Below are 115,343 nucleotides of genomic sequence, written 5' to 3' on the forward strand. Positions count from 1 at the left end.
GTCGGATAAATCGTTAGTTCAAAAAAAGGTTTAATCTGTGTGTATTATTCTCAAAAATCTTAAAGTTGAACAACATGAATAACTTATGAAAAATGTCACATAACTAATGGTAAGCAATTGTTTCTAATTATATTTTGATTGGTGAAATGTAAAGGAGGTTATTATATGATTTGGTCTTTAATCGTCGGTGGTATATTAGGGTGGCTTGCGAGCTTAATTACTGGAAAGGACGTACCTGGTGGTGTAATAGGTAATATTATTGCTGGTATTATCGGTTCTTGGGTTGGTTCGAAATTACTTGGTAGTTTTGGTCCAGTCATTGGCGGATATGCAATTATTCCAGCTTTAATCGGTGCGATCATTTTAATTTTCATCGTAAGCTTCTTATTACGAGCAATGCGAAAATGAATGTAAGGACTGTTTACATTTGTAAGCAGTCCTTTTTATATGTTATGCTAGTATTATACAATCAGGAGGTGTCAGCATTGAAAACATTCACAGTAAATTTCCATCAAGAAGATAATGCTAAAGCGACAACAGTACATAAATTAAGTGAAGAGGACTTTAACAAAGCAACAGAAAAAGGCACTCGTCATCTATTTGATTTAGATACAAACGTTGGATTCTTCGTATTCTTTGACGCAGAAGATGCAGAAGGAAACGATCAATACTTAATGTTACAATACGAAGGTGATCATGAAGAGCCAACTGCGTGCTACGGATTTGATTTAAAACTATACTATCAATTTTTAGCACTGTACTTAAACGATCTTGAGTTCCAAGGTGAAACAGATGAGGAAGAGGAAGAATACGGTCCAATTCATCATTTAGCGCATTTACTTTATCATATTGTTGAAGATGGTAAATCAATCGAAGTGTAATATACATATTTGAAGCTGCCCTTTTTGGGCAGCTTTTTTATATGACATTGGAATGGTGTACTGTGAGCTAAATAAAGTGAAACTTTAATCAGTGGGGGGTGTTCATCCCCACTGATTGCCCTCACCAATCGGGCTTTTACGGACAGCAGGGCCCCCACCTAACTTCTTTGTTTCCGCTGAATTTTGAGGTGGGGATCTTACTGCCCGGCAAATAGCGGGATAAATTAATAATAGAAATTTATTTATTACTTTCATGTTAGCATCGTAAAACACCTGTTATAATGATTGTAATTAAATTCATGGAGGCTAATTTTATGCTTGTAGATGTAAAAGCTTTTATTAAAGCTGCAGGTTTAACATGTATTTCATCATTAAGTGGAGATAACACGTTTGCTTATAATTTTGAAACTGTAAAAAATACTATCGCTACATTTTTTAAGAAGCTAAGATTTACCGTATAATTTTATTTCAATCAGTAGGAAAAGAGTAATCACTTCCTACTGGTTTTTTTCTGTTTCAAGGAGCTGTTGTGAGAGCATGTTTTAAGTTATAGATAGAGGATATTATCATTGAGAAGAGAAGGTTTAAATAAGGAGATGAAAATGGTTTCGTTTATCAAGAGGTAGTTACTTCGGATATAACAGACTTGGTTACTTTTTAGAAACAGCTTTTGTAATATATTTTGTACAAGCTTTTGGAGAGAGTGAAGCACTGACTTTTTGGAACAAACATAATTTGAAAAGTAATGTAATGGGTTGGTTAACGAAATGAATAAGATGCAATAGGGGGTAAAAATGATGAAAATATATTTAAAAATAGTTATGTTATTTTTGGTGTTTACATGTATGTTTGCGCTAGTCGCATGTAAAGGGACAGACGAAAAAAAGGAAACAAATCCAACCTCGGAAAATAATAAAAATGAACAAAGTAATTTTTCAGAAGAACAGAAAAATCCTGAAGCAAAACCAAGCAATGAAAAAACAACAAAACCATCGCCTGACCCAGATTCGAAAAATAGAACACTTAATCAAAAATCAATTAACCACGTTAAAGATTTGTTTGAACTCGCAAAAGAAGGAAAAGTACCTAATGTACCATTTGGAGCCCATACAGGGGATATTGAAGAAATTGAAAAAGCGTGGGGGAAAGCAAATAAAACCGAATATGCAGGGAACGGAATGTACGCAACTTTTACAAATAAAAATATTGTTTTCGGATTTAATAAAGGGTCACAAGTTTTTGATGTACGCTCATATCATGCAGAACTAAAATTGATTACATTACAAGAAATTGAAAAAGCATTAGGAAAACCATCTTCAGTTAAAGAGAATGGTGAAGATAAAATATATGTATACAAAGTAAATAACCAGTATGAGCTGAAATTTGTCATTCCAAAATCGACTGGTAAGGTAGATCATATTTCTGTATTTTCACCAGAGGATAGTATTAATAAAATGGCAGGATAAGAAATTAAGTGATTTCAAAAACACCTCACTTTCCTTAAGTGAGGTGTTTTTAGTTGTAAATAAGGAACGTCTCCTGCCATATAAAACATACTTTCATACGCGAAATACTTCACTTTTGTTTTTTAATATTCATCCAATAAGAAATATTGATCTACTGAAAAAGTAGTAACCTATAAATTATGTGTAGGCTGGTTCATGATTTTTTTACGTTCTAAATTTTGAACAAACAGTGCTTGAACAATACCTCCAATTAATAAGAAACTAGCACAAATATAAAACAGCATACTTCCATTTAAATTACTTAATAAAACTGCACCAATAACTGGTCCGCATGTTCGAGATATATCCCAGTGTATACCGTAAATTGAAAAATATAAACCACGTTTATTGTGAGGTGCAATTTCTGAAACGAATCGTAATAAATGGTTTAGAGCAATACTTTCTCCAATGACTAAAAAGAGTAAGGTGAAGAACAACGAGAATATCGTCGTTGAATAACTAAAGCCAACTGCAGCTATTGTATAGCAGGCGTAAGAAATAAGGATGATTTTCGCTATAGAAAATCGTTCAGACCATTTTACGAGGAAGATTTGTAGAATGATTTCCAAAATGGCTTTGCATGTTGAAATAAATGCGAGTATGAATACGAGATTAGGAAATACATGTTCTGCAAAAATACGATAATTCGTCTCAGTTTGTGCATAAAAAAAGCTAATAGGAAGTGTAGAAACCATAAGACCGAATATGGCATAATGTTTAAAAATAAATTGCTTTGGTGAACTTGCCTCAACTGTTTGTTTCGACTTACTCATAGGTGGAACGGTTTCTGGGAGCTGGGTCCAAACAACAACGGCATATATCGTAAGGGTTACACTTTGCACGATAAATAAATATTCTGGGTGAGTATTATAAAAACTTGCACCTATTAAAGGGCCGACTACGGATCCAATTGCTCCCATCGTTTGTAGGAGAGCAAAAACTTCTGCTTGCTGCTCTTGTTTTGTTAAATCAGCAATTTGTGCACGCTGAGCTGGAATGTATAAGGAACGGCCAATACCATTAATGACATATAACAGTGCAAATATAAAAACGGATTGAGCGAAAACGAAACTACCGATTGCAACACCTTGTAGTAATAATCCGAGTAACATAATTTTTTTTCGGCCATATTTATCAGTAATTCCTCCAGCAATAAGTGTAAATAAAATGTCTGAAAGTGGCTGTAATCCGAAAATCAGCATAGTTATAATTACATTGCCGTTTAACATTTTATTGACGTAAATAATCATAATGAGAGCTAACATAGATTCAGTCGTTCGGGTTAATAATTCACCGCACAGTCTAATAAAAATAGGTTTATTGTAACGAAGTAAGAGATAATTCAATATTAATTCCTCCTTTCTATATTGAAATGATAAGATGAAAGGAGAGTTGGAAAAAGGGTAGAAACAATAGGGAGTATTTTTCACCTTTTAGGGGGAGTATGATGTTTATTTTAGATCAATACATTGAACTATGGATTGCTTATGGAAAAGGGAAAAAAGAGGGAGAACGATTGGAAGTAACAGTGCAAAATATATCTGGAACACTATTTTGTACAGAGCGTAATAGTAAATTAATTATAAAAAAATTAGATGAGTTAAATTGGATTAAGTGGTTTCCAGGTCGCGGCAGAGGAAATCGTTCTAAATTAATATTTCAAAAGCACCCGATGTCTTTAATTTTAGATAGAGGAAAAGAAATAACGAAAAAAGGGGATGTGAAAAGCGGAAGCATATTTGTGGAACGCTATAGCTCACATTTTCCATCGGTAAAGGGAGAATATCACTCCTGGGTGGATTCAATATTTGGTCATAAGGTTGAAATGACATCTGAAGGGAGAAGAGATGTACTCCGGTTGCAAGTACAAATGAATTTAGATATCACATTAGATCCTGTATACGCTACAATGCGCTCAGAATGCCATATGGTAAAACATATATTCGACACACTCGTGTATGTAGACGGTAATACAAACATTATAGAGCCAAGACTTGCATTTCACTGGGAATATAATGACGCTGAAAAAATATGGACGTTTTACTTACGAAAAGGAGTTCACTTTCATAATGGAAAACAACTTACTGCACATGATGTTATATACTCGTTGAATCGATTTATGAAGCTGGAAAATAATGCACACGCATGGATGTTACAACACGTTGAAAGTATCCGTTCAGTGGATGACTACGTTTTCGAAATTCAATTACATACAGAAAATCGAATGTTTTTACATATGCTAAGTGCAGAACAGTGTTCTATCGTGAATGAAGATGAAGCAGGAGGGCTAATTGGAACCGGGCCTTTTCAATTATATAAAAGTAATGAAAATCTGTTCATTTTAGAAGGACATCCTTTATATTTTCGTGAAAGACCTTTTTTAGATCGTGTTGAGTTGTGGAATGTAGAACAAGGTGTAAGTACATACGATGTTTTAGTAAAGGCGCAGTATAAAGATAAAGAAAAACATAATAAAGAATTGTCTCGGCTTGAGTCGAACGTGACATATATAACATGTAATCTTACGAAAGAAGGACCAATGCAAGATGCGTTATTTCGGAAAGCGTTATATAACATCATTCATGGTTATACAATCGTTCAAGAACTCGGCGGAGAACGTGGAGAAGTGGCAAAAAAACTAATATTAGCAGGTGAAAGCATTGTAGAGATTGAGGAAGATGTAGAAAGTTTAATTAAAAGGAGTACTTATCATAATGAAGTGCTACAACTCTACACATTTACAGGACGAGATCATGTTGAAGATGCACAGTGGATACAAAAAGAGTGTGCGAAATACGGGATTCGTGTAGAAAATAATTTTCTTGATATAGAAGAGCTATTGGAAGTAAGTACGATACAAAAGGCCGATATGATGCATGATAGTGCCACAATTAGTGAACGAATAGAAGATAGTCTATTATATATGTTTCTTACAAAAAATAGTTTTATTCATGGACAAAGCAGCATGGACTTTCATGAAAAGTTGTCTCCTTATTTTAGACAAGAAGAATTAGAGAAAAGAGTTACACTGTTACGCGATATCGAGGATACTTTGTTACGTCAAATTCATATTATTCCTTTATATCGTAATAAACAAGAGGTAAGTACACATGAAAAAGTTCAAAATATAATGATTAATTCACAAGGTTGGATTGATTTTTATAATATTTGGTTTAAGTCTTGATATATAAGGGCTTTTGCACATTTTCATAAGGTGTGTAAGAGCCTTTTTTGTATGTAGGAATAGGTTTGTTTTACACATTGTTACGCTACTTGTGATAAAAGTTTATTTACAGCGTAACAGTGTTATGTTACATTGTTATCAGGAAGGAGTGTTATACAGTTGAGTACAGATTTAATTTCAAAAAAAGATTTATTAGAACTAACTGGTATTTCATACGGACAGTTATATAGGTGGAAAAGAAAAAATTTAATTCCGGAAGATTGGTTTGTACGAAAATCAACGTTTACAGGTCAAGAGACATTTTTTCCGAAAGAAAAGATATTAGAGCGTATCGATAAAATCCAAACGATGAAAGAGGATTTATCACTTGATGAACTAGCGAACATGTTTTCGCCGAGTGTGAGAGAAATTCTTTTAACAAAGGAAGACATTTTATGCAAGGGGATTGCATCAGAACCAGTTTTACAATTTTTCATAGAACAAACGAATAAAAGAGCAGAGTTTCAATTTGTAGATATTCTTTATGTGTACATGTTAGAAGAATTACTGCAATCAGGAGAGATTAGTTTAGAAGAAGGAAAAATGGTCTTGCAAGTTTTACGTGAAAATTATGAAGCAATTAAACATAAAACTTGTGACTTAATTATTGTCCGAAAGTTAGGGATTTCTACATGTTTATTAGTTTCAAACGTGGACGATTTAATTTTTGAAAAAGGCACCAAAATCGTTTTACGCGAAGCGATTATGAAATATACCGAAGCATTAAAAACTAAATTGTTGTAGTGGAGGAGAAAGTATGCGTACAGATAATTTGATTATAAATGGTTACGGTTCATCGAATGGTGGCGAGTTTCATAAAGTGCAATTAAACGGAAAAGGAACTGTGAATGGAAATGTTGAATGTGAGCAATTTGAATGTAACGGTTACGGTGCAGTTACTGGCGATTTGAAAAGTAGCAGTGCACGAATTAGCGGATCTGGTAAAGTTGATGGCACAGTTCAAGCTGAAACGATGCGAATTGATGGAAAAGCAACAATTACGCAAAATGTAAAAGCAAACAGTTTGAAAATTGCAGGAAAAGGTACGATAGGTGGAAATGTCACTGGTGAAGAATTTAAAGTCAATGGTCAAGCTACAATTGACGGTAATTGTGAAGTGGATACTTTTTCTTCAGAAGGACAATTTACAATCGGTGGTTTATTAAGCGCAGATGAAATTAATATAAATATTCACGGTACATGTCGAGCGAAAGAAATTGGTGGTCAAACGATTAAAGTAAGACATAGATCAGGTACATTTAGTAGACTATTTAAAACAGTGTTTGGCTTGCAGTTAGAAGCTGAACTATTAGAAGGTGACAATATCGATATTGATTATGCTCACATAAGAACGGTAAGAGGAAACAATGTTACAGTAGGAGCAAACTGTGAGATTGAACTGATTGAATATACCGGTGTTCTTACTGTTGATAAAAATGCAAATGTAAAAGAAATTAAGCAGGTTTAACGGAAGGGAGAAATCAGTATGGAACATCCACATAGTCTCACAGTAAATGGTTCTGGTAATTCAGCAGGCGGAGATTATAATAAAGTGAAGATTCGCGGTGAAGGAACAATTACGAATGATATGAGTTGCAATGAGTTTAAAACGTACGGAACGAGTGATGTACACGGTAATGTGAAAGTGAAAAACTATGTCGTGTATGGAGATAACGAAGTACAAGGAAATGTAGATGCGGAATATGTAAAAGTATATGGTAATACACAAATTCATGGTGATGCTCATATTGAAAAAACAAAAGTTAGAGGTATGATAGATATTGAAGGAAAGTTTTCAGGTGATTTCGTAGATGTAAAAGGTGCTTTAAATGTAAAGGGAGATATTGAAGTAGAAGATTTATCATTAACTGGTGGTCTTGAAAGTGATGGATTACTTAATGCTGAAAATATTCAAATCTCACTTCGTTATGAAGGCAGTAAGGTAAGAGAAATTGGTGGTAAAAAAATTACCGTTCGTAAAAAAGCGAGATTTATTCCTTTTACTAGTCATGCTGGAAACCTCCAAACTTCGATTGTTGAAGGAGATGATATCTATTTAGAACATACGATTGCTGAAGTTGTAAGAGGCAACAACGTCACAATTGGTCCTGGATGTGAAATTAGTGTTGTAGAATATCATACTAGTTTTAATCAAAAAGGTAATGCAGTCGTAAAAGAACATAAACAAATATAAGTAGTATGAGGGAGAGCAAGAGATATGGTTGAGAAGAATAATAAGCTCGGCTTTGTTGTGGCGGGCTTATTGCTAGGTATTTTAATGGCATCGATGGATAATACCATTGTCGTAACGGCGATGGGAACAATCGTTGGTGACTTAGGAGGCCTCGAAAACTTTGTATGGGTCGTTTCTGCCTATATGGTCGCAGAAATGGCAGGCATGCCTATTTTCGGTAAGCTATCAGATATGTATGGTAGAAAGAGATTCTTTATTTTCGGTTTAATTGTCTTTATGATTGGTTCGGCACTTTGTGGTACTGCTGAAAATATTACACAGTTAGGTATTTATCGTGCCATTCAAGGTATTGGCGGCGGGGCATTAGTGCCGATCGCGTTTACTATCGTTTTTGATATTTTTCCACCTGAAAAACGCGGGAAAATGGGTGGTTTATTCGGAGCTGTATTTGGATTATCTAGTATTTTCGGGCCATTACTTGGCGCATATATTACCGATTACATTAGCTGGCACTGGGTATTTTATATTAACTTACCACTTGGCATTTTAGCACTTATTTTTATTACATTCTTTTATAAAGAATCACGCGTTCATAGAAAGCAAAAGATTGATTGGTTTGGCGCAATTACTTTAGTTGGTGCAGTAGTTTCTTTAATGTTTGCGCTTGAACTAGGCGGACAAAAATATGATTGGGATTCTAGCTTTATTTTAAGTTTATTTGGTGGATTCGCTATTTTAATCATCGCATTCATTTTTATTGAACGAAAAGTAGAAGAACCAATTATTTCATTTGAGATGTTTAAGCAGCGCTTATTCGGAATGAGTACAATTATTGCATTATGTTACGGTGCTGCATTTATGTCAGCAACTGTTTACATTCCGTTATTCATTCAAGGTGTATACGGCGGGACTGCAACAAACTCAGGATTATTACTTTTACCTATGATGCTAGGATCAGTCGTAACAGCGCAGTTAGGTGGATTTTTAACGACTAAGCTGAGCTACCGAAACATTATGATTATTTCTGCTGTTATTATGTTAATCGGATTATTCTTATTAAGTACATTAACGCCAGAAACAAGTCGTGCATTATTAACGGTTTATATGATTATTATCGGATTTGGAGTAGGTTTCTCATTCTCTGTACTAAGTATGGCTTCAATTCATAACTTCGGTATGGAACAGCGTGGATCTGCAACTTCAACGAGTAACTTCATTCGTTCATTAGGAATGACACTAGGTATTACAATCTTCGGAATGATCCAAAGAACAGGTTTCCAAGATCAATTAGAAGAAGCATTTAAAGGGATGAGCGGGGGAATGAATACAAAATTAGGGGATTCAAGAGCCATTTTATCAGAATCGGCAAGATCTCAAATCCCTCCGCAAATATTAGATAAGATTATTGACGCTCTTTCTAGTTCAATTGTTCAAACATTCATGTGGGCATTGGTACCAGCTGGATTAGCATTCATATTCATTTTCTTTATGGGAAATGAGCGTATGGTAATTAAGAAAGAACAAATGAATAAAAAGAGTGAAACATCAAAAGCGTAATGAAAAAGCTCCTTTCCAATTGGAAAGGAGCTTTTTCGTATGTACGGTGTTAGATTAGCCTTCGATAATTTCGTATTCTTCGTCTGCAAGTAATAAAATTTGCGTTTTCTTGCCTTTGTTTTGAACTTCGATTACATCGTATGCGCCTAAGTCTCTTACTTTGCTTTGAGAAGCGTTAACCATAACTTCAATAGAATCAATTAAGATATCTTCTTCAATATATGATTCAGGCAATGCCATATCTTCAGTATCTAATACACACGCATATAGATTTTGTAAATTTTCAGTAGTTGGGTTTTGTTCCTCAACATCAATGATATTTTTTACTGCATCCATATTTTCTTCTTTTGCTTGGTACACTTTAATTTTAGCCATAATTTTAATCTCCTTTATAACGTAATCGTAGAGGCTACACCTCATTATAACGTTTTTTTTATGAAAGATGAAATTGTTATATGTATTTATAGTAAAAATTATGTGTCCTTACTCAAAATTGGTGTAATTTCCATATAAATGTACGAGTAGGTAACGATAATGTTACGTTAAAGTTATATTGTCCAAACTTTTCTTATTTTCTTCTCATATATATGTAGTAGCAATTCTATATAGAGAAGGGATGGAGTGTAAGTGGGTTGTGAACCGAGAGTTTCTAGAGATTTTGTTCAAGTACCTGAACTGGTAGGTTTTCGATTACTTTTATCACATCCAGCTGGAGACCCTTTAAACTACGGATTATTATTTATTAATTTTCCTGATACGATTTTTATTTTTATATTGGCATCAAACGGATACCTTTCCATTTCGAACTGTTTAAAAATAGAGGGCGGAACTGGTGATGCCGAAATAGAAGAGATAAAAAAATGATAGAGGATGACGTTAACACGTACAAATCAGTTGTTAAATTGACTAAAGTATATAAGAACGGTGAGACGGAATCTTTTATTTATAAAAATGAGTTATAATACATGTATTTAAATGCACCCTCAAACTATTGTTGAGGGTTGTTACATAATTAATTATGTTGATCCTTCAAACCGTTTGTTAACGAGTAAGAAATATATTTATTGTTGACTTATTTTATAGGTTGATCATTTCATAGTTAGTAGATGTTATAATCATTTTATGTTTACTGATATTTTATAAATATTCGAAGTTTTAATTTAATAGTCAATTGCTTTTATGATGAACAGGTGTGTATATGAATACGAATTATGGAGCGCTCATGAAAATGTTAAGAGTAGTTGATTCTAAAGAAGGCGGGAATATAAATGATATATGAAGCGAATATACATACAAGAAAAAAACTAGTTTCTATGTTTGAGGATTTCAATAACGTTGTTTTACTTTCTTATTTACAAGGGCATATGGGTACTGCTTGGGTAAATGATCTTGAAAATCCAACAGTAGCACAAGTTACGGTAGGGATTTTTACATTTTACGCTGGAGACCCTAATACGAAAGAAACAGAAGAGTTATTACGTAATATTCCAGAAAGAATTTTAGTTATCGTAAATAGTGAAGAGTGGAAACAACGCTTAGAAACATTCCATGAAAGAAAAATAGATAAGTTTTTACGTTATAAATTCAAACGAAATCCAGAAGTTTTTAATCGTTCAAAATTACAATCTTTTATATCAACACTTCCAAAAGAATATGAGTTAAGAAGAATAGATGAGCATATCGCAAATAGCCCCAAATTACATAAGATATCTGAAGATTTTACAAGTCAATTTCATTCGGTAGAAGATTATATAAACCGTGGTATAGGTTATAGCATTTTATATAATGGAGAAGTTGTATGCGGTGCATCCTCCTATAGTATTTATAATGATGGGATTGAAATTGAAGTTGCGACTGATCACAATCATAGAAGAGAGGGCTTGGCAACTGTAGTTAGTGCAGCTATTATATTGGATTGCTTAGAAAATGGAAAGTATCCAAACTGGGACGCAGCGAATACTACATCTGCTAAACTAGCAGAAAAGTTAGGATATGAATTTGATAAGGCATATGATACTTATTTTGTAGATAATAGATGAGTGAAGGAGTTACATACTAAAAAATACATACGCCCTAGTACGTAAGTCTAGGGCGTATGTATTAGTTGGTAAATATCTTCATAACAATTTTATCACATTTTATCTTTTGAATGTTTGGAATTAAAGATATTTATGTGACTTTTTGAAGAAATAAAAGAGCAGCTAGCAAAAGCTAACTGCTCTTCTCCAAGGGGGAATGGAGAAATACAATCATGTTACCTATAGTATTGACAGAACATTGAGTTTTAATCAGCCATTTATAAAAGGAGAGATAAAATATCTTTGATTAATCCTTAGCTCCCATTAGGAGTACTGATAGAAAAACGATTGAGAATATATTTTTTTATTACATTTACAATTTGAAGAGTAGAACGTGTTTATCGTAATTCTCCAAACACCAATTATATTTTTTTAGAATGATTGGATGGACTGCTTCTTTCGTAGTATCGACTTCAGTATATCCATATTTCTTATAAAAGTTTTCTAATTCCTCAAAAGGAAGACAATATACATTTTGTATTTGTGATTTTTTTGCAGTTTCTACTAAAAATGAAACAAGCTCACCAGCTAATTGTAGCCCTCTAAATTGAGGCAGAATAAAAATTCCGCCCATTTCTAAAGTATCTTCATCTATTTGGACTAATCGGCCAACACCTGCATACTCGTTGTTATATGTAATAATTGCAACTTTATCTCTCTTTAAATCACTCCGTACAAATCCTATTGAGTCATATTGGTTATTAATCCATTCTAAATCGTTAGGTGTGGCCAATTGAATACTCATATACATCCTCCTTCGGAATACTAGCGCTCTCTTCATTATATAGAACATAAGATACTATATCAAAAGAACCTTGAGATAGCACATTTGTTTAAGTTATTAGTTAAAAGTGTGGGATTGCTGGCATTGAAATGATGGCTTCACCAAACATAGGATAATAATCTTGTGAATTTAGTGTTACATAGTCAAAATAAAAATTAGTTTATGTGTTCGGTAACGCAAGATTGTTTAAGTGTAGAGAAAATCATAGGGTTATTTTAATTAGTAGCTACTGTATTCATTGAAGCTATTAAGGAAATGTGGTAATCGCCAGCCCTAGTGATACAAATCATATTAGGATTTAGTAAAAAAAATTCTTCCTGAAAAAGAGGGGATTAAAGATAAGAGCACTTCGAAAAGTGCCCTTCAGTAACGACTACTTATTCTAAAAAGAAAGGATGCAATATATCATATGAAGTTTAGTGTATTTAAGTATGGGTCTTTTATATAAATGTGAAATAAAAGAGGGTTGTCTTCTTATTAGAAGGCAGCTTTTTGTTATTACAAAAAAGAATTAGAAATAAAATATAAATTCAGTTACTTGTCCAAACAATTTTTTTGAAAATACATAAAATGCTAGTAGTTAGCCAATATTTTTATATTGCTAATTTTTTAGACTAAAAGGGGTGATTTTATGTGTGATTGTGAAGTTTGTAGAAGAAAGAAAAAACGTGATCCATTAAATCGGGGTTCTGAACCAAAAAAACAGGATTCCGAATCAGTAAATTCTTATTCATTTAGTAAAAATGCAAATTTTTTAGAAGAAGCTATACAAACAGATGAAATCGATCAAGTTTCTGAGGAATATATTGAAATAGTAGATTCAGCAGATGTACAAGTTACTACTACAAATACAAAAGCTGCACTATCTATCCAAGCCGCGTTACAAGCAGCTATTGTGGTTGTAGTAAGTATTTCTATAGCAGATAGTGAAAAGGCAGATAAAATAACACAAGAATTGTTTCAAAAATCATCTATTAAACAAATTAATAGACAAAAAACATTTATTAAAAATTCCAGAAACGTAACCGTAACAACTACTGATACAGATATTGCAGTGAATATTCAAATTCTTCTTCAAATTTTATTAGCGTTATTAGTTAAACTAAACATTTTATAAAGTGTCTATCCTATTTATATTTAGCTATAAGGGTTCACTCTAAGTAAATATTTTTTGTTGTAATATGTGGTACAAGCTTGGACTTTCTCATTATGACTGAATTAATATTCAAAATTGATGGGAAATTAAGTGTGGAAAACTACACAATAACAAAGGTGAACCTATTATTTAACAGTGAATAAAACTTATATATGTGAAGTAAAGGAAAGCTGTCTTCGTATTAGAAGACAGCTTTTTGATTTTATTAGTAAAAAGCCGTGAAAATAAAAGATTAAGTTACTTGTCCAAGCATTTTTTATTTAAATGCATATAATGCTGGTAGTTATTTGAAATTTTTATATAAAACTGATAGGAGTGAATATTGTAAATGGATGATTTAAATAAATTTTCTTCCTTTAAGTTTGATAAGGATCAAAAGAATATAATTATAGACCTTTTACTCTCAGATATTTTTAATAGGCATGGGATAAATGAAGAAAAACTAAAAAATTTATCGCCAGAAAAAAAGCAGCAAATTAAAAGTATTGTTTCTGAAATACAATCACAAGTTAATAATTATTTAGATTGAAAGGGGGTGAATGTATGAAAAAAACATGTCATTCAGATGAAAATAAAAGGTGGAGTGCATTAGACTCCTCAAATCCTCATCCATCTTTTAAAAATGCTACCGTTTCAGAAGCTGCAGCACAAGAAAGTAAAACTTACCAAATTTCTGAAGAATCTATTACAATAGTTGATTCAGCAGATGTAGAAGTTACTACTACAGATACAAAAGCTGCGTTATCTATTCAAGCTGCATTACAAGCAGCTATCGTGGTTATAATAAGTATTTCTATAGCAGATAGTGAAAAAGCTGACCGTGTAGCACAAGAATTGTTTCAAAAATCATCTATTAAACAAATTAATAAACAAGAAACTGTTATTAGAAATTCTAGAAATGTTACAGTTACGACTACAGATACAGACATAGCAGTAAATGTTCAAATTCTTCTCCAAATTTTATTAGCTTTACTAGTAAAATTAAATATTTTATAAAATGTTTAACCTTCTTTAGATATAGTGCATCTTACAGGTAAATATTCACTGTTTTAATTATAGTACAGGCTATAAATATTTATCATAACTGGACTAATATTCAACATCACCAAAGTATGAATGTAAACAAACAATGTGATGGAAAATAAAGTTTGGTTATTTTATGAAAATTGAAAAGCCATTTCCTTTATTGGATTTGGCTTTTCAATTTTAAACAGTATAAATTTGAAAAGATAATATTAAGTTAAAGAAGTAAAATATACTGATACAAAATACTTATAAAATTACTCGTGTTATAGAAAAATAATAAGAAAAAGGTGTTTAAAATAGAATCATTTTCATTAATAGTTCAAGTTTTGAAGAATAGTGCATACAATATAAAGTGTTTTCCTTTCTTCATTTAAGTTTTACGTATATAATTTAAAAGTACTATTTTTATTTTATTATTTTATATTTATAACAGAATAGAGGTTTAAAAATGAGTGTTAAAATCATTACGGATAGTGCGGCGGATTTACCAGTAGAATTGCTGCAAGCATATGATATTGATTTAATTCCACTCCGTGTATATGATGAAGCAGAAACAGAGTATTTAGATGGAGTAACATTAGAGTCGGTTACATTATTACAAAAAATGAGAGAAGGCGCTGTTTATAGAACGTCATTGCCTTCACTTGAAACTTTCCAAGAAAAATTTGTTTCTTATGCAAAAGAAGGTAATCCTTGTATATATTTAGCTTTTTCATCTGAACTGTCTGGTACATATCAATCATCAGTTGTCATTAAAGAGGAAGTAAAAGAAACATATGCAGATTTAGATTTAGAAATTATTGATACAAAATGTGCTTCGCTTGGTCAAGGTCTTGTCGTTTTAGAAGCTGCTAAAATGGCAAAAGACGGCGCATCAAAAGAAGATATTTTAAACCGTGTCGCTTTTCTAATGAACCATATGGAGCACATCTTCACTGTAGCTGACTTACAGTACCTTGTTAGAGGTGGACGTTTAAGTAAAGTAGCTGGTTTTATCGGTGGTTTACTAAACATAAAGCCTATCTTAAACGTGGAAGAAGGAAAACTTGTACCACTTGAAAAGGTAAGAGGGAAAAAGAAAGTACTAAGCCGAATTGTTGATATTATGGAAGAGCGTGGTAAAGACCTTAAAGGTCAAACAATCGGTATAACTCATGGTGATGACTTAGAAACAGCGGAAGCATTAAAATTATTAATTACGGAAAGATTCGGTTGTGAAGTATTTATCGTAAATACAATTGGTGCAGCAATCGGTGCACATACAGGACCTGGCGTTATAACGTTATTTTTCTTAAATGAAGTAAAGTAAAGGATTGATCATTTGATCAATCCTTTTTTCTTTAATCTGTGATTACCGGTCGATATGGTATTGGTGAAGATAAAATCTTTGAAGTTTTCCTATATGAATTGCTCTCTTGTAGAGGGAGTATTTTTTATATGTGGAATGATACTTAATGGTAGAAGAAAAGAGTATAAATAAGAATGTATTTATAGGAATTTAAATATTTGAAGATATCAAAATTTTGCCATTTCATATATAATTGTGTGGGGAGAAATATCTGTAACTATTTGTAAAAATAGGAGGCGACTATAAAAATGCAAGAAATTGCTAGATGGGATTTAAATCGCTTGTATTTGAATGAGGATATTCTATTTCCAATTTTGGAGTTGAAAGAGAAATATTTTGTAACAAAAGATGTAGAGGTTCTTTCAAAGCTAATACAAGCTATTGAGAAAACAGAATACTATTTGTACTGTAGATCAGTTGAAGAAAGTGTACCATCTGACCTTACTAAATTGACCGTGAAAGTGAAGGAACTAAAAAATGAATTACAGCAAGTAATAAAACATAATGAAGTGGAAACTTCAGATAATACTAAGTTAATAAAAGATGAGCTTAATGCGTGGGAAAATATGTACATACAATTACGGGATAGGATAGAAATAGAGCACAATAATAAACAATTATCCTTTGGACAAGCAAATACTATTGCAATGAATAGTGATAATGAAAAGGAAAGATTAGAAGTATTCGAGTTACTTACAAGTACTTTACATAAGGAAAAAGAAATCTTTGCTACTGTATTAAATCAAATAGGGAGATTGCGTAATGCAAAGAGTAATGAAATAGAAGATAGAGAGATTTTAACACAATCTTTTCATGCGAATGGCATTTCAGAAACTGTATTATTCCAAATGTGGAATGCGACAGAAGAAAACCTTGATAAATTAGTAAGTGCTTTAAACGTGTATAAGAAAGGAAAAGCTTCAATTACATGGTATGAACTTATGACGGTAAAGGAAAGTAATGAGATCATGATTCCTTTTTCAGTAGCAATACAAAACGTTTATGATGCATGTAAGAATATTGATGAAGAATTAGCAGAATTTGCACGTAATGCGATAGAAAGTGGTTGGGTAGATGCTGAACCGAGAGAGAATAAACCACCAGGTGGGTTTTGTGCTCCATTTTTCAGTGAGAAAGAATCGAGAATTTCCATTCGTTATGATGGGAGTATAGATAGTGTAAGAGTGCTCGCTCATGAATTAGGACATGCTTGGCACTTTTATAATATGAGTTTTGAACAATCTACGTCTTTTTTAGATGATTATTTGCCAATGAGTACGGCTGAATCAGCATCTATTTTCTTTGAAACGGTACTCTTAAATTATCTAATTGAAACAACGGATAGTAAAGATACGAAAAAGTCATTACTTAGCTGGAAAATAAGAAATAGTTTTAATTATGTAATGGCAATACGAGCATCGTATCAGTTTGAAAAAACATTTTATGAAAAATGTAAAGAGGGTCCTTTAAGTGCTGATGAAATTGAGAAATTATCTATAATTGCACAAAAAGAAGCTTATGGAAAAGCTTTAAGTGAATACCAGCCGTTTGTATGGATGAAATATATTCAATTTTATATAGCAGATGTTCCTTTTTACAATTATCCATACACATTTGGATATTTAGTAAGTTTTAGCTTATTAGAAATAGCTCAAGAAGGTAAAAGTACTTTTCATTCGAAATATAAAGAGTTCTTACGAGAAACAGGAAAGGCTCCAGTAGAGGAGCTTATGAAAAAACATTTTGAAATAGATATAAGAAATTATGAATTTTGGAATAAAGCTTTTATTCAAATTTCTAAAGACATTGATGAATATTTGCAGCTTATGTAAGGGGAGAGTACAGTGGATCAGCAGTTTATAAAAGGTATACCTTTTTCAACTTTAGAATATGCAAAAGCTATAAGTTTATTAAAAGGTTGGCTACATGAACAACAAGAGAAACCAAGGTTTGTAGTAACTGCAAATCCTGAAATTGTTATGTCTGCAAAGGAAAATACGGAAAAATCAAAGGAATTTAAAAAGATGTTACTATCTGCGGATTTAATAACAGCGGATGGGATTGGTGTCATAATTGGCTCGAAAATATTAAAAGGAAGTTTGAAAGAACGTGTTACTGGGGCGGATTTAACTCACGATTTAATAAAATATTGTAACGACAATGAATATCGTGTCTTTCTTTTTGGAGCTGCGCCAGAAAGTAATAAAAAGGCATTAGAAAAATTAAATGAGCAGTTCCCAGGAGCACAATTTAAAGGACAGCATGGATTTGTAAATGGTGAAGAAATAGAGGAAATAAAAATGAAAATTAAGCAGTTCAAGCCGCATTTACTACTCGTAGGACTAGGTTCACCAAAACAAGAAGAGTTCATCTATGAAAACATACAAACATTAAACGTTCCGCTATCTATTGGTATCGGAGGTATGATTGATATAATATCTGGTACTGTAAAAAGAGCACCAAAAATAATGAGGGATACTGGAACTGAATGGCTGTATAGGTTACTCTCACAGCCGAAAAGATTAAAGAGACAACTTGTACTTCCGAAATTTTTATTATCGGTTATGTCTGAGCGGATTAAAGGGATTAATTAATAAAGGGGACTACATACATAAACAGAATCGGCATTATCGGAGCAATGCAAATTGAAATAGATTTACTTTTAGAAAAACTAGTTATACAAGAGGAACAGACAATAGCGGGAATGCCTTTTTATATTGGAGAATTCATGGGAACAGAAGTAATTATTACACGTTCTGGTGTAGGGAAAGTAAATGCAGCTGCATGCGCGCAAACATTAATTCATAAATTTGATGTAGACTCTATCATTAATACGGGCGTTGCTGGTGGATTACATTCAGATGTAAAAGTCGGCGATATAGTTATTTCAACGAATGTTACTCATCATGATGTAAGTAAAACTCAAATGAAAAACTTATTTCCGTTCCAAGAAGAATTTATTGCAAGTAAGGAATTGGTAGAGTTAGCACGTAAAGCTTGTATTAGTAGTAGTTTACAGATTGCAGTTCATGAAGGAAGAATTGTCAGCGGTGAATGTTTTGTTGAAGATTCAAAGTTAAAGGCGAAATTAATAGACGAATACGCACCTCATTGTACAGAAATGGAAGGGGCAGCAATTGGACATGTTGCCTATATAAATGATATACCGTTTCTCATTATAAGATGTATTTCTGACAGCGCAAATGATGAAGCTCAAATTTCTTATGATGACTTCGCGAAAACTGCTGCGAATTATTGCTCAGAAATTATTATTGAGATGCTTAAAAATATATCTGGTAAAACCATAGTCCAAAAGGAGAGATAGGAATGTTACAAGCATTAATTTTTGATATGGATGGTACGTTATTTCAAACAGATAAAATTTTAGAATTATCATTAGATGATACTTTTGATCACTTAAGATCATTACAATTATGGGATACAGTAACACCAATTGATAAATATAGAGAAATTATGGGTGTGCCGTTACCGAAAGTTTGGGAAGCTTTATTACCGGACCATTCTATTGAAATAAGAGAACAAACAGATGCATATTTTTTAGATAGACTTATTGAAAACATAAAAAGCGGAAAAGGCGCTTTATATCCAAATGTAAAAGAAATATTTACATATATAAAAGGAAATAATTGTTCCATTTACATTGCTAGTAATGGTTTGAAAGAATATTTACGAGCAATCGTAACTTATTATGCTTTAGACAAGTGGGTGATTGAAACGTTTAGTATTGAACAAATACAATCGCTAAATAAAGGTGACTTAGTTAAAAGTATTATGAACAAATATGATATAAAAGAGGCAGCGGTAGTTGGTGACCGGCTATCTGATATAAATGCAGCGAAAGACAACGGTTTACTTGCAATTGGGTGTAATTTTGATTTTGCGCAAGAAGATGAACTTGCTCAGGCTGATGTAGTAATAGATGATTTAATGGAGTTGAAGGGGATATTACCTGCTGTACAGAGGTAAATAAAGTGTGTGCGTTTTTTGCCAAGTCCTATATGTCTTAGTTTATGGAGGGAATATGATTAAAAATAATTTTAAAATTAGTAATATTCCTGCGGTTTTATGGGGAGATAAGAGTGATAAAATTTTTATTGCAGTACATGGAAATATGTCAAATAAGGAAGATACAATTATTCAAATATTAGCTGAAGAAGCCAAACAAAAAGGTTATCAAGTATTAAGCTTTGATTTACCTGAGCATGGAGAAAGAAAAGATGATAATACGCCTTGCAAAGTACAGATTTGTGTTAGTGAATTATCTATAATTATGAATTATGCAAAAGAACATTGGAAAGAAATAAACGTGTTTGCATGTAGTATGGGAGCGTATTTTAGCCTTTTAGCTTATCAAAATGATGTGGTAGAAAAGGCATTATTTTTATCACCAGTAGTTAATATGGAACGAATTATCGAAAATATGATGAAATGGTTTAATGTAACACCAGAGCTTTTGCAAAAAGAAATGACTATAGAGACACCTATTGGTCAAAAGTTACATTGGGATTATTTATGCTATGTAAAAGAACATCCTATTAATATATGGAATATAGATACATATATTATGTACGGAGCTAAGGATGAACTGTGTGAACTTGAAACTATTAACTATTTTACAGAAAAACATCGTTGTGAATTAGAAGTTATGGAGACGGGTGAACATTACTTTCATACCGAAGAACAGTTAAAGATATTTGAACAGTGGTTACACAAACATATCGATTAACAAATTATAATTTATCTTGAACCTGTTAGAGAAGAATGAGGAATATATAAACTGATAGTATATTTGAGAGAAATTATAAATGGTGAATGTATACACTTAAACAAACAGATGCTTTAGTTCAATAAGAATTAAAAAACTTTAAAGAGCCTTACGACACACTAGATTGTAACAAGGCTCTTATATTTTCATAATAAAATTAATCAACTGTATTATCGATTTACATATGAAGTGAAGTATATGCATACTATGAATTAAATAAAGTAATAAGCATAAAAATGCTCAGAATAAATGATTCTCGAGCATTTTTATGTATTTTCATACTTAGGGGGAATGGACTTGAAAGATATACATATTCAACAAATAGAAAATTTAATGGAATATGAATTCAGTCATCTCGTTCAAGAAAGTGAAGAAGAAGGTTTTAGTTTCCTTATAAGGCTAATAAATGAATATAAAAACAAAATAAATGTATTCAATAAAACTGGAGAATGTTTATATGGTGTTTTCCAAGGTGATATGTTAATTGGAGTTGGAGGTTTAAATGAGGATCCGTACACAAAAGACAATAAGATTGGGCGGTTAAGGAGATTTTATATTTCAAGGGATTATCGGCGTATAGGGTTAGGGAACTTATTATTAAACCAACTATTATGTCATGCGGAAAAATATTTTGAAGTGATTGTTTTACATACTGACACGAAGCAAGGGGATGTGTTTTATACTGCGAATGGATTTGTAAAAGGGGGATTATATAAGGGATCGAGTCACTACAAACTATTATAGAGATTGCTATCCAAATAATAGCTACGAACAGGTTTTTTGTTGGTAAATCGATATATCTTAAAAATCGCTGATATATGAAGTTGCGATCCTTATATTAAAAGACAACTTTTATAATTTCATTTACTAAATTGTTATTATAAAAAAGAGCACCTTAGCTTTTAAAATTTAGCTTATAAGGTGACTCCTTTTCAGTCAATTATGTTTTAACGTTCATTTGTTTCAATAATAATCCTGGTTTACCTTTTACATAATAAAAATGCGGGTTATTTTCATCATCATAAAGCATAATATAAGGCTTTTCATTTAGTGGGAGCAGTATAAGTACTTCGTCTATTGTAGTGTGTAACCATTGATTAGTAATAGAAACCGGCTTAGATAATGGGATTTTTATCATATAGCCATCTTTTGGAACGACATTTAAGTTTTTAAATGGACCAGTAATTGCTTTAGCGTATTGAACTGCTTCTTTTTGGACTATTGGATCTAAAGATTGTTTTTGAATGACCATTTCTTTTTGACAATCAAATACTTCAATTTGTTGATTTGTATTTGCGAACGCATTTGTTGATAATAGAAATAGAAGAAGAGAAATGACCCCGATTTTTTTTATCATAGTACAACACCTCACCATTACTATCCCCTCAAAAGCTTTAAATATTTTTCTGTCACATTCATGTAACAAAGATGTTGTATGATACAATTGGTTTTTGTTTAAAAGCAATGGAGGAAAAAATATGAAAGTTTTAATTGCAGATGACGAACAAGATATGTTAAGGATTTTAAAAGCTTATTTTGAAAAAGAAGGCTTTGAAGTATTATTAGCGAAAGACGGAGAGGAAGCACTTCAAATATTTTATGATGAAAAAATTGATTTAGCTATTTTGGATTGGATGATGCCGAAACATAGTGGTATTACTGTCTGTCAGGAAATAAAAAAGAATTCAAGCGTAAAAGTATTAATGCTTACGGCGAAAAGTGAAAGTGAAGATGAATTAGCAGCGCTTCAAAGTGGGGCAGATGAGTACGTAAAAAAACCATTTCATCCAGGAGTACTAATTACACGAGCGAAAAAACTTATTCAGCATGATGATATTATTCAAGTACAAGATGTAAAGATAAATTTCGCCAAAAATAAAGTATATAAAAATGATATAGAGTTAGAAATTACAAAAACAGAGCTCGAATTAATAAAATGCTTTTTAAATCATAAAGGAACTATTTTAACTCGTAAAAAATTGTTAGACATTGTATGGGGATTTGACTATTTTGGAGAAGAGAGAACGGTTGATACACATGTAAGAAGGCTGCGTAAAAAAATTGGAGAAAATATTATTAAGACGCATCGTGGGCTGGGTTATAGTTTGGAGGAACAAAGTGAATAAACTTGGGAAAAAGCTATTTCTCAGCATTTCTTTAACCGTTATTCTTATATTTACAATTTCTTTATTATTAATTAACTTTCTCCTGCCGAAATATAATATTTATAAAACACGTGAAAACTTAAATGAATTTACAACTCAAATACAAAATGCGCCAGTCAATGATTTAGAAGATGTTATTCATACAATTGAAAGTGAAAATAATGTTACAATTGCGTATACGCCAATTAATCAGTCAGAAGATGCTATGAACGACGCGTTACGCATGCAACTTACGAAAAAGAAAGTGACGTTAAATAAGCTTTGGATTACGAAAGACGAAGTTATGAAAGTGAAGACGGAAGGGCAATCGAATAAACTGTACGATCAAGGAAAGGTAAAAGCGAGTTTTTTTGCTAAATATATTGCGAAAGATGATACGATAATTTTAATTGGAACTTCCATTGCGAATTCAAATGAAATTATAAATACGTTAAATACATTTTACTTATACATCGTATGTTTCTCGCTGATTCTTATTATTTTACTTGTGTGGATACTTTCAAAAATAATAACGACACCACTGAAAGAGTTAAGTGATGTGGCTCAGGATATTTCACATTTGCAGTTTAAAAGAACGAAAGTGAAAACGAATGATGAAATAGGAGAGTTGGCCAATAGTATTAATATCATGAGTGAAAAACTACATGAAGCACATCAAGACTTAACTGATCGTAATGAACATTTAAAACGATTTATGGGTGATGTAACGCATGAATTAAAGACACCGATCGCATTAGTAAAAGCATACTCTATGGGGATTAAAGATGGATTAGATGATGGGACTTATGTAGATACAATTATTAAACAAACAGATCAAATATCAAACTTAATTGAAGAATTATTACGATTTTCTAAACTAGAAAGAGATATTTTACAAAAAGAAGAATTCCCCATTGAACCACTGGTCCAGAGTATATTAGATAAGCATCAGATTGAACTGGATTCGAAAGAAATTAACTTGCAAGTAAATTGTAATGCGGGCGATACAATCGTTTATGCAGATTTAAATAAAATGAGAATGGTGTTTCAAAATTTAATTTCTAATGCGATAAAATATACAGCAAATCAAAACATAATAATTACATTAGAAGATAGAAATAAAAGTATATATTTCCAAATAAAAAATGGCATTCCTACGGATAAAATTAAGGATATAGAGAAAATTTGGGAACCTTTTTATGTACTAGAATCTTCTCGTAGTAAAGAAAAATCAGGTACAGGATTAGGTTTAGCGATAGTGAAAAGTATTTTAGAAAGGCATGGTTTTGAATATGGAGTTTCCTCTATAGATGGAGAAATTCAATTTTATATAAATGTGAAAAAGGACTAATGAAAATATTAGTCCTTTTTGCAGCTTTAGAGATTAGCGATACAGGATGAATCACCATAATTTTCAAAATTGATGTATTAAATGGAGAATTAGCAAATGTTCTACTTTCATTAAATTCACGTGAAGTTCACAGGAAAACGTTATATTTACATAGTTATATTTGAATTTAATGAAGTGAGGTATTCAGATTTGAAAAGAAAGAAATTAGTAATTGGTAGCATTTTAATGGGTATGACGTTATCTTTATCTGCATGTGGTTCATCAGATAATATTGTAACGACAAAATCAGGAAGCATTTCAGAAAGTGATTTTAACAAAAAATTAAAAGAAAACTACGGTAAACAGAATTTATCTGAAATGGTAGTAGAAAAAGTATTAAATGATAAATATAAAGTTACGGATGAAGAGGTAACGAAACAACTAAAAGAATTAAAAGACAAGATGGGCGATAATTTTAATACATATATGGAATCTAATGGTGTGAAAAATGAAGATCAGTTGAAAGAGAAATTAAAGCTTACTTTTGCTTTTGAAAAAGCTATTAAAGCAACCGTAACGGAAAAAGATATTAAAGATCATTATAAGCCAAAGCTTCAAGTTAGCCATATTTTAGTAAAAGATGAAAAGACAGCAAAAGAAATTAAAGAAAAATTAAATAGTGGCGAAGATTTCGCGGCATTGGCTAAACAATATTCAGAGGATCCAGGTTCTAAAGAAAAAGGTGGGGAACTATCTGAATTTGGACCTGGTATGATGGTGAAAGAATTTGAGGATGCTGCGTATAAGTTAGAAGTTGGTCAATTGAGTGAACCTGTTAAATCTTCTTTCGGATATCATATTATTAAGCTAACGGATAAAAAAGAGCTTAAACCGTATGAGGAAGAGAAAGAGAATATTCGTAAAGAATTAGAACAGCAACGTATACAAGATCCTCAATTCCATCAACAAGTTACTAGAGAACTGCTTAAAAATGCAGATATAAAGGTATCTGATAAAGACTTGAAAGATACCTTTAAAGAGTTAGAAAAATAATAAATGGAATGTAAGGCAAGCGATAGAAATATCGGTTGTCTTTTTCTCTATTTATCCCGCTATTTGCCGGGCAGTAAGACCCCACCTCAAAATTCAGCGAAAGCAAAGAAGTGGCCCTGCTGATCGTAAACGCCCAATTGGTGAGGGCTGATTAAAGTTTCACTTTATAAAGAAGGAGGAAGTGGGAAAATACTTTCATACCTGCATTAAATTTTACTTAATAAGAAATCTTTGAGTTTCTCAACTTTTATATAAAATAAAACTGAATTTTCAGTTATTTTGTTATATAGTAAAAGAGAACGAATAAGGGGAGGGAACATTTTGAGTAAAAAGAAAATGGCAATTACACTGTCAGCAATGCTATCTGCAACAATTATACCTAGCTTTACTATGGATGTGCATGCAGAGAAGAAGGAAGAGACTAAAAGTACGAAAATTGAATTAGAAAATGGGATGACAAAACCGATTTATTCTCTCGATGAAGCTATTATCGAAAATTTATATGTAGAGACAGAAGTTGATAGTGATCGAGACGGTAAGAAAGACAGAGTATCGATAAAAGTTATGCGTCCAAAGACAGATCCGAATGTGAAAGTTCCTGTTATTTATGAAATGAGTCCATATCGATCTGGATTAAAAGATGTTCCTGTATATAATGTAGATGAAGAATTGTATGTGTATGAAGGAAAACCGTATGGAGCGGTTAATCTTGGTTCGTATGGGAACTATTACGTGCCAAGAGGTTATGCAGTTATTCTAGGCGAAAGTATCGGTACTGGAAAATCAGATGGATGCCCTACAACTGGAGATGAACAAGAGATACTCGGGACAAAATCTGTTATTGATTGGGTAAACGGTCGCGCGAAAGCATTTACAGAACAGGGTGAGGAAGTTCAGGCAAATTGGTCTACAGGAAATGTAGGTATGACTGGAGTTTCCTATAATGGTACTTTACCAAATGCTGTTGCGACTACTGGAGTCGAAGGTTTAAAAACAATTATTCCAATCGCAGCAATTAGTAGTTGGTATGATTATTATCGTGCAAATGGTGCAGTCATTGCTCCAGGCGGATATCAAGGGGAAGATACAGATAATATGGCAGAAGCAGTACTGACAAGGGAAAACCCTGAAGTTTGCGGACAAGTTATAAAAGAGTTAACGGCTGGACAAGACAGAAAAACAGGTAATTATAATGATTTTTGGGATAAACGTAACTATGTAAAAGATGCTAAAAATGTAAAAGCGAGTGTATTTGTTGTTCATGGTTTAAACGATTGGAATGTTAAAACAAAACAGTTCGCGCAATGGTGGGAAGCACTTGGAGAAAATAATGTTCCGCGTAAAATGTGGCTACATCAAGGTGGTCATGGTGGGACATCAAGTAATAACTGGCAGCAAACACAAAATAAATGGTTAGATTATTGGTTATACGGAATTGAAAATGGAATTATGGATGAACCAATGGTTGATGTGCAAAGAGAAAATAAAACGTGGCAAAAGATAAAAAATTGGCCAGATCCATCAGCTGTACCTTCAAAAATCCGTATGTATTTAAGTAATAAATTAGTCAATTTGCCATTAAGTATGGGATCGGCTAATAAAGTTTTCTCATTCTTAGATGATGCACAAATGAAATCAAACCAATTAGTAGCAAACCCAGAATTAGAAGTAGCAAATCGATTAGTATATACAATGCCTGTACTGCAAAAAGATACGCGTATAAGTGGTACACCAAAGATTTCAATTACAGGAAATATTGATCGATCTGTATCAAATTTAACAGCATTACTTGTTGACTATGGAGGAGCGAAGCCGGAAATCGTAACGAGAGGCTGGATGGATCCACAAAACTTAAAGAGTATAGAAAATTCAACAGCGATTCAACCGGGCAAAGATTATACATTTACATGGGACATGCAGCCAGATGATTATGTATTTAAAGCGGGGCATCAAATCGGAGTTGTTTTAATTGCAAGTGATTATGATTATACAATTAGACCGAAAGCTGGCACGAAACTTACAGTGAAATTAAGTGAAGTGACATTGCCGATTGTGAAATAAATATTTTTTCTAAAGAGCTTACTAAAGTAAGCTCTTTAATTTGTAGTCTGAATTTTTAATTTTTATATTTCGAATTGGAAGGTTATGTAATACAATATCATTATATTCTATGGAAAGTGAGTGATATATTATGACAGTCAGCTCTTTCGAAATATCATTAAAATCAGAGGTGCAGGAAGATTAGTTGAATTGAAATCTTCCGTACGTAAAAACGGAGGAGAAAATAAATGTTTAGCTTTTATAGTACACTTTGTACAGAACTGTATGATTACACAAAACCAGTCGGTTATTCTTTAAATGGTGATATTGAGTATTACAAAAAACGTTTAAAAGATTGTAGAGGAAGAATCCTCGAAGCCGCAGTAGGTTCAGGACGTGTCATCATTCCGCTTCTAGAGGCTGGTTTTAAAGTGGATGGGATAGATTATTCACCTGAAATGCTAGATTCTTGCCGTAAGCGCTGTAAAGAGAGAGGCTTACATCCTAATTTATATGAAGGAAGCTTGCAACAATTTTCACTTCCGCATAAATATGACGCAATTATCATTCCTACTGGATCTTTTTGTTTAATTGAAAATCGTGTGGATTCTATAAATGCATTGAAATGTTTTTATGAACATCTTAATCCAGATGGACGATTAATCGTAGATATTATGCTTCCGCATGACTGGAAGACTGGGGAAATTCATACATCGACTTTCTCTTTGCCGAGTGGAGACGGAATCACATTAGAAAATAAATCAATTGAAATAGATTGGCTGAACCAAGTTACTGTGTCATATTTGAAATATGAAAAGTGGAGTAAAGGACAGTTAGTACAAACAGAATTGCAACGCTTTGCGCTGCGCTGGTATGGAATAGAAGAGTTTAAACTTCTTTTAGAAAGTATAGGTTTCTCTAATATTACTTGCTCTGCTGAATATGATTATGAAAAAGAACCGTCAAATGCAAATCAAATGATTACTTTTGAAGCTGTGCGAAAAGAATAGAACTAAAACTATGAATAAAAAATAAGGCGATCGATTTAAAATCGGCTGCCTTATTTTTTATTTTATGTAATGGTTTATAGAGAAAGATTGGAGGGAAATAAATGAAACTTATATTGATATTTGGCCCACAAGCAGTTGGAAAAATGACAGTGGGGCAAGAATTAGCAACATTAACCGGTTTAAAACTTTTTCATAACCACATGACAATTGATTTAGTAAGTCCAATTTTTGATTACAGTACGAAAGAAGCAAAAAGACTAGTAAGTTTATTTCGTAATGAAATATTTGAAGAAGTATCTAAAAGTGATTTATCTGGAATGATTTTTACGTATATATGGGCATTTGACCTCCAAGCGGATTGGGATTATATACATCATGTAGAAAGTATTTTTGAATCAAAAGGTGGGACAGTGTATTTTGTAGAGCTGGAAGCGGAATTAGATGAAAGATTAGAACGAAATAAAAGCCCGAATAGATTAGAACATAAACCGAAAAAAAGAGATATTGAGTGGTCTGAAAATAATTTGAAAGAAACGATGAAAAAGCATAGATTAAACTCTCTTCATGGTGAAATTGAAAAAGAAGAGTATATAAAAATTAATAACACGTATTTGAGTGCAAAAGAAGTAGCTGAAATGATTAAAGAGAAGTTTCAATTGTGAAATTTATGAAGTCTATTTCGTTTTCGTTGTCCAAGCATTCTCCTACTAATTACATATACTATTTATGTTAAAGTCGGCTACTATTTTATATAGGGCTGTTATTTTCCTATAAATGCTATTTTAGTGAAGTGGGAGGAATCAATTTGGAAAACGTAGAACAAGATAGAATTGAAAATCAAGTGTATTCAAATCGTGTAGTAAGATCAGAATTTGATTCGAATTGGGAAACTTGTATATCAAAGAGTGGTTATGTAATTTATGTAGCAACAAGTAATAATGCTGAAGTAATAGTGCTTCTTGCAGATGGTTCAAGTAAATTATTAATTTTCGAAAAAGGCGGTAAAGTAGTAGTTGGTGGCGGTGGAACAAGTCATTACAGTAAGCCGCATATTGCAAGAAATATTTAAGATAGAACATGTTAATTAAGAAGAAGCTGGAAAACGGTTGTCATTCATGTTTAGGGCATGATAGACGAACCGTTTTTTATTTGTTTATAAATTTAGAAGAACTTCATTGATTACAAATACATCAGGATGAGCAGCGAAATTAGAAGAAAACTTGGCGGGTAATGGTACAAAATATTATGTAGGTTTGCAAGAATCTTATAAGCGATATAAAAAAGCATTTCCTATTTGGGGAAACACTACTTCTATGTTATAGTATAATAGTGTTTTTAGATGGTGCTATTTTAATATATTTATAATTTTGTTATGTATTATTTTTATATTAAATAAGCGTCTAAAGTATTTTTTTATATAAGGAGTAATAATTAGAGAAATGAAAAATATAGACTTTATACTAGAAAGTGATGAGGCATTAAAACCGTCTGAACGATTAGTACTATTATTATTAGAGAAGCATAGAATGCTATATACGAACGATCTATTGGCATTATCAAATTTATCATATAAAACATTAACAGATTCATTAACGGCGCTAGTTTTAAAATCGTATGTGTTAAAGGAAACAGGTAAGGGAAGAAGACAGAATTGCTATAGATTAGTATGATAAGGCAGCTGTTTTAGAGACTTTTACATATGTTTTTTCAATCGTAAGGTGGAAGTGTGTTTTTTGTTTTCAAACGAAAAATTTACTATAAGAGAGTTTAAGATAGTATCGTTTCATTTTTGTAAATGTAATTATTTCATCATTGAAAATACAAAAATAAAATAAACAGTATAAAAAAGAAATAAAAAAACAATCCATTTTAAAAAGGGATTGTTTTTTTATTGGAATAATATTATTTGATATGTTGAAAGCATAAATAGCAGAATAAACATTACCTGTTTTAGTTCATGAAACTGAACAAATATGATGAAAACTATGTGTATAGTTTTTTGCTTGCTTTTTCAGTAACTCTAATGAAATCATGGTCTTCATTGTTTAAAGGCAGTATTTTTAACATTATTGCTATTCAGCCATTAAGCACAAAAAAGTAATATATATAATATTATTATGTAAACTTAAGATTTTAAAAGGAAAATATAATAATTAATAGAACATGTAGAAGGAGATGCTTAAATATTTTGAAGGATGGGAGATTATTATGGAGCATTTACAATCAATAGCACAAGCTGTTATAAGTGGTAATAAGGAAAAAGTAGTGAAGTTTATAAAGGCGAGTCCAAGTATTGTTAACGAATGTAGTGAAGATGGCTGGACACCACTTCATTTAGCAGCTTATTTTGGACAGAAAGAAATAGCGAGTTTTCTTTTAGAAAGCGGTGCAGATTTACATAGTAGAGCGAAAAACGAAAATGAAAATACACCTTTGCAAGCGGCAATTGCGAACAAGCAAAGTGAACTTGTCGCTTTCTTAATTGAAAAAGGATCAGATGTAAATATTATGCAAAGTGGTGGCTGGACAGGACTCCACGAAGCAGCATTATTAGGAAATGAAGAAATAATTATGTTGCTCCTTAAAAATGGAGCTAATAAGATGATTAAGAAAAATGATGGGAAAACAGCGTATGATATTGCATTAGAAAAAGGATATAATCACCTTTTACATCATTTGAAACAGGAAGTGAACTTATGATGAATAAATGGAGTGTTGGTATATTTTTATTTAATGAAGTAGAAGTGTTAGACTTTGCAGGGCCATTTGAAGTTTTTTCTGTGACTGAGGTGAATGAAGAAAAAACATTTACTGTTTATACAGTTAGCGAGAATGGGGAAATGATTACAGCAAGGAATGGATTGAAGGTACAGCCAGATTATAGTATTGAAAATTTACCACCAGTGGATATTTTAATAATTCCGGGTGGACTAGGTGCTAGAAAATATGAAATGAAAAATGAAATAGTAATAAAATGGATTCGCCAACAAATGAAAGAAGTAAAGCTGATGACTTCAGTTTGTACAGGAGCGCTATTACTGGCGAAAGCAGGTTTACTGGAAGGTTTAAAAGCAACAACACATTGGGCTAGTATTGAAAAGTTTAAAAATGAGTTTCAAAATGTTGAAGTTATACAAAATGTAAAGTTTGTAGATGAAGGACATATTATAACATCTGCCGGAATTTCAGCTGGAATTAATATGGCATTTCATATTGTGAAAAACTTGTTAGGTGTGCATGTTGCGGAGGACACAGCGAAGCGAATGGAGTATGATATTAGTTTGCCAAATTAAAAAGCCCGGATTGGGCTTTTTATATTGAATGAATATAGTTAAGCTCTTTATCACTCAAAATAGGGCGAACAGATGCATTTGCATTTTCTTGTGCTTGTGTTCCTGTTTTTGCACCAGGAATTACAACACTTACTGCCGGATGAGAGAGTACATAGCGAAGTGCAAGTTGCCCTAGGGTCTGATTTTTATTTGAGAGCAGCCGAAGTTTCTCTACGGTTTGTAAGTCTTCTTGAAACCAAGTTTCATTTGGCCAATCTTTGCGTAAATCTCCATCTGGAAAAATTGTTTTATTTGTGAATTTTCCAGTTAAAATGCCCATTTTTAATGGACCACGAATAACAGCTCCTAGATTTTTCTCTTGTAAGAATGGTAATATATCTTTTTCTGGTTTTCGATTTAATATATTGTAATCAAGTTGTACGATATCAATTTCGTTGTTGTTATTGAAATGATGAATGTATTGTAAATCATGAGTCGAAACACCGACTGCTCTTACTTTGCCATCACGTTTTAATATGTCAAATGCACGTAGAAATGCTTCTGTTTCTCTACGATTATGCCACCAAATATGACAAAAATAAAGATCAATATAATCTGTTTGAAGACGTTGTAAACTTGTTTCGAATACGGCGATGATTTTTTCGGGAGTATCATATACAGGAACTCCATTAGGGTCGTAGTGATGTCCGATTAAACCACCTTTCGTTGATAGGATAATATCATTACGATGTCCTTTAATCGCGGTAGCTACCAACTTTTCACTATGTCCTAAACCATACACATCCGCAGTATCAATAAAATTCACACCACACTCAATTGCTTTTTTTATAGCGGTTATAGATTGTTTATCGTTAACAGGTCCCCATTCATCACCACCGATTGCCCATGCGCCAAAACCTATTTCAGAAACAGTTATTCCAGTTTTACCTAATGTGCGGTAATGCATATTCCCCCTCCTTGTAAGCATGTTATAACATGGATATGTGGGGAAGGAATTTTGTGTGTGAAAAAACTCTTCTACAATAGTAGAAAAAGAATTACAGAAACTACTATTTTATAGCAGCATGTATAAAAAAAATCGGTGTAAATATGGAAATGTCGTCGAATGCTATCTTTAATTGGTTAATTTATGGGATATTTTTGTGAAGGAGTTTATTTTATAAGAATAGAATTTAGTTTAGTAAGAAAACGTGCCGATGGTAGTGAAAAATATGGGTTAGGGGGATTTGAATGAGGAAACTCGAGCGAGTAAATGTTCCTAATATACCAGAGCAATTATCACAACCTAGTGACAAGCGTAGGATAAATAAAAAGAAGTTAAGGCGACTTATTTTTATGGTCCTTTTTATTGCGGCAACTACTCTATATGTTCAATATATTTTAACGAAACAACAAGAAGTAATTGATAAAAAGAAAGATACGATTACGGATCAAAAGAAGCAATTAGTATCTTTAAAGAAAGATAAAGATTCTTTAAAGACTAACATAGAAAATTTAACAGACGATGAGGAAGAAATTTTGAAGTTAGCGAGAAAAGAGTATCAATTTTCTAAGTCAAATGAAACTATATTTGTGATGCCAAAGTAATAAAAACAGTTAGCCATTGAACTGCACCCCCAATTGTTAGACACCGTCTAACAATTGGGGGTGCAGTTTTTTATGTATGAATGTCATGGTACAAGGAACAATCACATATTGTAGAAATGAAGAGTTTAAGCTATTTTCATAAATATGGAATATGCACTAAAATAAATGTTGTTAAAATTCTGTCAATTATATTATAATACAAGGTAAGCGGATACATTTTTTAATCAACGTTGAGTTCCTCGCTCATACGACTATTAAGAACCCGTTATCCTCGTATAAGAAAGGAAGATAGCTGTGTACGCTTCAAATACAATTTATATCGTAGGGGATGCGAAAGCACCTCAAAATAATCCCATTACTGAAAAGTATAAAAGCTATTTCGTAGCATTTATACTTGTTAAGGATACAGGGGAAATTGTAGATGCAGACTGCTCAGCGACAATTGCATTAACATCTCAATTTGTTAAATATTTATTTCTACATAAAAATATAAATGACCCGGCGTTAGTAATGGAAGTAAAGAACCGATATTTCGGTTCTTCTCAAAAAGCGTTACTTGTAGCGCTAAAAGATGCACAGAAAAAATATAATCAGATTGCTGCTTTGTCTACTCAATCATAGACAAAATCCAGCCGTAAGAATCATTCTTATGGCTGGATTTTTTTATTTCACATTATCGTCCTACATCAAAAGTGAACGAAAACAAAGTAGAGAGATAGAAGAGTAAATGCCCAATAGGTTTACCTAATAATCCGTGGGTATAAATCTCCGGTGGATTAAAATTTCACTTCATTGGAGAATGAAAGGATGAACAAAATGAAAATTACAGATGTAAAAGTAAATCGTAGACGTGTAAAACTGCATACATCGTTTAAAACCGCGCTTCGTACTGTAACAGAAATTGAAAGTATAGATGTTTATATTCATACAGACGAAGGAGTGATTGGTAAGGGGGCTGCAGCCGCAACGCCAGTTATTACGGGGGATTTCACCAGCGGAATGGAAGAAGCGATTTTAGGACCGATGCGTTCATGTTTAATTGGTCAAAATATCATTCAGTTTCAGCAGTTACTACAGGGCATTCAAATGAGTTGTATTGGAAATTCAAGTGCTAAAGCAGCGGTAGATATCGCTTTATATGATGTATATTGCCAATATCAAAATGTGCCGTTATATGCCTTGTTAGGCGGGAAGAAAGAAATTCATACCGATATTACAGTGAGTGTGGATGAGCCTGTATTAATGGCAAAAGAAGCGAAGAAACATATAGAAAAAGGATTTCAAACATTAAAGATTAAAGTGGGTAAAGAGGCGCATTTAGATTTGGAACGTATTGAGGCAATTCGAAATGTGGTACCAAGAAATACGATATTACGTTTAGATGCGAATCAAGGTTGGAGTCCAAAAGAAGCGGTCTCTATTATTCAAGAAATGGAAAATCGTAATTTAAATATAGAATTTATTGAACAACCAGTACACGCGAAAGATTGGGATGGGTTAAAGTATGTCAAAGATCGTGTGCAAACGCCAATTATGGCCGATGAAAGTATATTTTCAGCAAGTGACGCATTAAAGCTCGTTCAAGGAAGATATGCAGACTTCATTAATATTAAATTAATGAAATGTGGTGGTATACGTGAAGCATGGCGTATTGCAGATATCGCAGAAACAGCTGGTGTGAAGTGTATGGTGGGCAGCATGATGGAATCTTCACTTTCCGTTAGTGCTGTTGCGCATTTAGCGGCAGCGCATCCTAATATTCATTATTTTGATCTTGATGCACCGCTTTGGTTAATGGAAGAGCCAGAAGGAATGACTTATTCTGGATCAAAGGTAAACCTTCAATCGACAGTGAATAGTAAGTCTTAGGAGAAGAGACTAGTAAACTATCTTTTAAGGGGGATAAATATGAAAAAAGTAGGAACTGCATTTTTAACAACTTTATTTTTATTTTCATCGTTTACATCGGCAAATGCTGAAGAAAAGAAGGATAATAAAGCATTTATAGATGTATCTGCTGCAACGTTATGGACAGTACCTGATTCATTAAGGCCAATCGATACACCGAGTACAACAAATCCAGTGGATCTATGGAAATGGACGAAATCAATGACACTTGACGAGAAACTATGGTTAACAAATGCAAATAAATTAGAAACACAAGCGTTACTCGGTCAAGAAGTAACTGTTATTGATAAGAAAGGCGAATGGGTGAAGGTATTAGTGCATGGACAGCCAACACCCCGAAATGAAGAAGGTTATCCGGGCTGGATGCCAGAAAAACAATTAACATATAATCAAGAATTTGCAGATAAAACAAATGAACCTTTTGTCTTAATAACCAAACCAACAGCGATTTTATATATAAACCCTTCTGAAAAACATAAATCACTTGAAGTCAGTTATAATACAAGACTGCCGCTATTAAGTGAAGACACAATTTCATACCGTGTATTGTTGCCAAATGGGCAAAAAGCATGGATACGTAAAAATGATGGAACAGTTTACCAATCTCAAACTGATATTCCAACTCCGGCGGCCGATGATTTAATTAACACAGGGAAAATGTTTTTAGGATTACCGTATATATGGGCTGGTACAAGTGGTTTTGGATTTGATTGCTCTGGCTTCACGCATACGATCTATAAATCGCACGGCATTACAATTCCGCGAGATTCTGGACCGCAATCAAGAGCAGGAGTTGCAGTTGATAAAGAAAATCTACAAAAGGGAGATTTAATTTTCTTTGCACATGATCAAGGGAAAGGTAGTGTCCATCACGTCGCAATGTATATTGGTGATGGCAATATGATTCACTCACCAAGAGCTGAAAGATCGGTAGAGATTATACCGCTAAATACACCAGGATATATAGAAGAATACGCTGGTGCTCGTCGTTACTTACCTTAAAAATAGAGGGGGTTTTTAAATGAAAAAAGTTGTTCGTTACTCATTAGTTAGTACTCTATTAGTTTCTTCATTTTTAGTTGGCTGCGCAAAAGAAAAAACTGCAACAAAGCCGAAAGATGAGAAGAAAGTATTACAGTTACTAGAAACGGGTGAAATTCCGTCGTTAAATTCAGGGAAAGTAACAGATGCAGTCTCGTTTAACGTTTTGAATAACGTAATGGAAGGACTATTTCGTCTATCGAAAAATGATGAAGAAATTGAAGCCGGCGCACAAAAATATGAAGTGAGTAAAGATGGAAAGACATATACATTCCAATTGCGTGATGCGAAATGGTCTAACGGAGATCCAGTAACCGCCCATGATTACGTATACGCTTGGAAGCAATTGATTAATCCAGATACAGCTTCTCAATATGCATACATTGCGTACGATGTAAAAAATGCTGAGAAGATAAATAAAAAACAACTAGGTCTAGATGAATTAGGAGTAAAAGCGAAGGATGATAAAACATTCGTCGTAGAGCTAGAACATCCTGTACCGTATTTTACGAAATTATTAATTTTACCATCCTTCTATCCAATTAACGAAAAATATGCGAAAGAGCAAGGTGATAAATATGGATTAGAAGCAAATAAAGCGGTATATAATGGACCGTTTACATTATCAGAGTGGAAGCATGAAGCTAGCTTTACAATGAAGAAAAACGATAAGTATTGGGATAAAAAAGAAGTGAAGTTAGATGAAGTAAACTATCAAATTGTAAAAGAAATTTCAACTGCGGTAAATTTATATGAAACAGATAAAGTTGATAGAGCTGTTATTTCTACAGAATTCGTAGATAAATATAAAAATAATAAAGAGCTAAAACAATATACAGATCCAGTTATGTACTTCTTCCGATTTAATGAAAATGTACCGATTCTTAAAAATAAAAATGCACGTCTTGCGCTAAGTACAGTTTTTGATAAGAAGGGACTCGCAGATTCATTTTTAAATGATGGATCGGTTGCAGCGAACTATTACGTACCAAAAGGATTTTTAAAGGGCCCAGATAAGAAAGATTTTAGAAGTACGTCTGGTGAGTTTAATAAGACAAATGTAAAACAGGCGAAGGAATATTGGGAGAAAGCAAAACAAGAGACAGGTACAAATGAAGTGACTTTAGAATTATTAAATTATGACTTAGAAAACTTTAAAAAAGTTGGAGAGTACATTAAAGAGCAGCTTGAGAAAAACTTACCAGGATTAAAAGTGAATGTGAAATTACAGCCGCATACGCAAAAATTAGCACTTGAGAAGAAGAAAGAATATGAAATGTCGTTATCACGCTGGTTACCAGATTATCCAGATCCAATGACTTACTTAGAAGTATTCCTTTCTGGAAGCAGTGTTAATAATACAGAATATGCAAATCCAGAATATGATGCATTAATTAAGAAGATTAAAACAGAATTAGGTAATGATGAAAAGGCTCGCTGGAAAGCAATGCAAGATGCTGAAAAAATGCTACTTGATGATGCAGTAATTGCACCGGTATTCCAGCGTGGATTATCTTACTTACAAAAACCATATGTGAAAGATTTATATGTACATCAATTTGGTCCAGCTACAAGTTTAAAATGGGCAGATTTACAAAAATAAAAGAATGGGGAAACAGACTTCACGTATGTGATAGTCTGTTTTTTCTTATTTAAAGTTAGAAAAATAGTTCATGGTATAATTTATTAGTCTGTAAACAGTATTTGGAGGGAAAATGATGTCTATATTTGAAGAAGAGAAAGTAATTTATACAAAAAGATTATTTATGAGGAAACCAATTGTAGAAGATATTGATCAGTTTTATAACATATTAAAAAAAGATACTGTTGGCAAATGGCTGGCTAAATCAAGAGGAATGTCGAAGGAAGAAACAAATGATTATATTGGGCAACTTATCTTACATTGGGAACAGTATGACTTCGGGGTATGGTTGTTATTTAATAGTGAAACAGGAAAGCTTTTAGGACATTGTGGTTTAAGAAAGGTAGATGAAACAGGTGAAATAGAAATTATGTATCTTCTTGACCCAGAACATTGGAGGAATGGGTATGCATTAGAAGCAGCAGAGGCTTCCATTAAATATGCAATAGAGACTTTGAATGTAACAAGAATAATTGCTAGAGTTAAAGTAGCAAATGAGAGCTCGAAAAAACTTTTACGAAAGCTCGGGTTTATATATACTCATGAAGTTGATCATAGCGGGCGCTTATTATCATATTTTGAACTCCATACATCATCCAAAGAATTCTAGACATTTCATATATTTTTTCATTGTTAAAAAATAAAATTATTACTAAAATTCCAGTGTGAAATTTATGTAGAATCTTGTATAATTAACATGTTTCTATGGAAACATTTTCTTGCGCTATTTATATAGGGCTTAATAGAACAAGGAAGGAAATACATACATGTATATAATAGATAAATAGAATGGAACATGTATAGAGACAAAGGAGAGAAAAGATGACGTGTCAAAAACAAGGGTTACAATTTAATAACGATAGAAAGAGGGACAGAAGATGAAAATGAAGCATGCTTTTGGTCCTATAATTTTAGCGTGTGTGCTTTTTTTCATTATCATTCTAATCCCATCGAAAAGTTTAGTATCGCTTATTAGTGATAAGAAGGTAGAAGATGCGGCAACTTCTTTACAAAAAGAGAAATTACAAAGTGTTTTCTTACAGCAAAAAATGTTAGAGAATTCACAGTATTTACCGATGTACGGTTCATCAGAATTTTTACGAATGGATGCATATCATCCGTCTAATTATTTCAAAGTAAATCCAGCTGGTTTTACACCGTTTTTAATTGGAACTGGTGGTACACAAAGTTTAGCTCATATTTTAAATATGACATCTACTATGGATGAATTAGAAGGTAAAAAAGTAGTGTTTGTTCTTTCACCACAATGGTTTACAAAGACTGGTGTATCACAAGGGGATTTCACTAATAATTTCTCCAAACAACAAGCATATCATTTTATTTTTAATGATGAGATAAATCCAGGAATGAAGAAGCAAATCGCGAAACGGCTATTAGATTATAAAGTTGTTCAAGAAGATGATATATTAAAAAATTCATTAGAAGGTATTGTATATAATGATACGAAACATAACATAAAAGCAGGTTTAGTTAAACCACTTGCTTATATGCATCGAAATATTTTAGATCATAGAGATTTATTTAACTCTTTATTTAAAATCGAACCGATGAAAGAGAAAACAAATATCGGACTTCGTTCAATTTCTTGGGAAGACGCACGTAAACACGCAGAACAAGAAGGGAAAGCAGAGTCTACTACAAATACATTCGGAATTGAAAATCCGTATTATCATAAGAATAATCTGAAGAAAAAACTAAAAGGTTTAAAAAACTTTAGAGCAAATGAAACATATGATGAATCACCAGAATACGATGATTTACAAATTATTTTAGATTTATTTAAAGAGAAAAATGTCAAACCACTCTTTATTTCTGTACCTGTAAATGGGCCTTGGTATGATTATACTGGCTTCCCGAAAGAACGCCGTGAAGTGTATTATAAAAAAGTTCGAGAGCAGGTTGAGAAAGCAGGATATCCAGTAGTTGATTTCTCTGGTCATGAATATGATAAGTATTTCTTAAAAGATACGATTCATTTAGGCTGGAAAGGTTGGATTTATTTTGATGAAGCAGTGCAAAAATTTAATTCTGAGAAATAAAGTATAGAAATCGGAATGGCTATGAGCCGTTCCGATTTTTTTAGTATAGAGGATTTTGGTGAGGACAATTTGGGAATGCATGTATATCTTGAATCTGTCTATAATCATAATGTTTCATTGCGAACTGGGCTTGATAAGGTATTCATACACATATAATTGACCATCATGAGCTGAACATAATACACCAGAAGTTCCTTGCCCATTTATGAAGGAAATACCGATAGGGCGTCCGATTAAGTATGGTATTTTTTGCTGCCAATGCATAGGGGAATCACTCCTTTTTGAGATAATATACGAAAGAAATGATTGAATGGTTGCTTATCCATGTAAATGTAGATGGAAAGGTGTTATATAATTCCTGAAGATTAATATAAATAAAAAACCGCTATAATTCTGAATTTATAGCGGCTTTTTTATATCCTTAAGCAAGATTTTTACGCTTTTTTGTCCATTTTTTTATAACGAAGTATAAAAGTATAAGTACGACGCCACCAATTGCGAATGATTTCACATACGGACCAGCAATATCGTTAATATTTTCCCAATTTTCACCTAGCTTTTCACCTAAATAAATGAAAATAATAGACCAAGGGATAATCGCAAGTGCTGTTAGTGTAGTGAAACGTAGTAAAGGCATTTTTGTAATACCAGCAGGAATTGAAATCGCATGACGCACTACTGGAATGAAGCGTGCTGTAAAAATGACACCAGTTCCGTAACGATTAAACCAATCTTCTGCAGCGTCTATTTGCTTTTTATGTATGAAAATATATTTTCCATAACGTTCTAATATAGGGCGTCCACCATATCGTCCAAGCCAATAAATAAAGATTTGGGCAATAACACCGCCAATTGTACCGAATACAACTGCGCCTATAAATGAGATACTTCCATTGAATACTAAGTATCCTGCATAAGCAAGGACAATTTCACTTGGGATAATCTCAATCATAAGTCCAAGCATAATGCCCCAATAACCTAATCCTTCAAAAAACGTTAATACTGAATGAATAAAACTACTTAACATTGTTGCACCTTCTAGTTTATGAATTTTTGAGTATAAGAACCTTTTATTTAATTGCATAAAAGGTTCACCATATGTAGATTATACCTTATTTACATAGGGGATTGCTATTTCAATTCTTTTATGTCTCTCATAAGTATTATAGTAAAGTATATAAGCTACGTTTTCATGAAGGGTTAATGAAAAGATTATTAAAAATTTCTCATAAAAAAATAGAAGCATTTCTGCTCCTATTTTTTAAGGCTTCACATCTAAGTTCTGTAAAAATAAAGTTGCTGTTACGTAACGCTTTGCTAACATTTGTACATAAGCGGTATGTACAGAAAGGGTCGCAATAATAATAGCGTTACGAATTGCTTCGCGTTGTTCGTTATTAATTTGATCGAACTTACTTGCGATTTTATCAGCTTTTTCTTTTACGATGTTTTCAATTGTATGAACGGTATCTGTTGCATTTAATTGTAAGCAATTCCCTTGATTGAGTTCTTCAAATAAAGAAGAGTATGCTACATATAAATGAACAGGATTGATTAAATCATCACTTCGATCGGCTGGGTCATTTACAATAAGGCGTAATAGCTTACGAATGGATTCAAAATCAAGTGCTGTTTTTAAATCTTCGACAATAAATAGTAAGGCTGCTTGTTCGATTGAATATTTTTTCCCTTTTTGAGGAGAGCCAATCATTTCTTTTATATCTCGTTTCACCCAGTTTTGCATAGCAGTTACAGAGAAACTTGTGTTTTCAATCTGATTGCCAAGCGCAACTATTTCATTTAAAGAAAAACCGACATCAGTATCGTCAATTTTAATCAGCTTTTCAAAAATAGGTGAAAGTGCGGTAGTAATAAAAGCTGTAACGCTTTGTCCGCTTTCAATATCTTTTTTATGTGACTTTGCCCAAGCTTCTTGTAAAATACCGAGAGGCTTTTTCGTATTCCATCCTCTTAGTGATAGAAGAAGGGTAGCCATTTCGTTTCGTGTGAGATGAAATGTTTCCATCTTTTCACCTCCAAAATAATAAAAAGTTCTTATGAACTTATAATATGTTTTGTTTCATTTAAAGTCAATTCTGTTTTGCTTAATTTTTCCTTTGTGACCAAACTGTTGAAAGTAAATAATACTTGCATATTTCGACAAAAGTTCATATAATAAGTTCATAAGAACCTTTAAAATGTTCTTAAAAACAAATCTATCATTCTGAATTTACTAGAAAGATAGATTTCACATATATCTATATAAAAGGAGAATGGATATAATATGTTGAAAAAACTTGTAGCAGTAATGACAGCATTCATGGTTATCTTTGGGGCTAGCAGCTTTATGTTCGTAGATCATGCAGCAGCGAAAAGTTACAAATCTGGTAAAAAATCATTTACACCAAGTTCAGGTCAAAAGTCAAAAGTTGATTTAAACAAAAAAGACTCAAATGTAAATTCTCAAAAAACGACTCCAGATTCAAAAACGAAAGCAACAAACACGGCACCAAAAAGTAATAAAGGAAGCTTTATGAAAGGTTTATTACTAGGTGGTCTTGGTGGTTTACTAATGGGTAGCTTATTTGCAAATATGGGAGCTCTTGGTTCTGTATTAGCGTTTATGGTAAATATGTTAGTAATGGCTGGTATCGTAATGTTAGCAGTTCGTGCATTTAAATACTTCAAAGACCAACGTAAGAAGAAAGCAGATGAAGTAGCATGGAAACAATAAAAATTTCTGAACAAGAGCTTATAAATGCGCTTTGTATATATATCGCTGAAAAAAGACAAGTGGGTCCAGAAGAAGTATTAGTTGAACTCATGTATGATGACGACTACGGTTTCTCTGCGGAAGTAGAGGTAAATGGTCGCCAGCAAATTTTAATTCAAGCAAACTTAATCGAAGCTTTACGCTTATTGCTTGACAGAGAATATAATGTCAATCCATTCGCAGCGAGGTTACAACTTGAATTAGATGATGAAGAAGGCATTTACGCATTAGCGAAATTTAATAACTCAGATGAATAGAGAAAAGAGCTGTCGAGAATAATCTCAGCAGCTCTTTTTAGTATGTGCATATGTAGAAGAGTAATCACGCCAAATTTCATTTATCTTTCGTCTACCGATATCTACCATCGGATTAAACTGAATTGCAGATTTCTGACGAACAAAGTGAACGTTTTGAATGGCGTGAGATAATTGTTGGTCGACTATATCACGTTTTTTGCTTGCATATTTAGCAATAGATAGACCTGCAACTGTTCCTTGCGCCATCGCAATTTTTCCGCTTTCAATGCCTGTAATATTGCCGGCTACAAATAAACCAGGAAGAGGAGTTTCCATTGTTTCGGAATGGAGAGGAACGTGTCCGCCTAATTCTGAAATGTAATGGAAGGGACAACCAGCTACAGCTGCAAGTTCGGCAAGTGGGTATAATCCCCCGGCAATACATACAAAATCTGCTTCATATATTCTCTCTGTTCCATTGATAACATTTCCTTTAGAGTCAATATTAGCAATACGTACACCTTCAACTTGATCTGTTCCGATAATTTCAAGAGCTGCTTTCCGAAGGTGAAGTGGCGTTCCGTTTATTTTCATTCCGTTGTGTGGATAGAATGTTAATCCAGCTTTTCGAATCCAATCAAATTTCATAAAGTGACTACCTATTCGTAAGAAAGCAGAAGGAGCGAGGTGAGCTGCATTTAAAAGAGAGTTTAAAACTTCTTCAGGTTCACCAGCTTTTTGACTTAACTCGCTTTTCTCAGGGAGTACAATATGATCTACTGTAATTCCCGCTAATTGCAATTCACTTAAAATGGCGAAAGACAAAATGTTAGCACCAATAATAATTCCTTTTTTTCCAACTTGCACGCGATGAACATTTGTCATAACTTGAGCTGCTCCAATTGACATCACTCCTGGAAGTGTCCAGCCAGGAAGGGGAATAGAATATTCCGCAGCTCCAGTAGCAAGTAGTACGAAAGGCGCTTCTAACGTACCGATATTAGTATGTACAAACCAATTGTTTTCATCTCTATCTAAATTATAGACCGAAACACCGCACCTGATATGTACTGAAAGTGATTCTGCTTCTTCATGAAGTCGCTTCGATTCTTTTATTCCGTTCCACCATTCTCCAGTAGGCTCTTGATGCAACTGTCCTAACAATCTCCCGCCCGGCTTCATAAATTCATCAATAACGAGCACTTTTAGTCCGAAACGAGCACAAGAAATAGAAGCAGATAATCCCGCTGGCCCTGCACCAATAATAATTACATCACTCATCGTTTTTTCACCATCTCTCTCACGATATTCGGATGCTGTTTCCCGCTTTCAACAACCATGTTTTCTTCTACAACAGTTAAGCATGCACGTACATTTGTTTGATTATTTACTGTCATGCGGCATTCGGAACAGTGTCCGATATTACAATAAATACCTCGCGGTGTTCCGCTATCTTCATGAACTCTTAATGTCCTAATTCCATTTGCTAACAGGGCAGCAGCTATCGTTTCATGTTCATATGCTCCGTATTGATGACCGTTAAATTGAAAGGTAATACGCTCACTACTTTGTAAAGTACCTAAAATAGGGTGATGTGTAATTCTACTCATTTACTTTCACCTACCGATCCAAAAGTAACTGCACGTATTGGTGGTTGATATTTTAACGGTAGTTCATTAAGAGTTACGTCAGGATTCGCATTTTCAATCATTCGATCTATCATTATTCTGCATGTGCGACCACTGCAAAATCCCATGCCAGCACGTGTTCTTAGTTTTAATTCTCTTGCCGAGCAGTTATATTCAGCAATTGTCGATTGAAGTTGCCCATATGTAACCTCTTCACAACGACAAACGATTAAGTTGTTTTTATTTGTCATGTGTATTCCTCCTCTAGTTCGGTTTTCACAAATTATATATGCAAAAATCATGCCAATATAGAGGAGGAGAGGGCTATCTGTAAATGCCTGATCGGTGCATACTGATTCTTTATTGAAGTCCAAGTTTCTTTAAACGGTTATATAAAGTAGCCCTTGTTACACCAAGTTGTTTTGCGCATTCTAATTTATTCCCATTTAAAATTCGTAAAGCCCTTTCAATAACTTTTTTCTCATGCTCATCCATCTCTTCTTGTAAAGAAAGGATTGTATTATTGTTGCTGAGTAATAGGGAATGGGCTGTATGGTTGTCTAAAGTTTCAGTCGTATGAAATGGTAAATATTCTTGTTTTATAATTCCGTCTGTTGCGAATACCACAAGCCGTTCAACAACGTTTCGAAGTTCGCGAATATTACCTGGCCAATTGTAATGAAGCAGTTCATGCATAATGCTTGAAGGTAAGTCACGAATTGGTCTGTTATAGTTGATTGAAAAATCGTTTAAGAAAGAATAGGTTAATTCAATAATATCCTCGCGTCTTTCGCGCAGCGGTGGAATCTGCAAGCTAACTACATTTAAGCGGTAATATAAATCTTCTCGGAAAGTTCCTTTTCTCATTTCTTCTTGTAAATCACGATTTGTAGCAGCGATAATACGGAAATCAATATTAATTTCTTTTTCACCACCAACTCGGTAATACTTTCGCTCTTGCAGTACACGTAACAGTTTTACTTGCATATCAAGTGGCATTTCACCTATTTCATCAAGAAATAAAGTACCGCCTTGCGCGAGTTCAATTTTACCTTTTTTTCCTTTACTATTTGCTCCAGAAAACGCCCCACGCTCGTAACCGAATAATTCACTTTCAAATAATGCTTCTGGAATTGCCCCGCAGTTAATCGAAATGAAAGGCGCCTTCGCTGCTTCACTTGCTTCATGAATTGCTTTCGCAAATACTTCTTTTCCAACTCCGCTTTCCCCAAGTATTAAAACAGTTGATTTCACCGAACAAACTTTTCTAGCTAATTGTATCGTTCTTTGTATAACAGGACTTTTTCCATTCATCGCAAGGAATGGATCGGATTCATCTTTATACTTTGCCACTTCTTGTTCTAAACGGTGCATTTCATGTGACATATTAAATAGTTTTTCATTTAAAGCGACTTGATTTGTAACATCTGTTTCTGAAACGACTGCTCCTATAATTTCATCATTACAATAAACTGGATTTGAATTAATTAATACGAATAAATCGGGGCGAGGCTGATGGAACTGAGCGACTATGCTTTTTCCATCATGTAAAGATTGTAAAATTTCCAAGTCTTTATAATCAAAAAAACGAGTAATCGGTTGCCCAATAATCTCATTATGGTTGACTGAAAATATTTTTTCAGCACCATCTGTCCAAGTTCGAACGCATTCTTTACTATCAATTACTGTAACAGAAGAGTCAGTTGTTTGTATTACAGTGTCATAAAATGACTGTAGTTCATTGTAGGACTTATAAAGAAATGGAATCATTTGCTGAGAAGTTATACAGCATATCGGCTCATCGTTTTCGTTAAGGATGATAACAGCTAATTCATAAGAAAAAGCGTCAATTAATGCAGTGAATGAGTCATCTACATAAATAATTGCGCAATTATATTCTTCTGTAGTAGAAGGGAGGTAATAAAACCTTTCGTTTATTTTCTTAATGCGATCAAGGCTACATGTATGATTGATTAAAACGCTTTCCAAAAATTCTTGTATAGTCGGAAATGAGAATTCCATAATGTCCTCCTGTTATGTATAAAAATTTTGACAGTGATAAAAAAATAATACACCTATTTACTATGAATTTAAAATATTTTTACAAATAAAAATATTTTTTATAAAAATTGTATATGTACAGAATTGGCACGTCAATTGCATAAAAAGAAAGTGAGAGGGCTAGGAAAGGAGGAGTATATTGTGAGGCACTGCGACGTTTTAATTATAGGTGGTGGAATAATAGGGTGTTCTATCGCTTATTACACTTCAAAATACGGAAGAGACGTAACAATCATTGAAAAAGGGGAATTTGTCAGCGGGACGTCTTCACGGTGTGATGGGAATATTTTGGCCATTGATAAAGACCCGGGATTTGATAGTCAAATGTCTTTAGTAAGTCAAAAATTAGTAACTGATTTAAGTGAAGAATTAGAGCATTCATTTGAATATAGGGCACCAGGAAGTATTCTCGTATGTGAGTCAGACGAAGAGATGGAAGCTGCGCAGCAATGGGTAAATCGGCAAAAAGAAGCTGGATTACCGTTTCGAATGCTTGATAGGCAAGATATAAGAGAAGAGTCGCCTTTTTTTGCTGATGATTTATTAGGCGGTTTAGAATGTGCGACGGATTCAACTGTGAATCCATATCTCCTTGCTTTCTCGCTTCTGTCAGAGGCACAAAAGTTTGGCGCAAAAGCCTTTAAGCAGACCGAAGTAAAGAGTATGAAAATAGAGACGAATGGTTCATTTGTTGTAGAAACTACGAATGGTACTTTTACAGCAAAACAAGTTGTAAATGCAGCCGGTGTGTGGGCTCCTAAGGTTGGTCAGATGTTAAATGTAAATATACCAATTGAACCGAGAAAAGGGCATATTATTGTAGCTTCAAGGCAACAACACGTAGGATGCCGTAAAGTAATGGAATTCGGTTATTTAATTTCTAAATTTGGCGGAAAACGAAAAGTGGATACTTTAACTGAAAAATACGGGGTTGCGCTCGTATTTGAGCCTACTGAAAGTCAAAATTTCTTAATTGGTAGTAGTCGTGAATTTGTAGGATTTCATACGAGGATAAATAATGAAGTCATTAAATGTATCGCAAATAGAGCAATTCGCTTTTATCCGAAAATGGCAGATATGATGGTAATTCGTTCTTACGCTGGTTTACGTCCGTGGACAGAAGATCATTTACCGATTATTTCACGAGTGGAACATATTCCGAATTATTTCATTGCCGCTGGACATGAAGGTGATGGGATTAGTCTTGCAGCAGTTACTGGAAAAGTAATTGAAGAGTTATTAAATGAAAAAGAGACAATTATTCCTATTGAACCACTTCGTTTGAGTCGTTTTACAGAAAGGGTGTTAAACGGATGAGGTCACAAAGAGTCTTTACGACGATTGATACACACACAGGTGGGAATCCAACGAGGACATTAATTAGTGGACTTCCAAAGTTGATTGGAGAGACGATAGCAGAGAAGATGTTACATATGAAAAAGGAGTATGATTGGATTCGAAAATTGTTAATGAATGAACCGCGTGGTCATGATGTAATGTCAGGAGCATTATTAACAGACCCGTGTCATCCTGAGGCTGATATAGGTGTTATATACATAGAGACAGGTGGATATTTACCGATGTGTGGTCACGATACAATCGGTGTATGTACAGCGTTAGTTGAATCAGGTTTAATTCCGGTAGTTGAACCGATTACTTCTTTAAAACTAGATACACCGGCTGGCTTAGTTGAAGTAGATATTGCTGTTCAAGATGGAAAAGCAAAAGAAGTATCTTTCTGTAACATACCAGCTTTTTTATTGGAAAATATTACTGTACAAGTGAAAGACATTGGAACTATAGAGGCTGATATTGCGTATGGAGGGAATTTTTATGCCATTATTGATGCGAAATCAGTAGGTCTAGAATTAGTACCAGAAAATGCATCTACAATCATCGATAAGGCGATTCATATAAGGAACACAATTAATGAGAAGTTTGAAATCACTCATCCAGAGTATTCGTTTATAAGAGGATTAACACATGTTGAATTTTATACAGATCCTACTCATGAATGTGCGCATGTGAAAAATACAGTTGTTGTACCACCAGGCGGAATAGATCGATCTCCATGCGGTACAGGAACATCTGCGAAGCTAGCTGTATTATACGCTCAGAAAGAAATCGAGATTGGTGAAGAGTTCATTCATGAGAGTATCGTTGGTTCTTTATTTAAAGGATATGTCATGGATACGACACATGTTGAAAATATTGAAGCTGTCATAACGAAAATTACGGGATCAGCTTGGCTTATGGGTATGCATAGATTTTTTTACAATGAAATGGATCCACTTAAAGAAGGATTTTTGCTAATTCCGCCGATGGAACATGAAACGGAGGATATAAAATGAACATTCAAAAAATGTATACAGCAGTAGACGTACATGTAAATGGCGAGACATTTCGTGTAATGAAAGACGTACCATGCAAATACTACTACAGTTTGGAGCAATTAAATGAACAATTTTCAGGTGAATTAGCAGAAGAGATGAAGCTTTTATTAAATGAACCACGTGGTTTTATCGGTTTGAATGGGTGTATTGTCGTTCCATCTATCCATAATGAAGTGGATGCAGCTGTATTATTTTTTAATCATGAAGGTTCGATTCCGCTTCATTATGGAGGCATTGTTGCAGTAATAACGATGTTACTCGAAAGTGGTTATTTAAAAAAGAGAGAGTCCAATCAATATAAAATTGAAACGTTATCTGGAATATTTTTAGTTCATGCGTATGTAGAGAATGATGAAGTTATATCGGTTTCGTTTGAAAGCAAACTATGCTATATGATTGAGGAAAATTTACAGGTTGGTAATGTAAGTTATTCTCTCATACAAGCAGATAAAGTATATGCAGTTGTAGAGAAAGGTGCGTATTCGCCAGAAATTCGCATGGAAAACATTTCTGAATTGAAAAGATGGGGAGAAGCTACACTACAGACTATACAAAAACAGTCGCTAATAAAAAGGCTTATTTTAGTAGATCCTTCGCAAAAAGAAAAGAACCATATAAAATCGATTACATTTCATGAAGATAACTTTATCGTACGTTCGCCAGGTTTTGTTTCTACTATTGTTTCCTATGTTCATGCGTTATTTAAAAATGATTATATGGCGGATAAACCTTTTAAAAATGAAAGTATATTTAATAGTTTTATAACTGTGGAGAAAGTGAAGAAGGAGGAACTAGGATACATTTTCCGTTTTGAAAGTAGAGGGTTTATTACAGGGATGCAGACATTTCTATTAGACCCTACGGATCCGTTTCCGGCAGGTTTCTTATTAAAATAAAATGTGATAGGGAGAGATAAATATGCAAAAAATTAAAGGGGCATTTCCAGTATTAATAACACCGATGGATGAATTTCAGGAAATTAATTGGGATGGGGTAAAGCAAAATGTAAATTACTTTATCGAACAAAACGTTGCAGGTATCATCATTAATGGAAGTACAGGAGAATTTGTAAGTTTATCAAAAGAAGAACGATTTAAAATGGTAGCAACCGTGTTGAAAGAAATTGATGGCCGTATTCCAGTTATTGTTGGAACTGCAGCAGAGACGACGAAAGAAACAATTGAATATACGAAACATGCAGAAGCGCACGGAGCGGATTGTGTGTTAATTATAAACTCTTACTATTGTAAACCGAAGGAAGAGGAGATTTATTTTCATTTTAAAGAAATCTCAAACTCTGTAAATATACCAATTATGTTATACAATAATCCATTTACTTCTGGTGTTGATATGAGTACAGAGCTAATGCTCCGTATTGGAAAAGAGTGTGGAAATGTTACACATATTAAAGAATCTAGCGGAGATATTCGAAAAGCGAGAGATTTAGTAAGACAAAGTGAAGGGGCTTTCCAAGTCTTCTGTGGTTCTGAAGATTTAGTTATGGAATCATATTTAGTTGGTGCCTCGGGATGGGTTTCAGTAGCAGGAAATATTGTTCCCGGTCTCGTTACAAAAATGTATGAGCATTTTCAAAATGGTGAATTAGAAAAGGCGTGGGAAATAAACGATGCTATTTTACCACTTTGCGAGTTTCTTGAAGGATCAGGGAAATATGTTCAAATCGTTAAACGTTCTATGGAATTACATGGGCAAGCGGGAGGACCTTCTCGCTATCCAAGACTAGGGTTAACTGTAGAAGAAGATCAAAAGCTTCAAACGATTTTATCAAATATTGCAGCTCATGCAGCTGTTTAAATAAGGAGGAGAACATAATGTTAAAGACAAATATTGAGCTGAAACCAAAAGTGGAAGCGTTTTTAAATGAAGAAATTAAAATGTTTATTAATGGCGAATTTGTTTCTGCTATTGGCGGAAAGACGTTTGAAACGTACAATCCAGCAACAGAAGAGGTTCTAGCAGTCGTATGTGAAGCGCAAGAAGAGGATATTGATGCTGCAGTAAAAGCGGCAAGATCTGCATTTGAATCTGGCCCGTGGGCAGAAATGGCTACTGCTGAAAGAGCGCATCTTATTTATAAATTAGCAGATTTAATTGAAGAACATAGAGAAGAATTAGCGCAACTAGAAGCTTTAGATAATGGAAAGCCATATCAAGTAGCACTTGATGATGATATTTCAGCGACTGTAGAAAATTATCGTTATTACGCAGGATGGGCTACAAAAATTATTGGGCAAACAATCCCGATTTCAAAAGATTACTTGAATTATACGAGACATGAACCTGTTGGTGTTGTAGGACAAATTATTCCGTGGAATTTTCCGCTTGTTATGTCTTCTTGGAAAATGGGAGCTGCACTGGCGACAGGTTGTACGATTGTATTAAAGCCAGCAGAGCAAACGCCTTTATCTTTACTATATACAGCGAAACTCTTTAAAGAGGCTGGATTTCCAAACGGCGTTGTAAACTTTGTATCAGGCTTTGGTCCTGAAGCAGGGGCTGCAATTGTAAATCATCATGACATTGATAAAGTTGCTTTTACAGGATCTACTGTTACAGGAAAGTATATTATGCGTCAATCTGCAGAAATGATTAAGCATGTAACGTTAGAGCTTGGCGGAAAATCACCAAATATCATTTTAGAAGATGCGGACTTGGAAGAAGCGATAAATGGTGCATTCCAAGGTATTATGTATAATCACGGTCAAAATTGTAGCGCAGGATCACGTGTATTTGTTCATCGTAAACATTATGAAACTGTAGTAGATGCACTTGTGAAAATGGCGAACAACGTAAAACTTGGAGCAGGTATGGAGAAAGGAACGGAAATGGGTCCACTCGTATCTAAGAAACAACAAGAGCGTGTGTTAAATTACATTGAGCAAGGGAAGAAAGAAGGTGCTACAGTTGCGGCTGGTGGCGAACGTGCGCTTGAAAAAGGTTATTTCGTTAAGCCAACTATATTCACAGATGTTACAGACAATATGACAATCGTTAAGGAAGAAATATTTGGACCAGTTGTTGTCGTACTTCCATTTGATTCGACAGAAGAAGTAATTGAACGAGCGAACAACTCATCCTATGGTCTTGCTGCGGGTGTATGGACGCAAAATATCAAAACGGGTCATCAAGTAGCAAATAAATTAAAAGCAGGAACAGTGTGGATTAATGATTATAACTTAGAAAATGCAGCTACACCATTTGGTGGATATAAACAATCTGGTATTGGCCGCGAATTAGGTTCATATGCGCTTGATAATTATACAGAAGTGAAAAGTGTTTGGGTAAATATAAAGTAATAGGGCGTTTTACTGATAAAAATTGAGGGATGAAATAATGAAAGATGCGGACAACTAGAAAGTTTGATAATAGTTGTCCGTTTTTTTTATATACAAAATTGCTTTTCCAAAGAATGATAAGGGGGATTTGGATGGAGAATTTAGTAGAATGGTTAGTAGGGCAAGTGTGGAGTATCGGTTTAGTTGTTTTTGCATTAGGGGCAGGCGTATATTTCACGATTGCAACACGCTTTTTGCAAATCCGTTATTTTAAAGAGATGATTAAACTATTATTTGAAGGAAAGAGTTCAGAGACGGGAATATCATCTTTTCAGGCATTTTGTTTAGCCTTATCAGGAAGAGTTGGAATTGGTAATATTGCAGGGGTAGCGACAGCAATTGCTTTCGGCGGTCCTGGAGCTGTATTTTGGATGTGGGTAATGGCTTTGTTAGGGGCAGCGAGCGCGTTTGTAGAATCAACATTATCTCAAGTATACAAAAGTAAAGTAGGGAATGAATATCGCGGCGGTACTCCATATTTCATTGAGAAAGGTTTGAAAATGAAATGGTTTGCAGTCATTGTAGCAGTAGTTGTAACACTTTCATATGGCGTGTTATTACCAGGTATTCAATCTAGTAGTATCGCAGTTGGATTTGAAAACTCTAATGGTATTAGCAAATATATAACTGGTATATTTTTAGTCATGTTACTAGCAGCAATTATTTTTGGTGGTGTAAAGAGAATTGCTGGCGTTTCTCAAATGCTTGTTCCATTTATGGCAATTGGTTATGTAATTGTTACATGTATCATATTAATTGCGAATGTAACGGAGATTCCAAGGATGTTTGCTTTAATTTTCTCTAGCGCATTTGGTGTAAATGAAATGTTTGGTGGAATTGTTGGTGCAGCTATTGCATGGGGCGTAAAACGCGCTGTATTTTCAAACGTTGCTGGTGTCGGAGAAGCGACGTATAGTTCGGCGGCTGCTGAAGTATCGCATCCCGCAAAACAAGGATTAGTTCAAGCGTTTTCCGTATATATCGATACAATTGTCGTATGTACAGCGACAGCTCTTATGATTTTAATAACAGGTATGTATAATGTTATACCTGAAGGGAAAACCGCCATTGTACAAAACATAGGAAATGTGGAAGCTGGTCCAATTTATACACAACAAGCAGTTGAAACTGTGATAACAGGGTTTGGTCCAATATTTATTTCAATTGCGATTTTCTTTTTTGCATTTACAACGTTACTCGCTTATTACTATATCGCTGAAACGACACTTACTTATTTAGATCGTCAACTGAAGTATGGCTGGTTAAAACCAGTTTTAAAATTTGGATTTTTAATTATGGTTTACATCGGTAGCGTTGAATCAGCGTCGCTTTTATGGAATCTTGGAGATTTAGGAATCGGTAGTATGGCATGGTTAAACTTAATCGCAATCTTACTTTTAAGTAAAACCGCATTAAAAGTGTTAAAAGATTATGAAACGCAGAAAAAAGAAGGGAAAGATCCAGTATTTAATCCTAAAAATGTGGGGATTGAAGGATTAACATTTTGGGAAGAAAGAAGTAAAGAGGTTGAAAGAAAAAGTTCTAGAGAAAAAGTTATTGTAGATGATAATTTAAAATTATAACTTAAATTAACTAAAAATTCTTGATTTAAAAGAAGGTATATTGCCTCCATTTCATCACATACTACAATAAGTATGGATAATATGACTGGAGGGAATAAGATGGAACATGAGCAACATAGTTCGATAAATGATATTCTACATCATTATAAAGAAGGTATAGGTAGTTTTACAAATCAAATTCCTGAAATCGCTGAGACATATAATGCGTTCACGCAAGCTTGTTTTCAAGAGGGTTCTTTAACAAAAAGAGAAAAACAACTTATTGCATTAGGAATTAGTTTAGCAACGCAAGATGAGTATTGTACAATTTATCATACAAAAGGTTGTCTTGATCAAGGATGTTCGGATAAAGAGATTCTAGAAGCATGTGGTGTTTCAGCAGCATTTGCTGGCGGAGCTGCGATGAGTCAAGCGGTAACTTTAGTGCAAGAGTGTTTAACAGAATTGAAAAATCAAAAGCATTGAATAAAAAAACGTTTTAAACTTTATGTTTAAAACGTTTTTTATGTGAAATTAAATTTGAGTATAAAAATTATCTAGGATGGGTTCAATTTATGGTTATACAATAATGGGAGAATTTTAAATTTAGTAGGAATGAGAAATAACAACTATTTATTTAATTTTAAGGTTTTGTAAAAAGCTTCAATTGCTTCATATAATCAATGGCTTTTGTTTTATTTTTCTGTTTAGAAACATAATGTGCCTCATTAAAATCTCTATATTAACTGTTAACTATTTCTTCAGAAAGAGCACCGTCAGAGATAGCTCTTTTAACCGCGCAGTTTGGTTCGTTTGTATGTGAACAGTTAGAAAATTTACATCTCATAGAAATCTTTTTTATATCTTCATATCCAAATTCAAAATTCCCCTCAAGGTTTATCAAGTCAAATCCTATTTTACTAATAAGAAATCCCTCCATTTTTGAAAGAGTCTTTTAGAAACATAAATACAAATTTTATCGTTTTCAATTTGTATTTACTTTAATATTCTATATCTTCATAAATAGATTTTTCTACATCAGGAAGAACTGTGTATATACTCTTACCGATTAAAGCTTCTAATTCTTTCTTAATCGCATAAAACCCTTTCCAATGTAAAGATGTATGAGATGTTGTACCATGACGCAAACCAACAGAAATTAATCTTCTTTCCAGCGTAGTAAAGCCATCCGCATCAGCAAGAGCGTCACAAAGAGTAATTACTTTATTGTATAAGTCGTAGTTACAATGTTCATTTAATATTTCAACTAATCGGCTTCTCATATGGTCAGGAACGAGACTCCATTCTGCTGCGATATCTATATGTTCATTTTTGCATGGGAATGAGTGTGTCACACAAATAACAGCGTTTCCTGTATACCCTAAATCATTCATATACATATAACCATCATAGGAATGAATGACCGATTTGGTAAAACCTTTGTATCTTCCGATATCATGCAAAAGGGCAGCGTTATATGCTATGTCAGCATCTAGCTTGTACCCTTTTTTTATAAGTTCTATAATTATGTTTTCAGTTGCATGAGCAACATGTAGTGAATGTTCAAACCAAGGGCCCGGGTTTTGTTCATATGCCCATTCGAGTAATTCTTTTGCGTACATTCTATCTAATATATATTTCATATCGTTATCCTTTCACAAAAAATCATATCTTAACTATAAATTCCTCTTATTATTTCATTATTCCTTCTTTAAAAATTGTTACAATGAAACAAAAGGGGGAAAAGTAATGCGAAATTTAGTAATTGAAGAAATTAAGAAACTAGAAAATGATATAGAAGAACTTTCGAAACTTTTGAAAATGGTTGTAAATGATGGGGCATCAATTGGTTTTTTGCCTCCACTGGAACAAAAAGATGCAACAAAGTATTGGCAAACAGTATTAGCGCCAGAAGTGATATTGTATGTGGCTAAAATAAACAACGAAGTAGCAGGGAGTATTCAATTACAATTAGTTACTAAGCCTAACGGAATTTATAGAGCTGAGATTTGCAAATTAATGACTCATCCAAACTTTAGACGAAACGGTATTGGACGATCGCTTATGCAAAAAGCAGAGGAACGAGCAAAGCAAGAAAACAGGTCTCTTTTAGTATTAGATACTAGAGAAGGAGATCCTTCCAATAAATTGTACAAATCACTAGACTACCAAGAAGTTGGAACAATACCAGGGTATGCAATTTCTCCGAATGGAAAGTTAGATGCTACGGTTCTTTATTATAAAAACATTTAAGTTATAATCAAACGGGGAGAGTGCTTAATTATTAGTAAGTGAATAATAAACGACTATTTTTAACACCGTCTATATTTTTCTGGCGGTGTTAAAATAGTTAATTATAATCTAATTAACGCACTAAATGAATTTGAGAAAGTTTTTAGAGGGTTCTTTTAGTAATGATTCTCGTCTTATAATAAATGTAGAGAAGATGACTAGCCGACTATAGTTATTTTCGCTTTATTATGGGAAGGGGATGAAAGAATGAAAAAGAATAGTTTACAAAAGATGAAGAAAGTTATTTTAAGTGGTGGCGTATTACTTACGGGATTATTAACATTTGGGTTTTCAGAAAAGGCTTCAGCTCATGGATATGTAGAATCACCAGCGAGCCGATCTTATTTATGTAAGCAAGGTGTAAATGTAAATTGTGGACCAATTCAATATGAACCACAAAGTGTAGAAGGGATAGGTGGATTTCCACAACTAGGACCTTCTGATGGACAAATTGCAGGGGCTGGTCATTTTCCCGCTTTAGATGTTCAAACTGTAGATAGGTGGAAGAAAGTTACGTTAAATGGCGGGACGAATACATTCAAGTGGAAACTAACGGCTCCTCATAGTACGAAAGAGTGGAAATATTATATTACGAAAAAAGGTTGGAATCCAAATAAACCTTTGACGCGATCAGATTTAGATTTAGTGCCATTCTATGTAAAAAATGACGGTGGAGCTAGACCAGGGACAACAGTAACGCACGAAGCAAATGTACCAACTGACCGTAGTGGATACCATCTTATTTTAGCTGTTTGGGAAATTGCAGACACTGGAAATGCGTTTTATCAAGTTATAGATGTAAACCTTTTGAATAATGGCTTATCCTCAAATTTTGCTTTTAACAATGTAGTGCAAGCTCCTACACTATTTTAATTGAAACATACATTTCGATCATCTAATTCATTTTAGATGATTTTTTTTATGAAAATGATGAAAAATATAGAAGAAAGTGCAATTATTTATAAAAAAATATGCTTTAAATATTGTCATATTTGCTTCTTTAAGATATCCTTTTCATGAAGAGGTGGAAAACATGGAAAAAGTACTAGTTTTCGGGCATAAAAACCCAGATACAGATGCAATTTGTTCTGCAATTGCTTATGCAGAATTGAAAAAAGAATTAGGAATGAATGCTGAGCCTGTACGTTTAGGCGAAATCAGCGGTGAAACTCAATTTGCGTTAGACTATTTTAAAGTAGAAGGACCGCGTTTTGTTGAGACAGTAGCAAGCGAAGTGGACAACGTTATTTTAGTTGACCATAACGAGCGTCAACAAAGTGCTAACGATATCGAATCAGTTCGTGTGTTAGAAGTTATTGACCATCACCGTATTGCTAACTTTGAAACAAGCGATCCTATATACTATCGTTGTGAGCCAGTTGGCTGTACAGCTACAATCTTAAACAAAATGTACAAAGAAAATGGCGTAACAATTCGTAAAGAAGTTGCAGGTTTAATGTTATCTGCAATCATTTCAGATTCTTTACTATTCAAATCTCCAACTTGCACAGAACAAGATGTAGCAGCTGCTCGTGAATTAGCGGAAATCGCTGGTGTAGATGCAGATAACTACGGCTTAGAAATGTTAAAAGCTGGTGCTGACTTAAGCGGAAAAACAATGGAGCAATTAATCTCTCTTGATGCTAAAGAATTCCAAATGGGTAATGCGAAAGTTGAAATCGCACAAGTAAACGCTGTTGATACAAACGACGTTCTTGTACACCAAGCGGAACTTGAAAAAGTAATTTCTGCAGTAGTAGAAGAAAAAGGTTTAGACCTATTCTTATTCGTTGTAACTGATATCTTAACTAACGATTCTGTCGGTCTTGCGATCGGTAAAGCAGCAAACGTTGTTGAGAAAGCATACAACGTATCACTAGAAAACAATACAGCTACTTTAAAAGGTGTTGTATCTCGTAAAAAACAAATCGTACCAGTATTAACAGAAGCATTCCAAGCTTAATCGTATTGCGTACAGATGAACAGTAAGGACAAGTAGTCAGATTGGCTATTTGTCCTTTTTTATTTATAATAAGCAGAAATTTTTAACTTTTAAACAGTCGCATTGTGTATGCTTAATGATATGGAAGTATTGAAAAGTAAATTACAGGGGCTTTTTGAAAAAATATTGCATCTGTTTCAAAATTAGAGAGCTGGATTTCGGAGGAACTGCGTTTAAACGCTGAAATACAGATGTTGCGTTTAACTTTTTAGAAGAAAGGATATAAAGTTTTGATTAACGAATTAAAATAAGGATAGCGTTAGCTATCCTTATAATCGTTTATTCGTAAGATTTTTTCTTGTTTATATAAAATGTGATTATCGTAGTAATGAAGAAAATAGGTATCGCATACACTTGCCCAACAAATAACTTCCAGCCGACATAATTATAGCCTTCAGATGCTGGGATGATAACGGAAATAACGCAAACGATAAAATAGACTAATAGTGCAGGAATAATATTTTTCATTTTTATGAACCTCCTTTATTGTTTTATTAATACATACTTGCATTATAATTTAGTTTCATTATTTTGAAGAAAAAATGAAAAATTTTTTATGGTATTATAATATTTGCAATGAGAGTAATCTATAGTACGCATATGGTAAAATGTGTAATTTTAACTTTCAGAATTATTATATAGTATCTCGAGAAAAAAATGTACAAAATAACGAATTTTATTTACCAAAGTAAAGGGAGTAGAAATATATATGAAAAGGCTATGTATAATTCCATGCGGAAAAAAGAAAATTTGGGATAAACATTCAGACTACGGACCGATGGAAGCAAAAGATGTATATATTAGTCCGTTCGGAAAAGCATGTCAGGCGTACGCAACTATGTTTTTCGAAAACTGGGTTATATTATCAGCGAAACATGGATTTTTAAGACCAAGTGATATTGTATTAGAAAACTATGATCTTGCATTTGATTCAAAAAGCGATGAGGTAATAAGTATAGAGCAATTACAAAAACAGATGGTAGATAAAAGTTTACTACAGTTTGACGAAATCGTCTTACTAGCAGGGAAGAAGCATAAAAAAGTAGTGACAAAGTTATATCCAGAAGAAATGATTACATATCCGCTAGAGGGGTGTAAAGGAATTGGGTATATGTTGCAGAGGTTGAAAGAAGCTGTGAAGGAAAGGGAGGAAATATAGGTGTAGTTTCAGTGATTTTAAACTCTATTTATTTAGGGAGCTGAAAAGTAAAATAGAGTTTTTAGGCATCGCCGAAAGGGTGATGCTTTTTTGTTCGTGTCGTCATTCATGTAAAAGTAATTTAGAGAATAAATCATTCGATTTATGAAGCGATAGCTTTTTTATATCGAAAACAAATTGCATCACTTTTAGAAAATATAGGACGTATGGGCACAGTTAAGATTGTAAGTGGGAATAGCAATAAGACAAGTTTTGAATAAGATATTAAGAAAGGAGATGTTGATGAATAATGGCTAGATATAGTTTGCACGGAGGACACAATAGTATTGTTCAAGGTGCTAATTTCGGGAATCGGAAAGAACACGTTCTAGATAGGCAAGTTAAAGATGCCGTGGCGGCTAAGTTAAGAGCCCTAGGACACACGGTTTATGACGATACGGACGAGGTAGGGGCAACTCAATCGCAAAATTTAAATAATATCATTCGGAATAGCAATTCCCATGCTGTGGATTTAGTTATTTCTTTTCATCTTAATGCAAGTGATGGAAATGGACAGGGTGTTGAGGTTTTATATTATGATCAGAAAGATTTGGCGGCTAAAATCTCAGCTCAACTAGCAAAAGATATTGGATGGCGTGATCGAGGTGCGAAACAACGTACAGATTTAGCGGTATTAAATGGAACGAAGGCACCGGCTATTCTTATTGAATTAGGGTTTATTGATAATGAATCCGACATGGCAAAATGGAATGTTGATAAAATCGCTAATTCTATTGTATTTGCTCTTACAGGACAAACTGGAGGAGGTGCAGCGGATTTGCTCAAAGTAAAAACTGGTGGTGTAGCATTTAGTAATTTACAAGATTTGGCTCAAGCTATGGTTGATGCGGGTATTGATGGACAAATTGTCGTTCAAAAAGATGGCATTGGTTATGCTATAACGAATGGCTATCCGTCCGGGAATATCGATAAATTTACAGCTTGGTTAGATGTACGTAAATGGTACTATGAGTACGTGAGATAAAACGAAAATTGGTTTGATTAAAAACTAAAAATTGTCTTATTTTTAGTTAACAAGTATATTAAGTAACTATAAAAATATGGACAATTTATATGTAAATTAGTACACAAAACCACCTGTCAGAAAGGTGGTTTTATTTATCAAGCTATTTGCGGGAAGTAAAATTCTTACCTCAAAATTCGGATGAAGCTAAGAAATTAGGTGGGAATTACACTGCTCGTAGCCTCCTACTAATTATCGTTTCACTTTATATAGTTTAGAGTTTTGTAAATCTTTACTTATTAAACCCGTAATAATATTTTGTTTTCTCAATACATAAGCCGAATTTTAAATTATTACCCAATAATATAATACCTCTCATACTATTTATTAGTTGATAATAACAAAAAAACAAGCTTTGAATATAATAATGAAAAAGGAGATGTTAAATAATGGGTTATATTGTAGATATTTCGAAATGGAATGGCGACATTAACTGGGATATCGCAGCACCACAATTAGATTTCGTAATTGCACGTGTGCAAGATGGTTCAAACTATGTAGATCCTTTATATAAAAATTATGTACAAGCAATGAAAGCAAGGAATATTCCGTTTGGTAATTATGCGTTCTGTCGTTTCGTTTCAGTAGAGGATGCACGGATAGAAGCAAGAGACTTTTGGAACCGTGGTGATAAAAATGCAACAGTTTGGGTAGCTGACGTAGAAGTAAGAACAATGAACGATATGAGAGCGGGTGCACAAGCTTTTATTGATGAATTACGCAGATTAGGAGCTAAGAAAGTCGGTTTATATATTGCTCATCATATGTATGCTCCATTTGGAATGGAAAATGTCAATTGTGATTTTGTATGGATTCCTCGTTATGGTGGTAACAAACCGGCGTATCCATGTGATATTTGGCAATACACAGAGACAGGCAATGTGGCTGGTATCGGCAAGTGTGATTTAAATAAGCTGATTGGAAATAAGCCGTTAGCTTGGTTTACAAATCAAATTGTTGAGCCGATAAAAAAACAAGAAGGGGTTGGAATTATAGTGAATAAATATAGCAAAGTAGTTACTTATGAATTTGGTGTAAATTTAATTTCTGACATGATTCAAATGATGGATAAGCTTGGATATACTTCTAAAATAATATCTCGTGGAGATAACCAAGGGCTTGTGTATTTCGAAACAGATTATCGTCAAGGGAACGAACTGGACAAAGCAACTGCTTGGTTAGATATGAAAGGAATTAAATATTTTTATACAAAAGAGTAGTTTGCAAAAATAAGAGCCGTCATGTGACGGTTTTTATTTTTATTTAATCTTTTAACTCTACTTATAATATGGAGAAAATAGACTAATAAACAAGCCTTTGTATACTTTCAAACATAGAATATGATGAATTCTATCAAGGAGGAAGCATATTTATGAGAAATACTTGTCATTGTGGACATTTTCAAGATTGTAATAAATTTTGGGATGATTTAATGTTTGGGAGATGTAGATGTAAGCGCAATGATTTTCACGAGTGTTGTTGCAAAGAGAAACCGAAGTGTGAGTGTGAAAAATGTCATTGTAAAACAAAAGCGAAATGCCATTGTAGGCATGAAGAGGAAGGGTATTAATAATAAAAAAGAGTACGATGCGTACTCTTTTTTTGGGTGATTATATTCCATCTTGAACAGATTTCTTTACAATTACCCATTTGTCTTTCTTTTTAACCGTTATAGCTACATTAGTTCCATTAGATTCCTTATAAAAGATATATCCATTGTTTGAGTTTACATATGTAACTGGTTCACCTATGCAATCTCGCGAGCAGGATTTGTTGACTAGTTCAATTAAGGATAGTTCACTTGGATCGGTTTTACTGGCTTCTATAACAGCATCAAGGCTTGTTTTTCGATAACCTTGCAAGTTTATATGAAAAAGCTGCTCTATTTCTCCTGTAATGCTAGTGTTCATTACTTCTACTGAATTCTTTTTTTCTTGAAGAAAGCCGTTTTCATAAAGTAATTTTGTATAGCCAATCCATGCTATTAACACTAGCATGAAAAACATACCCGTCATTTTAAGTATTCGAAGTCGTTTGCTTATAATTGTTTCTGAGTATTTCATTCACTCTAATCCTCCAATGTTTTTAATTTAAAATATGCTTGGATACATACTTTTAGAAGAGGATGAAAGTTAATGAGTTTTTAATAAAAAAGAAAACATCCAGGGTTAGATGCTTTCTTTTTTTGGTATTTTTGGCTATCTGTTAGTTACTTGTTTCATAAGTGGTCTTATTTCTTTAACTGGTGGTTTCTTATCATAGGCATCAACGTAAGAAAAGTAATAGTTTAAGTTTCTTAGAAGACCTTTTCCTATTTTTGCACTTAAGAAAGGAAAGACTTGTCCGGTATAATCATCGAGAGATTTACAGTAATATTTTTCATCTAAATATATACTGTATTTACATGTTAGTTCTACTAAAGGATTCCCTTCATCATCAAATACTTCTTTAGAATCAATAATATCTATTAGTGCAAATTTTTCATTTAAGTAAACTTTCTTTTTTTTCTCGTGTTTATTTGTAAGTATAAAAACGAGACCAATCGCGTTAATCAAACTATTTCCTCCTATAAAAAACGGATATTAATAAAATATATCGATATAAGCTAAATGTAAAGAGGAGAGGTGAAATATCATGGAGAGAAAACTAAATAAGCCGATTGGTGAGAGCTGATAATCAGTGGGGGATGAACAAACCCCTCACTGATTAAAGTTTCACTTTATTGAAATACTTGCGGGAATTGTTTTACGATTGCGTTTGTTATCATGTCAGCCATTTCTAATGCTTCTTTTTCAATTTTATCGTAAAGTTTTACTCCTGCTTCATAATCTTTATTTAGGAAGGCAAGTGCTTCTGCTTTCGTTAGTGCTAAATGTTCATAAAACATTTTTCTAAATTCTTCTTTATCTATATATGGGTTGATTCTGTTAAGGAATTCAATAATTGCGTCACCATTAGCGTACCATTTTTTCTCTATAGCGGCCGCTGCATTTTGATTACCAGCTTTTGCGGCTTTAACAAGATCCGCTGCAATTACTAAGTGATCTTTAATTAATGCACTATATTTTTTCACTGCATCCTCACCGTAAAATGGTTCAAGTGATAGTCCCATATGTGTTGCGTTTTGTAGAAGTCGTCCAACAGTAACATTAACATCTGGTAAATTAAATACTATACTTATAATAGCCAATCTCGTCCAAGCGACGTGTTGTTCCCATAAAGAACGCATATACCCTTTTAAAAAATTCTCATTTTTACTAATTCGGTAGTTCCGTACGGATAAATCATAGTTTACATAAGGGTTATGGTAGGGGGAGTAATACGATTGCCAATAAGAATACATAAATAGTAACACTCCTTTGAACATGTATAACTCAAAGTATGATGAAGATTTATTTTTAGTTACGTGTCCTAGATTATTTTTAGGGAATTTGAAATGGAGAAATTCAATGAATGGTGTTGTGGTATATATGAATAAATTGAATATAAAGTAAAAGAGGGTCTGTAAGGGAAGTTGCAGACCCTCAAAAGGGTATTGCCGAGATGTCGGACTCGACTACGTAATGTTATCATAAAATTCTTTTGAAAAAACCTGGTAAATGTGTCCAAATGAAATTGGGACCTTCATACAGTCAAAGGGACCTGCTTCCCGCGGCAGGCCCCAATAACTAGATAATGTCGATGAGCAAAAAACTCATCTGGAGTACTTTTATAGTAACAAGTAAAATGTGTTTTGTGTATTGAGAAAGAAGAATTGCATAATTATATGTGAACAATTTAAATCCCAACAATTTATGATTATCATTAATTGTTGGGATCTAAATATGGTTATAAAATGGAGAAAAGACTTGGAAGTGAGATCGAGGTACACAGAAGTATGTAATCATGAAAAAGACCTGCTAATATAAGCAGGTCAACTTAAGGGGTTTATCCAACAGATTATTATATATGGTAACAACTGAATTGTAGTAAGTCTATACATTTAATATTGAGAAAAATTCTGTGAATGATATGTTTTTTGCACATATATTAACGTCTAAAAAGTTGAGAAAGAAAATTAAAAAGCTTTTTATAAGAGAATAATGGCTGGTACTTATAGTATGATTCATATTTCCACGCATCATTATTAGAGAATTGGAGTTTTTGTGTTTTCGTTTTTGCCTTGATGGAACTCATATTACGATGTTTCATATAGTAACCTCCTGAATTTATATGTATACGATTAGTAGTATTCAAGAAAGGGAAATAAAATGAACATTTAAATTGAAACTCTTTCTTCTTGTGTACTGGATTTACGTTATAAATGTTGTAAAACATATAAAATAATGATGCTAATTCATATTAAATAAGTGAAGAAACATAGAATAATGAAAAAACAATAAGCATCTAATCATCCCTTTCAAGTCGCATAAGTGATTGATATAATAGAAGTAGATGAAAGATAAAGAAAAGCGGGTGACTCTTTTTTGTTTACTAAAGCACAAGAACTTTTAGCGTCCTACTTTGGTTATTCTTCGTTTCGAAGAGGACAAGATGAAACAATTAAAAATGTACTAGATGGGAAAGATACGGTTTGTATTATGCCAACGGGTGGCGGTAAGTCGATTTGTTATCAAATTCCGGCATTAGTATTTGAAGGAACGACGTTGGTTATATCGCCTCTAATATCACTTATGAAGGATCAAGTAGATACATTGGTACAGAATGGCATTTCAGCTACATATATTAATAGTTCTATATCTATTGCAGAAGCAAATCAGCGAATTCAATTAGCGAAACAAGGACATTACAAGTTACTTTATGTGGCGCCTGAGCGTCTTGATTCGATGGAGTTTGTTGATCAACTTATTGATATGAAAATCCCTATGATTGCGATTGATGAAGCACACTGTATTTCACAGTGGGGACATGATTTCCGTCCAAGTTATTTACATATACATCGCATATTAGATTATCTTCCAGAAAAGCCGCTCGTATTAGCATTAACAGCAACAGCAACACCGCAAGTACGTGATGATATTTGTAACACACTTGAAATTAATCAAGAAAATACAATTATGACAACGTTTGAGCGTGAGAACTTATCGTTTTCTGTCATTAAAGGGCAAGATCGAAATGCATATTTGGCGGATTATATTCGTCAAAATCAAAAGGAATCCGGGATTATATATGCAGCTACTAGAAAAGTAGTCGATCAGTTATATGAAGATTTGATGAAGGCAGGTGTTTCTGTATCAAAATATCATGCTGGTATGAGTGATAGTGATCGAAATGAGCAACAAGAACTCTTTTTACGAGATGAAGTAAGTGTAATGGTAGCAACATCTGCATTCGGGATGGGTATTGATAAATCGAATATTCGTTACGTAATTCATTATCAGCTTCCAAAAAATATGGAAAGTTACTATCAAGAAGCAGGACGTGCTGGTCGTGACGGATTAGATAGTACATGTATATTGTTATATTCTTCTCAAGATGTACAAGTACAGCGTTTTTTAATTGATCAATCAACTGGAGAATCACGTTTTTCAAATGAACTTGAAAAATTGCAAAATATGACCGATTACTGTCATACAGAACAATGTTTACAATCATTCATTTTGCAATACTTTGGAGAAGAACCGAAAGAAGATTGTGGACGCTGTGGTAATTGTACAGACAATCGCGAGAGCATCGATGTGACAAGAGAATCACAAATGGTTTTATCATGCATGATTAGAACGAACCAACGCTTTGGAAAGCAAATGATAGCGCAAGTATTAACTGGGTCGAAGAATAAGAAAGTTATTGAATTTAATTTTCATACTTTACCAACGTATGGGCTTTTATCGAACCGTAGTGTAAAAGAGGTCAGTGAGTTTATTGAGTTTTTAATTTCAGATGAGTTAATTGCAGTTGAACATGGCACTTATCCGACGTTAAAAGTAACTGAAAAAGGGAAAGAAGTATTACTTGGTAAAGAGAATGTTTTACGAAAAGAACGAGTAGAGACAAGACAAATTGTTCAAGACCATCCTTTATTTGAAGTGCTTCGTGAAGTACGTAAAGAAATTGCACAAGGAGAAGGTGTACCTCCGTTCGTTATTTTCTCTGACCAAACATTAAAAGATATGTGTGTGAAAATGCCGCAAAATGATTCTGAATTGTTGACGGTAAAAGGTATCGGAGAACACAAACTTGTGAAATATGGCTCGCACTTCTTACAAGCAGTTCAGCATTTTATTGAGGAAAATCCAAATTATGCTGAAACGATTAAGACAGAAGTAGTTTCAGAGCGTAAAAAGTCAGGAAAAGCGTCCGCAAATTCTCATTTAGAAACATATGAAATGTATAAACAAGGTATTGATTTGAATGAGATTGCAAAAGAACGTAACTTATCAAGACAAACAATTGAAAACCATTTAATTCGCTGCTATGAGGATGGAATGGAAGTAGATTGGCAAAGCTTTGTTCCAGCAGAGTATGAATCTCTTATTGAAACTGCCGTTCAAAATGCAGAGGGTGGGCTGAAATCTATTAAAGAACAGCTTCCGAATGAAGTGAGTTATTTTATGATTCGTGCTTATTTACAAATAAGAAAGTAGAGACATATAAAGGGGATAAGAATTTATGTATCATGTGTTCGTTTATGGCACATTAAGAAGAGGACAAACGAATGCTCATTATATGCAAGGTGCAACATGCATCGCAGACAGAGCTTGGACATATGGAAAATTATTTGATACGAATGAAGGATATCCGGCCATGACTTATTCGATTGAAGAACAGGTGTATGGAGAAGTTTATGTAGTAAATGATGAGATATTGTGTAAGTTAGATGAACTAGAAGAATATACAGGTAATGCGGAGACTGATTTATATGATCGAATCACGCAAACAGTATATGTTGCTGATAGGGAAATTGAGGCATATGTGTATATCGCTCAGAATAAAAAGATGTTAAAGAAAGTGATAGACTCTGGTGACTGGCTTATGTATCAAAAAATATAATAAGGTAGTTTTAAAAATTGGAAAGCAGATAATGACGAATTCATTATCTGCTTTTTATTGTGTGAATAATTGTCGTTCTCTTTTTATTCTTATAGTTCTTAGTACGATTCCAATTCCGAGAAATAAAACAGTAGCAGCGACCCCGCTAGTAGGATTTAACCAAAAATCACTACTGTTTGTAAGAGTAATAATCCCTGTTATTGTAACTAAAACAGTAGGAACAGCATCCTCGATTGCATGCATGATAACACATGGCCAGACTGATTTTGTAAGTCTATATATTTCAACATACATAATTGACCAACAAACCATAAGGATACAGCCAGATAGAAGCATATTTAATCTTGAGATAGATTCAAAATATTCATTTGAAGAGCCTCCTTTACTTTTATTTATCCTACTATTTGTGGGCAGTAAAACGCCCATTGATTAAAGTCTTTAATTTTTACAATATTTGTTAATAGATAAATTAAATAGGAGACAAATAGAAAGTAGTATCTTTTGTATGCATCACTATACTATATGTGTATTTGTGTGATTTTGATGTTGCATGTTCTTTTTAAATTAGAAAGATGAAAAGTAAGTTTTTTCGGAAAATTTAAACGGAAACTATTGACTTTATGATTGGGTTTTTAATACAATGATACTTCGACTGAAAAATTAGAACGGACAGGAGGGAATCGTCGAAATGAGCAACATATTTGAAGATGAGTTACAAAAAATGAAGGATACTTTACATACGATAGATGAGCAATTGGATAAGCTTGAAAAAACCCCGGTTTATTATGGAGAAGATTTTAAAGAGCAAATTCTTGAAAGTATGAGGGAGTCTAATAGACAAAACTTACGTATTGGTGTGCAAGAGCCGTACTTTGGAAGGTTAGATTTTCAGGAAGATGGAAAAGAAGAAGTTATGCCGATTTATATCGGAAAAGTAGGGGTTTCGGATATGGACACGATGAAGCCAATCATTATTGATTGGCGGGCGCCTGTCGCAAGTATGTTTTATTCATTTACCGGTGGAGAAGAATTAGCATTTTATCAATCACCAGATGGGTTAGTAGAAGGTGATGTGTATTTAAAACGAAACATTTCCATTCGAAAAAGAGAACTTGAACGTGTTGTTGATACATATGTAAAAGGAAATGAAGATGTATCGCATGCCGATGATTTTCTTCTATATCGATTAGGTGAGAATAAAGATAATAAGCTAAAGGATATTGTTTCAACGATTCAATCGGAACAAAATGATATTATTCGAGCGGAAAGAAATTTACCATTACTTATTCAAGGGGTTGCAGGGAGCGGAAAGACAACAATTGCTTTACATCGCCTTGCTTTTTTAATTTATGAATATCGTGAACAACTAGAAGCAGAAAGAATGATCGTATTTGCGCCGAATAGTCTGTTTTTAGACTATATTTCGAGTGTACTTCCTGAATTAGGTGTAGGGAATATTAGTCAAACAACGTTTCCGGATTGGGCATTACGTACGTTAGATGATTCAGTGAAACTAAAGCAGACAGAAGAAAAATTGAAAGAAGCATTTTCAATTAATCGTGATGAAAAGAAGGTAATGCTAGGTAAATTAAAGGGTACGTTGGAATTTAAGACGTTTATTGAAGAGAGAATGATCCAATTTGAAAATGAGTTAGTTCCGACAAAAGATTTTGAGGCGTGGGATAGAGCGATTATTCCAGTAGAAGATATTAAAAAATGGATGCAAGTTGAATATAAACATTATCCTTTACAGAAAAGAAGAGAACGATTAGTAGGACGAATGAAGCGCTGGATTGAAATTGAACTTAAAAAATTCGGGGAAACAAACGAGAAAAAATTACTTAAAAAAGAAGCGACTAAGAGACTGAACGCATATATGAAGTTTTGGCCGAAAATGAGTGCTCTTTCACTGTATAGTTCAATAGTAAAAAGTAAAGAAATACTCGAGGTATTACCTGAAGAACTTGTTAAAGAAACAGAAAAGAGTTGTCGTAAAAAAGAAGTGTATGTAGAAGATTTACCAGCTTTAATATACATACATCATCGTATAACAGGGATTGAAATCGGGCAGAAGTTTCATCACGTTGTTATTGATGAAGCGCAAGATTTTTCGCCTTTCCAAGTTTATGTATTAAAAGAAATTACATTAGGTAATTCTTTCACTATATTAGGTGATTTATCGCAAGCGATTTATGATTACCAAGGAATTGAAGATTGGAATGCTTTTAAGGAAGTATTCCAAGAAACCGGTTATTATGAATTGACAAGAAGTTATCGTTCTACAAAAGAAATTATTGAATTTGCAAATGAAATAATTAAAAATGCAGAAATCTCAGTAGGACTCGCAACACCAGTCTTCCGCAGTGGAGAAGATGTGAAAGTAATTCATGCGGAAAATCAATTTACTGAAATTGTGAAGACGGTAAAACATTTGCAAAATGCAGATGTGAAAACAATTGCGGTAATCGGAAGAACAGAAGATGAATGCCGTGATATATATGTGGAATTAACAAATGCAGGATTAACGGTAAACGTAATTGAAGCAAACCAAAGTAAATATGAAGGTGGTATATCAGTAGTACCTGTCTATTTAGCGAAAGGTTTAGAATTTGATGCGGTGCTTTTAATTGATGTGGATGAAGAACATTACAAAGACACAAAACATGATGCAAAGTTACTATATGTTGGATGTACGAGATCACTTCATGACCTATGGATTTTCCATAGTGGGGAAGCGTCACCTTTAATTAAAGGATTAAAATAAAGTGAAACTATAATCAGTGGGGAGTTTTACTGCAAGCTAATGTGGGATAAATATAAAAAGAGGGTTTCTATTACTGTCTACTTAACAGGGAGATGACTATGAAGACCCTCTTTTTATATTGAAATTAATGTTCAATTTTAAACGAATAAAGCCATTAATATTAAATCTTGATAGCCTACCATCCAATTTTACACCCTTTGCTTTTCTACCCTCTTCAAAGAAGCCTAGATTCTTATATAACTGGATTGCACCTAGATTATCTTCCATTACCTCAAGACAAACTTTTTCAATCTTACTGTTATTTTTAGCCCAATTGATTAACGTTTCTAGAAGAGCTCTTCCAATACCATAATTTCGATATTCGGGTAGTATGGTCATCGCAAAAGCCCCTTGATGACTAATTTTTTCTTTGTTTCCGTTCTTAAAATCTATTGCACCGACTAACTTACCATCAACTTCAGCAATAAACTGTACATAATTTGGATTTTCATGATAAGCTTTTAACGTTTTTTGAATAGCATCGATACGCACCTTTTTTACATCCTCAACCGTACTTAGCATGTATGGAGCGTTTATTAAAGCTTTTGAAGCAGAATCTAGTATTCTTTCTGCATCCCGTTCTTTAGCTTCTCTAATTATTATTGTTTTTCCATCCTTAGATTTATAAGTAAAAACATTAGTTGATAAGATACTACACACACCCTTTCGGAATATAATTAGTTGAATTTTTTAACTATCGTGCAATTATTAAGTAAGAAAAAGTCGTATCACCTTTTTCTGCAATCGCTCTACTTCAACTTAATGACGATTATTTCAAATATTTTTAATTTTTACAAGGATTTATTCCGTTATATAGCCCGATTGTTGAATAACATGACTGGCGTTTTTTAAACAACTTTATTATCTCTGTACACGATGAATTAACGACTTGAGCTGTTGTGTAAATAATATACAATGACCTTTTCTAATTCCTTAGTTTGTTCTTTTTCCCGTACACGAACGGCATCTACTGGAATTTGTGTATGTTTTAACCAATCTAGAATAAGGTGTAGTTGTTCTTGTATTTGCCCAATGTTTTGCTCCTTTATGTTCTTATTCTGAATTCTATCAATTAATTGAAGCATATAGGGAAGTTTTTCTATACATTCACTTAAATCTCCGCAATAACCTGAAGGGAATTCATGTGTACCAAATTCTAAAGTATTGATGTAATTAGAAACTAGGTATATCATGGCTTCTTGTTCGGTATCACCACCTAATTCAATCGCTTTTCGAAGGGATTTTTCTAAATCGTCTTCTTTATTGCTAGAGTCCATATAAATTCCTATCCATCTAAAAGGTCTTGAATCAAATGGGTTGTTTTCTGTCCATCTATATAGAATGTCAATTAGAAAACTATTTAGTGAGAAAGTTAAGACCTCATCTTTTTCGTTTAATACATCTAAAATAGTAAACAGCGAAATGGCAAACTCTTCTTGATCTTTTGATTCCCATTTCTTTGCATTTGTAATAAATGTCTCTAAATGTTTAAAAGCTAATTTTCGAAGTCCCGCTTCGCGATGCTGACAGTAACAAATAAAATCATGCCAATGCTCAGTTGTATTCATATGTATAATAATAGTTTGTAATGCAGTGAGAGGTTTATCCATTATAAGTCCCCAATCTATTAAGCACGTGTTGAAAATTTAGTGTTATTATATCATTACATAAATTAAAGTAGGAAGAATTTAAGGTGGATTTTATTGGTCACGGGATCCAATCGATTGGTAATGTAGCGGTTCTAACAGGAGTCATTATTGACTTTGAAGATGAAACGTAAAAAAGTTATTATGTTTATCTGAATATTGAGGGAATACAAGAATTTTATTTATTTAATTTTCAGAAAAAATAGACTAAAACATTAATAAATGGTATAATTTCCTTGTTATTGGAATTAAAATGAAAATATTAGAAGAAAAAGGATAGGGTTGGTTTTAATGGGGGATTCTGATCACAAAGAAACAAAGGCAATATTAAAGTTATGGTTTATTTATATACCACTTGCATTTGGAGAATTTGTCTTTTCGAATATCATAGGTTATTTAAAAAAATAAAGATTTTGTATTTGAAAAACAATTAACCTAATTTAATTGTTTTTTTATTTTTCTCTAATAAACCAAACAAAAATAAAGATTTTGAACAAGATGAAGTTTATGAAGGAAATAACGTTGATTAGGTGCTGAAAACGGGAATTATTCAAGCATGGTAATTCACCGTTTTTATAGCTTCCTATAGTGAGATGTTATGTTCACATCATATGTATACGATATTTGTAACTTAATATAGCATTACTGGAACTTCAAAATTAGTAGTTAAGGTTGTTACCTTATAGAGTGTTATATATAACTTAGCTAAAAAAGCACAAATCATATAATTTGCGCTGTTCATTATCTGTTTTTTGGTAAAAAATTATAGTTTTTGTCACATTAATACTGTACGATACATAGTATAAAACACATACTGTATGACATATAGTAATGGAAATGAGGTGAGTGAATGGATACTTTATTAAATTCGTTAATTACTGAGTTAAGAAGAGGGACATTAACGTTAGCTGTTTTAAGTCAATTAAGAACGCCGCAGTACGGATATTCACTTGTCCAGTTATTAGAGCAATCAGGGGTTACAATTGATCAAAGTACTTTATATCCACTACTTCGCCGATTAGAAAAGCAGGAATTAGTGACGAGTAGTTGGGATAAAACGGAGAGTAGACCTCGTAAGTATTATGTTTTAAGTGATTATGGATTAGAAATATTTTTGCAGTTGAAAAAAGAATGGATAAAGGATTCGAAAGAACTTTATAACTTATTAAAGGAGGAGGAAGAGAATGAATTTAATTGATCTCTATATCCAAGAGGTTGCGAAGAGATTACCTGAAAAAAATCGTGAAGATATTACACTTGAACTAAGGTCAACTATAGATGATATGTTACCTGAAGATTATAATGAGAAAGATGTAAAGAGCGTTCTCGAAAAATTGGGGAGTCCGGTTTCATTGGCTAATGGTTATTTGGATAGACCGATGCATTTAATTGGACCACGTTATTTTGATGTATATACAACGTTGTTAAAAATGATTATACCAATCGCAGCTGTCATTGCACTCATATCAATGGTTGCAGAAAATTTTATAGGCTATAGTGGTGATCAAGCGGTATTAAATGTTATTTTACAATTGATAGGTAAAGGCATTGGGGGAATTTTTGAAGTGGGCCTCCATGTATTTTTCTGGTTGACAGTTGTGTTTGTTATTTTAGAAAGAACAGATAAAGACAAAGGTATCGAGCCGTTGACGACAAGTTTAAAAAAATGGACACCAGATGATTTGAAAAACATCTCGTATATCCCAAAGAAAAAAGCAATCTCGAAGTTTGAAGTTTTTGGAGGTTTAATGTGGACAGCAGTTTGGGCTACACTTTACTTTTATGCGAATTATCTTGTTGGCGTATATAACGGTACGGCAAATGGACTGAAGTTTGTCTCGCCAACTTTTAATCAAGATGTTTTATTGCAGTACTGGCCAATCGTTGTAATTATGATCGTTTTTGAAATATGTATATCCCTTTATAAATTAGTGCAGGGACAATGGACGCAAAGATTGGCGATTGGGAATGCTATTCTTCAAATAGCTGGGACGATAGTATTCATTGTAATTGTAGTAAATCCACATGTATTTAACGCAGGGTTTATTATGTATTTGGCAAATGCATTTACTATTTCCTCAGAGGAGTTTAAAACGTGGCTCATTGGGGGAGGAATTTTCTTCTACATGTTATCTGCTGCAATAAATATATTTGATGGTTTCCGAAAAGCTAGTATTCGTATGTAGATAAAAATCGGAAATTTCGATAAAATAAAACTATTAAAAAGATAGTAAAATAAGGTGAACATGATGAAAGGAAGAAAATAATGATAAGGGAAGCAACGAAAAAAGATTTAGCATACATTTTAGATATTTATAACGATGCGATACTTTATACAACAGCTGTATATGCGTATAAACCTGTAACCCTTGAAAATAGAATAGATTGGTATGAACAAAAAAAGGCTGAAGAGTATCCAATTATCGTATATGAATTAGATAATAAAGTAGTAGGATTTGCGACATTCGGCCCATTTAGAGCGTGGCCTGCTTATAAATATTCAGTTGAACATTCTGTGTATGTAGATAAGGCATATAGAAAAAATGGCATTGGGTCTTCATTAATGAAAGAATTAATCAAAATTGCAAAGGAAAGAGAGTATATGACCTTAATTGCTGGAATTGATGCAGAGAATGAGAAAAGTATTGCCTTGCATCAAAACTATGGATTTGTTCATGCAGGAACAATAAAAAAAGCTGGTTATAAGTTTAATAAATGGCTAGATTTAGCTTTTTATCAGCTGGAACTTAACGGTCCTGAAAATCCTATAGAAGAATAAATATTTTTCGGTAGCAAGAAAAAATTCATGCTACCTTTTTCTTATTTTAATAGCTAATGAAAAGGTTTTTTACATTCAATGTTGAAATATTAGAAGTTAATATAACGATATAAAAAGAGGGATAGAAATGGAAACTGTTATAAATAAAATAAAAGAGGTACAATCTAATTATGTGGGAATGGCAATTTATTCTACAAAAAATAATCGTATAGTTGCTTCGTATAATAGTGAATTAAATATTCCGTTAGCATCAGCAGCAAAATTAGTCATTGGATTTGTAGTAACGCAAATGGTGAAGGAAAATAAACATAATTGGAATGATATACTTCATTACATTAAATTTAATCCACATGAAGATAGTGCGCAGTTATATCCGCATTTACAAGGAAGAACTTCTTTAACACTTAGTCAAGCGGTAGAGGTAATGATTGCTTGTCATGATAGTTACGTTGCACAGTCAGTTGTAATGCACTGTGGTGGATGGGATGCTGTGAAAATGTACGCACAAACGTACTTTTCAAAAATTCATATACAAGAGAATGCTAGAGATGAGAAAAATGTTGGAGAATTAAGTGAAGTTCTTGCCCTTTTCATACAAACCTTTCAAGGTTATAAATCAGAACCAGAATTATGGGAACCAATTATTAGCGGCATGGTAAGACAGCAAGGAGAGTATGAAGAAATTCCATATTATCATATAACTCATATGACAGGTGGATTACTCACAGCTACAATAAATATTGGTATTATAGGAATGTTTAACGAATTTCCACTTCTTTATGTGATTGGGGGAAAAGATTTACCGAATCGCCGTGAAAATAAAGAGGTAGATGAAGCTTTTGCAGTAGTTTTAAAGTACATATACAAAGAATATAGTGAAAGCATGCTAGGAGTGAGCGATTGAAAAGAAACTTAAAGACTTTAACAATCATTATTTTAATTTTAACGATTATTGCTCTTGAAGTTGGAATCGCCCTATATGATCACAATTTGTCATTAGATACAATTTACTTTGCAGCGATCCTTATTTGTATTGTATTGCTTTTTGGCACACGTGTTTCTGAAGAGAAAGAAAGTACATCGAAACGAGGGCGAAGAAAAATAGCTGTTATATTTTGGCCATCTATTTTATTGTCTATCGCTTGTTTTGCAGTTATAAATTACATAAGGGTAGGCTATGTCTCTGTACCAGGGATAATTGGCTTTTCATGCTTTGTTACATATGGTGGATTCGTTTTGATTAGTATTTTAAAGGGGAAAAATAAAATGTAGCTTACTAAGTTGAAAGGAAGCAATGTATATGAAACATATAGAGAACGGTACACGTATTGAAGGAGAATACATTAAAAATAAAGTCATTCAATATAATATGTCCATCTTAACAGATGAAGTAAAACAGCCGATGGAAAAAGTAAGCCTCGTAGTAAAAAATGAAGAAGGAAAAATATTTGGTGGTGTAACAGGTACGATGTATTTTTATCATCTTCATATCGACTTTTTATGGGTTGATAAATCAGTTCGTCATGACGGTTATGGTAGTCAACTGTTACATAAAATTGAAGAAATTGCGAAGGAAAAAGGGTGCAGATTAATATTGCTAGATTCATTTAGTTTTCAAGCGCCAGAATTTTATAAAAAGCACGGTTACCGAGAGTATGGTATCGTTGAAGATCATCCAAAAGGTCATAGTCAGCACTTTTTTGAAAAGAGATTATAATAATATTATGTATACTGATTGATGGGAGAAAGCATATGTACACGTATAAATTGCAACAAGAACAACCAATCTGTGCAGAAAAAATTAAGAAGCTTTATGATTCTGTCGGTTGGTGGCCAGAAAGAAAAGAAGTCGATATTGAAAAAATGTTAAAGAATAGTATAGCCATTGGAGTATGGGAAGAAAATGAATTAGTTGGATTTGCTAGAGTCGTTTCTGATGGTGTTTTTCGAGCATACATTGAAGATGTTGTCGTACATGAGAATGTAAGAAATAAAGGTATTGGAGAGAAAATGCTTACAATATTACTTCGAGAAATATCTCATATTAATATTGTTAGTCTATTTTGCGGAGAGAAGCTAATAAAGTTTTACGGTGAGCAGCAATTTCAAGCAACGAAGCAAATTGTGATGCATCGTAATCAAACAGGGAAAGAATAAGAGGTGCCAATTAAAATGAATGCAACAAGAGCGTACTGTTTATCGAAAAGAAAAGCGACAGAAGATTCTCCAGATGGCTGGAGTGCAACATGTATGAGGCTTAATAATAAAATATTTGCGATAGTAAATCATGAAGAAGGTGAAAAGGCTGCGATTACATTGAAGTGTGATCCAGAAGTCGCATTAAGAATAAGAGAAGATTATCCAGAAACAATTATTCCAGGGTATCATATGAATAAAAAACATTGGAATACCGTTTATATTCATAAGGGTATAGAGCAGGAGCAAATTAATAAAATGATTGATTGGTCGTATGATTTAGTACTACAATCATTTTCAAAGAAAAAGCAGCAGGAGTTAATGGATTAATATGTATTAGGAGTGTGTGTAATGAAAGATTCGATTAAAGATACGTATGATAAATTAGCGAGTACATATAAAGAAAATCTAGATTTCGCAAATCCATATAACAGTTATTATGAAAGACCGGCGATGATGGAGCTTATTCCAAAGGAACTAGAAGGAAAAAAGATATTAGATGCTGGATGTGCAGCTGGATGGTATACTTCTCAATTCATAGGAAGAGGAGCAAATGTTACAGCAATTGATGTAAGTCCTGAAATGGTAAAAGCAGCAAAAGAAAATATAGGAGAAGAAGCGACGTTCCTTTGTCATGATCTGCAAGAAACATTGCCATTTGAAGATAATACGTATGATGTGATTGTAAGTTCATTAACTCTTCATTATATAGAAAATTGGAATCAAGTATTTCAAGAATTTCGTCGTGTATTGAAGCCAGGTGGAGAACTTATTTATTCTATTCATCATCCTTTTATGGATTTCACAAAGTTTCCATGTGAAAATTATTTTGAAAAACAGTTATTAATAGATACTTGGGTTAAACCGAATATTACTATTGAAGTCAAGTTTTTTAGAAGATCATTACAAGACATACTAAATGAAACTACAAATTATTTTGTATTAGAAGAGATAGTGGAACCGAAGGCAATTGAAAAAATGAAAGAAGTAAGCGAAAAATCATATCATTATTTAAATATGAATCCACATTTTCTTATCATAAAAGCAATCAATAAATAGCTAGTAAAATAACTTTGTTTTACTAGCTATTTACAGTTTTACATTACATATTAGGAGACTTTAAAATGAATACGAAACGAAATAGAGTAGTATATGCACTATTTACTATAGTTGTTATTATTTTAGGTCTTAGCTCAAGAAAGTTTGCTTTTGCACTACCACATCTATTAAATGATTATTTAGGTGATGCATTATGGGCATTAATGATTTTCACTGGCTTTGGATTTTTGTTTCCTAAAACAGAGACGAAGAAGTTGGCTTTTATTAGTTTAATGTTTTGCTACGGGATTGAAGCGAGCCAATTGTATCATGCGGAATGGATAGATAGCATTCGTGCAACGACTTTGGGGGGACTCGTGTTGGGATACGGTTTTTTGTGGAGTGATGTAGTGGCTTATACAATTGGTGTTGGAGTGGGAATACTGTGTGAGGTTATTTTTCGGAAGAAATAAGAATTGTAAAAGGGGTATTTGTAAATGGAACAAGCACTGGAAATTGCAAAGCTTTGGTTTCGAAATGAACATGTCACAGCTACTGTAATGCAACCAAAAGTAGCGAAGGTTTTATGCAAGAATAAAGAGTACATTTTAAAGAGAACGGGATCGATAAAGCAACTTCTAGTTGAATTCGATGTTTTGAAGCAACTGTATGAAAAGGGAATTAAAGTACAGAGAGTAGTAAAGACAGAAAATGATGAACAATATGTATTATATAAAGAAAAATATTATTGCTTATATGAGTATGTTGCCGGAAGTGTTTTAGAAATAAAAGATACGAATAAGCTGGAAAGGCTAGCAAGTACAATTGGAGAAGAAATAGCTAATCTGCACAAAGCATTACATTCGGTGAATAGTGACCATGAGTTAATAAAAAGAGATTTATATAAGATGGTATTTGAATGGGCTATACCGATTTTAGAAAAGAATGAGTATGTTCATCGAGAGGTAATTCAAAAGATGGAGCGAATGCACGCAGCTTTCAAGGAAACGGTCCATTCATTACCGAGACAAATTATTCATCGTGATATGCATCTATCAAATGTAATCTTTAAAGATGATAAACTGGAAGGGTTTATAGATTTTGAGATTTTAGAAAATAATGTAAAAATATTTGATTTATGTTATTGCTGTACAAGTGTATTAAGCGAGCTATTTAGTAATGAAAGATTAAGAGGGAAATGGTTACATATCGTTAGCAAAGTCTTTGAAGGTTATTATAAACAAAATGATTTAACGAAAGAAGAACTAAAAGCTATTTGGTATGTTATGCTTTCAATTCAAATTATCTTTATTGCTTATTTTGTCCAGTTACCAGATTTATTAAAGTTAAATGAAGAAATGTTCTTCTGGATTTTTGCTAATAAGGAAGCTATTGAAGAAGTTATAGAATGTATCGTAAAGGTATGAAAAAAATAATATTAATTGGTTCTGGTGGTTCAGGAAAATCTACATTAGCAAGGCAGTTAGGAAATAAATTAAATATTAAGGTGCATCATCTTGATGCATTATTTTGGAAACCGAATTGGGAAGGTGTTCCGAGAGAAGAACAAATAGCAGTTCAAAATAACTTAATTAAAGATGAGAAGTGGATTATTGATGGGAATTATGGCGGGACGATGGATATCAGACTGAATGCAGCTGATACAATTATCTTCCTTGATATTCATAGAACAATTTGTATTTATCGTGCGTTTAAAAGAATTGTAAAATACCGGAATAAAACAAGACCAGATATGGGCGCGGGATGTGAAGAAAGATTTGATTTGCAATTTTTTAAATGGATATGGAAATATCCTAATGCTAAACGACCTACAATTTTAAAAGGGTTAGAGCAATTGTCCGAAGAGAAAAAGGTTATTGTTTTAAAATCTCCAAATGAGGTTCGGAAATTTTTAGAGCACATATAATAATACAATGTGACACAACAATTCTTTTTGGATCTTACCGATTAGTTTAATTAAACTAATCGTTTTTTATTATGAAAAATTTAACGCTTTTTGAAAATTGTATTTTGTAATGAGTATATGACTATAAATTCATATAAAATGAACGTTTGGAGGAATAGAAAATGACTAATGATTTAATTCAAACAATCGATTCATTAATGGTAAATATTCCAGCTGGAGAGGTAGTATTAAGAGATGATCGAATAAAAAAAGAATGGCTAGTGCAAATTCAACCATTTCTTCTTGCGAAGTATGCTGTAACAATGGAACTATATGATGCTATTACAAATAGTCCATTAAATAATTTTGATAAAAATCATAAACCAGTTGTCAATATTTCATGGAACGATGCCATTGCGTTTTGTAATGTACTTTCAAAAAAAGCGGGATTAAAAGAATATTATTCTATTAGTGATGGTGGTCAAATTGTGAAATGTAATTTAGATTCAAATGGCTACCGATTACCATGTGAGGCAGAGTGGCAATATGCATGTAAAGCAAGTACAACCGGATATACATACGGGAAACTTCATGATATAGCGTGGTATAATGAAAATTCAAATGGAGAGATTCATGACGTTGGCCAAAAAGAACCGAATGCATGGGGACTTTATGATATGCTAGGGAACGTTTGGGAATGGTGTTATGATTTGTATGATGAAACAGTGTACGGATCATATCGCATTTTTCGTGGTGGTAGTTGGGCTGAAACAGCGAGAGGGTGCGGCGCTACTTGTCGTCGTCGAAGCCATCCTACATTTCATATAGATGATCTCGGTTTTAGACTCGCTAGGTCAATTTAGTAGGAACATGCTACGAACAACTAAGAAAAGAGTATGGAGAAAATCCGTACTCTTGCCAACATAGAAACGATTTAACGTAAGGAGTGTTTATTATGGCGCGTGTTTTATTTATTAACGCTGGATCAGAAGGACATATAAATCCAACTTTACAAGTTGTAGAAGAATTGATTTCTCGTGGTGAAGAGGTCGTTTATTTTTCAATAGAAGCTTTCAGGGATCGGATTGAGAAGACAGGTGCTACTGTACGAACGATTGATGATCAAAAATTTATAAAAGCGTTTCTATCTGGAGGCAGAAATTATTTACAGGAAAGAATAAACGGCCTTCTACATACAGCGGATATTGTAATATCTAGCGTTCTAGAACAAATTGAAGGTGAACATTTTGATTACATGATTCATGATTCTATGTTTGGTTGTGGCCATTTAATTGCTCAAATTCTTAAACTTCCAGCCATAAATTCATGCACATCTTTTGCGCAGGATGAAAAATCTTTTGAGCAAATGTTAGGTCATCTGTCAAAAAATATCCCAGTAGAAATTCATGATAAAATACAGAATGATTTTCAAAACTTAACGAAGGGAATTGCTGAAAAATATGGTGTTGAAATAAAATCATCGTATGAAGTTTTCTGTAATCCTGCACCTCTTACTATTGTGTATACAATTAAGGAGTTTCAGCCTTTTGGTGATACGTTTGATGAAACATATAAATTTGTAGGACCATCTATCTCTGCACAAATGAAAAACAGAGACGTTGATTTTACTTCAATTGAAGAAAAAAGTCCGATTTATATTTCATTAGGTACTGTTTTTAATGAAGCGATTGACTTTTATAAACTGTGTATGAAGGCCTTTGAGAATAGTGAGCATACAATTGTTATGTCTATTGGTAATAAAACAAAAATAAGTGATCTAGGCGAAATCCCTAAAAACTTCATTGTGAAAAACTATGTGCCTCAAACCGAACTGCTTACTTATACGAAACTATTTATTACACACGGCGGGATGAACAGTACGCATGAAGGATTATATAACGGGGTTCCGCTCGTTGTAATACCGCAAAGTGCAGATCAGCCAGCAATTGCAAAGCAAGTGGAGAGTCTTGGAGCAGGAGTTCAATTACATATGAATGAATTAACCGTGGAGAAATTGCGTGAAAGTGTGGAGTTAATTTTAAATAACCCTTCATATAAAGAGGCTGCTTTGAATTTGAAGGAATCATTCCGAACATCGGGTGGATATAAGGAAGCTGTTGATGAAATTTTTACATTTGTAGGTCAGTAATAAATATAAAGTTATACATGAAAAAAGTGTCTATATTAAATGATATAGACACTTTTCTGTTGTAGGAAGAGAAGAATTGTTTAAATGGAAAAAATGAAAATACTAAATGTGAATTTTGAGAACTAAGTCTACAATTTCTGCTGCACACTTTTATTTTATCCCGTATTAACCGACCGTAAAACCCCAACTAATTAAAGTTTTAATTTATGATTTCAGGATGTGGTTTTATATGTTAGTAATAATTTCACTGTTTCTGCACAACTTCTGCACATGCTTAGGCGAGTTCTATGTCATGATATATTCATAAAGTGAAATATTTCACAAGGAAAAAATATATTTTCACTGCGGTGTATGCATAATTAACACATACATCGGTACAAGTTTGTCTCTTGTTATTCTTTTACATCAAAGCCCACATTCCACTACAAAGTATAACAAGAAGGGGACATGAACATGAATAATCGATTTTTAAAACAACTACAAAATATGAAAATGAACAAAAAAAGTTTAGGAGTTGTAGCATTAACAGCTGGAATTATTAGTACGACACTTATTCCTCAAAATGCTTATGCGCACGGTTTTGTTGAAAAGCCCGGTAGCCGATCCGCTTTATGTAGTCCAACTTATGGTGCGCTAAATGTAAACTGTGGAAGTGTTATGTATGAACCACAAAGTTTAGAAGCTCCAAAAGGGTTCCCACAAGGTGGTCCAGTAGATGGACAAATTGCTTCAGCAGGCGGAAAATTTGGTGGTATTTTAGATCAACAAACAGCAAATCGTTGGTTTAAAAATACAATCACTGGTGGGGAAAATACATTTACTTGGAAGTATACTGCGCCTCACTTAACGAGTAAGTGGCATTACTATATTACTAAAAAAGGATGGAATCCAAATAAAGCGCTAACAAGAGCAGATTTCGAACCAATTGGAACTGTACAACATGATGGTTCTGCAGCTTCAAATAATTTAACTCATAAAATCAATGTACCTACTGATCGTAGTGGATATCATGTGATTTTAGCAGTATGGGATGTAGCTGATACAGCAAATGCATTCTATAATGTAATTGATGTTAATCTTATTAATGATGTGAAACCAGACATAGAAGCACCAAGTATTCCAAATGGACTTCAGACGCAAAAAGTAACAGCGAATAGTGTAGAACTAACATGGAACGCTTCTACGGATAATGTAGGGGTAAAAGGATATCAAATCTTCCGTAACGGAGAGATGATTGATACAGTACCAGGGACTCATTTTATTGATAAGAAGTTACAACCAAGTACAGAATACTCTTATACTGTAAAAGCAATTGACGCAGCTGGCAATGTATCGACAGAAAGTACAGCGCTTACAGTAAAAACGACAGTTGAGACTCCTGATACAGAAGCACCAACACAACCAAAAGGATTACATAGTATGGGAACGACAGCGTCAAGTGTGGATTTAATGTGGAGTCCATCTGACGATAATATTGGTGTAGACCATTATGATATTTATAGAGAAACAGAAGGATCAATGAAAAAGATTGCAACATCCAATACAACTTCTTATTTGGATAAAAATCTGCTCGCTAATACTACTTATAAATATGTAGTGAAAGCTGTTGATGTAGCTGGAAATGAATCCGTACAGAGTGATATATTCACAATTACTACAAAAACCGAAAGCGCTTCATATGAAGCGTGGGATGCAAAAAAAGCATATAAAAAGGGAGATAGAGTTTTACACGAAGGAAAAGTATATGAAGCAGTCCAGAGTTATCAAGGAAATGGTGATCCAAACTGGATTTATGCATTATCATTATGGAAAACAGTGTAAGCTTTACTTAGGTATGAACTAAGAGATGATGGGCTTTGATGCAAAAGGTAATCTTGAGAATTCACTTTTCTATTAATAAAAAAGGGTAGTGTATGAATACATAAGATTCATATACTACCCTTTTTATTATGATAACATTTTCGTCATAAGTATGTGCGGAATGCCATCTTCCATAAATATATCAGAAGAAGTTTCATAGTCTAATTTTTTATAAAATCCTTCAGCTTGTGTTTGACCGTGTAGTTTCACTTTCGTAACTTGTTCGTTACGAGCAAGTTCTTCTAACGTTTGAATGATGACTTTACCTAATCCGTATGTACGATAATCTTTTAAAATACAAATACGTTCTAATTTTCCGACACCATCAACAAATCGTATACGACCTGTGCCTACAGGAAGTTCATGATAATAAACTAAAATATGTTTACATTGCTCTCCGATTTCATCGAATGTATCGAATTCATCTGCAAGAGGGACACCTTGTTCTTTTACAAATACTTCTTTTCGAATATGAAAGGCAGTTTCTAAATCAGCAAGTTCTGTTATAAGTTTGGATTGCAAAATGTTCAGTCCTTTCTAGTGTAATCAGTTTGCGTTTTCCTAGTATATCATAATAAAGCACTATTAAGAGAAGAAGAACATACTAAAAAGCCAACTTTAAAAAGTTAGCTTTTATTACAATTTCTTTATCCCATTTTTAGTACCAATAATTGCTGTACTCGTCATACTTATAAACAACCCTGTTTCAACTACACCAGTAATCATTTTTAATTGGGTGTGTAAATGGGCAGGATTAGAAATATGATTAGGGAATATACAATCGATAATCAGGTTATTGTTATCGGTTATATAAGTTTCATCATTTTTCAAACGTAATGTGGTTTGACACCCTAAAGACTGAATTTTATTTTCGGTTTGTTTCCATGAAAAAGGGATGATTTCAACAGGTAATGGAAAATTACCTAAATGTGTTACAAATTTCGATTCATCAGCAATGATAATTAGTTCTTTAGAGGAAGAGGCAACGATTTTTTCACGAAGTAATGCACCACCACCGCCTTTTATAAGTTGTAAATTTGAATCAATTTCATCCGCTCCATCAATTGTAAGATCAAGGCTTTGTACGTCGTTTAACGAAATTAGGGGGATATTTAGTTGCTGTGCTAATGCTTCAGTTTCCTTTGATGTTGGTACAGCTTGAAATGATAATCCTTCTTTTACACGTTCACCTAATTTTTGTATTGTCCAATATACAGTAGAACCTGTACCAAGCCCAATTTTCATGCCATCATTTACAAAGTTAGCAGCATATTCGCCAGCGAGCTGTTTTAAATTCATCACTTTACTCCGCCGGGCGTGGCCCAGCATCAAGACCTGAATTTTCAACTGTAAGTACCGGACGAACGACTATATCTTTATGTACACGCATTTGACAAGATAATCGTAAATGATCTTCAATTCCTTTTTCCGTCATTGCATGTTTCTCATTCGCACTCGCTTCACAGAAATCACCTGCTAGTATTTCTACTCTACAAGTTGTACAACGTGCATTCCCGCCGCAACGATGAAGAATGTTGACACCGCTATCTTCAATTGCTAATACTAACTTTGTTCCTTCTTTCACATCAAAAGTTCCCGCACCTTCAATTGTTAATTTTGGCAAATTTGTTCCTCCTCACGTAAAATTGTACATAACATATTTATGACCGCGAATTATTGAACATAAACATTATTTTTTTATATCCCCGTAACTTTTTTTAATGTTGAATCGTTTATTAAGTAAGCGCTGAAAAGGAGTGGTTATTTTGTGCACAAAAGTAACTCATGTTTTAAAGAATCATATCGATATGAATCATTCAAATATAAACTTTTTAATTGAACAATATGGAGAGTTAAAAAGATACTGTACTTTTTTAACGAAAAACAAATGGGATGGGGAAGATCTCGCCCAAGAAACAGTGTGTAAAGTGCTTCGAAAATATAGAAATAAAGATATTTGTATGACACTCGTCTATAAAATAGCAAGAAATCGTTGGTTAGATCAGATGAAGTCTAAGTCTGTTCATGAAAAAATAAGAGGACAAATCACTTTTGAAGAACCACATGAGAACATTGCAGATTTGCATGAAATGGTAGGGAAAGTATTGTCTTCATTAAATGTACAGCAATCCGCAATTTTATTATTAAAAGATGTTTTTCAATATAGTATCGCTGATATTGCTAAAGTGTGTTCTGTATCAGAAGGTGCAGTGAAAGCTTCTTTATTTCGGAGTAGAAATAGGCTGAAAACTGTAAGTGAAGAAGGGATTGAGATAGTCGAATTCACAGAGGATATTGAAGTTGTTGTAACATCTATTCGTGAGGAAAGACCAGAATTATTAACGAAGCTTCTTCCGACAATAGATTTTACTAAATTACCATCTAAACAGCCAGTCTTATTATTTAATGTGAAAAACCCTTCTTCCTACAGTTATATGCTTTACGCAGCATAACAAGTATTGGAGGGATTTAAAATGAATGCAATTCCATATGTAGTAGAACAAACAAAATTAGGAGAACGTTCCTATGATATATATTCAAGGTTATTAAAAGACCGCATTATTATTATCGGCTCAGAAATTAATGATCAAGTAGCGAGTAGTGTCGTAGCGCAATTATTATTTTTAGAAGCAGAAGATGCAGAAAAAGATATATTCTTATACATCAATAGCCCTGGCGGTTCAACGACAGCAGGTTTTGCAATATTAGATACGATGAATTTAATTAAACCAGATGTGCAAACGCTATGCATGGGCTTTGCGGCATCATTCGGTGCATTGTTATTATTATCAGGAGCAAAAGGAAAACGGTTTGCTCTCCCTAACAGTGAAATTATGATTCATCAGCCGCTTGGTGGTGCACAAGGGCAAGCAACAGAAATTGAAATAACTGCGAAAAGAATATTAAAGTTAAAGCATGATATTAATAAAATGATTGCAGAAAAAACGGGGCAACCGATTGAAAGAGTAGCACATGATACAGAAAGAGATTATTTTATGACTGCAGAAGAAGCGAAGGCATATGGGATTGTAGATAACGTTGTTACGAAAAAATAAGTTAAAAACAGGCTAGAGGATATGCTAACCCTCTAGCCTATTTTTATTAATCTTTTATCCATTCATCAACTAGCGCTTGATTCTTCTTAATCCATTTTCGCGCCGCTTCTTCGGGATCTTTCGTTTTATTTAACTCGACCATTAATGTACCAAGCTGTTCATCGTTCATCTTCCATTTGTCAAAGTATTTTATGATATCCGGATGGTCTTTTTCGAAACCTTTACGAACAGAGTAATAAATGTCATCTTTTTCACCATATACTTTCTTAGGGTCTTTTAAATATTTTAAGTCAAATTCTGAAAAGCCCCAATGCGGATTCCAAAGCGTAACAGCGATTGGTTTCTTTTTCGTATATGCTTTCTTTAGTTCACTCATCATCGCAGCTTCAGAGGATTGGACAAGTTTTAGTTTTATATCATATTCTTTCATTGCTTTATTCGTTAAATTCATAAGACTACTACCGGGTTCGATACCGACAATTTTATTCTCTAGTTCATCTTTATGAGCATTTAAATCTTCGATACTGTTTATGTTTTTCATATAAGAAGGGACGACTAAACCTAGTCCAGTACCTTCGTACCATTTTGATTTTAAGACAATATCATCTTTATAACGATCGTTTAGCGGTTTATCTGTAACTGGTAGCCATACTTCTAAATTCGCATCAACATCACCACGAGCGACACCAGTCCAAATTGCGGCTTTTTCTAAATACATGAGCTCAACTTTGTAGCCTTTTTCTTCTAATAAAACTTTCCACATGTTTGCGGTTGCAATATTTTCTTTCCAACTTGTTACACCAAGTTTAATTTTTCCTTTCGAATTTGCATTTGTTGCATTACATGAAGTGAAAATCATAGTAATAAATAATGCAAGGCATATAAACCAAATTTTCTTTCGCATCGAAAACCTCCTAAGTAACGTTTGCCTTATAAAATAAATGTATAAGTAAGCATTCTTATTATGAACGGAAACGAGAATTTTAAAGAAATCTTATGAATGTCATTTTTATGTAATATTTCTTGGTAAAATCGCAACACTATGTGAATAGATGGGTAGAAAAGGAGTAGTGACATGGATAATACAAAGGTGCGTGTTGAAAACGTAACAAAAGTATTCGGGAAACATCCGCAAAGGGCCCTTTCCTTATTAAAAGAAGGAAAAAGTAAATCGGAAATTTTAAAAGAGACAGGAATGAACGTTGGGGTGAAAAAAGCAACGTTTGAAGTTTACTCTGGAGAGATTTTCGTTATTATGGGTTTGTCTGGTAGCGGGAAATCTACGCTAGTTCGTATGTTAAATCAATTGATTAAACCAACTGCAGGTCATATATACATAGATGGTGAAGACATCGCAACGATGGGAAAAGAAGAGTTACGGAGAGTAAGAAGAACGAAAATGAGTATGGTATTTCAGAAATTCGCTCTATTTCCGCATCGTACAGTTATACAAAATGTTGCATATGGTTTAGAAATACAAGGAGTTCCGGTTGAAGAGCGAGAGAAAAAAGCGTTAGAATCGCTACAGTTAGTAGGACTCGATCATCATAAAGATAATTACCCAAGTCAACTTAGTGGTGGTATGCAACAGCGCGTTGGAATTGCAAGGGCACTAACGAATAATCCAGATGTATTACTAATGGACGAGTCATTCAGTGCATTAGATCCACTTATTCGAAAAGAAATGCAAGATGAATTGTTAGAGTTACAAGATAAAATGGAAAAAACGATTATATTTATTACGCATGATTTAGACGAAGCGCTTCGAATTGGAGATCGTATCGCATTAATGAAAGATGGAGAAATCGTCCAAATTGGAACACCAGAAGAAATTATGATGAGCCCCGCTAATGAATTTGTAGAAAAGTTTGTTGCGGATGTGAATTTAGGAAAAGTAATTACGGCGGAGTCTATTTTAAAACGACCAGAAACTTTATTAATTGATCGTGGACCTCGTGTAGCCCTTCAAATTATGAGGAATGCAGGTGTTTCAACTGTATATGTTGTAAACAAAAAGTATGAGTTTTTAGGTATATTAACTGCGGATGATGCGAGTAAAGCAGTACAAAAACAGTGGCCGATTGCTGATTTATTACTTAATGATATTCCGCATGTGTATTTGGATACTTTACTGGAAGAGACATATGCAAAAATGGCAGAGATGAAATATCCGTTACCAGTAATCGATGAGAAGAAAAGGCTAAGAGGAATTATTAAACGTGAAAGTGTCATTCAAGCTCTTGCAGGAAACATTGAGGAAGAGGTGAAAGACGATGAATAGTATACCGCGGATTCCATTAGGGGAATGGGTCGACTCATTTGTTGCAAGTTTATATGAGCACTTTGAAGGCTTATTCCGAGGATTCTCTTATATTATTGGCGGATTTGTTGATTTACTCACTAATTTTTTAACAATAATACCCGCCATATTGATGATTATTATCTTATGTTTCCTCATTTGGTACACAACGAGGAAATTATCTTTAGTCATTTTTACGCTTATTGGATTATTATTTATTTTGAATATTAACTACTGGGCACAAACGATGCAAACATTGGCACTCGTACTTACGTCTGTTATTATTTCAATTATTGTCGGAATTCCAATTGGTATATTAGCATCTCAAAATGAACGTTTCTCAAAATTTTTAAAACCAACATTAGATTTTATGCAAACAATGCCTGCATTCGTATACCTTATTCCAGCGATTACATTTTTCGGAGTAGGTGTAGTACCTGGAATTATTGCATCAGTAATCTTTGCAATGCCACCGACAATTCGTTTTACTGACTTAGGAATTAGACAAGTTCCAGAAGATTTAATTGAAGCAGCGAATGCGTTTGGATCCACGGCATCACAAAAACTATTTAAAGTACAATTACCACTTGCAACCGGAACGATTATGGCTGGTGTGAACCAAAGCATTATGCTTTCGTTATCGATGGTTGTAACAGCATCACTTGTAGGAGCTCCAGGACTTGGAGTTGATGTATATCGCTCTGTAACACAAGTTAATATCGGAATGGGATTTGAAGCTGGATTAGCTATCGTAGTAATCGCAATTATATTAGATCGAATTACACAAGGGCTCCATACGAAAAGAAAATAATGAATAAAAAACACACTTTTATAATACAAAGTGTGTTTTTTATTGCATCCAGATCACATACGAACGATAACAGAACCTCCAGCTGGTGCACAAACTTGGTTTTTTTGTTGTTCCATTGATTTAATTAATTGATTATTTTCCTCGATTAATGAGATTAATTTAGTTAATTGATTTTCAAGACTTGCAATACGCTGCATCATATATTGTGAATCATGATGCAATGTATTCCTTGCGGGATGAGGGGAATAAACATACTGTTGATTTATATTTGGATTCCAATGAGGATACATTTGAATCGTTCCTCCTTCAATAAATTACGAAGCTTTCTTATAGTAAATGCCTATGTATAATTAATAGTTACTTGAAAATTTTCCAATATAAAAGGAGTATGTACAGAAAATGGAAAATATTATATGTGAAGTTACAGTACATTTTTTGGAAATATTTAAGCGAGATAGTGCGTATATTAATACATTTAAGTAAATGTATGTTATTTAGGGAGAAATGGTGGGAGGAGATGTGATTTTGGCTAAAAATAAAAAAAGAAATGATGCTTTGGCAATAGGTGTCGGTATAGGGGTTGTAATTGGTGTATTTCAAGGGCACTTTACAAATAATTTAGTAATAGGAATTGTAATTGGGATTATAATTGTGATTGCGTTTTTGAAGAAATAATGAGATGTAAATTCATTTCAAAAATTGTTATATCAAAAGAATGAAAATTCGGAATACGAAACCTGTTTTTCCTTTTTTTGTGATATTATATATGAAAAGGAAGGTGATGGATATGTCAACAAACAATCAAATAGAACAAAACTGTTTCATTTGCAAAAAACATATAGGAAATATTATAGTTCCAGGTGGAGCTATTTACGAAGATGAACTCGTTTACGTTGGACATGTCCACTGGGATAGTGAAGAAACATACCTGGGTTATGTAATGATAGATATAAAAAGACATGTACCTGGCCTTGCTGAACTAACAGATGAAGAAGCGAAAGCGTTCGGACTTATAACAAGTAGAGTAAGTAAAGCGCTAAAAGAAAGAGAAGGTGCAGAGCATATTTACACTTTTGTTTCAGGAAATGGTGTACCACATATGCATATGCACATTATTCCGCGTTATCCGAATACACCAAAAGAGTTTTGGTCACCAACCGAGATAGCGAAATGGACTGGCGCACCATATGGTGACGAAGAGAAAATAAAAAAACTATGTGAAAGAATACGAAAGTATATGGTAAATGAGTATGCATACAAAAAATAATACACAATATTCATGGGTTGGAAATATAGAAATGTGTTTAGGAGAAATTTCAGTTAAACAATATGGTGATATTGTACTTGGTAAATATGGTGGGAATATAAGTGCTGGAGCGAAAAAGAATGAAGATGGTGCATTAGTTTGGTCAAATGGCGAATGGGAATTTGCAGCTATATTAGATGGACATAATAGTGCAGAAAGTGTTGATTTAGTAGTAAATACAATCGAAAAAGAATATGAAAATATAAAAGTAATTTTGAATGAACCAATTAATACAGTGTTTCAATCTGTTGAAAATCATATACTGACAATTTTTCAGGCATCTTCATTTAAGGAAAAGTGCAAAAAAATTAAAGGTGAAACAGCTTGCTTACTATGTGTAAGGAAAGAAAATTATATATGGTGGCTTTCTATCGGTGATTGTTTAGTGTATGTATTTCATGAAGAGTTACATAAGTTAGGACAATATGCATTAAATCAACGTCATTTTTACGAATGGATTGGAAATGTAAACACATTTGATTTACCTGTTCCTTGCTATTCATCAGGTATTCGTGAATTACGTACTGGAAAGAACCGAATTGTAATGGTGACAGATGGAGTATTAGAATGCGGGGAACGCCGATATGAAATACCTGTAAATTTGTATAATGCTATGAACAGAAATGATAAAACACTTAAAGAAAATATTCACAATGTTTTAGAACACGTGCATCATCAGTTGGGACGTGATAGTGCGACAATTATTAGTTGGGACGTAGAAAATAAAAGGAATGCTACGTATCCGAGTGATCAGCCGGAGAAAAGGTAAAGGAGGAAACATCACTGTTTTGGGTTAAAGGAATTTTATTAATAGTATGGATTATATCCTTAGTTGTTTTTGAAAAAGTAGTGAGGAAAAAACTAAATATACCGAAACAAACAGACTGGAATAGTAAATATGTAAACAACTTTCATAAATGGGGCACTAGGGCTCTTATTATTTCTTATATAATTTTTACGATGATATGTGCTACTTTAAATCCCGTTTATATTAGTAATTTACCCATTTTATTTTTAATAACTTATACTGCTTTCAATCATTTATGGAGTGGAAATTTGATAAAGAATCGAGGGAATATGTCATTTCTTTAGGAACGGTTCCGCTATTAGTAATAACAGGAATTATTCTTAATTTTTTCTTTTATACCTATTGGATTTAATCATATGTGGAATGAATGGGGAGACAAAATGAAAAATCCTAAATTACGTGCTGAAGCAATGATTTTAAATGAAGATCATTCTAAAGTACTTGTACAATGCGATGAAAATGAATCATTTTATCGTTTTCCAGGTGGCTCTATTGAATTTGGTGAAACGTCAAAAGAAGCAATAATTCGAGAGTTAATAGAAGAATACGATTTGAAAGTTGATGTTCAAGAGTTAGCAATTGTAAATGAACACATTTTTGAGTGGGACAACGAAAAAGGTCATCATTGTACATTGATACATTGGGGGACTGTTGAAAAAATCATTACAAATGAAATAAGGCATAAAGAGCATGAGGATATTATATTAATTTGGAAAAGTCTAGAGGAATTACAGGAGAAGCCGACATATCCTGAAGGCATCATAAGTTATTTAGAAGGGGATAACCGTAATATAGTCCAATTTATTTCAAGTAATTAAATGAAATAATAGGAGGGGTGAAAATGGGAGGTTCTACTTTTTGGATTATAACTATTGTTTTTTGTATAGCTGCCTATTTTCTCGATAAGTTTTTAAGAAAAAAATTGAATATGCCCAAGGGTGGTTTTTGGGGATATAAAAAACATGTAAATATTTTACATAAAAAATTGGAAATAGGACTACTTTTTATTTATTTAATAACTAGCTTTATGTTTATCTTTAAATTTGAAAGTATTAATATTGCTTATGTCATTTTTACTTATTTAGGTGGGACGTTAATCTTAAGAGCATTGATGGAATGGAAGTATGATAGAGAGTCGAAAGAATATATATTTTCGGTAATTGGGGTATTCACGTTTATTTTTATGACTTCGATACTATTGTACTTCTTTCCACCTGCTGTATAATAAAAATTTGATAGTACAAATAATGAAATAACTAATAAACAAGAAACCATTTACTACTAAATGGTTTCTTGTTTATTTAAGCATTTATTTTAGTTAATATAGATGTAATGAAATTAGTTTTATCCTCTGCATACTTATGTTTATCAGTAGGATTAGCTTGTGAAAGTTGAATCTTTAACTGTTCATACTGCATGCGTGCAGTTTTATTGTCTATTAAGTAATCACGAAATTGTAATTGTTCTATTAAATATGTATTCCCTTGTTCATACATATGAATTTGATGAGTTCTTGGTTCACCTTTATTAAAATAGTATCTTTCGGGTAATACTTCTTTTCTATATTTATAGTTTAGTAGTTCTAACTTTTTAATACAATGTATACCGTCCGTATAATTTTCTAATTCAATTGCTATATCAATAATTGGCTTTGCACTTAAATATGGAATAGAAGTACTACCAATATGGTGTATCGCTAAAATATGTTCGCCAATTTGTTCCTCAATGAGTTGTTTCTCTTTCATAAACTCAATTTCCCATTCTTCAGTCCACGGCACTAAAAACACTTTCCCATACGGTAAACCTAACATTTAATTAGCATCCCTTTCAAAATAGTTTTCAAAAAGTTTATTACATTTTCTTAAAGCTTCTCAAAACAAGGTGTTCCCACAATCTCCAAGGAAGAATCTTCTTCGCAAAGATCATAAATTTCACACCTTTACCGATTGGATATCGTAAATTTGTACGCTTAGATTCAGCAATTTCTACAATTTTATTAGCAACATCTATCGGATTACCAAATGTATCACTGCCGCTATTAATATGTTTTTGTATTTTATCCATATACTCTTTGTAAGGAGATGTTGTATCAGATTGGTTTTCAGCGAGTTGTTTCCCAACCTCCCATATGTTTGTGTTATAAGAACCTGGTTCAATTAAAGCAACATCTATTCCGAAAGGTTTTACTTCTAAGCGAAGTGATTCACTCCAGCCTTCTAATGCATATTTTGAAGATACATAAGGAGATAAACCAGGGAATCCAACTTGGCCGCTAATGCTGCTAATATTAATGATTTTTCCACTTCTTTGTTTTCTCATATACGGTAAGACAAGCTGAGTAATTGATATAGCCCCAAATAGGTTCGTTTCAAATTGTTTGCGGTATTCCTCTACTGGAATTTCTTCTACAAAGCCCCCATTTGCATATCCTGCGTTATTAATAAGTAGGTCTACTCTGTTTATTTCTTTTATATATAATTGAAAGTTATGTATAGAATTTTGATCTGTTACATCTAATTGTTGAACTTTTATATTTTGCTGTAAGTTGTGTTCAGTAACTTGAGATAGTAAGGTTCCTTGTTTTTCTAGGTTTCGCATTGTAGCAATGACTAAATAGTCTTTTTTCGCAAGTTCAAGCGTTGCTAATAGGCCGAATCCACTTGAAGCCCCAGTAATAATTGCAATTTTTTTATTCATTGTCGGCTCGCTTTCTTTTTCTTTTATCATAACGAGATATAAAGGTAAAAGCTATTTGTTGTATAAAGATATTTGTTATAATTGAAAATAATTATCAATTGATTGTAATTTGTATATAAAAGGAGTGTGGATTTCATGAAGACTAACAGTTTTCATGATATTTTTAGTAAATATTTTCATGGGTTACAAGTTGTAGAAGAAAGATATATGTATGTGCCAAAAACAATAGGTATGGGTGAAGTGCGAAGGTGGAGCTCGTTTTCTGGAATGGAAATAGTGCTATCAAATTACCAGTTTCATAAAAACCATCGCATTCAATTTGCATCGGATGCAGCAATGGTGGAACTTAATTTTTGTTTACAAGGATCCGGGGAAGTACAAGTTGGTTACTCTACAAATAAATTAATGGCTGGGAATAGCTATTTATATTTTATGAATGACTTTGAAGTTCTATTTGAATATGAAAAAGAAACTCCACTATATTCATTAGCAATTGGAATTCCTGTACAGTTGTTTAATCATTTCATGCTAAATTGTGCTATTGAAAAAAGTCATGATTTTCATACTATAATAGGAAATCAATCTTTTACAAAGTTTCAAACCCCCATTGATGCCCTAACATCTAATATTATTAAGAGAATGTTAGAGAATCCCCAAAAGGATCGTATTAATCAACTCGAAATAGAAAGTAAAGCGCTCGAATTGCTTTCTATATACTTTGGGAAAGTATTACTGAATGATCGTGATGCAAATAAAAGGAGCCAATTATCCAAAAAGGATTTAAATAAAATAAAACAAGCTGAAGAAATTTTACTTCAAAGAATGGAGTCACCCCCATCATTATTAGAATTGGCTAAAATAGTAGGATTAAATGATTATAAATTAAAAATTGGTTTTAAAGAATTATTTGGCACGTCCACATTTGCATATTTAAGAGAACAGCGAATGGAAAGAGCAATGCTTTTATTGCGTTCGGGAACTAGTAATGTGACCGAAACGGCAGTTGCTGTTGGATACAATAATATTAGTCATTTTTCAGAGTCATTTAAAAAGAAATATGGAATGAAACCTTCTGAAATTTTGCGTATGTATTAAAAATCCGTTATACCGTAAACTCCTCCACCATTTGGTAGTTGTATTTTGTCATAATCATTATAATTACAATCAACATCCAATTGGAAATAATTTTTTATGGAGGAATTTAAATGAAAGAGCGGAATGAAAGTCATTTTTGGATATTTGTATTAATAGGAATCTTTCTTATTATAACAACAACTGGTTTCGCCCGTATGGCATATGGAATTATACTGCCATTTATGCAGGAAGGACTTCACTTATCTACGGCTCAATCAGGTATGCTAGGAACCATACTTTTTTTAGGTTATTTATTAACTGTAGGAACATCTGGAATATTTACTATCCGTTTTGGCGCAAAATCAGTTTTATTAATAGGCAGTTGGTTCGTCGTTATAAGCTTAATGGGATTAGCGTTTGTTTCTTCATTTTGGATAGTTGCTTTTTGTATGCTATGTGCTGGAGCTGGTAGTGCTCTTGTATATACACCACTCATGTCAATAACGGTAGGGTGGTTTCCAGACAAAAGAGGAACTGTAATGGGATTGTTATTAAGCGGTGCAGGTATAGGTATGCTATTTAGTGGAATAATTGTTCCTTATGTAGTGCGCACATTTCCTGAGTATAGTTGGCGTGGTGCATGGTTTTTGTTTGGAGTTATTACATGTATCATTGTATTTGCCGCTTCAGTTGTTTTGAAAAATCCAGAAGTTACTGAAGATGAGCAAAAAATGAGTAATAAATCGTTTTTATGGATAACGAAAGAACTATATATCATTGCATGGATGTATTTTATTGTTGGTGTTGTATATTTAATTCCAAATTTATATCAAACTAGTTTTATGATTGATAGTGGTATCTCAGCATCAATTTCGGGGACTGTTTATGCAATTGCTGGCATCTTTTCAATCGTAGGAGCATCTGTCTGGGGATTTATTTCGGATCGAATTGGTATAAAGAAGAGTTTATGTAGTGCGCTTTTATTAGCTATTATAGGTGATATGGCTCCAATTATATTTGGAAATATAACTGGTTTTATCGTGTCGGCAATTATTTGGGGTTCTAGCCTCGGAGGTATACTATTATTAATTCAAGTTGCAGCTTCAAAGCAAGTATCTCCGAAATATGTCTCAATGGCAATTAGTTTTATATCTGTTTTCTATGCAGTTGGGCAAATGATTGGACCTGGAATTGCGGGCTGGGTTATTGGGAGAAGTGGTTATGCATTAGCTTATGTATTAGGTGCTTTCGGTTTCTTTATGTGCATATGTATGGGATTATGCTTAAAAAGAGGAAATCTTACAAACTCAGCGTATTTAGAGAAGTGAGTATTGTCATGAAATGAATCTTTTTAACAGGAGGGAAGAAAAATGGTCCATGTGAAAGATGTATTAGCAGATCAGTTATTAGCAAATGCAAATGATCCCAGTTGGTATATGCCATTTTCAGATGCAGTTAAGGATTTATCTGAGAGGGAAGCTTTCTGGAAACCGAATGAAGAGAGTAATAGTATAGCTGAAATCGTACAACATTTACTGTATTGGAACTCTACGTGGCAAACTAGGTATAAAGAATCAAATGTTAATGCAGTACCCTCTATAGGAGATAATAACAAAAGTTTTATGCTTTCAGATAATCAAACTTTCGATGAATTACGGGAAAAACTACTAGAAAAACTGTTACAATGGCAAAATCTTATAAATGAAGAAAAGGTTGAAAGTGATGTAGTAGGATTTCCTGTTTCTGCAAAGTGGTGGGAAGTGTTAGCGAATGTAACAACTCATAATGCATATCATATTGGCCAAATTATTTACATCCGAAAATTACAGCAGAGCTTTGATAATGAATAAGATAATAGTTCTCAAATTAGGTGAACAAAAGTGGACAAAACGAGACAGATGTCTCATTTTGTCCACTTTTTTATTATGAAAGAAAAGAGAAAACCTATTAAATCAAGGATTAGAATTTGGCACGGTACTTGCAATATAAAAGATGATCAAGAAAATAGGAGGGCTGGACATGTTAAAAACAACTGAAAGTAAAGGGAATGAAATTACGAAAGAACAAGCTCGTTGGATGTATGAAAAAATGTTAGAGATTCGTAAGTTTGAAGATAAGGTACATGAATTGTTCGCGCAAGGCGTTTTGCCAGGTTTCGTTCATTTATACGCAGGTGAAGAAGCGGTAGCAGTTGGTGTATGTGCCCACTTAACGGATAGTGACAGTATTACAAGTACACATAGAGGTCATGGACATTGTATCGCAAAAGGTTGTGATTTAAATGGTATGATGGCTGAACTTTTCGGGAAAGCGACAGGATTATGTAAAGGTAAAGGCGGTTCCATGCATATTGCGGATTTAGATAAAGGAATGCTTGGTGCTAATGGCATTGTAGGCGGGGGTTTCCCACTTGCTTGCGGTTCAGCATTGACAGCTAAATATAAAGGAACAAAAGATGTAAGTGTTTGTTTCTTCGGTGACGGAGCAAATAATGAAGGAACATTCCATGAAGGGGTTAATTTAGCGGCGATTTGGAAGTTACCAGTTATTTTTATTGCAGAAAATAACGGTTACGGTGAAGCAACTACATTTGAATATGCTTCAAGTTGTGATTCTATTGCGGATCGTGCAAAAGCTTATAATATTCCAGGCGTTCAAGTAGATGGAAAAGATCTTCTAGCTGTATATAAAGCTGCTGCAGAAGCAGTGGAACGTGCGCGTAATGGTGATGGTCCAACAATTATTGAATGTATGACATATCGTAATTACGGTCATTTTGAAGGTGAAGCGCAAACATATAAAACATCAGAAGAAAAAGAAGAACATTTAAATGAAAAAGATGCGATTGTGAATTTCCGTAAGCATTTAATTCATGAAGGTTTATTAACGGAATCTGAACTTGTTGATATGGAAAAAGCAGTAGATGATGCAGTACAAAGATCCATTGAATTTAGTGAAAATAGTCCATACCCAGACGATGAAGAATTATTAAAAGATGTATACGTTTCTTACAAATAAGAGGAGGGTGAAAAAATTATGACTAGAACAGTAAGTATGTCAACTGCAATTAATGAAGCGATGAAAATCTCAATGCGTCGTGATGAAAATGTAATTTTAATAGGTGAAGATGTTGCAGGCGGTGCACAAGTTGATCATCTGCAAGATGATGAAGCTTGGGGTGGTGTTCTTGGTGTTACGAAAGGACTTGTACAAGAGTTTGGTCGAAATCGTATATTGGATACACCAATTTCTGAAGCGGGTTATATGGGAGCTGCGATGGCAGCTGCTGCAACTGGGTTACGTCCGATAGCTGAGTTAATGTTTAATGATTTTATCGGTAGTTGTCTTGACCAAGTATTAAACCAAGGTGCGAAATTCCGTTATATGTTTGGAGGTAAAGCAAAAGTACCCGTTACAGTACGTACGATGCATGGTGCTGGTTTTAGTGCAGCAGCTCAGCATTCACAAAGTTTGTACGCATTATTTACGAGCATACCAGGTATTAAAGTTGTTGTTCCTTCCACGCCGTATGATGCAAAAGGCTTATTATTAGCAGCAATTGAAGATGATGATCCAGTAATCTTCTTTGAAGATAAAACACTTTACAATATGAAAGGTGAAGTGCCGGAAGGGTATTATACAATTCCTTTAGGAAAAGCAGATATTAAACGAGAAGGTTCTGATGTAACAATTGTCGCAATCGGAAAACAAGTTCATACAGCACTTGCAGCTGCAAAGCAATTATCGAAAAAGGGGCTTGAAGTAGAAGTAATTGATCCACGATCTTTATCACCGCTTGATGAAGATACTATTTTATCATCTGTTGAAAAAACAAATCGTCTTATCGTTATTGACGAAGCGAATCCAAGATGTAGTATCGCAACAGATATTGCGGCAATTGTAGCGGATAAAGGTTTTGATTTGTTAGATGCACCTATTAAACGAATTACAGCACCACATACACCTGTTCCGTTCTCACCACCACTTGAAAAGTTGTATTTGCCAACGCCAGAAAAAGTAATTGAAACTGTATCAGAAATGATTGGAGACCAATCTTTATTACATGTGTAATAAAACGATGAGAAGGGAGAGAGACACATGGCTGTAGAAGTTGTAATGCCGAAGTTAGGTATGGCGATGAAAGAAGGTATTATTACGAGCTGGAATATTAAAGCAGGCGATAATGTAGCAAAAGGAGAACTGATTGCTAGTATTAATTCAGAAAAAATTGAAACGGAAATTGAAGCGCCAGCTGATGGTACGGTACTTGATATAGCTGTAAGTGAAGATGAAGGAGTGCCGCCTGGTACTGTAATTTGCTACATCGGTAAACCGAATGAAAAAGTAGAAATGCAGGAAAGCACACATGTTATAGAAGAAAAAACATCTAATATAGAAGTACAAAATGTACAAAATCAAGAACCAAATGGGAAAGAAGTATCGAAGCAAAGAATTAAAATTTCACCTGTAGCGAAGAAAATTGCAAAGTCTGAAAATCTGGATATCAAGGCATTAGTTGGTACAGGTCCTGGCGGAAGGATTACAAAGGCAGATGTATTAAAGGCGCTAGAAGAAAGAGTAGCAAATCCAGAAGTACCTGAACAAGAAGAAAGTACAGTCGTTCCTGTTACTGGTATGAGAAAAGCAATTGCGAGTCGTATGCATGCAAGCTTACAAAATAGTGCGCAATTAACGTTAACGATGAAAGTAGATGTTACAGATTTAGTTGCATTACATAAAGACATAGCGGAAGTTGTGCAAAAACGATACGAAAACAAACTAACCATTACGGATTTCGTTTCTCGTGCTGTTGTATTAGCGCTTAGAGAGCATAAAGAAATGAATAGCGCTTATATAGATGATGCCATTCATCAATTTGAACATGTGCATTTAGGCATAGCAGTCGCATTAGAAAAAGGATTAGTCGTTCCAGCTATTCGCTTTGCAAATAATTTATCTTTAGTAGAGTTGTCTAAAGAGATTAAGGATATGGCACAAAAGGCGCGAGCAGGTAGCTTAAGTAGTGATGATATGCACGGAACGACATTTACAATTAGTAATTTAGGTAGCTTTGGTATTGAATATTTCACACCTGTATTAAATACACCTGAGACTGGTATTTTAGGTATTGGCGCAATTGAACATGTTCCTGTATATAAAGGGAAAAAATTTAAAAAAGGTAGTATGTTACCTTTAAGTTTAACATTCGATCATCGTGTACTAGACGGTGCACCAGCAGCTGCATTTTTACGCACAATTAAATATTATTTAGAAGAACCTATAACAATTCTTTTATAAAGAGAAGGTGAGAGAATGAGTAAATTAGTTGTAATTGGAGGCGGACCAGCTGGATATGTAGCGGCAATTACCGCGGCTCAAAATGGAAAAGAGGTCACTCTTATTGATGAAGCTGACCTTGGCGGAACGTGTTTAAATGTTGGGTGTATGCCGACGAAATCATTGTTAGAAAGTGCAGAAGTGCATGACATTGTGAGAAAAGCGAATGATTATGGGGTTACGCTTAATACAGGAAGTATATCAATTGATTGGGATCAAATACAGGCAAGGAAATCACAAATCGTAATGCAACTCGTCCAAGGAATACAATATTTAATGAAGAAAAATAAAATTAAAGTTGTAAAAGGAAAAGCGAAATTCGAAACGGATCATCGTGTGCGAGTTGTACAAGGAAATAAAGAAGAAGTAGTGGATGGAGAGAGGTTTATTATCGCAGCTGGTTCCGAACCTACAGAATTACCATTCGCTCCGTTTGATGGAAAATGGATTTTAAATAGTAGCCATGCGATGTCTCTTGAGAGTGTACCATCTTCATTGTTAATCGTTGGCGGTGGTGTAATAGGATGTGAGTTTGCAAGTATTTATAGTCGCCTTGGGACAAAAGTTACGATTGTTGAAATGGCACCGCAATTATTACCAGGTGAAGATGAAGATATCGCACATATTTTAAGAGAGAAATTAGAAAGTGATGGCGTAGAAATATTTACAGGAGCTGCTTTAAAAGGATTAAATAATTATAAGAAGCAAGCTTCATTTGAATATGAAGGTAGTATCCAAGAAGCTAACCCGGAATATGTTCTCATTTCTGTCGGCCGAAAACCACGTGTACAACAATTAGATTTAGAAAAAGCAGGGGTTCAGTTTTCAAATAAAGGGATTGCTGTGAACGAACATATGCAAACGAACGTATCACATATTTACGCAGCTGGTGATGTGATCGGTGGAATTCAGCTTGCTCACGTTGCCTTCCATGAAGGAACGACAGCAGCATTACACGCAAGTGGAGAAGACGTGAAAGTAAATTATCACGCTGTGCCTCGATGTATATACACAGCTCCAGAAATAGCTAGTGTCGGGTTAAGTGAAAAAGGTGCAAGAGAACAATATGGTGATATTCTCATCGGAGAATTTCCTTTTACAGCGAACGGAAAAGCTCTTATTTTAGGAGAACAAGTAGGGAAAGTAAAAGTCATTGTGGAACCTAAATACCAAGAAATTGTAGGGATTTCTATTATCGGTCCTTATGCAACTGAACTTATTGGTCAAGGAACCGTAATGATTCATACAGAAGTTACCGCTGATATAATGAGAGATTATATTGCAGCACATCCAACTTTATCTGAGGCGATTCATGAAGCGTTAATGCAAGCAGTAGGACATGCTGTACATGCTTAAATAGAAATATGATAAACCACTATTCTCTAAATGAAAGAGAGAATAGTGGTTTGAATTTTTATAGAAGAAATTAAATGTCTTATTACTATTTAATTTCAATCGCTGAAGTAATATCGTTCCAATCAGCAGCTAAATTAGCAGTTTTACCGTACCAATCAGCATGTTTAAATAAAACGCCTTTTCCATATCCTTGTGTTGAAGTGTGCTCCCAAAGTGTCGTTGAATAACTTGCAGAAGGTGACGCTGTACTTACAGAAGAAATTCTGTCATTCCAGCTAGATGGTAAGTTTTTAAAGCCGCTACTCCAGTAAATATATTGGCCACCTTTATCTTTATGTTCATAAAAATCAGTACTACCAGCACCGCTACCTAAAGGATTAATTTTATTTTTAATTGCTTTTTTATCCTTTTCAATATACGCATCTAATGTTTCACGACTAGTAAAACCGTAAGCTAGCCAATCCCCATTTTCATTTTGCTCTGGTAATACCATAGTAATTTGGATATTTTTCTTATCCTGATCATTTAATTTTGCAAATGAATTAACATTTTGTTCATCCACTTTTAAATAATCAAATGACTTAATTGTGTTGCTTTTTTCTTCAGCACTTACCGCACCTAGTCCTCCAGTTAATGCAAAACCCGCTACTAATGTTCCTGCTACTAATTTCTTCAACATATAACCATCCCTTTTTGTTTGAATTTTTGTACAGGTGAATCTTGTACAGCTAAAATGTATTCTAATTTTATACTTTTGTAAATATTCTGAAGTTTTAGAAAAAATAGGCGGAATATTTACAGTTTTACATTTTTTCTTTAGAAAAAATAGTTATTGGAATGATATAATAAGTGGATATATTGTTTTTACTGGATGTAAAGATGTTTTAGGAGAGGTGTCATTGAAATATTTTACAAGAGATTGGTATAAAAAAATGCAAGTTTTAGAATTTGTAAGTTTTATAGAGTCTATAAAAGAATGGTCAGAAATGGATATAAAAAGTTTAAAGGAAGAAATAGAGGAAAGGAAAATAGATTTATTAAAATTCCTTCCTGAATCGATATACTCAATTATACAAAACATCACAACTAATTCAAAATACCCATCTGGTGAACTGAAAAAACGTATGCGAGAGTGGTCAACAGATTATGAGAAAAGAGTGGCACAATTAGATCAATCATACGTAGAATATTTTAATTCCATTGAGAAAAAACTTCCGTCAAACGTCGCTCAGTTACACAAGACATCACTACACGATAGTGTAATTAAAGTAGTAAAGAGAGAATCAGAAGATACTTTGTCTATCGTATTAGATTGCAGTGGTACTTTTAGTGAATTTGATAAACTTGAAGTAACCTTTATAGGAGTAACAAAGTGTTCTATGCCGGAAAACTTTGAAAATGCTTGGTGGTTATATCATGAAATAGCTCTTACTGAAGATGGTTTTGAACTAGGTGTTTTATTTGACTCTCCATTTAGAGAAGTGACGATTTTCGCGGCAGATGTATTACTTGTGAAGAAATAATGTTGTATGGAGTATTACAAACGTTTGACATAATAAAAAAATAAAGTTATTGTAGATACATGAAGTCTACAATAGGAGCTGTATTATGAAATATTCTAAAGCTACAAATTATGCTCTTCATACAATGCTTTTTCTGGCAAAGGCTACACCAAATAAGTTAGTTAGTGTTCACCAATTAGCAGAAATGCAAAATGTTTCACCAACGTACTTGTCTAAAATACTAACTAAGTTGACGAAGGAAGGGATGATACATTCATCATCTGGTCCAAAGGGCGGTTACTCGCTTAGTAAGAATTGGGAAGATATTTCATTTTTAGATATTATACATGCAATTGAAGGTAAAACATCATTGTTTGAATGTTGTTTACATGACAAACCTGGATGTTTAATTAATGAAGTAATGCTTGCAGCAGAAGAGAAAATGGAAGAAGAGTTACGAAATCAAAAAATCGTAGATCTTGCGAAAAAAATAAAAGTGGATTTTTAATCTGCTTTTATTTTTAAATTAATTAAGGATAAAAAGACTCTTCGATATCTTTAATTGTAGTTAGAAAATGATATGAAGAAGGAGAGAAGATGATGACTAAATTTTGGAATGATCGATATAAATCAGATGAATATTTTTACGGGGAAGAACCTAATACATTTATTAAAGAACAAGCATTTCGTTTAGCAAATCACAATAAAGTAATAGCTTTCGCGGAGGGAGAAGGTAGAAATGCTGTATTTCTAGCAAGACAAGGGAACGAAGTAACAGCTATTGATTATTCGGAAGATGGATTAGAGAAGACAAAAAAATTGGCAGAGAAGCATAACGTAAACGTGCATACAAAAAAAGTAGATTTATTAGCTGATAGTTTGCCAGAAAATGAATATGATGCAGCAATTATGGTATTTGGACATTTTCATGATAATTATAAAAAAATGATATTAGGTAAAATGATACAAACGATAAAGCCTGGTGGTTTAATTATGTTTGAAGTTTACTCAAAAAAACAAATAAACTATAGTACTGGTGGACCAAAAGATGTTGATATGCTGTATGATCCAATTGATATCCTTACTTGGTGTGAAGAACATAAGGTAATTCATTTCTTTAATGGCGAACAAGAGCGAATTGAAGGGAAAGGGCACACTGGTTTAGCTGATGTTATTCAAGTTGTTATTAGAAAATGAATATAAGTGTTAATGAAAGTTAAATGTATGAATGTAAAAGACCAGTCATGTAAGACTGGTCTTTCTATTTAGATACTAAATTATCAAGCTTCCAATATGTATCTGTTAACGGCGCTGCTTTGCTATCTATGTATAAATACATATTATTTAAATCTTTTGGTGAAGTTTTCAGTTCAAACACAACGTCAGTAGTTAAAGAGAATTCGTGTGGAACATTTTTATAGTGCTCGTCATCTATCGGATGAGCTTCACCTTCATATTTCTGACCAGTTTTTTCATCTTGTATGAAATATTTTATTTCCGAAAGATCAATAGTTTGTCCATCGTCCCGAACATTATTAATCATAACACGAGTAGTAAGGCGTCGCTCTTTGTCTATTTTTTCAAACTTTGCATTTTCAACTGTCGCTCTATAGTATTCGTTTTTAACTATTTCTCCATAGTGCATTGCATTCTTTTCGAGAGCGCTCTTTTCTTGTTTTGATGTAGTATTGCTATTACATCCTGTTAATATTCCAGTAAATAATAATGCTGTACATGTCGTTTTGATTAATGATTTCATAGTAATCCCTTTCTGTATTAAAAAGTAAAACATAGGAATAATTTTACATCAACAGGAAGGTAAATGAAAGTATTTTTGCGTAATATACAGATATACATTTATTCGGTTGGCAAATTAATGGGATAGAAATCGGGAGAAGACTGTATAAAACGGAATAAATAAGAACTGAAAATATTGTAAAACAGAAGAGGCATACATATAATTAAAATAAAGTTTAAGTTTCTGAATCTTCAATAACGGTGGTGATAACATGTTTACTGAAGAACGTCGAGAGAGAATCTTAGAACTACTTAATACAGATGGAAGAGTAATCGCAAAGGAACTTGCGGAAAGATTTGAAATGTCTATTGATTCTATAAGAAGAGATTTGTCTATTATGGAAAAGGATGGTTTATTAAAAAGAACGCACGGAGGTGCAATTGAACTTACGCGAGTGAGGAACTTAGCTGCGGAACCAGCTAAACGTTATAGTGATAGCTCAATATATGAGAACACAATTGCAAAAGTTGCGACATCTTATATACAAGAAGATGATTCTATTTTTATTGGCGGGGCTCCCGTTCATAATGCGATGCTGAAATATTTACCGGAAGTATCATTTACGGTTATTACGAATTCTATAGAAATAGCTGGTCATCTAAGAGAATATAAGAACATCGATACATATTTAATTGGTGGAAAAGTAAAGCCTTCAGGAAATATTACTGATACATTTGCCTCTGAATTGATAAGTAGATTTTCTATTGATCTTTATTTCTCTACAGGTGGAGGCATTTCATTACAAGGTATTAGTACTGCAACACCTGAAGTTGCTTATTTTAGTAAAAGAGTAAGTGAAATTGCTAGAAGAAATATTTGTTTAGCTCCGCATAATAAACTTGGAATAGATTGTTTTATAAGAGGAGAGTCTCTAAAAGAAGTTGACCTTATTATAACTGACGAAGAGGCTAGTAAAGAAACTGTTCAGGAATTTGAGAAACAAGGTAAACAAGTTGTAATAGCGCCATTATATTGATTTGAAAGGAGTTTGACATGATTGTAAAAGAGCAAGAGTATCATATAAATGGATTAACTTATACAATTCGTTCTGCAGCTGAAAAAGATGCTGAGCAGTTATCGAAAATTAGAGTTCAGATTGATGGAGAAACTGAAAATATGGATAGAGATGCTGGAGAGGGATTTATAGATGACCTAGGGTTTCAAAAAATAATAAAAACAGATAGTGAAGAAACGAAGAATCTCTTTTTAGTTGTAGAAGTGCACAATCGAATTGTTGGATTTTCAAGATGTGAAGGATCAAATTTTAAGAGATTATCTCATAAAGTGGAGTTTGGCGTTTGTATTTTAAAAGAGTTTTGGGGATATAGAATGGGGAAGAGCCTATTACAACAATCTATTAAATGGGCTGACGAAAATGCAGTAAATAAAATATCTTTACAAGTATTAGAGACAAACGAGAAAGCTATTCATCTTTATAAAAAATTAGGTTTTGAAGTAGAAGGCATTTTGAAAAATGACAAAAGACTATCGGATGGAAAGTATTATAATACGGTAGTGATGGGAAGATTTACTAATACTTTTCATGAAAGAGGTGAAGAAGTATGTTTTACAGAAGGAAGTACTATGTAGTGAAAAATGAATTCATAGAAGTATTTAATGATCATTTCAATCACACGAACTTACCTAATCAATTAAAGCATGGTTCTAGGCTAATAGGACGCTGGATGAAAGATAATAAGAATGGTACGTCTGAAGTATTTGCCATATGGGAATATGATAGTTATGAACAGTATAATGAAATAGAATCGAAAATTAGAAGTGACGAGAGGCATATTAAAGGAATACATGAATGGTATGAAAACCATGGAGGGAAAGAATATGTTTTACAGGAGTACATAGTAGAGATGAAAAATGAAGAGTTAGTATGTACTGTAAAGTAACAGAGGGGTGAGGGATAAGAGAAATTAAAACAAAATTATATTTTAGTTTAGCATCCACTATTTTATTTGCAATAGCCGTGATTGTTTTCTTTATAAATGGTAATCCACAAAAGTGGTTTTGGTTATGTATTTTCTTTGCGTCCATTATACAAAATATAGTGCTACTAAAAAAGAATAAAGAAGTGCATTAAGATATTCAAATTATTAACATATTTGTGTCGTCTTGCTAGTTGTATTGAAAACGCTTTTATTCAGTTTTATAATAAAAGTATGTTTTATAAATCTCCAAAACAATTAAAAGGGAGATGATACAATGTTAGCTTCACCGTTTTACTTACATACATGGAAAAAGTTTGTTAATGAAGGTGTTCTTGATTCAAATCGCATAAATCAAAGAATTTCAGAATCGTGGCATCGATGTAAACAGGCTAATGTTAATCCTCACATGAATAAAGGTCAGAAAATTTTGTCTTCTAACATTTTTCAAGAACAAAAGAAAAAGAGTGAAATTTTCCTTGATATCGCATTACCTCAAATACAAAATATGAGAAAAACCATTGATGAACTACAAATGATGGCATTATTAATCGATCCAGATGGTTATGTTCTATCGTTAAGTGGAAATAAACAAACGTTAAAGCGAGCGAAACATATTAATTTTATTGAAGGTGTAAAATGGACGGAATCAGCTGTTGGCACAAATGCAATTGGAACAGCGCTAGAAATTGAAGAAGCTATTATGATAAGTGGTACTGAACATTACACCGTGGCATCTCATAGCTGGAGTTGTGCGGCTGCTCCCATTCATAATGATGATGGGAAATTAATTGGTGTTCTAGATTTCTCGTGTCCAATTGAATTTTCGCATCCATATATGCTCGGTATGGTAACTTCAATTGCACATGCGATAGAACGTGAATGTAGCATAAGAGTTCATCAAAATGAATTACACTTAATCCATCGTTTTTTAGATGTCATTGATAGTGATGAACAAGTAGTTATTTGTAATCATCGTGATGTTATCGTTTCTGCGAGTAAGAGCGTTCGTGAACGAATAAATAATTGGTCAAGAATGAAACTTGAAGAGTTAATGCACCATGGATTGGAAACTAAATTAGAGATACCAGTATATAGTAATGAAAGAATGATTGGGAAATGTATGTATTTAAAGGAAAATAAACAAATGAATACATATTCTGCTCTCACATTTATAAAAGGGATTACTTTTTCAGGAGTTACCGGGACAAGCAGAGCATTTCAACACACACTAGAAGAAATTAAGCTTGTTTCACCGACTGATGCTAGTGTGTATGTATGTGGTGAGACAGGAGTAGGAAAGGAATATGTCGCGAGAGCGATTCATGAAAATAGTCCAAGAAAAGACGGGCCCTTTATAGCTGTTAACTGCGGTTCTTTGCCTAAAGAATTAATGGAAAGTGAATTGTTCGGTTATGCTGAAGGTGCGTTTACAGGTGCGCGACGTCAAGGATATAAAGGGAAATTTGAACAAGCAAACGGAGGAACATTATTTTTAGATGAAATTGGTGAAGTACCACCAGAGATGCAAGTAGCATTATTGCGTGTTTTACAAGAACGCACAATAACTCCAATTGGGAGTTCAAAATTGGTACCAGTAAATATTCGTATTATTACTGCCACACATAAAGATTTACTACGGTTAGTAGAAGAAGGGAAATTCCGTCAAGATTTATATTATCGTTTGCACGTTTATCCGTTATATGTTCCATCGTTAATAGAAAGAAAAGAGGATATCCCATATTTTATACAACACTTTTGCGAACAGAAGAATTGGAATGTTGTATTTCCAAAGAGTATATACAATCAATTTTTACAACATACATGGCCCGGAAATATTCGGGAACTAGTAAATGTATTAGAACGCATTTACATTTTGTCGCAAGGACGGGAAATATGCGAAAAACAAGTAGATTTTTTGTTACAAACAATGAGGGGAAATCAACAACAACTTGAGTTACAAGTTGAAAATAAAACAGAACATACATTACATTTTCGCGAAAAAATACAGCGTGATAGCATGATTGAAGCATTACAAAAGACAAATGGAAATGTTTCGTTAGCTGCAAAACTATTAAATGTACCCCGTAGTACATTTTATAAACGAATGCAAAAATATAAGTTATAAAGTAGATTTTTGCAATCTACTTTTTCTTTGTGGGCTCATGTTCTGTCGGAATGTGCGCTTACCGGGGAAATAATAGAACAGTTAGAAATTAATTTCCGAAAGGGGGACTTATGTGAAGTATATTGAAATTGGCTTCGGAAATAGGTGGTTCGTTCGAACAGAAACTGAAAATAAAGATGGAACTGAATTTGAGGAACGAGGAATTATAAAACCTATTTATTTTGAGTCTTTATATGTACGAATTTGGTTTCGGAAAACGTGTTTTATTTTTGATACGAAAGAAGGGTTTAAAAAAACTAAGAAGAGGAGGATTGAATATAAATTTATAGTTGGAATTGTAAGTAGACTGAATAAAGAAAAAGCGGGCTAACATGCGTAGTTATATTGGACAGGAAATTCTTTTGACTTATATCAAATTCATGAAAAGCACATTTACTAAATATAAATTGTTAATAAAACCGCTAAGGAAACTTAGCGGTTTCTTTTTAAAAAGGGAGGGTTTGCGTATGAATAGGATCGTAACTGTTTTACTTGCAATTATTATAATGGGGTATTCCATTTATAGTTGGAATGATGCTTCGGAACAGAGTATGCTAATTTTACAAACGCTTATAGGGATTATGTTAGTTAGTTTAGGATTACAAAATATAAAGAATAACGAAAAAGAAATTAGAAGTATAGGGATTACTTTACTACTTCTGGCTTTATTTTTAATTGTTGTATCGTTAATAAAATATTTTGCATGAATAAGTTTTTAAATTAATAAAAAATGATTTTTTATAGAATTCTCCTCACAATAAAAAGTTAAAATTCTACTTGTATTTCACTATATAAAATATGGCATAATGATTTAGTTAAAATAGAAATGGATAGGGTATTTGAGAGGGGCAGTATAATGAGTTTTGCAATTGAAATAGTAATAAAAGCACCATTGGATGTTGTATGTGACTACATAATAGAAGATGAAAAAATAAAAGAATGGAATACGTTTATAATAGAAAATCGCTATCCTTCAAATATGGATAAAGAGAATCCACGTGTAGGAGATAAATATATTACTGTTCAAAAAGTCGGTAAGAAAATATTCGAGGCTGAAGTAGAAATCCTTGAATACAATGCACCGCATATTATTTCACTTGGTAGTGAAATGAAGCAAGGATATTCAGCAATGACTTATATGTTAGAAGAAGATGAGGAAGGTACAGCACTAACATTAATTTCAGAATATGAACCTAGTAATTTTTATTATAAAATGATGTATAAGTTAACAGGCTGGATTTCACGAGGTTTAACTATAGAACAAATGGAACGTCTAGCAGAATGTGTAGAAGCTGCTTATCATAAAGAAGATTAATATTAAAAATATATTAAGGTAAAAGCGTTACTCAATCTCATGAGTAACGCTTTTACTGTTTGAAAAATTTTCATTGAAAATCTCAATAGCTCTTTCATATATTTCTTTATCAACACAAAATCTTTCTGTTATCCAATAATTAAGTTCAGAAGATGTAATGATTTGTTCTCTTTTCTTACCTTGGAAATATCGTTTTAAAACATTATCATTAATAGAAGTTGGAATACCATCGATATAACCGAAAATCTGAATTTTCTTTAATACAGGAGATGTATGCCAATCGTTAGACCTTGAAATAAGTTCTTTCATATTTGATAAGTGTATTGGTTCTTTTACTTTTTCTTGATGAGCTTTAATAAGCTCATTTAAAAACTTTAAGCTAGTAGGCTGTTTTGTCGTTCCTAAAAATGATAGAAAGCTATTTACTAGTTGTACTTGGGTCATTTTCTTATCCTTTCTATATAGAAATTGTTATTGGTATTATTATAGAATATATGTCAGAAAATACAGTTATTCATTAATGGAGTGGGAGAGAATTATATGTCGATGTCGCTATATTATAAAAAAATCCGGGAGCAATTAGGACATGAACTAATATTCATGCCAAGTGTAGCTGCAGTTATTAAAAACGAGCAGGGAGAACTCTTATTTCAATATCCTGGCGGAGAATATTGGAGTTTGCCGGCTGGAGCAATTGAACCTGGAGAAACTCCAGAAGAAGCAGTAATTCGGGAAGTATGGGAAGAAACAGGATTGAAAGTACAAGTGAAAAAACAAAAAGGGGTATTTGGAGGGGAAAGGTTCCGTCATATATATCCGAATGGCGATCAAGTAGAATATATTGTTGTTGTGTTTGAATGTGAAATTACTAGTGGAAAACTGAAATCGATAGATGGTGAATCTTTAAAACTACAATATTTCTCATTTTCTGAAAAGCCTCCTTTAGCACTACCATACCCGGATAATATATTTTTATAGATGTAAAATAGCACACCTTATTTATTGAAGGTGTGCTATTTATATAACCCGGTCGTATACATCTCCGTTAACGTATACACAATTTCCTCTAAGTTAATCTTTTTGTCATTTTGCATAATAGTCCAAAGAAACGATTCATTCATCGCGAACCAACCGCGTGCTACAATCTCTTTATTTAAATTAGGTTGTGCTAATCCACTTTCTTGAGAGTAAGTAATATCCTGTTTAATGCTTGTTATAAAACGTTCCCGAATCTCATCCCATTTTTGCTGTATTTCTCTTGATAATCCTATCGCTTCCTCTACAACTTGCAAAATAGCGCGTTCTTCATCTGCTAATTGCAGGAATGCTCTAACTTGATTTTGGATCATTATACGTGCTTCCTCTTTTGTTTGTGGAGAAAAAGAGCGTTCAGCGATATTATAAAAACGATTCATAACATCTTCCATTAAACTAATTAGGAGATCATCTTTGTTTTTGAAGTATACATATGCTGTACCATATCCGGTTTCTGCATGTTTAATAATTTGTGTAATTGTCGTTTTTTGAAATCCGTTACGTATAAAAATAGTGTAACCAGAGTGTAATAGTTTCTTCTTCGTTTCTAAGGAGCGGTGTTTTCTTGATGAAAGGGTACTGTTTTTCAAAGAATCACCTCTTTATACTGAAATATCTGAAAATATAATTGTATTGTAAAAGAAGTTCATATATAAAGTCAACTGACATAATATCATTGACGTTGTATCAATTAAGGTGATATATTTCAATTAGTTAGAATAAAAAGAAAATTAAGAGAAGGTGACACCATGTATAAAGAACCATTTCAACCAACTTATGAGTATGCGCTTGAATGTGATAAACATGATGTACTGAAAGATTTTCAAACTGAATTCTATAAAAAAGAAGGTACTATATATTTAGATGGAAACTCATTAGGGCTACTTTCAAAAAGAGCAGAGAAATCATTACTTACGTTGCTAGATTCGTGGAAAGAGTATGGTATTGACGGCTGGACAGAAGGTGAGCATCCGTGGTTTTTCCTTTCAGAGAAATTAGGTAAACTTACAGCCCCTCTTATTGGAGCTTTACCGGAAGAAACTATTGTAACCGGTTCCACAACTGCGAATATACACCAAGTTATTGCGACGTTTTATGAGCCGAAAGGAATACGTACAAAAATACTTGCGGATGAATTGACTTTCCCATCAGATATTTATGCACTTCAAAGTCAAATTCGTTTAAAAGGATTAGATCCAGAGGAGCATTTAGTAAGAGTGAAAAGCCGAGATGGTAGAACACTTTCTGAAGAAGATATTATCCATGCGATGGAAGATGATATCGCTTTAATTTTATTACCTTCTGTTTTATATAGAAGTGGTCAAATTCTTGATATGAAACGTTTAACAACGGAAGCTCATAAACGCGGCATTCACATTGGATTTGATTTATGCCATTCAATAGGATCTATTCCGCATCATTTCAAAGATTGGGATGTCGATTTTGCTGTTTGGTGCAATTATAAATATTTAAATGCAGGACCGGGTAGTGTTGCAGGCCTTTATGTAAATAGTAAACATTTTAATAGACTGCCAGGATTGTCTGGATGGTTTAGTTCTAGAAAAGATAAACAGTTTGATATGGAGCATACATTAACAGCTGCCGATCATGCAGGTGCTTATCAAATTGGTACACCGCACGTATTAAGTACAGCACCTTTAATTGGTTCTCTTGAAATGTTTAAAGATGCTGGTATTGAACGTTTACGCGAAAAATCTTTACATATTACAAGATATATGCTGAATTTAATTGATCACGAATTAAAAGATTTCGGATTTACAATTGGAAATCCATTAGAGGATGAAAAACGTGGTGGGCACATATATTTAGAACATGCAGAAGCAGCACGTATTTGTAAAGCGCTAAAAGCAAATGGAGTTATCCCTGATTTCCGAGCACCTAATGGAGTAAGACTTGCGCCGGTCGCTTTATATAACACATATGAAGAAGTGTGGAAATCTGTACAAATATTAAAGAAAATTATGAAAGAAGAAGAGTATAAACAGTTTGAAAATAAGCGAGAGGTTGTGGCATAAGCATGAAAACATCAGAGTGGATTGATATTTCACAACCGCTAAATAATGATATTGCAACGTGGCCAGGAGACACACCGTTCTCATATGAAGTTTCATGGTCAAAAGAAGAAAGTGGCTCAGTAAATGTTGGAAAGTTAACGATGAGTATTCATACAGGCACTCATATTGATGCACCATTTCATTTTGATAATGATGGAAAGAAAGTATTGGATTTAGATGTTCAAGTTTATGTTGGCCCAGCACGGATTATTGACGTTTCTAATCTTGAAAGCATCGGAAAAAAGGAATTAGAAAGCTTTCATTTAGAAGGTGTAGAACGATTATTATTACGTACATCTTCACATGGAAAAGCTGAAGAATTTCCAGATGTGATCCCTCATTTACGTGCAGACATAGCACCTTTTCTTTCGGAGAAAGGTATTCGTTTAATCGGAGTAGATGTCCCATCAGTTGATCCGCTAGATGATAAAGAATTAGCAGCGCATCATCAATTATTTAAACATGGAATTCATATTTTAGAAAATGTCGTACTAGATCATGTAGCAGACGGTGATTATGAATTGATTGCATTACCACTTGCATTAACTGATGCGGATGGAAGTCCAGTTCGAGCCGTTATTAGACCAATATAAGTAGAATCATATAAAAGGGGCGTTTGGCTAATATGAAAGAAAATGAAAAAGTAATTATGGAAAAAGGGATTCATACGGATTTTAAAGAGAATATGACGTATGGGGAATATTTACAATTAGATAGTTTACTATCTTCTCAAAAAAGATTATCAGACCATCATGATGAAATGTTATTTATCGTTATTCACCAAGCAAGTGAGCTTTGGATGAAGCTCATTTTACATGAGCTAAATGCGGCGATTGAATCTATTAAACAAGATAAATTACAACCAGCTTTTAAAATGTTAGCACGTGTATCAAAAATTCAGTCTCAAATTATTCAATCTTGGGATATTCTTGCGACATTAACACCATCAGAATATATTGAGTTTCGTGATTCACTCGGTCAAGCTTCAGGTTTTCAATCGTATCAATATCGTATGATTGAGTATGCACTTGGCTATAAAACGCCACATGCATTAAAAATTTATGAAAAGGATCCAGAATTACATGCACGACTTCATAAAGCGCTACATGCACCAAGTCTATATGATGTCGCGATTCAAGCATTAGTAAAAGAAGGATTCCCTATTCATAAAGATGTGTTAAACCGTGATATTACGCAGCCTTATGAAGAAGATGCAACAGTAGAAGCAGCAT

The 115,343-nt window shown here is 33.4% G+C and carries 129 protein-coding genes and 7 pseudogenes (1 of these 136 only partly in view); 104 read left to right on the plus strand and 32 right to left on the minus strand.

Translation table 11 applies throughout. From position 1 onward, the window contains the following. The first annotated feature begins 165 nt into the window (after window positions 1-165). The 5 genes and pseudogenes from HFD78_RS11200 (at window position 166) to HFD78_RS11220 (ending at window position 2,347) form a co-directional block, all read left to right on the plus strand. Window positions 166-408 carry a GlsB/YeaQ/YmgE family stress response membrane protein gene (locus HFD78_RS11200; RefSeq protein ID WP_000638306.1) on the plus strand — a complete coding sequence of 81 codons (243 nt, stop codon included), beginning with the start codon at window positions 166-168 and terminating at the stop codon, window positions 406-408. A gap of 77 nt (window positions 409-485) precedes the next feature. Next, complete coding sequence (locus HFD78_RS11205; protein WP_000847587.1) at window positions 486-881, plus strand: hypothetical protein; 396 nt, start codon at window positions 486-488, stop codon at window positions 879-881. Between the two features lie 314 nt (window positions 882-1,195). After that, on the plus strand, window positions 1,196-1,342 hold the full coding sequence (locus HFD78_RS11210; protein WP_000959548.1) for a hypothetical protein: 147 nt from the start codon (window positions 1,196-1,198) through the stop codon (window positions 1,340-1,342). 139 nt (window positions 1,343-1,481) lie between these two features. Continuing rightward, window positions 1,482-1,652 (plus strand): annotated as a pseudogene (locus HFD78_RS11215) (aminopeptidase); the annotation flags it as partial. Between the two features lie 23 nt (window positions 1,653-1,675). Next, window positions 1,676-2,347: a YjgB family protein gene (locus HFD78_RS11220; RefSeq protein ID WP_002098287.1), complete on the plus strand. Its 672-nt coding sequence runs from the start codon at window positions 1,676-1,678 to the stop codon at window positions 2,345-2,347. A gap of 170 nt (window positions 2,348-2,517) precedes the next feature. On the opposite strand, the gene HFD78_RS11225 is transcribed toward HFD78_RS11220, so the two are convergent. Continuing rightward, window positions 2,518-3,732 carry an MDR family MFS transporter gene (locus HFD78_RS11225; protein ID WP_097813705.1) on the minus strand — a complete coding sequence of 405 codons (1,215 nt, stop codon included), beginning with the start codon at window positions 3,730-3,732 and terminating at the stop codon, window positions 2,518-2,520. A gap of 101 nt (window positions 3,733-3,833) precedes the next feature. Here HFD78_RS11225 and HFD78_RS11230 point away from each other — a divergent pair, with 101 nt between their 5' ends. From HFD78_RS11230 to HFD78_RS11250, 5 genes are all read left to right on the plus strand, one after another. Then, a complete protein-coding gene (locus tag HFD78_RS11230) occupies window positions 3,834-5,570 on the plus strand; it encodes an ABC transporter substrate-binding protein (protein ID WP_097862739.1) in 1,737 nt (578 codons plus the stop codon). A 159-nt stretch (window positions 5,571-5,729) separates the two neighbouring features. Next, the gene (locus HFD78_RS11235) at window positions 5,730-6,353 is read left to right on the plus strand and encodes a YhbD family protein (protein ID WP_000102238.1); all 624 of its coding nucleotides are present in this window, start codon (window positions 5,730-5,732) and stop codon (window positions 6,351-6,353) included. A gap of 13 nt (window positions 6,354-6,366) precedes the next feature. Next, window positions 6,367-7,077, plus strand: a complete 711-nt coding sequence (locus HFD78_RS11240) for a bactofilin family protein (RefSeq protein ID WP_001258385.1) — start codon at window positions 6,367-6,369, stop codon at window positions 7,075-7,077. Between the two features lie 18 nt (window positions 7,078-7,095). Further along, window positions 7,096-7,803, plus strand: coding sequence for a polymer-forming cytoskeletal protein (locus HFD78_RS11245; RefSeq protein ID WP_000400903.1), 708 nt, complete (start codon window positions 7,096-7,098; stop codon window positions 7,801-7,803). A 24-nt stretch (window positions 7,804-7,827) separates the two neighbouring features. After that, window positions 7,828-9,360, plus strand: a complete 1,533-nt coding sequence (locus HFD78_RS11250; RefSeq protein ID WP_000229618.1) for an MDR family MFS transporter — start codon at window positions 7,828-7,830, stop codon at window positions 9,358-9,360. Window positions 9,361-9,414: 54 nt separating this feature from the next. Here the strand turns inward: HFD78_RS11250 and HFD78_RS11255 are convergent, their stop codons facing one another. After that, a complete protein-coding gene (locus tag HFD78_RS11255; protein ID WP_001062731.1) occupies window positions 9,415-9,735 on the minus strand; it encodes a hypothetical protein in 321 nt (106 codons plus the stop codon). 261 nt (window positions 9,736-9,996) lie between these two features. Here HFD78_RS11255 and HFD78_RS11260 point away from each other — a divergent pair. Both HFD78_RS11260 and HFD78_RS11265 read left to right on the plus strand, forming a co-directional pair. Further along, window positions 9,997-10,322 (plus strand): annotated as a pseudogene (locus tag HFD78_RS11260) (BC_2878 family exosporium-associated protein); the annotation flags it as partial. 306 nt (window positions 10,323-10,628) lie between these two features. After that, on the plus strand, window positions 10,629-11,399 hold the full coding sequence (locus HFD78_RS11265) for a GNAT family N-acetyltransferase (protein WP_000638735.1): 771 nt from the start codon (window positions 10,629-10,631) through the stop codon (window positions 11,397-11,399). Between the two features lie 352 nt (window positions 11,400-11,751). Here HFD78_RS11265 and HFD78_RS11270 read toward each other — a convergent pair whose 3' ends face one another. Beyond that, on the minus strand, window positions 11,752-12,183 hold the full coding sequence (locus HFD78_RS11270) for a GNAT family N-acetyltransferase (protein WP_097813703.1): 432 nt from the start codon (window positions 12,181-12,183) through the stop codon (window positions 11,752-11,754). Window positions 12,184-12,853: 670 nt separating this feature from the next. Between HFD78_RS11270 and HFD78_RS11275 the strand changes: the two genes are divergently transcribed. The 10 genes from HFD78_RS11275 (at window position 12,854) to HFD78_RS11320 (ending at window position 21,282) form a co-directional block, all read left to right on the plus strand. After that, window positions 12,854-13,339, plus strand: coding sequence for a spore coat protein (locus HFD78_RS11275; protein ID WP_016110152.1), 486 nt, complete (start codon window positions 12,854-12,856; stop codon window positions 13,337-13,339). A gap of 367 nt (window positions 13,340-13,706) precedes the next feature. Beyond that, complete coding sequence (locus HFD78_RS11280; RefSeq protein WP_000342253.1) at window positions 13,707-13,907, plus strand: spore coat protein W; 201 nt, start codon at window positions 13,707-13,709, stop codon at window positions 13,905-13,907. A 14-nt stretch (window positions 13,908-13,921) separates the two neighbouring features. Then, window positions 13,922-14,374, plus strand: coding sequence for a spore coat protein (locus HFD78_RS11285; protein ID WP_000750486.1), 453 nt, complete (start codon window positions 13,922-13,924; stop codon window positions 14,372-14,374). A gap of 478 nt (window positions 14,375-14,852) precedes the next feature. Then, entirely contained in the window at window positions 14,853-15,713 is an 861-nt protein-coding gene (locus HFD78_RS11290; RefSeq protein ID WP_097813702.1) for a DegV family protein, read from the plus strand. Between the two features lie 287 nt (window positions 15,714-16,000). Beyond that, window positions 16,001-17,584, plus strand: coding sequence for a M3 family metallopeptidase (locus HFD78_RS11295; RefSeq protein ID WP_048567583.1), 1,584 nt, complete (start codon window positions 16,001-16,003; stop codon window positions 17,582-17,584). A gap of 12 nt (window positions 17,585-17,596) precedes the next feature. After that, a complete protein-coding gene (locus HFD78_RS11300; RefSeq protein WP_000372653.1) occupies window positions 17,597-18,346 on the plus strand; it encodes a WecB/TagA/CpsF family glycosyltransferase in 750 nt (249 codons plus the stop codon). Between the two features lie 17 nt (window positions 18,347-18,363). Beyond that, window positions 18,364-19,077 carry a 5'-methylthioadenosine/adenosylhomocysteine nucleosidase gene (locus HFD78_RS11305; protein WP_001079723.1) on the plus strand — a complete coding sequence of 238 codons (714 nt, stop codon included), beginning with the start codon at window positions 18,364-18,366 and terminating at the stop codon, window positions 19,075-19,077. A 2-nt stretch (window positions 19,078-19,079) separates the two neighbouring features. Next, window positions 19,080-19,739, plus strand: a complete 660-nt coding sequence (locus HFD78_RS11310; protein ID WP_097813701.1) for an HAD family hydrolase — start codon at window positions 19,080-19,082, stop codon at window positions 19,737-19,739. 55 nt (window positions 19,740-19,794) lie between these two features. Then, complete coding sequence (locus HFD78_RS11315) at window positions 19,795-20,499, plus strand: alpha/beta hydrolase (RefSeq protein ID WP_114160479.1); 705 nt, start codon at window positions 19,795-19,797, stop codon at window positions 20,497-20,499. Between the two features lie 288 nt (window positions 20,500-20,787). Further along, a complete protein-coding gene (locus tag HFD78_RS11320) occupies window positions 20,788-21,282 on the plus strand; it encodes a GNAT family N-acetyltransferase (protein WP_002103229.1) in 495 nt (164 codons plus the stop codon). 196 nt (window positions 21,283-21,478) lie between these two features. On the opposite strand, the gene HFD78_RS11325 is transcribed toward HFD78_RS11320, so the two are convergent. Continuing rightward, entirely contained in the window at window positions 21,479-21,895 is a 417-nt protein-coding gene (locus tag HFD78_RS11325; RefSeq protein WP_000591761.1) for a hypothetical protein, read from the minus strand. A 121-nt stretch (window positions 21,896-22,016) separates the two neighbouring features. Here HFD78_RS11325 and HFD78_RS11330 point away from each other — a divergent pair, with 121 nt between their 5' ends. The 10 genes from HFD78_RS11330 to HFD78_RS11375 all read left to right on the plus strand — a co-directional run bounded on the left by HFD78_RS11330 (window position 22,017) and on the right by HFD78_RS11375 (window position 31,408). Continuing rightward, window positions 22,017-22,664: a response regulator transcription factor gene (locus tag HFD78_RS11330; protein WP_000865979.1), complete on the plus strand. Its 648-nt coding sequence runs from the start codon at window positions 22,017-22,019 to the stop codon at window positions 22,662-22,664. Next, on the plus strand, window positions 22,657-24,033 hold the full coding sequence (locus HFD78_RS11335) for a sensor histidine kinase (protein ID WP_061139175.1): 1,377 nt from the start codon (window positions 22,657-22,659) through the stop codon (window positions 24,031-24,033). Before HFD78_RS11330 ends, HFD78_RS11335 begins: the two co-directional genes overlap by 8 nt. Window positions 24,034-24,222: 189 nt before the next feature. Next, window positions 24,223-25,065, plus strand: coding sequence for a peptidylprolyl isomerase PrsA (locus HFD78_RS11340; protein WP_002103226.1), 843 nt, complete (start codon window positions 24,223-24,225; stop codon window positions 25,063-25,065). 321 nt (window positions 25,066-25,386) lie between these two features. Further along, complete coding sequence (locus HFD78_RS11345) at window positions 25,387-27,126, plus strand: Xaa-Pro dipeptidyl-peptidase (RefSeq protein ID WP_097813699.1); 1,740 nt, start codon at window positions 25,387-25,389, stop codon at window positions 27,124-27,126. Window positions 27,127-27,353: 227 nt separating this feature from the next. Then, window positions 27,354-28,115, plus strand: coding sequence for a class I SAM-dependent methyltransferase (locus HFD78_RS11350; protein ID WP_000490927.1), 762 nt, complete (start codon window positions 27,354-27,356; stop codon window positions 28,113-28,115). 101 nt (window positions 28,116-28,216) lie between these two features. Continuing rightward, window positions 28,217-28,777 carry an AAA family ATPase gene (locus tag HFD78_RS11355; RefSeq protein ID WP_000767062.1) on the plus strand — a complete coding sequence of 187 codons (561 nt, stop codon included), beginning with the start codon at window positions 28,217-28,219 and terminating at the stop codon, window positions 28,775-28,777. Window positions 28,778-28,920: 143 nt separating this feature from the next. Beyond that, window positions 28,921-29,184 (plus strand): hypothetical protein, encoded by a 264-nt coding sequence (locus HFD78_RS11360; RefSeq protein WP_000432429.1) that lies wholly within the window; start codon window positions 28,921-28,923, stop codon window positions 29,182-29,184. A gap of 370 nt (window positions 29,185-29,554) precedes the next feature. After that, window positions 29,555-29,785 (plus strand): hypothetical protein, encoded by a 231-nt coding sequence (locus HFD78_RS11365; protein ID WP_000789031.1) that lies wholly within the window; start codon window positions 29,555-29,557, stop codon window positions 29,783-29,785. A 538-nt stretch (window positions 29,786-30,323) separates the two neighbouring features. Then, window positions 30,324-30,815 carry an ankyrin repeat domain-containing protein gene (locus HFD78_RS11370; RefSeq protein ID WP_000400684.1) on the plus strand — a complete coding sequence of 164 codons (492 nt, stop codon included), beginning with the start codon at window positions 30,324-30,326 and terminating at the stop codon, window positions 30,813-30,815. After that, window positions 30,812-31,408 carry a DJ-1/PfpI family protein gene (locus HFD78_RS11375; protein ID WP_097813698.1) on the plus strand — a complete coding sequence of 199 codons (597 nt, stop codon included), beginning with the start codon at window positions 30,812-30,814 and terminating at the stop codon, window positions 31,406-31,408. The genes HFD78_RS11370 and HFD78_RS11375 overlap by 4 nt, the downstream gene beginning before the upstream one ends. Before the next feature lie 19 nt (window positions 31,409-31,427). On the opposite strand, the gene HFD78_RS11380 is transcribed toward HFD78_RS11375, so the two are convergent. Beyond that, a complete protein-coding gene (locus HFD78_RS11380) occupies window positions 31,428-32,354 on the minus strand; it encodes an aldo/keto reductase (protein WP_097813697.1) in 927 nt (308 codons plus the stop codon). A 284-nt stretch (window positions 32,355-32,638) separates the two neighbouring features. Between HFD78_RS11380 and HFD78_RS11385 the strand changes: the two genes are divergently transcribed. The 7 genes from HFD78_RS11385 (at window position 32,639) to dltD (ending at window position 39,646) form a co-directional block, all read left to right on the plus strand. Further along, complete coding sequence (locus tag HFD78_RS11385; protein WP_097813696.1) at window positions 32,639-32,995, plus strand: FtsB family cell division protein; 357 nt, start codon at window positions 32,639-32,641, stop codon at window positions 32,993-32,995. Between the two features lie 294 nt (window positions 32,996-33,289). Continuing rightward, entirely contained in the window at window positions 33,290-33,616 is a 327-nt protein-coding gene (locus HFD78_RS11390) for a DUF3870 domain-containing protein (protein WP_000271318.1), read from the plus strand. A gap of 186 nt (window positions 33,617-33,802) precedes the next feature. Next, complete coding sequence (locus tag HFD78_RS11395; RefSeq protein WP_116291449.1) at window positions 33,803-34,864, plus strand: dipeptide epimerase; 1,062 nt, start codon at window positions 33,803-33,805, stop codon at window positions 34,862-34,864. A gap of 39 nt (window positions 34,865-34,903) precedes the next feature. After that, entirely contained in the window at window positions 34,904-35,905 is a 1,002-nt protein-coding gene (locus HFD78_RS11400; RefSeq protein WP_087875453.1) for a C40 family peptidase, read from the plus strand. 19 nt (window positions 35,906-35,924) lie between these two features. Beyond that, window positions 35,925-37,547: a peptide ABC transporter substrate-binding protein gene (locus HFD78_RS11405; protein ID WP_000758254.1), complete on the plus strand. Its 1,623-nt coding sequence runs from the start codon at window positions 35,925-35,927 to the stop codon at window positions 37,545-37,547. 115 nt (window positions 37,548-37,662) lie between these two features. Next, the gene (locus HFD78_RS11410; RefSeq protein ID WP_191968075.1) at window positions 37,663-38,196 is read left to right on the plus strand and encodes a GNAT family N-acetyltransferase; all 534 of its coding nucleotides are present in this window, start codon (window positions 37,663-37,665) and stop codon (window positions 38,194-38,196) included. A gap of 268 nt (window positions 38,197-38,464) precedes the next feature. Then, the gene (dltD, locus tag HFD78_RS11415) at window positions 38,465-39,646 is read left to right on the plus strand and encodes a D-alanyl-lipoteichoic acid biosynthesis protein DltD (protein ID WP_000782305.1); all 1,182 of its coding nucleotides are present in this window, start codon (window positions 38,465-38,467) and stop codon (window positions 39,644-39,646) included. Between the two features lie 40 nt (window positions 39,647-39,686). On the opposite strand, the pseudogene HFD78_RS11420 reads toward dltD, so the two are convergent. From HFD78_RS11420 to HFD78_RS11430, 3 genes and pseudogenes are all read right to left on the minus strand, one after another. Next, window positions 39,687-39,910, minus strand: a pseudogene (locus HFD78_RS11420) (hypothetical protein). A 157-nt stretch (window positions 39,911-40,067) separates the two neighbouring features. After that, entirely contained in the window at window positions 40,068-40,673 is a 606-nt protein-coding gene (gene uptA / locus HFD78_RS11425; RefSeq protein WP_000952913.1) for an undecaprenyl phosphate transporter UptA, read from the minus strand. 234 nt (window positions 40,674-40,907) lie between these two features. Then, the gene (locus HFD78_RS11430) at window positions 40,908-41,672 is read right to left on the minus strand and encodes a DUF1836 domain-containing protein (protein ID WP_000447231.1); all 765 of its coding nucleotides are present in this window, start codon (window positions 41,670-41,672) and stop codon (window positions 40,908-40,910) included. Window positions 41,673-41,930: 258 nt separating this feature from the next. Between HFD78_RS11430 and HFD78_RS11435 the strand changes: the two genes are divergently transcribed. After that, window positions 41,931-42,380 (plus strand): hypothetical protein, encoded by a 450-nt coding sequence (locus tag HFD78_RS11435; RefSeq protein WP_000914478.1) that lies wholly within the window; start codon window positions 41,931-41,933, stop codon window positions 42,378-42,380. Continuing rightward, on the plus strand, window positions 42,368-42,676 hold the full coding sequence (locus tag HFD78_RS11440; RefSeq protein WP_000447747.1) for a YxcD family protein: 309 nt from the start codon (window positions 42,368-42,370) through the stop codon (window positions 42,674-42,676). The genes HFD78_RS11435 and HFD78_RS11440 overlap by 13 nt, the downstream gene beginning before the upstream one ends. Window positions 42,677-42,700: 24 nt before the next feature. On the opposite strand, the gene HFD78_RS11445 is transcribed toward HFD78_RS11440, so the two are convergent. The 4 genes from HFD78_RS11445 to HFD78_RS11460 all read right to left on the minus strand — a co-directional run bounded on the left by HFD78_RS11445 (window position 42,701) and on the right by HFD78_RS11460 (window position 46,305). Next, complete coding sequence (locus tag HFD78_RS11445) at window positions 42,701-43,936, minus strand: NAD(P)/FAD-dependent oxidoreductase (protein WP_097813695.1); 1,236 nt, start codon at window positions 43,934-43,936, stop codon at window positions 42,701-42,703. After that, window positions 43,933-44,265 carry a (2Fe-2S)-binding protein gene (locus HFD78_RS11450; RefSeq protein ID WP_000087067.1) on the minus strand — a complete coding sequence of 111 codons (333 nt, stop codon included), beginning with the start codon at window positions 44,263-44,265 and terminating at the stop codon, window positions 43,933-43,935. Before HFD78_RS11450 ends, HFD78_RS11445 begins: the two co-directional genes overlap by 4 nt. Further along, entirely contained in the window at window positions 44,262-44,534 is a 273-nt protein-coding gene (locus tag HFD78_RS11455; RefSeq protein ID WP_116291448.1) for a (2Fe-2S)-binding protein, read from the minus strand. Before HFD78_RS11455 ends, HFD78_RS11450 begins: the two co-directional genes overlap by 4 nt. Window positions 44,535-44,643: 109 nt before the next feature. Then, the gene (locus tag HFD78_RS11460) at window positions 44,644-46,305 is read right to left on the minus strand and encodes a sigma-54 interaction domain-containing protein (RefSeq protein WP_000395824.1); all 1,662 of its coding nucleotides are present in this window, start codon (window positions 46,303-46,305) and stop codon (window positions 44,644-44,646) included. A 180-nt stretch (window positions 46,306-46,485) separates the two neighbouring features. On the opposite strand from HFD78_RS11460, the gene HFD78_RS11465 reads away from it, so the two are divergent. The 7 genes from HFD78_RS11465 to HFD78_RS11495 all read left to right on the plus strand — a co-directional run bounded on the left by HFD78_RS11465 (window position 46,486) and on the right by HFD78_RS11495 (window position 54,141). Continuing rightward, entirely contained in the window at window positions 46,486-47,661 is a 1,176-nt protein-coding gene (locus HFD78_RS11465) for an NAD(P)/FAD-dependent oxidoreductase (protein ID WP_098005464.1), read from the plus strand. Next, the gene (locus HFD78_RS11470; protein WP_097998110.1) at window positions 47,658-48,695 is read left to right on the plus strand and encodes a proline racemase family protein; all 1,038 of its coding nucleotides are present in this window, start codon (window positions 47,658-47,660) and stop codon (window positions 48,693-48,695) included. Before HFD78_RS11465 ends, HFD78_RS11470 begins: the two co-directional genes overlap by 4 nt. Beyond that, the gene (locus tag HFD78_RS11475; protein ID WP_061139182.1) at window positions 48,692-49,633 is read left to right on the plus strand and encodes a proline racemase family protein; all 942 of its coding nucleotides are present in this window, start codon (window positions 48,692-48,694) and stop codon (window positions 49,631-49,633) included. The genes HFD78_RS11470 and HFD78_RS11475 overlap by 4 nt, the downstream gene beginning before the upstream one ends. A 22-nt stretch (window positions 49,634-49,655) precedes the next feature. After that, complete coding sequence (dapA, locus tag HFD78_RS11480; RefSeq protein ID WP_001169463.1) at window positions 49,656-50,552, plus strand: 4-hydroxy-tetrahydrodipicolinate synthase; 897 nt, start codon at window positions 49,656-49,658, stop codon at window positions 50,550-50,552. A 17-nt stretch (window positions 50,553-50,569) separates the two neighbouring features. Next, a complete protein-coding gene (locus tag HFD78_RS11485) occupies window positions 50,570-52,054 on the plus strand; it encodes an aldehyde dehydrogenase family protein (protein ID WP_000920983.1) in 1,485 nt (494 codons plus the stop codon). Between the two features lie 131 nt (window positions 52,055-52,185). Then, window positions 52,186-53,676 carry an alanine/glycine:cation symporter family protein gene (locus HFD78_RS11490; RefSeq protein WP_048567596.1) on the plus strand — a complete coding sequence of 497 codons (1,491 nt, stop codon included), beginning with the start codon at window positions 52,186-52,188 and terminating at the stop codon, window positions 53,674-53,676. Window positions 53,677-53,748: 72 nt separating this feature from the next. After that, window positions 53,749-54,141 carry a carboxymuconolactone decarboxylase family protein gene (locus HFD78_RS11495; protein ID WP_002005224.1) on the plus strand — a complete coding sequence of 131 codons (393 nt, stop codon included), beginning with the start codon at window positions 53,749-53,751 and terminating at the stop codon, window positions 54,139-54,141. Between the two features lie 157 nt (window positions 54,142-54,298). Here the strand turns inward: HFD78_RS11495 and HFD78_RS11500 are convergent. Together HFD78_RS11500 and HFD78_RS11505 are read right to left on the minus strand one after the other, a co-directional pair. Next, window positions 54,299-54,595: pseudogene (locus tag HFD78_RS11500) on the minus strand (hypothetical protein). A 61-nt stretch (window positions 54,596-54,656) separates the two neighbouring features. Beyond that, window positions 54,657-55,298 carry an HD domain-containing protein gene (locus HFD78_RS11505; RefSeq protein WP_000874102.1) on the minus strand — a complete coding sequence of 214 codons (642 nt, stop codon included), beginning with the start codon at window positions 55,296-55,298 and terminating at the stop codon, window positions 54,657-54,659. Window positions 55,299-55,404: 106 nt separating this feature from the next. Between HFD78_RS11505 and HFD78_RS11510 the strand changes: the two genes are divergently transcribed. From HFD78_RS11510 to ppaC, 3 genes are all read left to right on the plus strand, one after another. Next, window positions 55,405-55,908, plus strand: a complete 504-nt coding sequence (locus tag HFD78_RS11510; protein ID WP_098204882.1) for a GNAT family N-acetyltransferase — start codon at window positions 55,405-55,407, stop codon at window positions 55,906-55,908. A gap of 246 nt (window positions 55,909-56,154) precedes the next feature. Then, on the plus strand, window positions 56,155-56,820 hold the full coding sequence (locus HFD78_RS11515) for a lytic polysaccharide monooxygenase (protein ID WP_000742279.1): 666 nt from the start codon (window positions 56,155-56,157) through the stop codon (window positions 56,818-56,820). Window positions 56,821-56,980: 160 nt separating this feature from the next. After that, window positions 56,981-57,910, plus strand: a complete 930-nt coding sequence (gene ppaC / locus HFD78_RS11520) for a manganese-dependent inorganic pyrophosphatase (RefSeq protein WP_000416865.1) — start codon at window positions 56,981-56,983, stop codon at window positions 57,908-57,910. Between the two features lie 318 nt (window positions 57,911-58,228). Here the strand turns inward: ppaC and HFD78_RS11525 are convergent, their stop codons facing one another. Then, complete coding sequence (locus HFD78_RS11525; protein WP_000789486.1) at window positions 58,229-58,417, minus strand: DUF4017 family protein; 189 nt, start codon at window positions 58,415-58,417, stop codon at window positions 58,229-58,231. A gap of 241 nt (window positions 58,418-58,658) precedes the next feature. Here HFD78_RS11525 and HFD78_RS11530 point away from each other — a divergent pair, with 241 nt between their 5' ends. The 4 genes from HFD78_RS11530 (at window position 58,659) to HFD78_RS11545 (ending at window position 61,781) form a co-directional block, all read left to right on the plus strand. Next, entirely contained in the window at window positions 58,659-59,108 is a 450-nt protein-coding gene (locus tag HFD78_RS11530) for a DUF6884 domain-containing protein (RefSeq protein ID WP_000824873.1), read from the plus strand. Between the two features lie 289 nt (window positions 59,109-59,397). After that, window positions 59,398-60,132, plus strand: a complete 735-nt coding sequence (locus HFD78_RS11535) for an N-acetylmuramoyl-L-alanine amidase (protein WP_097998113.1) — start codon at window positions 59,398-59,400, stop codon at window positions 60,130-60,132. A 428-nt stretch (window positions 60,133-60,560) separates the two neighbouring features. Then, a complete protein-coding gene (locus tag HFD78_RS11540) occupies window positions 60,561-61,391 on the plus strand; it encodes a GH25 family lysozyme (protein WP_000540614.1) in 831 nt (276 codons plus the stop codon). 216 nt (window positions 61,392-61,607) lie between these two features. After that, on the plus strand, window positions 61,608-61,781 hold the full coding sequence (locus tag HFD78_RS11545) for a hypothetical protein (protein WP_000503011.1): 174 nt from the start codon (window positions 61,608-61,610) through the stop codon (window positions 61,779-61,781). Here the strand turns inward: HFD78_RS11545 and HFD78_RS11550 are convergent, their stop codons facing one another. The 3 genes from HFD78_RS11550 to HFD78_RS11560 form a co-directional block, all read right to left on the minus strand. Continuing rightward, the gene (locus tag HFD78_RS11550; RefSeq protein WP_000877571.1) at window positions 61,782-62,234 is read right to left on the minus strand and encodes a hypothetical protein; all 453 of its coding nucleotides are present in this window, start codon (window positions 62,232-62,234) and stop codon (window positions 61,782-61,784) included. Window positions 62,235-62,369: 135 nt separating this feature from the next. Then, complete coding sequence (locus tag HFD78_RS11555) at window positions 62,370-62,726, minus strand: hypothetical protein (protein WP_000606231.1); 357 nt, start codon at window positions 62,724-62,726, stop codon at window positions 62,370-62,372. 164 nt (window positions 62,727-62,890) lie between these two features. After that, window positions 62,891-63,514 carry a hypothetical protein gene (locus HFD78_RS11560; protein WP_000287725.1) on the minus strand — a complete coding sequence of 208 codons (624 nt, stop codon included), beginning with the start codon at window positions 63,512-63,514 and terminating at the stop codon, window positions 62,891-62,893. Window positions 63,515-64,637: 1,123 nt separating this feature from the next. Here HFD78_RS11560 and recQ point away from each other — a divergent pair. Both recQ and HFD78_RS11570 read left to right on the plus strand, forming a co-directional pair. Next, window positions 64,638-66,755 carry a DNA helicase RecQ gene (gene recQ, locus HFD78_RS11565; protein ID WP_000494270.1) on the plus strand — a complete coding sequence of 706 codons (2,118 nt, stop codon included), beginning with the start codon at window positions 64,638-64,640 and terminating at the stop codon, window positions 66,753-66,755. Between the two features lie 25 nt (window positions 66,756-66,780). Beyond that, window positions 66,781-67,161: a gamma-glutamylcyclotransferase family protein gene (locus HFD78_RS11570; RefSeq protein WP_000274915.1), complete on the plus strand. Its 381-nt coding sequence runs from the start codon at window positions 66,781-66,783 to the stop codon at window positions 67,159-67,161. 54 nt (window positions 67,162-67,215) lie between these two features. Here the strand turns inward: HFD78_RS11570 and HFD78_RS11575 are convergent. Further along, window positions 67,216-67,530: pseudogene (locus HFD78_RS11575) on the minus strand (CPBP family intramembrane glutamate endopeptidase); the annotation flags it as partial. 319 nt (window positions 67,531-67,849) lie between these two features. Between HFD78_RS11575 and HFD78_RS11580 the strand changes: the two are divergent. Further along, window positions 67,850-69,925 (plus strand): HelD family protein, encoded by a 2,076-nt coding sequence (locus HFD78_RS11580; protein ID WP_098219534.1) that lies wholly within the window; start codon window positions 67,850-67,852, stop codon window positions 69,923-69,925. 137 nt (window positions 69,926-70,062) lie between these two features. Here the strand turns inward: HFD78_RS11580 and HFD78_RS11585 are convergent. Continuing rightward, window positions 70,063-70,624, minus strand: a pseudogene (locus HFD78_RS11585) (GNAT family N-acetyltransferase). Window positions 70,625-70,845: 221 nt separating this feature from the next. Further along, window positions 70,846-71,574 carry a hypothetical protein gene (locus tag HFD78_RS11590; RefSeq protein ID WP_000360495.1) on the minus strand — a complete coding sequence of 243 codons (729 nt, stop codon included), beginning with the start codon at window positions 71,572-71,574 and terminating at the stop codon, window positions 70,846-70,848. Between the two features lie 886 nt (window positions 71,575-72,460). Here HFD78_RS11590 and HFD78_RS11595 point away from each other — a divergent pair. The 15 genes from HFD78_RS11595 (at window position 72,461) to HFD78_RS11665 (ending at window position 83,499) form a co-directional block, all read left to right on the plus strand. Beyond that, the gene (locus tag HFD78_RS11595) at window positions 72,461-72,808 is read left to right on the plus strand and encodes a PadR family transcriptional regulator (protein WP_000380301.1); all 348 of its coding nucleotides are present in this window, start codon (window positions 72,461-72,463) and stop codon (window positions 72,806-72,808) included. Next, window positions 72,795-73,796 (plus strand): HAAS signaling domain-containing protein, encoded by a 1,002-nt coding sequence (locus tag HFD78_RS11600; protein ID WP_001048880.1) that lies wholly within the window; start codon window positions 72,795-72,797, stop codon window positions 73,794-73,796. The genes HFD78_RS11595 and HFD78_RS11600 overlap by 14 nt, the downstream gene beginning before the upstream one ends. 80 nt (window positions 73,797-73,876) lie before the next feature. Next, the gene (locus HFD78_RS11605; RefSeq protein WP_000617511.1) at window positions 73,877-74,389 is read left to right on the plus strand and encodes a GNAT family N-acetyltransferase; all 513 of its coding nucleotides are present in this window, start codon (window positions 73,877-73,879) and stop codon (window positions 74,387-74,389) included. 127 nt (window positions 74,390-74,516) lie between these two features. Continuing rightward, a complete protein-coding gene (locus tag HFD78_RS11610) occupies window positions 74,517-75,293 on the plus strand; it encodes a serine hydrolase (protein WP_000450752.1) in 777 nt (258 codons plus the stop codon). Then, a complete protein-coding gene (locus HFD78_RS11615) occupies window positions 75,290-75,661 on the plus strand; it encodes a hypothetical protein (protein ID WP_000827981.1) in 372 nt (123 codons plus the stop codon). Before HFD78_RS11610 ends, HFD78_RS11615 begins: the two co-directional genes overlap by 4 nt. A gap of 28 nt (window positions 75,662-75,689) precedes the next feature. Continuing rightward, on the plus strand, window positions 75,690-76,106 hold the full coding sequence (locus HFD78_RS11620; RefSeq protein ID WP_000680418.1) for a GNAT family N-acetyltransferase: 417 nt from the start codon (window positions 75,690-75,692) through the stop codon (window positions 76,104-76,106). 35 nt (window positions 76,107-76,141) lie between these two features. Further along, a complete protein-coding gene (locus HFD78_RS11625; RefSeq protein ID WP_000288970.1) occupies window positions 76,142-76,546 on the plus strand; it encodes a GNAT family N-acetyltransferase in 405 nt (134 codons plus the stop codon). 15 nt (window positions 76,547-76,561) lie between these two features. Beyond that, window positions 76,562-76,915 carry an MmcQ/YjbR family DNA-binding protein gene (locus tag HFD78_RS11630; RefSeq protein WP_000994622.1) on the plus strand — a complete coding sequence of 118 codons (354 nt, stop codon included), beginning with the start codon at window positions 76,562-76,564 and terminating at the stop codon, window positions 76,913-76,915. Window positions 76,916-76,936: 21 nt separating this feature from the next. After that, entirely contained in the window at window positions 76,937-77,644 is a 708-nt protein-coding gene (locus HFD78_RS11635) for a class I SAM-dependent methyltransferase (RefSeq protein WP_000655256.1), read from the plus strand. 65 nt (window positions 77,645-77,709) lie between these two features. After that, the gene (locus tag HFD78_RS11640; RefSeq protein ID WP_001093461.1) at window positions 77,710-78,096 is read left to right on the plus strand and encodes a ribosomal maturation YjgA family protein; all 387 of its coding nucleotides are present in this window, start codon (window positions 77,710-77,712) and stop codon (window positions 78,094-78,096) included. A 24-nt stretch (window positions 78,097-78,120) separates the two neighbouring features. Then, window positions 78,121-79,050, plus strand: a complete 930-nt coding sequence (locus HFD78_RS11645; RefSeq protein ID WP_000434098.1) for a phosphotransferase enzyme family protein — start codon at window positions 78,121-78,123, stop codon at window positions 79,048-79,050. Then, entirely contained in the window at window positions 79,047-79,550 is a 504-nt protein-coding gene (locus tag HFD78_RS11650; RefSeq protein ID WP_000720552.1) for a DNA topology modulation protein, read from the plus strand. Before HFD78_RS11645 ends, HFD78_RS11650 begins: the two co-directional genes overlap by 4 nt. 161 nt (window positions 79,551-79,711) lie before the next feature. Continuing rightward, window positions 79,712-80,392 carry a formylglycine-generating enzyme family protein gene (locus HFD78_RS11655; RefSeq protein ID WP_000180359.1) on the plus strand — a complete coding sequence of 227 codons (681 nt, stop codon included), beginning with the start codon at window positions 79,712-79,714 and terminating at the stop codon, window positions 80,390-80,392. 92 nt (window positions 80,393-80,484) lie between these two features. Further along, the gene (locus HFD78_RS11660) at window positions 80,485-81,678 is read left to right on the plus strand and encodes a macrolide family glycosyltransferase (protein WP_000124885.1); all 1,194 of its coding nucleotides are present in this window, start codon (window positions 80,485-80,487) and stop codon (window positions 81,676-81,678) included. 453 nt (window positions 81,679-82,131) lie between these two features. Continuing rightward, window positions 82,132-83,499, plus strand: coding sequence for a lytic polysaccharide monooxygenase (locus tag HFD78_RS11665; protein WP_001065164.1), 1,368 nt, complete (start codon window positions 82,132-82,134; stop codon window positions 83,497-83,499). 126 nt (window positions 83,500-83,625) lie between these two features. Here the strand turns inward: HFD78_RS11665 and HFD78_RS11670 are convergent, their stop codons facing one another. The 3 genes from HFD78_RS11670 to HFD78_RS11680 all read right to left on the minus strand — a co-directional run bounded on the left by HFD78_RS11670 (window position 83,626) and on the right by HFD78_RS11680 (window position 85,162). Then, window positions 83,626-84,060 (minus strand): GNAT family N-acetyltransferase, encoded by a 435-nt coding sequence (locus HFD78_RS11670; protein WP_001190864.1) that lies wholly within the window; start codon window positions 84,058-84,060, stop codon window positions 83,626-83,628. Window positions 84,061-84,174: 114 nt separating this feature from the next. Beyond that, window positions 84,175-84,837 (minus strand): ribose 5-phosphate isomerase A, encoded by a 663-nt coding sequence (gene rpiA, locus HFD78_RS11675; protein WP_001049986.1) that lies wholly within the window; start codon window positions 84,835-84,837, stop codon window positions 84,175-84,177. A 4-nt stretch (window positions 84,838-84,841) separates the two neighbouring features. Continuing rightward, window positions 84,842-85,162: a 2Fe-2S iron-sulfur cluster-binding protein gene (locus HFD78_RS11680; RefSeq protein WP_001125388.1), complete on the minus strand. Its 321-nt coding sequence runs from the start codon at window positions 85,160-85,162 to the stop codon at window positions 84,842-84,844. 142 nt (window positions 85,163-85,304) lie between these two features. On the opposite strand from HFD78_RS11680, the gene HFD78_RS11685 reads away from it, so the two are divergent. Further along, window positions 85,305-85,991, plus strand: a complete 687-nt coding sequence (locus HFD78_RS11685; RefSeq protein WP_000337520.1) for an RNA polymerase subunit sigma-70 — start codon at window positions 85,305-85,307, stop codon at window positions 85,989-85,991. Between the two features lie 21 nt (window positions 85,992-86,012). Further along, complete coding sequence (clpP, locus tag HFD78_RS11690) at window positions 86,013-86,594, plus strand: ATP-dependent Clp endopeptidase proteolytic subunit ClpP (protein ID WP_000991611.1); 582 nt, start codon at window positions 86,013-86,015, stop codon at window positions 86,592-86,594. Between the two features lie 46 nt (window positions 86,595-86,640). Here the strand turns inward: clpP and HFD78_RS11695 are convergent, their stop codons facing one another. Beyond that, the gene (locus tag HFD78_RS11695) at window positions 86,641-87,498 is read right to left on the minus strand and encodes a glycine betaine ABC transporter substrate-binding protein (protein ID WP_001227619.1); all 858 of its coding nucleotides are present in this window, start codon (window positions 87,496-87,498) and stop codon (window positions 86,641-86,643) included. A 171-nt stretch (window positions 87,499-87,669) separates the two neighbouring features. On the opposite strand from HFD78_RS11695, the gene HFD78_RS11700 reads away from it, so the two are divergent. Next, on the plus strand, window positions 87,670-88,875 hold the full coding sequence (locus HFD78_RS11700; protein ID WP_000370606.1) for a quaternary amine ABC transporter ATP-binding protein: 1,206 nt from the start codon (window positions 87,670-87,672) through the stop codon (window positions 88,873-88,875). Continuing rightward, a complete protein-coding gene (locus tag HFD78_RS11705; RefSeq protein ID WP_001084761.1) occupies window positions 88,868-89,704 on the plus strand; it encodes an ABC transporter permease in 837 nt (278 codons plus the stop codon). The genes HFD78_RS11700 and HFD78_RS11705 overlap by 8 nt, the downstream gene beginning before the upstream one ends. Window positions 89,705-89,757: 53 nt before the next feature. Here the strand turns inward: HFD78_RS11705 and HFD78_RS11710 are convergent, their stop codons facing one another. Continuing rightward, window positions 89,758-89,994, minus strand: a complete 237-nt coding sequence (locus HFD78_RS11710; RefSeq protein ID WP_000283222.1) for a hypothetical protein — start codon at window positions 89,992-89,994, stop codon at window positions 89,758-89,760. A gap of 217 nt (window positions 89,995-90,211) precedes the next feature. On the opposite strand from HFD78_RS11710, the gene HFD78_RS11715 reads away from it, so the two are divergent. The 6 genes and pseudogenes from HFD78_RS11715 to HFD78_RS11740 all read left to right on the plus strand — a co-directional run bounded on the left by HFD78_RS11715 (window position 90,212) and on the right by HFD78_RS11740 (window position 93,043). Further along, the gene (locus HFD78_RS11715) at window positions 90,212-90,379 is read left to right on the plus strand and encodes a glycine zipper domain-containing protein (protein ID WP_002196584.1); all 168 of its coding nucleotides are present in this window, start codon (window positions 90,212-90,214) and stop codon (window positions 90,377-90,379) included. A gap of 91 nt (window positions 90,380-90,470) precedes the next feature. Beyond that, on the plus strand, window positions 90,471-90,971 hold the full coding sequence (locus HFD78_RS11720) for an HIT family protein (RefSeq protein ID WP_114160728.1): 501 nt from the start codon (window positions 90,471-90,473) through the stop codon (window positions 90,969-90,971). Further along, complete coding sequence (locus HFD78_RS11725; RefSeq protein ID WP_116291446.1) at window positions 90,955-91,779, plus strand: PP2C family serine/threonine-protein phosphatase; 825 nt, start codon at window positions 90,955-90,957, stop codon at window positions 91,777-91,779. Before HFD78_RS11720 ends, HFD78_RS11725 begins: the two co-directional genes overlap by 17 nt. 80 nt (window positions 91,780-91,859) lie before the next feature. Next, window positions 91,860-92,170: pseudogene (locus HFD78_RS11730) on the plus strand (DUF4181 domain-containing protein). A 28-nt stretch (window positions 92,171-92,198) separates the two neighbouring features. Continuing rightward, a complete protein-coding gene (locus tag HFD78_RS11735; RefSeq protein ID WP_000795350.1) occupies window positions 92,199-92,636 on the plus strand; it encodes an NUDIX domain-containing protein in 438 nt (145 codons plus the stop codon). Between the two features lie 23 nt (window positions 92,637-92,659). After that, window positions 92,660-93,043 carry a DUF4181 domain-containing protein gene (locus tag HFD78_RS11740; protein ID WP_098219540.1) on the plus strand — a complete coding sequence of 128 codons (384 nt, stop codon included), beginning with the start codon at window positions 92,660-92,662 and terminating at the stop codon, window positions 93,041-93,043. 76 nt (window positions 93,044-93,119) lie between these two features. Here the strand turns inward: HFD78_RS11740 and HFD78_RS11745 are convergent, their stop codons facing one another. Next, complete coding sequence (locus HFD78_RS11745) at window positions 93,120-93,629, minus strand: GrpB family protein (RefSeq protein ID WP_000901213.1); 510 nt, start codon at window positions 93,627-93,629, stop codon at window positions 93,120-93,122. 40 nt (window positions 93,630-93,669) lie between these two features. Further along, window positions 93,670-94,515 (minus strand): oxidoreductase, encoded by an 846-nt coding sequence (locus HFD78_RS11750; RefSeq protein ID WP_217993878.1) that lies wholly within the window; start codon window positions 94,513-94,515, stop codon window positions 93,670-93,672. Between the two features lie 135 nt (window positions 94,516-94,650). Here HFD78_RS11750 and HFD78_RS11755 point away from each other — a divergent pair, with 135 nt between their 5' ends. From HFD78_RS11755 to lpdA, 7 genes are all read left to right on the plus strand, one after another. Then, entirely contained in the window at window positions 94,651-95,610 is a 960-nt protein-coding gene (locus HFD78_RS11755) for a helix-turn-helix transcriptional regulator (protein WP_000856360.1), read from the plus strand. Window positions 95,611-95,720: 110 nt separating this feature from the next. Beyond that, on the plus strand, window positions 95,721-96,917 hold the full coding sequence (locus HFD78_RS11760; RefSeq protein ID WP_098204883.1) for an MFS transporter: 1,197 nt from the start codon (window positions 95,721-95,723) through the stop codon (window positions 96,915-96,917). Between the two features lie 42 nt (window positions 96,918-96,959). Next, complete coding sequence (locus tag HFD78_RS11765) at window positions 96,960-97,439, plus strand: DinB family protein (protein WP_000233797.1); 480 nt, start codon at window positions 96,960-96,962, stop codon at window positions 97,437-97,439. A 169-nt stretch (window positions 97,440-97,608) separates the two neighbouring features. Then, window positions 97,609-98,607, plus strand: a complete 999-nt coding sequence (acoA, locus tag HFD78_RS11770) for an acetoin:2,6-dichlorophenolindophenol oxidoreductase subunit alpha (protein WP_000921275.1) — start codon at window positions 97,609-97,611, stop codon at window positions 98,605-98,607. Between the two features lie 18 nt (window positions 98,608-98,625). Continuing rightward, window positions 98,626-99,660, plus strand: coding sequence for an acetoin:2,6-dichlorophenolindophenol oxidoreductase subunit beta (acoB, locus tag HFD78_RS11775; RefSeq protein WP_000198898.1), 1,035 nt, complete (start codon window positions 98,626-98,628; stop codon window positions 99,658-99,660). Between the two features lie 27 nt (window positions 99,661-99,687). Beyond that, window positions 99,688-100,887, plus strand: a complete 1,200-nt coding sequence (locus HFD78_RS11780) for a dihydrolipoamide acetyltransferase family protein (protein WP_000257764.1) — start codon at window positions 99,688-99,690, stop codon at window positions 100,885-100,887. Between the two features lie 15 nt (window positions 100,888-100,902). After that, complete coding sequence (gene lpdA / locus HFD78_RS11785; RefSeq protein ID WP_000041211.1) at window positions 100,903-102,282, plus strand: dihydrolipoyl dehydrogenase; 1,380 nt, start codon at window positions 100,903-100,905, stop codon at window positions 102,280-102,282. An 85-nt stretch (window positions 102,283-102,367) separates the two neighbouring features. Here lpdA and HFD78_RS11790 read toward each other — a convergent pair whose 3' ends face one another. Beyond that, entirely contained in the window at window positions 102,368-102,961 is a 594-nt protein-coding gene (locus HFD78_RS11790; RefSeq protein WP_000914430.1) for a hypothetical protein, read from the minus strand. A gap of 220 nt (window positions 102,962-103,181) precedes the next feature. Between HFD78_RS11790 and HFD78_RS11795 the strand changes: the two genes are divergently transcribed. The 3 genes from HFD78_RS11795 to HFD78_RS11805 all read left to right on the plus strand — a co-directional run bounded on the left by HFD78_RS11795 (window position 103,182) and on the right by HFD78_RS11805 (window position 104,981). Continuing rightward, window positions 103,182-103,805, plus strand: a complete 624-nt coding sequence (locus HFD78_RS11795; protein WP_000873444.1) for a DUF4085 domain-containing protein — start codon at window positions 103,182-103,184, stop codon at window positions 103,803-103,805. 85 nt (window positions 103,806-103,890) lie between these two features. After that, entirely contained in the window at window positions 103,891-104,292 is a 402-nt protein-coding gene (locus HFD78_RS11800) for an Rrf2 family transcriptional regulator (RefSeq protein ID WP_000877650.1), read from the plus strand. Window positions 104,293-104,381: 89 nt separating this feature from the next. Further along, window positions 104,382-104,981, plus strand: a complete 600-nt coding sequence (locus HFD78_RS11805; protein WP_002196577.1) for a class I SAM-dependent methyltransferase — start codon at window positions 104,382-104,384, stop codon at window positions 104,979-104,981. Between the two features lie 64 nt (window positions 104,982-105,045). On the opposite strand, the gene HFD78_RS11810 is transcribed toward HFD78_RS11805, so the two are convergent. Then, window positions 105,046-105,543 (minus strand): hypothetical protein, encoded by a 498-nt coding sequence (locus tag HFD78_RS11810; RefSeq protein WP_000838469.1) that lies wholly within the window; start codon window positions 105,541-105,543, stop codon window positions 105,046-105,048. A gap of 250 nt (window positions 105,544-105,793) precedes the next feature. Here HFD78_RS11810 and HFD78_RS11815 point away from each other — a divergent pair, with 250 nt between their 5' ends. From HFD78_RS11815 to HFD78_RS11845, 7 genes are all read left to right on the plus strand, one after another. Next, window positions 105,794-106,558: a DeoR/GlpR family DNA-binding transcription regulator gene (locus HFD78_RS11815; protein ID WP_000493660.1), complete on the plus strand. Its 765-nt coding sequence runs from the start codon at window positions 105,794-105,796 to the stop codon at window positions 106,556-106,558. A 17-nt stretch (window positions 106,559-106,575) separates the two neighbouring features. Beyond that, entirely contained in the window at window positions 106,576-107,172 is a 597-nt protein-coding gene (locus HFD78_RS11820; RefSeq protein WP_000635686.1) for a GNAT family N-acetyltransferase, read from the plus strand. After that, window positions 107,145-107,483: an NIPSNAP family protein gene (locus HFD78_RS11825; protein WP_000499983.1), complete on the plus strand. Its 339-nt coding sequence runs from the start codon at window positions 107,145-107,147 to the stop codon at window positions 107,481-107,483. The genes HFD78_RS11820 and HFD78_RS11825 overlap by 28 nt, the downstream gene beginning before the upstream one ends. A 313-nt stretch (window positions 107,484-107,796) precedes the next feature. After that, the gene (locus tag HFD78_RS11830; protein WP_065703923.1) at window positions 107,797-109,647 is read left to right on the plus strand and encodes a sigma-54-dependent Fis family transcriptional regulator; all 1,851 of its coding nucleotides are present in this window, start codon (window positions 107,797-107,799) and stop codon (window positions 109,645-109,647) included. Between the two features lie 112 nt (window positions 109,648-109,759). Further along, complete coding sequence (locus tag HFD78_RS11835; protein WP_000873826.1) at window positions 109,760-110,017, plus strand: DUF3977 family protein; 258 nt, start codon at window positions 109,760-109,762, stop codon at window positions 110,015-110,017. Between the two features lie 136 nt (window positions 110,018-110,153). Then, entirely contained in the window at window positions 110,154-110,393 is a 240-nt protein-coding gene (locus HFD78_RS11840) for a DUF3953 domain-containing protein (RefSeq protein WP_001080070.1), read from the plus strand. A gap of 149 nt (window positions 110,394-110,542) precedes the next feature. Beyond that, entirely contained in the window at window positions 110,543-111,001 is a 459-nt protein-coding gene (locus HFD78_RS11845) for an SRPBCC family protein (protein WP_000006411.1), read from the plus strand. 27 nt (window positions 111,002-111,028) lie between these two features. Here the strand turns inward: HFD78_RS11845 and HFD78_RS11850 are convergent, their stop codons facing one another. Next, entirely contained in the window at window positions 111,029-111,445 is a 417-nt protein-coding gene (locus HFD78_RS11850; protein WP_000195533.1) for a hypothetical protein, read from the minus strand. 96 nt (window positions 111,446-111,541) lie between these two features. Here HFD78_RS11850 and HFD78_RS11855 point away from each other — a divergent pair, with 96 nt between their 5' ends. Next, entirely contained in the window at window positions 111,542-111,979 is a 438-nt protein-coding gene (locus HFD78_RS11855) for an NUDIX hydrolase (protein WP_000062927.1), read from the plus strand. Window positions 111,980-112,014: 35 nt separating this feature from the next. On the opposite strand, the gene HFD78_RS11860 is transcribed toward HFD78_RS11855, so the two are convergent. Next, entirely contained in the window at window positions 112,015-112,626 is a 612-nt protein-coding gene (locus tag HFD78_RS11860; RefSeq protein ID WP_000798550.1) for a TetR/AcrR family transcriptional regulator, read from the minus strand. 159 nt (window positions 112,627-112,785) lie between these two features. Between HFD78_RS11860 and kynU the strand changes: the two genes are divergently transcribed. The 3 genes in view from kynU to kynA are tightly spaced (at most 32 nt apart) and all read left to right on the plus strand, a layout consistent with a single transcriptional unit that may run on beyond the window. Further along, complete coding sequence (gene kynU, locus HFD78_RS11865; RefSeq protein WP_000276309.1) at window positions 112,786-114,072, plus strand: kynureninase; 1,287 nt, start codon at window positions 112,786-112,788, stop codon at window positions 114,070-114,072. A gap of 2 nt (window positions 114,073-114,074) precedes the next feature. Next, window positions 114,075-114,704, plus strand: a complete 630-nt coding sequence (gene kynB / locus HFD78_RS11870) for an arylformamidase (protein ID WP_000858061.1) — start codon at window positions 114,075-114,077, stop codon at window positions 114,702-114,704. Between the two features lie 32 nt (window positions 114,705-114,736). Further along, window positions 114,737-115,343: the 5' portion of a tryptophan 2,3-dioxygenase gene (gene kynA / locus HFD78_RS11875; RefSeq protein WP_000661957.1), read on the plus strand. Its footprint extends 233 nt past the window's final position; only the first 607 of its 840 coding nucleotides appear in the window; its start codon is at window positions 114,737-114,739; its stop codon lies beyond the right edge, outside the window.

The sequence above is a fragment of the Bacillus sp. EKM501B genome (assembly GCF_011800505.1).
Lineage (GTDB): Bacteria > Bacillota > Bacilli > Bacillales > Bacillaceae_G > Bacillus_A > Bacillus_A cereus.

Excerpts from the sequence above, each read along its gene's own strand:
- HFD78_RS11200 (WP_000638306.1), top strand. The coding sequence starts at position 166 with ATGATTTGGTCTTTAATCGTCGGTGGTATATTAGGGTGGCTTGCGAGC.
- HFD78_RS11210 (WP_000959548.1), top strand. The coding sequence starts at position 1,196 with ATGCTTGTAGATGTAAAAGCTTTTATTAAAGCTGCAGGTTTAACATGT.
- HFD78_RS11220 (WP_002098287.1), top strand. The coding sequence starts at position 1,676 with ATGATGAAAATATATTTAAAAATAGTTATGTTATTTTTGGTGTTTACA.
- HFD78_RS11230 (WP_097862739.1), top strand. The coding sequence starts at position 3,834 with ATGTTTATTTTAGATCAATACATTGAACTATGGATTGCTTATGGAAAA.
- HFD78_RS11240 (WP_001258385.1), top strand. The coding sequence starts at position 6,367 with ATGCGTACAGATAATTTGATTATAAATGGTTACGGTTCATCGAATGGT.
- HFD78_RS11245 (WP_000400903.1), top strand. The coding sequence starts at position 7,096 with ATGGAACATCCACATAGTCTCACAGTAAATGGTTCTGGTAATTCAGCA.
- HFD78_RS11250 (WP_000229618.1), top strand. The coding sequence starts at position 7,828 with ATGGTTGAGAAGAATAATAAGCTCGGCTTTGTTGTGGCGGGCTTATTG.
- HFD78_RS11255 (WP_001062731.1), bottom strand. The coding sequence starts at position 9,735 with ATGGCTAAAATTAAAGTGTACCAAGCAAAAGAAGAAAATATGGATGCA.
- HFD78_RS11265 (WP_000638735.1), top strand. The coding sequence starts at position 10,629 with ATGATATATGAAGCGAATATACATACAAGAAAAAAACTAGTTTCTATG.
- HFD78_RS11270 (WP_097813703.1), bottom strand. The coding sequence starts at position 12,183 with ATGAGTATTCAATTGGCCACACCTAACGATTTAGAATGGATTAATAAC.
- HFD78_RS11275 (WP_016110152.1), top strand. The coding sequence starts at position 12,854 with ATGTGTGATTGTGAAGTTTGTAGAAGAAAGAAAAAACGTGATCCATTA.
- HFD78_RS11280 (WP_000342253.1), top strand. The coding sequence starts at position 13,707 with ATGGATGATTTAAATAAATTTTCTTCCTTTAAGTTTGATAAGGATCAA.
- HFD78_RS11285 (WP_000750486.1), top strand. The coding sequence starts at position 13,922 with ATGAAAAAAACATGTCATTCAGATGAAAATAAAAGGTGGAGTGCATTA.
- HFD78_RS11290 (WP_097813702.1), top strand. The coding sequence starts at position 14,853 with ATGAGTGTTAAAATCATTACGGATAGTGCGGCGGATTTACCAGTAGAA.
- HFD78_RS11295 (WP_048567583.1), top strand. The coding sequence starts at position 16,001 with ATGCAAGAAATTGCTAGATGGGATTTAAATCGCTTGTATTTGAATGAG.
- HFD78_RS11310 (WP_097813701.1), top strand. The coding sequence starts at position 19,080 with ATGTTACAAGCATTAATTTTTGATATGGATGGTACGTTATTTCAAACA.
- HFD78_RS11315 (WP_114160479.1), top strand. The coding sequence starts at position 19,795 with ATGATTAAAAATAATTTTAAAATTAGTAATATTCCTGCGGTTTTATGG.
- HFD78_RS11320 (WP_002103229.1), top strand. The coding sequence starts at position 20,788 with ATGATTCTCGAGCATTTTTATGTATTTTCATACTTAGGGGGAATGGAC.
- HFD78_RS11325 (WP_000591761.1), bottom strand. The coding sequence starts at position 21,895 with ATGATAAAAAAAATCGGGGTCATTTCTCTTCTTCTATTTCTATTATCA.
- HFD78_RS11330 (WP_000865979.1), top strand. The coding sequence starts at position 22,017 with ATGAAAGTTTTAATTGCAGATGACGAACAAGATATGTTAAGGATTTTA.
- HFD78_RS11350 (WP_000490927.1), top strand. The coding sequence starts at position 27,354 with ATGTTTAGCTTTTATAGTACACTTTGTACAGAACTGTATGATTACACA.
- HFD78_RS11355 (WP_000767062.1), top strand. The coding sequence starts at position 28,217 with ATGAAACTTATATTGATATTTGGCCCACAAGCAGTTGGAAAAATGACA.
- HFD78_RS11365 (WP_000789031.1), top strand. The coding sequence starts at position 29,555 with ATGAAAAATATAGACTTTATACTAGAAAGTGATGAGGCATTAAAACCG.
- HFD78_RS11370 (WP_000400684.1), top strand. The coding sequence starts at position 30,324 with ATGGAGCATTTACAATCAATAGCACAAGCTGTTATAAGTGGTAATAAG.
- HFD78_RS11375 (WP_097813698.1), top strand. The coding sequence starts at position 30,812 with ATGATGAATAAATGGAGTGTTGGTATATTTTTATTTAATGAAGTAGAA.
- HFD78_RS11380 (WP_097813697.1), bottom strand. The coding sequence starts at position 32,354 with ATGCATTACCGCACATTAGGTAAAACTGGAATAACTGTTTCTGAAATA.
- HFD78_RS11385 (WP_097813696.1), top strand. The coding sequence starts at position 32,639 with ATGAGGAAACTCGAGCGAGTAAATGTTCCTAATATACCAGAGCAATTA.
- HFD78_RS11395 (WP_116291449.1), top strand. The coding sequence starts at position 33,803 with ATGAACAAAATGAAAATTACAGATGTAAAAGTAAATCGTAGACGTGTA.
- HFD78_RS11400 (WP_087875453.1), top strand. The coding sequence starts at position 34,904 with ATGAAAAAAGTAGGAACTGCATTTTTAACAACTTTATTTTTATTTTCA.
- HFD78_RS11405 (WP_000758254.1), top strand. The coding sequence starts at position 35,925 with ATGAAAAAAGTTGTTCGTTACTCATTAGTTAGTACTCTATTAGTTTCT.
- HFD78_RS11410 (WP_191968075.1), top strand. The coding sequence starts at position 37,663 with ATGTCTATATTTGAAGAAGAGAAAGTAATTTATACAAAAAGATTATTT.
- dltD (WP_000782305.1), top strand. The coding sequence starts at position 38,465 with ATGAAAATGAAGCATGCTTTTGGTCCTATAATTTTAGCGTGTGTGCTT.
- uptA (WP_000952913.1), bottom strand. The coding sequence starts at position 40,673 with ATGTTAAGTAGTTTTATTCATTCAGTATTAACGTTTTTTGAAGGATTA.
- HFD78_RS11430 (WP_000447231.1), bottom strand. The coding sequence starts at position 41,672 with ATGGAAACATTTCATCTCACACGAAACGAAATGGCTACCCTTCTTCTA.
- HFD78_RS11435 (WP_000914478.1), top strand. The coding sequence starts at position 41,931 with ATGTTGAAAAAACTTGTAGCAGTAATGACAGCATTCATGGTTATCTTT.
- HFD78_RS11440 (WP_000447747.1), top strand. The coding sequence starts at position 42,368 with ATGGAAACAATAAAAATTTCTGAACAAGAGCTTATAAATGCGCTTTGT.
- HFD78_RS11445 (WP_097813695.1), bottom strand. The coding sequence starts at position 43,936 with ATGAGTGATGTAATTATTATTGGTGCAGGGCCAGCGGGATTATCTGCT.
- HFD78_RS11450 (WP_000087067.1), bottom strand. The coding sequence starts at position 44,265 with ATGAGTAGAATTACACATCACCCTATTTTAGGTACTTTACAAAGTAGT.
- HFD78_RS11455 (WP_116291448.1), bottom strand. The coding sequence starts at position 44,534 with ATGACAAATAAAAACAACTTAATCGTTTGTCGTTGTGAAGAGGTTACA.
- HFD78_RS11460 (WP_000395824.1), bottom strand. The coding sequence starts at position 46,305 with ATGGAATTCTCATTTCCGACTATACAAGAATTTTTGGAAAGCGTTTTA.
- HFD78_RS11470 (WP_097998110.1), top strand. The coding sequence starts at position 47,658 with ATGAGGTCACAAAGAGTCTTTACGACGATTGATACACACACAGGTGGG.
- HFD78_RS11475 (WP_061139182.1), top strand. The coding sequence starts at position 48,692 with ATGAACATTCAAAAAATGTATACAGCAGTAGACGTACATGTAAATGGC.
- dapA (WP_001169463.1), top strand. The coding sequence starts at position 49,656 with ATGCAAAAAATTAAAGGGGCATTTCCAGTATTAATAACACCGATGGAT.
- HFD78_RS11485 (WP_000920983.1), top strand. The coding sequence starts at position 50,570 with ATGTTAAAGACAAATATTGAGCTGAAACCAAAAGTGGAAGCGTTTTTA.
- HFD78_RS11490 (WP_048567596.1), top strand. The coding sequence starts at position 52,186 with ATGGAGAATTTAGTAGAATGGTTAGTAGGGCAAGTGTGGAGTATCGGT.
- HFD78_RS11495 (WP_002005224.1), top strand. The coding sequence starts at position 53,749 with ATGGATAATATGACTGGAGGGAATAAGATGGAACATGAGCAACATAGT.
- HFD78_RS11505 (WP_000874102.1), bottom strand. The coding sequence starts at position 55,298 with ATGAAATATATATTAGATAGAATGTACGCAAAAGAATTACTCGAATGG.
- HFD78_RS11510 (WP_098204882.1), top strand. The coding sequence starts at position 55,405 with ATGCGAAATTTAGTAATTGAAGAAATTAAGAAACTAGAAAATGATATA.
- HFD78_RS11515 (WP_000742279.1), top strand. The coding sequence starts at position 56,155 with ATGAAAAAGAATAGTTTACAAAAGATGAAGAAAGTTATTTTAAGTGGT.
- ppaC (WP_000416865.1), top strand. The coding sequence starts at position 56,981 with ATGGAAAAAGTACTAGTTTTCGGGCATAAAAACCCAGATACAGATGCA.
- HFD78_RS11525 (WP_000789486.1), bottom strand. The coding sequence starts at position 58,417 with ATGAAAAATATTATTCCTGCACTATTAGTCTATTTTATCGTTTGCGTT.
- HFD78_RS11530 (WP_000824873.1), top strand. The coding sequence starts at position 58,659 with ATGAAAAGGCTATGTATAATTCCATGCGGAAAAAAGAAAATTTGGGAT.
- HFD78_RS11535 (WP_097998113.1), top strand. The coding sequence starts at position 59,398 with ATGGCTAGATATAGTTTGCACGGAGGACACAATAGTATTGTTCAAGGT.
- HFD78_RS11540 (WP_000540614.1), top strand. The coding sequence starts at position 60,561 with ATGGGTTATATTGTAGATATTTCGAAATGGAATGGCGACATTAACTGG.
- HFD78_RS11550 (WP_000877571.1), bottom strand. The coding sequence starts at position 62,234 with ATGAAATACTCAGAAACAATTATAAGCAAACGACTTCGAATACTTAAA.
- HFD78_RS11560 (WP_000287725.1), bottom strand. The coding sequence starts at position 63,514 with ATGTATTCTTATTGGCAATCGTATTACTCCCCCTACCATAACCCTTAT.
- HFD78_RS11570 (WP_000274915.1), top strand. The coding sequence starts at position 66,781 with ATGTATCATGTGTTCGTTTATGGCACATTAAGAAGAGGACAAACGAAT.
- HFD78_RS11580 (WP_098219534.1), top strand. The coding sequence starts at position 67,850 with ATGAGCAACATATTTGAAGATGAGTTACAAAAAATGAAGGATACTTTA.
- HFD78_RS11590 (WP_000360495.1), bottom strand. The coding sequence starts at position 71,574 with ATGGATAAACCTCTCACTGCATTACAAACTATTATTATACATATGAAT.
- HFD78_RS11595 (WP_000380301.1), top strand. The coding sequence starts at position 72,461 with ATGGATACTTTATTAAATTCGTTAATTACTGAGTTAAGAAGAGGGACA.
- HFD78_RS11600 (WP_001048880.1), top strand. The coding sequence starts at position 72,795 with ATGAATTTAATTGATCTCTATATCCAAGAGGTTGCGAAGAGATTACCT.
- HFD78_RS11605 (WP_000617511.1), top strand. The coding sequence starts at position 73,877 with ATGATAAGGGAAGCAACGAAAAAAGATTTAGCATACATTTTAGATATT.
- HFD78_RS11610 (WP_000450752.1), top strand. The coding sequence starts at position 74,517 with ATGGAAACTGTTATAAATAAAATAAAAGAGGTACAATCTAATTATGTG.
- HFD78_RS11620 (WP_000680418.1), top strand. The coding sequence starts at position 75,690 with ATGAAACATATAGAGAACGGTACACGTATTGAAGGAGAATACATTAAA.
- HFD78_RS11625 (WP_000288970.1), top strand. The coding sequence starts at position 76,142 with ATGTACACGTATAAATTGCAACAAGAACAACCAATCTGTGCAGAAAAA.
- HFD78_RS11630 (WP_000994622.1), top strand. The coding sequence starts at position 76,562 with ATGAATGCAACAAGAGCGTACTGTTTATCGAAAAGAAAAGCGACAGAA.
- HFD78_RS11635 (WP_000655256.1), top strand. The coding sequence starts at position 76,937 with ATGAAAGATTCGATTAAAGATACGTATGATAAATTAGCGAGTACATAT.
- HFD78_RS11640 (WP_001093461.1), top strand. The coding sequence starts at position 77,710 with ATGAATACGAAACGAAATAGAGTAGTATATGCACTATTTACTATAGTT.
- HFD78_RS11645 (WP_000434098.1), top strand. The coding sequence starts at position 78,121 with ATGGAACAAGCACTGGAAATTGCAAAGCTTTGGTTTCGAAATGAACAT.
- HFD78_RS11650 (WP_000720552.1), top strand. The coding sequence starts at position 79,047 with ATGAAAAAAATAATATTAATTGGTTCTGGTGGTTCAGGAAAATCTACA.
- HFD78_RS11655 (WP_000180359.1), top strand. The coding sequence starts at position 79,712 with ATGACTAATGATTTAATTCAAACAATCGATTCATTAATGGTAAATATT.
- HFD78_RS11660 (WP_000124885.1), top strand. The coding sequence starts at position 80,485 with ATGGCGCGTGTTTTATTTATTAACGCTGGATCAGAAGGACATATAAAT.
- HFD78_RS11665 (WP_001065164.1), top strand. The coding sequence starts at position 82,132 with ATGAATAATCGATTTTTAAAACAACTACAAAATATGAAAATGAACAAA.
- rpiA (WP_001049986.1), bottom strand. The coding sequence starts at position 84,837 with ATGAATTTAAAACAGCTCGCTGGCGAATATGCTGCTAACTTTGTAAAT.
- clpP (WP_000991611.1), top strand. The coding sequence starts at position 86,013 with ATGAATGCAATTCCATATGTAGTAGAACAAACAAAATTAGGAGAACGT.
- HFD78_RS11695 (WP_001227619.1), bottom strand. The coding sequence starts at position 87,498 with ATGCGAAAGAAAATTTGGTTTATATGCCTTGCATTATTTATTACTATG.
- HFD78_RS11700 (WP_000370606.1), top strand. The coding sequence starts at position 87,670 with ATGGATAATACAAAGGTGCGTGTTGAAAACGTAACAAAAGTATTCGGG.
- HFD78_RS11705 (WP_001084761.1), top strand. The coding sequence starts at position 88,868 with ATGAATAGTATACCGCGGATTCCATTAGGGGAATGGGTCGACTCATTT.
- HFD78_RS11710 (WP_000283222.1), bottom strand. The coding sequence starts at position 89,994 with ATGTATCCTCATTGGAATCCAAATATAAATCAACAGTATGTTTATTCC.
- HFD78_RS11720 (WP_114160728.1), top strand. The coding sequence starts at position 90,471 with ATGAAAAGGAAGGTGATGGATATGTCAACAAACAATCAAATAGAACAA.
- HFD78_RS11725 (WP_116291446.1), top strand. The coding sequence starts at position 90,955 with ATGCATACAAAAAATAATACACAATATTCATGGGTTGGAAATATAGAA.
- HFD78_RS11735 (WP_000795350.1), top strand. The coding sequence starts at position 92,199 with ATGAAAAATCCTAAATTACGTGCTGAAGCAATGATTTTAAATGAAGAT.
- HFD78_RS11740 (WP_098219540.1), top strand. The coding sequence starts at position 92,660 with ATGGGAGGTTCTACTTTTTGGATTATAACTATTGTTTTTTGTATAGCT.
- HFD78_RS11745 (WP_000901213.1), bottom strand. The coding sequence starts at position 93,629 with ATGTTAGGTTTACCGTATGGGAAAGTGTTTTTAGTGCCGTGGACTGAA.
- HFD78_RS11750 (WP_217993878.1), bottom strand. The coding sequence starts at position 94,515 with ATGAATAAAAAAATTGCAATTATTACTGGGGCTTCAAGTGGATTCGGC.
- HFD78_RS11755 (WP_000856360.1), top strand. The coding sequence starts at position 94,651 with ATGAAGACTAACAGTTTTCATGATATTTTTAGTAAATATTTTCATGGG.
- HFD78_RS11760 (WP_098204883.1), top strand. The coding sequence starts at position 95,721 with ATGAAAGAGCGGAATGAAAGTCATTTTTGGATATTTGTATTAATAGGA.
- HFD78_RS11765 (WP_000233797.1), top strand. The coding sequence starts at position 96,960 with ATGGTCCATGTGAAAGATGTATTAGCAGATCAGTTATTAGCAAATGCA.
- acoA (WP_000921275.1), top strand. The coding sequence starts at position 97,609 with ATGTTAAAAACAACTGAAAGTAAAGGGAATGAAATTACGAAAGAACAA.
- acoB (WP_000198898.1), top strand. The coding sequence starts at position 98,626 with ATGACTAGAACAGTAAGTATGTCAACTGCAATTAATGAAGCGATGAAA.
- HFD78_RS11780 (WP_000257764.1), top strand. The coding sequence starts at position 99,688 with ATGGCTGTAGAAGTTGTAATGCCGAAGTTAGGTATGGCGATGAAAGAA.
- lpdA (WP_000041211.1), top strand. The coding sequence starts at position 100,903 with ATGAGTAAATTAGTTGTAATTGGAGGCGGACCAGCTGGATATGTAGCG.
- HFD78_RS11790 (WP_000914430.1), bottom strand. The coding sequence starts at position 102,961 with ATGTTGAAGAAATTAGTAGCAGGAACATTAGTAGCGGGTTTTGCATTA.
- HFD78_RS11800 (WP_000877650.1), top strand. The coding sequence starts at position 103,891 with ATGAAATATTCTAAAGCTACAAATTATGCTCTTCATACAATGCTTTTT.
- HFD78_RS11805 (WP_002196577.1), top strand. The coding sequence starts at position 104,382 with ATGATGACTAAATTTTGGAATGATCGATATAAATCAGATGAATATTTT.
- HFD78_RS11810 (WP_000838469.1), bottom strand. The coding sequence starts at position 105,543 with ATGAAATCATTAATCAAAACGACATGTACAGCATTATTATTTACTGGA.
- HFD78_RS11815 (WP_000493660.1), top strand. The coding sequence starts at position 105,794 with ATGTTTACTGAAGAACGTCGAGAGAGAATCTTAGAACTACTTAATACA.
- HFD78_RS11820 (WP_000635686.1), top strand. The coding sequence starts at position 106,576 with ATGATTGTAAAAGAGCAAGAGTATCATATAAATGGATTAACTTATACA.
- HFD78_RS11825 (WP_000499983.1), top strand. The coding sequence starts at position 107,145 with ATGTTTTACAGAAGGAAGTACTATGTAGTGAAAAATGAATTCATAGAA.
- HFD78_RS11830 (WP_065703923.1), top strand. The coding sequence starts at position 107,797 with ATGTTAGCTTCACCGTTTTACTTACATACATGGAAAAAGTTTGTTAAT.
- HFD78_RS11840 (WP_001080070.1), top strand. The coding sequence starts at position 110,154 with ATGAATAGGATCGTAACTGTTTTACTTGCAATTATTATAATGGGGTAT.
- HFD78_RS11845 (WP_000006411.1), top strand. The coding sequence starts at position 110,543 with ATGAGTTTTGCAATTGAAATAGTAATAAAAGCACCATTGGATGTTGTA.
- HFD78_RS11850 (WP_000195533.1), bottom strand. The coding sequence starts at position 111,445 with ATGACCCAAGTACAACTAGTAAATAGCTTTCTATCATTTTTAGGAACG.
- HFD78_RS11855 (WP_000062927.1), top strand. The coding sequence starts at position 111,542 with ATGTCGATGTCGCTATATTATAAAAAAATCCGGGAGCAATTAGGACAT.
- kynU (WP_000276309.1), top strand. The coding sequence starts at position 112,786 with ATGTATAAAGAACCATTTCAACCAACTTATGAGTATGCGCTTGAATGT.
- kynB (WP_000858061.1), top strand. The coding sequence starts at position 114,075 with ATGAAAACATCAGAGTGGATTGATATTTCACAACCGCTAAATAATGAT.